103 protein-coding genes and 2 pseudogenes (1 of these 105 running past the window's edge) are annotated in these 114,488 nt (G+C 65.2%); 68 read left to right on the top strand and 37 right to left on the bottom strand.

Annotation, left to right across the window (positions count from 1 at the left end; all coding sequences use genetic code 11):
* From rplF to glmM, 21 genes are all read left to right on the top strand, one after another.
* Positions 1–45, top strand: the end of a protein-coding gene (gene rplF / locus HMPREF1478_RS01505) for a 50S ribosomal protein L6 (protein WP_016460324.1). The gene continues 498 nt to the left of window position 1, outside the view; the window shows 45 of its 543 coding nt (coding positions 499–543); its start codon lies beyond the left edge, outside the window; its stop codon occupies positions 43–45.
* Positions 45–416 carry a 50S ribosomal protein L18 gene (gene rplR, locus HMPREF1478_RS01500; protein WP_016460323.1) on the top strand — a complete coding sequence of 124 codons (372 nt, stop codon included), beginning with the start codon at positions 45–47 and terminating at the stop codon, positions 414–416. The genes rplF and rplR overlap by 1 nt, the downstream gene beginning before the upstream one ends.
* 28 nt (positions 417–444) lie before the next feature.
* On the top strand, positions 445–1,134 hold the full coding sequence (rpsE, locus tag HMPREF1478_RS01495; protein ID WP_009054680.1) for a 30S ribosomal protein S5: 690 nt from the start codon (positions 445–447) through the stop codon (positions 1,132–1,134).
* On the top strand, positions 1,134–1,319 hold the full coding sequence (gene rpmD / locus HMPREF1478_RS01490) for a 50S ribosomal protein L30 (protein ID WP_016460322.1): 186 nt from the start codon (positions 1,134–1,136) through the stop codon (positions 1,317–1,319). Before rpsE ends, rpmD begins: the two co-directional genes overlap by 1 nt.
* Positions 1,320–1,321: 2 nt before the next feature.
* On the top strand, positions 1,322–1,786 hold the full coding sequence (gene rplO / locus HMPREF1478_RS01485) for a 50S ribosomal protein L15 (RefSeq protein WP_016460321.1): 465 nt from the start codon (positions 1,322–1,324) through the stop codon (positions 1,784–1,786).
* A 259-nt stretch (positions 1,787–2,045) separates the two neighbouring features.
* Positions 2,046–3,338, top strand: a complete 1,293-nt coding sequence (gene secY, locus HMPREF1478_RS01480) for a preprotein translocase subunit SecY (protein ID WP_016460320.1) — start codon at positions 2,046–2,048, stop codon at positions 3,336–3,338.
* A complete protein-coding gene (locus HMPREF1478_RS01475; protein ID WP_016460319.1) occupies positions 3,335–3,913 on the top strand; it encodes an adenylate kinase in 579 nt (192 codons plus the stop codon). The genes secY and HMPREF1478_RS01475 overlap by 4 nt, the downstream gene beginning before the upstream one ends.
* Before the next feature lie 3 nt (positions 3,914–3,916).
* The gene (locus tag HMPREF1478_RS01470) at positions 3,917–4,825 is read left to right on the top strand and encodes a type I methionyl aminopeptidase (RefSeq protein ID WP_034474793.1); all 909 of its coding nucleotides are present in this window, start codon (positions 3,917–3,919) and stop codon (positions 4,823–4,825) included.
* Between the two features lie 558 nt (positions 4,826–5,383).
* On the top strand, positions 5,384–5,665 hold the full coding sequence (locus HMPREF1478_RS01465; RefSeq protein WP_016460308.1) for a transposase: 282 nt from the start codon (positions 5,384–5,386) through the stop codon (positions 5,663–5,665).
* Positions 5,666–5,688: 23 nt separating this feature from the next.
* Complete coding sequence (locus tag HMPREF1478_RS01460) at positions 5,689–6,510, top strand: IS3 family transposase (RefSeq protein ID WP_016460307.1); 822 nt, start codon at positions 5,689–5,691, stop codon at positions 6,508–6,510.
* 605 nt (positions 6,511–7,115) lie between these two features.
* Positions 7,116–7,337, top strand: coding sequence for a translation initiation factor IF-1 (infA, locus tag HMPREF1478_RS01455; protein ID WP_003790580.1), 222 nt, complete (start codon positions 7,116–7,118; stop codon positions 7,335–7,337).
* A gap of 40 nt (positions 7,338–7,377) precedes the next feature.
* Positions 7,378–7,491, top strand: a complete 114-nt coding sequence (gene rpmJ, locus HMPREF1478_RS01450) for a 50S ribosomal protein L36 (protein ID WP_003790577.1) — start codon at positions 7,378–7,380, stop codon at positions 7,489–7,491.
* A gap of 148 nt (positions 7,492–7,639) precedes the next feature.
* Positions 7,640–8,014: a 30S ribosomal protein S13 gene (gene rpsM, locus HMPREF1478_RS01445; protein WP_016460317.1), complete on the top strand. Its 375-nt coding sequence runs from the start codon at positions 7,640–7,642 to the stop codon at positions 8,012–8,014.
* Positions 8,015–8,075: 61 nt separating this feature from the next.
* Positions 8,076–8,486, top strand: coding sequence for a 30S ribosomal protein S11 (gene rpsK / locus HMPREF1478_RS01440; RefSeq protein ID WP_003790556.1), 411 nt, complete (start codon positions 8,076–8,078; stop codon positions 8,484–8,486).
* A 124-nt stretch (positions 8,487–8,610) separates the two neighbouring features.
* Positions 8,611–9,606: a DNA-directed RNA polymerase subunit alpha gene (locus HMPREF1478_RS01435; RefSeq protein ID WP_016460316.1), complete on the top strand. Its 996-nt coding sequence runs from the start codon at positions 8,611–8,613 to the stop codon at positions 9,604–9,606.
* Between the two features lie 43 nt (positions 9,607–9,649).
* Entirely contained in the window at positions 9,650–10,234 is a 585-nt protein-coding gene (gene rplQ, locus HMPREF1478_RS01430; RefSeq protein ID WP_016460315.1) for a 50S ribosomal protein L17, read from the top strand.
* Between the two features lie 83 nt (positions 10,235–10,317).
* Positions 10,318–11,067, top strand: coding sequence for an ROK family protein (locus HMPREF1478_RS01425; protein ID WP_016460314.1), 750 nt, complete (start codon positions 10,318–10,320; stop codon positions 11,065–11,067).
* Entirely contained in the window at positions 11,064–11,972 is a 909-nt protein-coding gene (locus HMPREF1478_RS01420; protein ID WP_016460313.1) for a tRNA pseudouridine synthase A, read from the top strand. Before HMPREF1478_RS01425 ends, HMPREF1478_RS01420 begins: the two co-directional genes overlap by 4 nt.
* A 203-nt stretch (positions 11,973–12,175) precedes the next feature.
* Entirely contained in the window at positions 12,176–12,619 is a 444-nt protein-coding gene (rplM, locus tag HMPREF1478_RS01415) for a 50S ribosomal protein L13 (RefSeq protein ID WP_016460312.1), read from the top strand.
* Between the two features lie 38 nt (positions 12,620–12,657).
* A complete protein-coding gene (gene rpsI, locus HMPREF1478_RS01410; RefSeq protein WP_016460311.1) occupies positions 12,658–13,149 on the top strand; it encodes a 30S ribosomal protein S9 in 492 nt (163 codons plus the stop codon).
* 181 nt (positions 13,150–13,330) lie between these two features.
* Positions 13,331–14,683, top strand: coding sequence for a phosphoglucosamine mutase (glmM, locus tag HMPREF1478_RS01405; RefSeq protein WP_016460310.1), 1,353 nt, complete (start codon positions 13,331–13,333; stop codon positions 14,681–14,683).
* A gap of 139 nt (positions 14,684–14,822) precedes the next feature.
* Here glmM and HMPREF1478_RS01400 read toward each other — a convergent pair whose 3' ends face one another.
* Positions 14,823–17,060, bottom strand: a complete 2,238-nt coding sequence (locus HMPREF1478_RS01400) for a sialidase family protein (protein WP_016460309.1) — start codon at positions 17,058–17,060, stop codon at positions 14,823–14,825.
* A gap of 380 nt (positions 17,061–17,440) precedes the next feature.
* Here HMPREF1478_RS01400 and HMPREF1478_RS01395 point away from each other — a divergent pair, with 380 nt between their 5' ends.
* From HMPREF1478_RS01395 to HMPREF1478_RS01380, 4 genes and pseudogenes are all read left to right on the top strand, one after another.
* Complete coding sequence (locus HMPREF1478_RS01395) at positions 17,441–17,722, top strand: transposase (protein ID WP_016460308.1); 282 nt, start codon at positions 17,441–17,443, stop codon at positions 17,720–17,722.
* 23 nt (positions 17,723–17,745) lie between these two features.
* Complete coding sequence (locus tag HMPREF1478_RS01390; RefSeq protein WP_016460307.1) at positions 17,746–18,567, top strand: IS3 family transposase; 822 nt, start codon at positions 17,746–17,748, stop codon at positions 18,565–18,567.
* Positions 18,546–20,067 (top strand): annotated as a pseudogene (locus HMPREF1478_RS01385) (MFS transporter). Before HMPREF1478_RS01390 ends, HMPREF1478_RS01385 begins: the two are co-directional and overlap by 22 nt.
* A gap of 5 nt (positions 20,068–20,072) precedes the next feature.
* Positions 20,073–20,975, top strand: coding sequence for a DUF4862 family protein (locus HMPREF1478_RS01380; protein WP_016460305.1), 903 nt, complete (start codon positions 20,073–20,075; stop codon positions 20,973–20,975).
* 119 nt (positions 20,976–21,094) lie between these two features.
* Here the strand turns inward: HMPREF1478_RS01380 and HMPREF1478_RS10065 are convergent, their stop codons facing one another.
* Together HMPREF1478_RS10065 and HMPREF1478_RS01370 are read right to left on the bottom strand one after the other, a co-directional pair.
* Positions 21,095–22,201 (bottom strand): hypothetical protein, encoded by a 1,107-nt coding sequence (locus tag HMPREF1478_RS10065; protein ID WP_232207400.1) that lies wholly within the window; start codon positions 22,199–22,201, stop codon positions 21,095–21,097.
* Complete coding sequence (locus HMPREF1478_RS01370; RefSeq protein WP_016460303.1) at positions 22,171–23,253, bottom strand: LacI family DNA-binding transcriptional regulator; 1,083 nt, start codon at positions 23,251–23,253, stop codon at positions 22,171–22,173. The genes HMPREF1478_RS10065 and HMPREF1478_RS01370 overlap by 31 nt, the downstream gene beginning before the upstream one ends.
* Before the next feature lie 111 nt (positions 23,254–23,364).
* On the opposite strand from HMPREF1478_RS01370, the gene HMPREF1478_RS01365 reads away from it, so the two are divergent.
* The 5 genes from HMPREF1478_RS01365 (at position 23,365) to HMPREF1478_RS01345 (ending at position 33,569) form a co-directional block, all read left to right on the top strand.
* A complete protein-coding gene (locus HMPREF1478_RS01365) occupies positions 23,365–26,187 on the top strand; it encodes a glycoside hydrolase family 2 TIM barrel-domain containing protein (protein WP_034474790.1) in 2,823 nt (940 codons plus the stop codon).
* A 164-nt stretch (positions 26,188–26,351) separates the two neighbouring features.
* The gene (locus HMPREF1478_RS01360) at positions 26,352–27,764 is read left to right on the top strand and encodes an extracellular solute-binding protein (protein WP_016460301.1); all 1,413 of its coding nucleotides are present in this window, start codon (positions 26,352–26,354) and stop codon (positions 27,762–27,764) included.
* A gap of 106 nt (positions 27,765–27,870) precedes the next feature.
* Positions 27,871–28,782, top strand: coding sequence for a carbohydrate ABC transporter permease (locus HMPREF1478_RS01355; protein WP_016460300.1), 912 nt, complete (start codon positions 27,871–27,873; stop codon positions 28,780–28,782).
* Positions 28,779–29,711, top strand: coding sequence for a carbohydrate ABC transporter permease (locus HMPREF1478_RS01350; RefSeq protein ID WP_016460299.1), 933 nt, complete (start codon positions 28,779–28,781; stop codon positions 29,709–29,711). The genes HMPREF1478_RS01355 and HMPREF1478_RS01350 overlap by 4 nt, the downstream gene beginning before the upstream one ends.
* A 159-nt stretch (positions 29,712–29,870) precedes the next feature.
* Positions 29,871–33,569 carry a cadherin-like beta sandwich domain-containing protein gene (locus tag HMPREF1478_RS01345; RefSeq protein ID WP_016460298.1) on the top strand — a complete coding sequence of 1,233 codons (3,699 nt, stop codon included), beginning with the start codon at positions 29,871–29,873 and terminating at the stop codon, positions 33,567–33,569.
* 82 nt (positions 33,570–33,651) lie between these two features.
* Here the strand turns inward: HMPREF1478_RS01345 and coaA are convergent, their stop codons facing one another.
* Positions 33,652–34,593 carry a type I pantothenate kinase gene (coaA, locus tag HMPREF1478_RS01340; protein WP_016460297.1) on the bottom strand — a complete coding sequence of 314 codons (942 nt, stop codon included), beginning with the start codon at positions 34,591–34,593 and terminating at the stop codon, positions 33,652–33,654.
* A 188-nt stretch (positions 34,594–34,781) separates the two neighbouring features.
* Here coaA and glmS point away from each other — a divergent pair, with 188 nt between their 5' ends.
* The 12 genes from glmS to tsaD all read left to right on the top strand — a co-directional run bounded on the left by glmS (position 34,782) and on the right by tsaD (position 48,109).
* Complete coding sequence (gene glmS, locus HMPREF1478_RS01335; RefSeq protein WP_016460296.1) at positions 34,782–36,695, top strand: glutamine--fructose-6-phosphate transaminase (isomerizing); 1,914 nt, start codon at positions 34,782–34,784, stop codon at positions 36,693–36,695.
* A gap of 316 nt (positions 36,696–37,011) precedes the next feature.
* Positions 37,012–37,911, top strand: coding sequence for a GRP family sugar transporter (locus HMPREF1478_RS01330; RefSeq protein WP_016460295.1), 900 nt, complete (start codon positions 37,012–37,014; stop codon positions 37,909–37,911).
* A 123-nt stretch (positions 37,912–38,034) separates the two neighbouring features.
* Positions 38,035–39,807: a bifunctional ADP-dependent NAD(P)H-hydrate dehydratase/NAD(P)H-hydrate epimerase gene (locus HMPREF1478_RS01325; protein ID WP_034474788.1), complete on the top strand. Its 1,773-nt coding sequence runs from the start codon at positions 38,035–38,037 to the stop codon at positions 39,805–39,807.
* 63 nt (positions 39,808–39,870) lie between these two features.
* Positions 39,871–41,145, top strand: a complete 1,275-nt coding sequence (gene alr, locus HMPREF1478_RS01320) for an alanine racemase (protein WP_016460293.1) — start codon at positions 39,871–39,873, stop codon at positions 41,143–41,145.
* Entirely contained in the window at positions 41,138–41,713 is a 576-nt protein-coding gene (gene tsaE, locus HMPREF1478_RS01315; RefSeq protein WP_016460292.1) for a tRNA (adenosine(37)-N6)-threonylcarbamoyltransferase complex ATPase subunit type 1 TsaE, read from the top strand. The genes alr and tsaE overlap by 8 nt, the downstream gene beginning before the upstream one ends.
* A gap of 9 nt (positions 41,714–41,722) precedes the next feature.
* On the top strand, positions 41,723–42,418 hold the full coding sequence (gene tsaB / locus HMPREF1478_RS01310; RefSeq protein ID WP_016460291.1) for a tRNA (adenosine(37)-N6)-threonylcarbamoyltransferase complex dimerization subunit type 1 TsaB: 696 nt from the start codon (positions 41,723–41,725) through the stop codon (positions 42,416–42,418).
* The gene (gene rimI / locus HMPREF1478_RS01305; protein ID WP_016460290.1) at positions 42,415–42,864 is read left to right on the top strand and encodes a ribosomal protein S18-alanine N-acetyltransferase; all 450 of its coding nucleotides are present in this window, start codon (positions 42,415–42,417) and stop codon (positions 42,862–42,864) included. The genes tsaB and rimI overlap by 4 nt, the downstream gene beginning before the upstream one ends.
* Before the next feature lie 231 nt (positions 42,865–43,095).
* Entirely contained in the window at positions 43,096–43,809 is a 714-nt protein-coding gene (locus tag HMPREF1478_RS01300; RefSeq protein ID WP_034474786.1) for a succinate dehydrogenase cytochrome b subunit, read from the top strand.
* 16 nt (positions 43,810–43,825) lie between these two features.
* Positions 43,826–45,805, top strand: a complete 1,980-nt coding sequence (locus HMPREF1478_RS01295; RefSeq protein ID WP_016460288.1) for a fumarate reductase/succinate dehydrogenase flavoprotein subunit — start codon at positions 43,826–43,828, stop codon at positions 45,803–45,805.
* Positions 45,802–46,545: a succinate dehydrogenase/fumarate reductase iron-sulfur subunit gene (locus HMPREF1478_RS01290; protein WP_016460287.1), complete on the top strand. Its 744-nt coding sequence runs from the start codon at positions 45,802–45,804 to the stop codon at positions 46,543–46,545. Before HMPREF1478_RS01295 ends, HMPREF1478_RS01290 begins: the two co-directional genes overlap by 4 nt.
* Before the next feature lie 189 nt (positions 46,546–46,734).
* The gene (locus tag HMPREF1478_RS01285; protein WP_016460286.1) at positions 46,735–46,989 is read left to right on the top strand and encodes a hypothetical protein; all 255 of its coding nucleotides are present in this window, start codon (positions 46,735–46,737) and stop codon (positions 46,987–46,989) included.
* Positions 46,990–47,053: 64 nt separating this feature from the next.
* Positions 47,054–48,109 (top strand): tRNA (adenosine(37)-N6)-threonylcarbamoyltransferase complex transferase subunit TsaD, encoded by a 1,056-nt coding sequence (tsaD, locus tag HMPREF1478_RS01280; RefSeq protein WP_051113402.1) that lies wholly within the window; start codon positions 47,054–47,056, stop codon positions 48,107–48,109.
* A 13-nt stretch (positions 48,110–48,122) separates the two neighbouring features.
* Here the strand turns inward: tsaD and HMPREF1478_RS01275 are convergent, their stop codons facing one another.
* The 4 genes from HMPREF1478_RS01275 to HMPREF1478_RS01260 all read right to left on the bottom strand — a co-directional run bounded on the left by HMPREF1478_RS01275 (position 48,123) and on the right by HMPREF1478_RS01260 (position 54,948).
* The gene (locus HMPREF1478_RS01275) at positions 48,123–49,694 is read right to left on the bottom strand and encodes an alpha/beta hydrolase (protein ID WP_016460284.1); all 1,572 of its coding nucleotides are present in this window, start codon (positions 49,692–49,694) and stop codon (positions 48,123–48,125) included.
* Complete coding sequence (locus HMPREF1478_RS01270; RefSeq protein WP_016460283.1) at positions 49,691–52,321, bottom strand: bifunctional lysylphosphatidylglycerol flippase/synthetase MprF; 2,631 nt, start codon at positions 52,319–52,321, stop codon at positions 49,691–49,693. Before HMPREF1478_RS01270 ends, HMPREF1478_RS01275 begins: the two co-directional genes overlap by 4 nt.
* Positions 52,322–52,471: 150 nt before the next feature.
* Positions 52,472–53,641, bottom strand: a complete 1,170-nt coding sequence (locus HMPREF1478_RS01265; RefSeq protein WP_016460282.1) for a glutamate--cysteine ligase — start codon at positions 53,639–53,641, stop codon at positions 52,472–52,474.
* A 65-nt stretch (positions 53,642–53,706) separates the two neighbouring features.
* Positions 53,707–54,948: a class I SAM-dependent methyltransferase gene (locus HMPREF1478_RS01260; protein WP_016460281.1), complete on the bottom strand. Its 1,242-nt coding sequence runs from the start codon at positions 54,946–54,948 to the stop codon at positions 53,707–53,709.
* 241 nt (positions 54,949–55,189) lie between these two features.
* On the opposite strand from HMPREF1478_RS01260, the gene groES reads away from it, so the two are divergent.
* Positions 55,190–55,486: a co-chaperone GroES gene (gene groES, locus HMPREF1478_RS01255; RefSeq protein ID WP_003790486.1), complete on the top strand. Its 297-nt coding sequence runs from the start codon at positions 55,190–55,192 to the stop codon at positions 55,484–55,486.
* 108 nt (positions 55,487–55,594) lie between these two features.
* On the opposite strand, the gene HMPREF1478_RS01250 is transcribed toward groES, so the two are convergent.
* Both HMPREF1478_RS01250 and HMPREF1478_RS01245 read right to left on the bottom strand, forming a co-directional pair.
* Positions 55,595–56,407: a DsbA family protein gene (locus HMPREF1478_RS01250; RefSeq protein WP_016460280.1), complete on the bottom strand. Its 813-nt coding sequence runs from the start codon at positions 56,405–56,407 to the stop codon at positions 55,595–55,597.
* Between the two features lie 89 nt (positions 56,408–56,496).
* On the bottom strand, positions 56,497–56,793 hold the full coding sequence (locus HMPREF1478_RS01245; RefSeq protein WP_003790481.1) for a WhiB family transcriptional regulator: 297 nt from the start codon (positions 56,791–56,793) through the stop codon (positions 56,497–56,499).
* A gap of 299 nt (positions 56,794–57,092) precedes the next feature.
* Here HMPREF1478_RS01245 and HMPREF1478_RS01240 point away from each other — a divergent pair, with 299 nt between their 5' ends.
* The 4 genes from HMPREF1478_RS01240 (at position 57,093) to HMPREF1478_RS01225 (ending at position 61,825) form a co-directional block, all read left to right on the top strand.
* Positions 57,093–58,013: a MerR family transcriptional regulator gene (locus tag HMPREF1478_RS01240; protein WP_016460279.1), complete on the top strand. Its 921-nt coding sequence runs from the start codon at positions 57,093–57,095 to the stop codon at positions 58,011–58,013.
* 117 nt (positions 58,014–58,130) lie between these two features.
* On the top strand, positions 58,131–59,405 hold the full coding sequence (locus tag HMPREF1478_RS01235; protein ID WP_016460278.1) for an AGE family epimerase/isomerase: 1,275 nt from the start codon (positions 58,131–58,133) through the stop codon (positions 59,403–59,405).
* 101 nt (positions 59,406–59,506) lie between these two features.
* Positions 59,507–61,030: an IMP dehydrogenase gene (guaB, locus tag HMPREF1478_RS01230; RefSeq protein ID WP_034474784.1), complete on the top strand. Its 1,524-nt coding sequence runs from the start codon at positions 59,507–59,509 to the stop codon at positions 61,028–61,030.
* A gap of 105 nt (positions 61,031–61,135) precedes the next feature.
* Entirely contained in the window at positions 61,136–61,825 is a 690-nt protein-coding gene (locus HMPREF1478_RS01225; protein ID WP_003790462.1) for a transaldolase family protein, read from the top strand.
* A gap of 1,084 nt (positions 61,826–62,909) precedes the next feature.
* Here HMPREF1478_RS01225 and HMPREF1478_RS01220 read toward each other — a convergent pair.
* Entirely contained in the window at positions 62,910–63,662 is a 753-nt protein-coding gene (locus HMPREF1478_RS01220; protein WP_016460276.1) for an exonuclease domain-containing protein, read from the bottom strand.
* 100 nt (positions 63,663–63,762) lie between these two features.
* Here HMPREF1478_RS01220 and HMPREF1478_RS01215 point away from each other — a divergent pair, with 100 nt between their 5' ends.
* The 15 genes from HMPREF1478_RS01215 to HMPREF1478_RS01145 all read left to right on the top strand — a co-directional run bounded on the left by HMPREF1478_RS01215 (position 63,763) and on the right by HMPREF1478_RS01145 (position 82,406).
* Positions 63,763–64,887 carry a GuaB3 family IMP dehydrogenase-related protein gene (locus HMPREF1478_RS01215; RefSeq protein ID WP_016460275.1) on the top strand — a complete coding sequence of 375 codons (1,125 nt, stop codon included), beginning with the start codon at positions 63,763–63,765 and terminating at the stop codon, positions 64,885–64,887.
* A gap of 275 nt (positions 64,888–65,162) precedes the next feature.
* Complete coding sequence (locus HMPREF1478_RS01210; protein ID WP_016460274.1) at positions 65,163–67,532, top strand: ExeM/NucH family extracellular endonuclease; 2,370 nt, start codon at positions 65,163–65,165, stop codon at positions 67,530–67,532.
* A gap of 65 nt (positions 67,533–67,597) precedes the next feature.
* Positions 67,598–69,901, top strand: coding sequence for a bifunctional metallophosphatase/5'-nucleotidase (locus tag HMPREF1478_RS01205; RefSeq protein ID WP_016460273.1), 2,304 nt, complete (start codon positions 67,598–67,600; stop codon positions 69,899–69,901).
* 152 nt (positions 69,902–70,053) lie between these two features.
* Positions 70,054–71,148, top strand: coding sequence for a BMP family lipoprotein (locus HMPREF1478_RS01200; RefSeq protein WP_016460272.1), 1,095 nt, complete (start codon positions 70,054–70,056; stop codon positions 71,146–71,148).
* Between the two features lie 91 nt (positions 71,149–71,239).
* The gene (locus tag HMPREF1478_RS01195) at positions 71,240–72,805 is read left to right on the top strand and encodes an ABC transporter ATP-binding protein (protein ID WP_016460271.1); all 1,566 of its coding nucleotides are present in this window, start codon (positions 71,240–71,242) and stop codon (positions 72,803–72,805) included.
* Entirely contained in the window at positions 72,802–73,941 is a 1,140-nt protein-coding gene (locus HMPREF1478_RS01190; RefSeq protein WP_016460270.1) for an ABC transporter permease, read from the top strand. Before HMPREF1478_RS01195 ends, HMPREF1478_RS01190 begins: the two co-directional genes overlap by 4 nt.
* A complete protein-coding gene (locus HMPREF1478_RS01185) occupies positions 73,928–75,208 on the top strand; it encodes an ABC transporter permease (protein ID WP_016460269.1) in 1,281 nt (426 codons plus the stop codon). The genes HMPREF1478_RS01190 and HMPREF1478_RS01185 overlap by 14 nt, the downstream gene beginning before the upstream one ends.
* 8 nt (positions 75,209–75,216) lie before the next feature.
* On the top strand, positions 75,217–75,672 hold the full coding sequence (locus HMPREF1478_RS01180) for a cytidine deaminase (RefSeq protein ID WP_016460268.1): 456 nt from the start codon (positions 75,217–75,219) through the stop codon (positions 75,670–75,672).
* Positions 75,659–76,945 (top strand): thymidine phosphorylase, encoded by a 1,287-nt coding sequence (locus HMPREF1478_RS01175; protein WP_016460267.1) that lies wholly within the window; start codon positions 75,659–75,661, stop codon positions 76,943–76,945. The genes HMPREF1478_RS01180 and HMPREF1478_RS01175 overlap by 14 nt, the downstream gene beginning before the upstream one ends.
* A 36-nt stretch (positions 76,946–76,981) precedes the next feature.
* Positions 76,982–77,965: a sugar-binding transcriptional regulator gene (locus HMPREF1478_RS01170; protein WP_016460266.1), complete on the top strand. Its 984-nt coding sequence runs from the start codon at positions 76,982–76,984 to the stop codon at positions 77,963–77,965.
* A gap of 111 nt (positions 77,966–78,076) precedes the next feature.
* Positions 78,077–78,784, top strand: a complete 708-nt coding sequence (gene deoD / locus HMPREF1478_RS01165; protein WP_016460265.1) for a purine-nucleoside phosphorylase — start codon at positions 78,077–78,079, stop codon at positions 78,782–78,784.
* A gap of 20 nt (positions 78,785–78,804) precedes the next feature.
* Positions 78,805–79,458, top strand: a complete 654-nt coding sequence (deoC, locus tag HMPREF1478_RS01160) for a deoxyribose-phosphate aldolase (RefSeq protein ID WP_016460264.1) — start codon at positions 78,805–78,807, stop codon at positions 79,456–79,458.
* 4 nt (positions 79,459–79,462) lie between these two features.
* Positions 79,463–81,136 carry a phospho-sugar mutase gene (locus HMPREF1478_RS01155; protein WP_016460263.1) on the top strand — a complete coding sequence of 558 codons (1,674 nt, stop codon included), beginning with the start codon at positions 79,463–79,465 and terminating at the stop codon, positions 81,134–81,136.
* Positions 81,137–81,216: 80 nt separating this feature from the next.
* Entirely contained in the window at positions 81,217–82,038 is an 822-nt protein-coding gene (locus tag HMPREF1478_RS01150; RefSeq protein WP_034474782.1) for a class I SAM-dependent methyltransferase, read from the top strand.
* A complete protein-coding gene (locus HMPREF1478_RS01145; protein ID WP_016460261.1) occupies positions 82,035–82,406 on the top strand; it encodes a cupin domain-containing protein in 372 nt (123 codons plus the stop codon). The genes HMPREF1478_RS01150 and HMPREF1478_RS01145 overlap by 4 nt, the downstream gene beginning before the upstream one ends.
* Before the next feature lie 109 nt (positions 82,407–82,515).
* On the opposite strand, the gene HMPREF1478_RS01140 is transcribed toward HMPREF1478_RS01145, so the two are convergent.
* The 8 genes from HMPREF1478_RS01140 to HMPREF1478_RS01105 form a co-directional block, all read right to left on the bottom strand.
* Positions 82,516–82,872 carry a hypothetical protein gene (locus tag HMPREF1478_RS01140; protein WP_016460260.1) on the bottom strand — a complete coding sequence of 119 codons (357 nt, stop codon included), beginning with the start codon at positions 82,870–82,872 and terminating at the stop codon, positions 82,516–82,518.
* A gap of 162 nt (positions 82,873–83,034) precedes the next feature.
* Positions 83,035–83,790, bottom strand: a complete 756-nt coding sequence (locus HMPREF1478_RS01135; RefSeq protein WP_016460259.1) for an iron ABC transporter ATP-binding protein — start codon at positions 83,788–83,790, stop codon at positions 83,035–83,037.
* Positions 83,787–84,872, bottom strand: a complete 1,086-nt coding sequence (locus HMPREF1478_RS01130) for an iron chelate uptake ABC transporter family permease subunit (RefSeq protein ID WP_016460258.1) — start codon at positions 84,870–84,872, stop codon at positions 83,787–83,789. The genes HMPREF1478_RS01135 and HMPREF1478_RS01130 overlap by 4 nt, the downstream gene beginning before the upstream one ends.
* Positions 84,869–85,921: an ABC transporter permease gene (locus HMPREF1478_RS01125; RefSeq protein ID WP_016460257.1), complete on the bottom strand. Its 1,053-nt coding sequence runs from the start codon at positions 85,919–85,921 to the stop codon at positions 84,869–84,871. Before HMPREF1478_RS01125 ends, HMPREF1478_RS01130 begins: the two co-directional genes overlap by 4 nt.
* Positions 85,922–85,979: 58 nt before the next feature.
* Positions 85,980–86,993 (bottom strand): siderophore ABC transporter substrate-binding protein, encoded by a 1,014-nt coding sequence (locus HMPREF1478_RS01120; protein ID WP_016460256.1) that lies wholly within the window; start codon positions 86,991–86,993, stop codon positions 85,980–85,982.
* 296 nt (positions 86,994–87,289) lie between these two features.
* The gene (locus HMPREF1478_RS01115) at positions 87,290–88,165 is read right to left on the bottom strand and encodes a hypothetical protein (RefSeq protein WP_016460255.1); all 876 of its coding nucleotides are present in this window, start codon (positions 88,163–88,165) and stop codon (positions 87,290–87,292) included.
* A 178-nt stretch (positions 88,166–88,343) separates the two neighbouring features.
* The gene (locus tag HMPREF1478_RS01110) at positions 88,344–90,425 is read right to left on the bottom strand and encodes an NAD(+) synthase (RefSeq protein WP_016460253.1); all 2,082 of its coding nucleotides are present in this window, start codon (positions 90,423–90,425) and stop codon (positions 88,344–88,346) included.
* 21 nt (positions 90,426–90,446) lie between these two features.
* Complete coding sequence (locus tag HMPREF1478_RS01105; RefSeq protein ID WP_016460252.1) at positions 90,447–91,196, bottom strand: NUDIX hydrolase; 750 nt, start codon at positions 91,194–91,196, stop codon at positions 90,447–90,449.
* Between the two features lie 100 nt (positions 91,197–91,296).
* On the opposite strand from HMPREF1478_RS01105, the gene HMPREF1478_RS01100 reads away from it, so the two are divergent.
* Together HMPREF1478_RS01100 and HMPREF1478_RS01095 are read left to right on the top strand one after the other, a co-directional pair.
* A complete protein-coding gene (locus tag HMPREF1478_RS01100) occupies positions 91,297–92,307 on the top strand; it encodes an SPFH domain-containing protein (RefSeq protein WP_016460251.1) in 1,011 nt (336 codons plus the stop codon).
* 2 nt (positions 92,308–92,309) lie between these two features.
* A complete protein-coding gene (locus HMPREF1478_RS01095; protein ID WP_016460250.1) occupies positions 92,310–93,215 on the top strand; it encodes an NAD(+)/NADH kinase in 906 nt (301 codons plus the stop codon).
* Positions 93,216–93,431: 216 nt separating this feature from the next.
* Here the strand turns inward: HMPREF1478_RS01095 and HMPREF1478_RS01090 are convergent, their stop codons facing one another.
* The 4 genes and pseudogenes from HMPREF1478_RS01090 to pta all read right to left on the bottom strand — a co-directional run bounded on the left by HMPREF1478_RS01090 (position 93,432) and on the right by pta (position 98,271).
* Positions 93,432–94,187: an NAD-dependent protein deacylase gene (locus HMPREF1478_RS01090; protein WP_016460249.1), complete on the bottom strand. Its 756-nt coding sequence runs from the start codon at positions 94,185–94,187 to the stop codon at positions 93,432–93,434.
* A gap of 145 nt (positions 94,188–94,332) precedes the next feature.
* Positions 94,333–95,295, bottom strand: a pseudogene (locus HMPREF1478_RS10965) (DUF3800 domain-containing protein).
* Positions 95,296–95,496: 201 nt separating this feature from the next.
* Positions 95,497–96,696: an acetate/propionate family kinase gene (locus HMPREF1478_RS01080; RefSeq protein ID WP_016460246.1), complete on the bottom strand. Its 1,200-nt coding sequence runs from the start codon at positions 96,694–96,696 to the stop codon at positions 95,497–95,499.
* Between the two features lie 96 nt (positions 96,697–96,792).
* Entirely contained in the window at positions 96,793–98,271 is a 1,479-nt protein-coding gene (gene pta, locus HMPREF1478_RS01075; protein ID WP_016460245.1) for a phosphate acetyltransferase, read from the bottom strand.
* A 236-nt stretch (positions 98,272–98,507) separates the two neighbouring features.
* Here pta and HMPREF1478_RS01070 point away from each other — a divergent pair, with 236 nt between their 5' ends.
* The 4 genes from HMPREF1478_RS01070 to pgi all read left to right on the top strand — a co-directional run bounded on the left by HMPREF1478_RS01070 (position 98,508) and on the right by pgi (position 104,536).
* The gene (locus HMPREF1478_RS01070) at positions 98,508–98,777 is read left to right on the top strand and encodes a hypothetical protein (RefSeq protein WP_016460244.1); all 270 of its coding nucleotides are present in this window, start codon (positions 98,508–98,510) and stop codon (positions 98,775–98,777) included.
* A gap of 167 nt (positions 98,778–98,944) precedes the next feature.
* Positions 98,945–100,276 (top strand): dicarboxylate/amino acid:cation symporter, encoded by a 1,332-nt coding sequence (locus HMPREF1478_RS01065; RefSeq protein ID WP_016460243.1) that lies wholly within the window; start codon positions 98,945–98,947, stop codon positions 100,274–100,276.
* 172 nt (positions 100,277–100,448) lie between these two features.
* Positions 100,449–102,704, top strand: a complete 2,256-nt coding sequence (locus HMPREF1478_RS01060; protein WP_016460242.1) for a 6-phosphofructokinase — start codon at positions 100,449–100,451, stop codon at positions 102,702–102,704.
* 152 nt (positions 102,705–102,856) lie between these two features.
* Complete coding sequence (gene pgi, locus HMPREF1478_RS01055) at positions 102,857–104,536, top strand: glucose-6-phosphate isomerase (protein ID WP_016460241.1); 1,680 nt, start codon at positions 102,857–102,859, stop codon at positions 104,534–104,536.
* A 192-nt stretch (positions 104,537–104,728) separates the two neighbouring features.
* On the opposite strand, the gene HMPREF1478_RS01050 is transcribed toward pgi, so the two are convergent.
* The 14 genes from HMPREF1478_RS01050 to HMPREF1478_RS10175 form a co-directional block, all read right to left on the bottom strand.
* Entirely contained in the window at positions 104,729–105,193 is a 465-nt protein-coding gene (locus tag HMPREF1478_RS01050) for a hypothetical protein (protein ID WP_016460240.1), read from the bottom strand.
* A gap of 211 nt (positions 105,194–105,404) precedes the next feature.
* The gene (locus HMPREF1478_RS10500) at positions 105,405–105,926 is read right to left on the bottom strand and encodes a hypothetical protein (protein ID WP_034474779.1); all 522 of its coding nucleotides are present in this window, start codon (positions 105,924–105,926) and stop codon (positions 105,405–105,407) included.
* 63 nt (positions 105,927–105,989) lie between these two features.
* Entirely contained in the window at positions 105,990–106,499 is a 510-nt protein-coding gene (locus tag HMPREF1478_RS01040; RefSeq protein ID WP_016460238.1) for a hypothetical protein, read from the bottom strand.
* 21 nt (positions 106,500–106,520) lie between these two features.
* Entirely contained in the window at positions 106,521–107,039 is a 519-nt protein-coding gene (locus tag HMPREF1478_RS01035; RefSeq protein ID WP_016460237.1) for a hypothetical protein, read from the bottom strand.
* A 195-nt stretch (positions 107,040–107,234) separates the two neighbouring features.
* On the bottom strand, positions 107,235–107,738 hold the full coding sequence (locus HMPREF1478_RS01030; protein ID WP_016460236.1) for a hypothetical protein: 504 nt from the start codon (positions 107,736–107,738) through the stop codon (positions 107,235–107,237).
* Positions 107,735–108,619: a hypothetical protein gene (locus HMPREF1478_RS10180; protein WP_016460235.1), complete on the bottom strand. Its 885-nt coding sequence runs from the start codon at positions 108,617–108,619 to the stop codon at positions 107,735–107,737. The genes HMPREF1478_RS01030 and HMPREF1478_RS10180 overlap by 4 nt, the downstream gene beginning before the upstream one ends.
* A 155-nt stretch (positions 108,620–108,774) precedes the next feature.
* Positions 108,775–109,074, bottom strand: a complete 300-nt coding sequence (locus HMPREF1478_RS10770; protein WP_232207399.1) for a hypothetical protein — start codon at positions 109,072–109,074, stop codon at positions 108,775–108,777.
* A gap of 327 nt (positions 109,075–109,401) precedes the next feature.
* Positions 109,402–109,866, bottom strand: coding sequence for a hypothetical protein (locus tag HMPREF1478_RS01020; protein WP_016460233.1), 465 nt, complete (start codon positions 109,864–109,866; stop codon positions 109,402–109,404).
* 65 nt (positions 109,867–109,931) lie between these two features.
* Positions 109,932–110,417: a hypothetical protein gene (locus HMPREF1478_RS10495; RefSeq protein WP_016460232.1), complete on the bottom strand. Its 486-nt coding sequence runs from the start codon at positions 110,415–110,417 to the stop codon at positions 109,932–109,934.
* Between the two features lie 78 nt (positions 110,418–110,495).
* Positions 110,496–111,017 carry an Imm61 family immunity protein gene (locus HMPREF1478_RS11020; RefSeq protein WP_502685336.1) on the bottom strand — a complete coding sequence of 174 codons (522 nt, stop codon included), beginning with the start codon at positions 111,015–111,017 and terminating at the stop codon, positions 110,496–110,498.
* A 55-nt stretch (positions 111,018–111,072) separates the two neighbouring features.
* Positions 111,073–111,573: an Imm61 family immunity protein gene (locus HMPREF1478_RS01015; RefSeq protein WP_016460230.1), complete on the bottom strand. Its 501-nt coding sequence runs from the start codon at positions 111,571–111,573 to the stop codon at positions 111,073–111,075.
* Positions 111,574–111,884: 311 nt separating this feature from the next.
* Positions 111,885–112,463, bottom strand: coding sequence for a hypothetical protein (locus tag HMPREF1478_RS01010; RefSeq protein WP_016460229.1), 579 nt, complete (start codon positions 112,461–112,463; stop codon positions 111,885–111,887).
* Positions 112,393–113,019 (bottom strand): hypothetical protein, encoded by a 627-nt coding sequence (locus HMPREF1478_RS01005; RefSeq protein ID WP_034474775.1) that lies wholly within the window; start codon positions 113,017–113,019, stop codon positions 112,393–112,395. The genes HMPREF1478_RS01010 and HMPREF1478_RS01005 overlap by 71 nt, the downstream gene beginning before the upstream one ends.
* A 509-nt stretch (positions 113,020–113,528) precedes the next feature.
* Positions 113,529–114,488, bottom strand: a 960-nt coding sequence (locus HMPREF1478_RS10175; RefSeq protein WP_016460228.1) for a glycohydrolase toxin TNT-related protein, incomplete at its 5' end; no start/stop codon positions are given.

Raw genomic sequence — 114,488 nt, 5'->3', positions numbered from 1 at the left:
GTGGGCGAGACCATCCGTCGCAAGGTCGGAAAGGCTGGTAAGTGATGGCTTACTCGATCAAGGGCAAGGGCAAGTTCGTCGCTCGCAAGCGCCGTCACCTCCGCCTCCGCAAGAAGATCAACGGCACGCCCGAGCGTCCCCGTCTGGTCGTCACCCGTTCGAACCGCCACATGGTGGCTCAGGTCATCGACGATACGGTCGGCCACACCCTGGTGTCGGCCTCCGACATCGAGACCGAGCTCGCCGGTTCCGAGGGCACGAAGACCGACAAGGCTCGCAAGGTCGGCGCACTGATCGCCGAGCGTGCGAAGGCTGCCGGTATCTCCGCTGTCGTCTTCGACCGTGGTGGTAACAAGTACGCAGGTCGCGTTGCGGCCGTTGCCGAGGCCGCCCGTGAGGGCGGACTCGAGCTGTGAACGAGCCGAAAGAAAGAGAGATCATCTGATGGCTGCACAGCAGCGAGACAGGAACGGTTCGGGCGCGGGCGAGAACAACGATCGCCGTGAGCGCCGCTCCGGCCGCGGCAACGATCGCGATAACCGCCGGAACAACGAGAACAAGAACGAGTACATCGAGCGCGTCGTGACGATCAACCGCGTCTCCAAGGTCGTGAAGGGTGGACGTCGTTTCTCCTTCACCGCCCTGGTTGTCGTGGGTGACGGCGAAGGCACGGTGGGCGTCGGCTACGGAAAGGCCAAGGAAGTTCCTCAGGCCATTTCCAAGGGCGTCGAGGAGGCGAAGAAGAACTTCTTCCGCGTCCCGATGATCCGCCGCACGATCACGCACGTGGTGCAGGGCCGCGATACCGCTGGTATCGTCCTGCTCCGTCCGGCTGCCCCCGGTACCGGCGTTATCGCCGGCGGCCCGGTGCGCGCCGTCCTGGAGGCCGCAGGCGTCCACGACGTGCTCACCAAGTCGCTGGGCTCGTCCAACGCGATCAACATCGTCCACGCGACGGTTGACGCACTCAAGCAGCTCGAGCAGCCCGAGGCTGTCGCCGCTCGTCGCGGCCTGCCCCTCGAGCGCGTTGCTCCCGCGTCCATGCTGCGCGCTCGCGCAGAGGGCGAGGCCGAGAAGCGCGCGGCTGCCGAGGCCGCCGAGGCCGACAAGGCCGCTGCAGGGGAGGCTAAGTGATGGCGAAGAACATCAAGATCACCCAGGTCAAGTCCTCCGCTCACGCGAAGCAGAACATGAAGGACACGCTGCGCACCCTCGGGCTGCGCAAGATCGGCCAGAGCGTCGTGCGTGAGCAGACGGATGCCGTTCTCGGCGCCGTTCGCACCGTGCGTCACCTGGTGACCGCTGAGGAGGTCGACTGACAATGGCGGACTCCACGAACAAGACGCAGATCGTTAAGCTGCATCACCTGCGTCCTGCCCCCGGAGCCAAGACCGCGAAGACCCGCGTGGGTCGCGGTGAGGGTTCGAAGGGCAAGACCGCTGGCCGTGGCACCAAGGGCACCAAGGCCCGTTACCAGGTTGCTGCCGGCTTCGAGGGTGGCCAGATGCCGATCCACATGCGTCTGCCGAAGCTTCGCGGCTTCAAGAACCCCTTCCGCGTTGAGTACCAGGTCGTGAACGTTGGCAAGCTCGGGGAGCTCTTCCCCGAGGGCGGCAAGGTCACGGTCGAGGATCTCATCGCTAAGCACGCCGTTCGCGACTCCGCGCCCGTCAAGGTGCTCGGCAGTGGCGAACTGAACGTGAAGCTCGAGGTTGAGGTCGACTCCTGGTCGTCCTCCGCCGAGGCAAAGATCACGGCTGCTGGCGGGTCCATCTCGGCTCGCTGACGGTGAACGGGGGGGGTCCCGCGAGGGACCACCCCCGTTACGTGTCTGTCATCATCAAGGATGAGGAGCTGTCAAATGGCTTTTCACCCGCGAAAACGGCTTGCCCCGCCGCATGGGGCGCCAGCGCTCCGCGTCTCGTTAAATACGCGGCAATGCGCTTTTTTAATGATTGGATATCGCCAACCGCTACCCGTGTCGGGTAAGCTGGATCAGTCTAGGGGCTTTTGCCCCGCTTGCCCATCATTCGTAGGAGGAAGCCTTGCTCGGTGCATTCGCCCAGGCGTTCCGTACCCCCGACTTGCGTCGGAAGCTGCTCTTTACCCTGTTCATCATGGCCGCGTTCCGGCTGGGCTCGTTCATTCCGACGCCCGGCGTGGACTCGAAGGCCGTTCAGGCCTGCATGGCGCAGGAGTCGCAGGCGTCGCTGCTCGACCTCGTCAACCTGTTCTCGGGTGGAGCGCTCCTGCAGCTGTCGATCTTCGCGCTGGGCATCATGCCCTACATCACCGCGTCGATCATCATCCAGCTGCTGCGGGTCGTGATTCCTCGATTCGATGACCTCCACAAGGAGGGGCAGACCGGCCAGGCGAAGCTGACGCAGTACACGCGTTATCTGACTATCTTCCTGGGCATTCTGCAGGCGACGACGACGATCTCTCTGGCGCGCAGCGGCCAGCTGTTCCAGTCCTGCAACCAGGACATCATTAAGGACCGTTCGGTACTGACGTTCATCATGATGATCATCGTCATGATGGCCGGTACGGGCGTCATCATGTGGCTGGGCGAACTCATCACGGAGCGCGGCATCGGCAACGGTATGTCCCTGCTGATCTTCACCTCGATTGCCGCTCGTCTGCCCGAGCAGCTCCTGTCGATTGGCCAGGCTGGCAAGTGGGGCTCTGTTGCGGCTATCGTTGCCCTTCTCCTCCTCGTCGCGATCGCGGTCGTCTACGTCGAGCAGGCTCAGCGCCGAATCCCCGTGCAGTACGCCAAGCGCATGATTGGGCGCCGCCAGTATGGCGGTACGACCACCTACATCCCGCTGAAGATCAACATGTCGGGTGTTATCCCCGTCATCTTCGCATCGTCGATTCTTGCCCTGCCTCCGATGGCGGCGCAGTTCGGCAAGCCCGACGACGCGTGGGTTCAGTGGATCTCTGCGCACTTCACGCAGGGCAGCTCGTTCTACCTGACGATCTACGCCCTGATGACCCTGTTCTTCACCTTCTTCTACACGGCCATTACGTTCAATCCGGACGAGGTTGCCGACAACATGAAGAAGTACGGAGGCTTCATCCCCGGTTACCGTGCGGGTCGCCCCACGGCTGAGTACCTGCGTTACGTGATCAACCGAATCACGTCGGCGGGTGCCCTGTACCTGGTGATCATCGCCCTCCTGCCGTCTCTCGCGATCATTCCGCTGAAGCTGTCGAGCTCGCAGATGCCCTTCGGTGGCACAACGCTGCTCATCATCATCGGCGTCGGTCTGCAGACGGTGAAGGAAATCAACACGCAGCTGCAGCAGCATCACTACGAAGGATTCCTGAAATGACAGTCGTCATCCTCCTCGGCCCTCCCGGAGCTGGCAAGGGCACCCAGGCCTCGCGCATCGCTGAGCGTCTCGGTATCCCGGCTATTTCGACGGGTGACATCTTCCGCGCGAACATGGCGGAGGGCACGGAGATCGGCAAGCAGGCGCAGGCCTACATGGACCGCGGCGAGTTCGTGCCGGATTCGGTCACGAACGCCATGGTGAAGGCGCGCCTGGCCGCCCCGGACGCTGCTGACGGATTCCTCCTCGACGGCTACCCGCGTTCCGTGGAGCAGGCGCACGTGCTGCGCGACATGCTCCTCGACCTGGGTAAGTCCATCGACGTCGTTCTCGAGATTCAGGTTGATGAGGACGAGGTCGTGGAGCGCATGCTCAAGCGCGCCCAGGAGCAGCATCGCACGGACGATACCGAGCCCGTCATGCGTTACCGCCTGGAGGTCTACCACCAGCAGACGGAACCCGTTGCCACCTACTACGTCGACCAGGACCTCCTTGAGGTTGTCGATGGTAGCGGCACGATCGACGAGGTCACGGCTCGCATCTTCGCGATCCTCGACTCTGTGGCGAAGAACTGAGCAATGCCACGCATTGAACTGAAGTCCGCGCAGGAGCTTCGATGGATGCGCGAGGCCGGTCTGGTCGTCGCGTCGATCCACGAGGCCCTGCGCGGCGCCGTTCGTCCTGGCATCACGACGCGCGAGTTGGACGAGGTGAGCGCCCAGGCGATTGCCGACGGGGGAGCGACCTCGAACTTCAAGGGCTACTACGGCTACCCGGCCACGGTGTGCATCTCCGTGAACGACGTCATCGTCCACGGGATCCCCGATGACTACGTGCTAGCCCCGGGCGACCTCGTCTCCTTTGACTGTGGCGCGTACGTCGAACGAGGCGGGCGCCAGTGGCATGGAGACGCGGCCTTCAGCGTGATTGTCAGCGATACGTTCGTGTCCGACGCGGACTTCGCGGCGGGGGAGCGTGCAACCGGCGCAATCGCGGGAGTGGACGAGGACCTGCTGCGCGAGCGCCGTCAGCTGGACGCTGTGACGCGCGAGTCGCTATGGGCAGCCCTCGCAGGACTGGCCAACGGGAAGCGCATCAGCGCGGTTGGTCACGCGGTTGAGGATGTCGTCGCGGAGAACGCCCTTATCAATGGCTGGGAAGCCGGCATCATCGAGGAGTTTGTGGGTCACGGCATCGGAACCAAGATGCATATGCCTCCGGATGTCCTGAACTACAACGTGCGCGGCATCCAGGCGCGGCTGAAGCCAGGTATGGTCCTGGCCGTCGAGCCAATGCTCACCCGCGGTGACATTGCGTCCAGCACGGATGATGACGAGTGGACCGTGCGCACTGTCGACGGCCGCGACGCTGCCCACTGGGAGCACTCGATCGCGATCACTGAGGACGGTGTTTCCGTCCTGACGGCACGCGATGGGGGAGTGGCAGGCCTTGAGCCCTACGGTGTCACTCCGGTGTCACTCGACTGACATCACGAACGGTTTCGGGCCCGGTACCTCACGAAGGTGCCGGGCCCGAGTCTTCTATCGACGAGGCTGTGGCCGGACCACCGGTGTTCCTGCTGGCTGCGCCACCGGTATTCCGGGCGCCGTCGGGCCCGCCCGCTCGCCGTCCGCGCGGCGAGCTTCGCTCGGCGCGTCGGCTAGAAGCCCGGCCAGGCCGCGGCCCCGCCGGCGCTCTCCTCACTGGTGGTGCGTGGTGCCTGGCCAGTGCCTACGTTCCCAGCCATACCCTCTGCCTGGGCTTATCTGGATAGGTTGTGGCCACGTGGATAGGTTATGCACATCCGGATAGGTTATTAAGCTATCCGGATGCTCGTTACCTATCCGGATGTTGCTTACCTATCCGGATGTGTGTCGGTGGTCGGGGCAGCCGCTTCTTATACGGGCGGAATCGCGGCTGCTTGCACGTTGCAGCAGAGTTGCCCGCGACACGTTCTGGAGGGGTCTGGGTTTTTCGGACCGTTTGTTTTGAGAGGGTTGTTCTGAGTAGTCCCGGCTGCTTGTGGCCGGGCAGAATGGATGACCATGAGGAAGTTCTCGAAGCACACGCCTGAGCAGATTGTCGTGAAGCTGGAGAAGGCCGAAGCGTTGCGAGGTGAGGGCATGAGTACGGCCCAGGCCTGCCGCGTGCTGGGTATCAGTGAGGCGACGTTGTGCCGGTGGCGTCAGCGTTATGGGTCAATGAATCGTAGTGAGGCCAAGGAACTGCGTGAGTTGCGTGAGCAAAACGCGCGCCTCAAACAGTTGCTGGGCCAAGCAGAGCTGGAGAAGGCAGCGTTGCGAGAGCTGGCGGAGGGAAACTTCTAAGCCCGGCGCGCAGGCACGAGGCTGTGAGCTACCTGGTTGGCCAGGGGTTTTCTCAGCGCCTTGCATGCCGCGTTGCCGGGCTGTCCCGGTCAGCGTATTGCCGGGCCCGCGCGGCGGGCGGGGCGAAAACGCTGCGTGATCATGGGCCTGTGCGCCAGTGGATGAACGATTTTGCCGCCACGCATCGACGCTGGGGCTATAAACGCGCCTGGGCGCGGGCCAAGAGCGAGGGCATTGTCGTGGGGCGTGATACGTTCCGGCGCTTGTGGCGCACCGAAGGACTGCGCGTGCGCCCGCGCAAAGCCCCCAAGCCCCGCACTGCGCCGCGCCTCCAGCGCCTGGTCAAGGCTAGCGCGCCGGGGCAGGTGTGGGCCATTGATTTCCAGTTCGATTCGGACTGGAGGGGACGCGTGTTCAAGGTCTGTAACCTCATCGATGAGTTCACGCGCCAGCACCTGGCTTTCCGCGTCGAGCGGCGTATGGGAGCCGCCGACGTGATCGAAATGCTTGACCTGGCTGCCCTAACCCATGGGGCACCCCAGGTGCTGCGCGCCGATAACGGGCCCGAATTCATCGCCGCCGCCATGGGGCGCTGGGCCAACGAGCACAACACGCTCCAAGCGTTCATCCCGCCGGGCCAACCCTGGCATAACGGGTTCGTGGAATCCTTGCACAACCGGATGCGTGATGAACTCCTGGAGGACAACATGTTCGAAGGGCTTGACCACGCGCGCGCACTAATCGGCGCCTGGTCCCACCGCTACAATGAAGAGCACCCCCACAGCGCGCTGGACTGGCTCTCACCCAACCAATACGCGCGCCAATGGGCACAACACCACCAATAACAACCAACAACCCTCAAAACACCCGGTCCACAAAACCAGACCAGGCCAGTTCTCTTACCCGGGTGTGTGCCGCGTCGAGTTTTGTTGCTCAGTGGAGTGACATCACTGAGGTGGTTATTGCGCCAGTGTGGAGGTGGTGTCATCCTCCCTCACTGGTTTAATGCTCCCTGACTGGAGTAGCACGTCTGGTCTGGTCTTGCGTGGGGTATGGGAACGGTCGTGCGCATGGTTCCCAGATAATCTCGCATGCAATTCCCCTGTGACTACTTCAAAACTTGAAGTCGCAGCGTTGGAATTGCAACGTTTTCAGACTTAGTTGAATCGTCACCCAATCGAATTGCATGCGACTTTTATCTGGGTATGCCCTGCGGCCCCTCCAGTGCTGGCGCGGCCTCGGCGCGAACGAAGTGGACGTCCCTCGGCTTGTATGCAAAATGTGACGCATTAAACGTGAGCGAACCGACAGGGACCCTGACTACCGCCGATGGGTATCGATGCCGTAGAGTAGTTCCTTGGGCGTATCTGCATCCGACATCCGTCGGTGCACTATGCCTGGCGGCATCCGCCGCAACCTATCCGAGACATGTAGAGGATAAACGGAGGATATGGCGAAGAAAGACGGCGTCATTGAGATGGAAGGCACGGTCGTTGAGGCCCTGCCTAACGCGATGTTCCGCGTGGAACTGAAGAATGGCCACGTGGTTCTCGGCCACATTGCGGGAAAGATGCGTCAGCACTACATCCGCATCCTGCCCGAGGATCGAGTTGTCGTCGAGCTGAGCCCCTACGACCTCTCCCGAGGCCGTATCGTCTACCGCTACAAGTGACCCGACACAAACTGCCCGACGGGCAGTGGAGGTAACAACCATGAAGGTCAAGCCGAGTGTCAAGAAGATCTGTGACAAGTGCAAGGTGATTCGTCGCCACGGCAACGTCATGGTCATCTGCGACAACCCCAGGCACAAGCAGCGCCAGGGCTGAGTCCCGCTGCGACCCGCGGGGCAACAAGCCCCACAGCATCACTCTAAGCACCCCCACGTGGGTGACCCTCGGTTCGGAGGCCGAGGCCGGGCTGCTCGCCCGGACTGAGCGATGACGACCTCCGATGAACAACTGGAGCAACATCACCATGGCACGTATTGCCGGCGTCGACCTCCCCCGCGAGAAGCGGCTCGAGATCGCGCTCACATACATCTACGGAGTCGGCCGCACCCGCGCGGCAGAGACCCTCGCCGCCACCGGCGTCAGCCCGGACGTCCGCGTGAAGGACGCGACGGAAGAGGATCTCGTCAAGCTTCGTGACTACATTGAGGCAAACTTCAAGGTTGAGGGTGACCTCCGCCGTGAGGTTCAGGCCGACATTCGTCGCAAGATCGAAATCGGTTCGTACCAGGGCCTTCGCCACCGTCGTGGCCTGCCGGTCCACGGTCAGCGCACCAAGACCAACGCGCGTACCCGCAAGGGCCCCAAGCGCACCGTTGCAGGCAAGAAGAAGGCCAAGTAAGGCCTAGGGAAGCCCACCCCCTCGGGGTAGCTTTCCGCGACAAGAAGGAACTGAACCAGAAATGGCAGCAGCAAAGACCTCGCGCTCGGGCGGTGCCCGCAAGCCGCGTCGCAAGATTTCGAAGAACGTTACCAACGGCCACGCCTACATCAAGTCGACGTTCAACAACACCATCGTTTCCCTCACGGACCCCACGGGCGCGGTTGTCGCCTGGGCGTCCTCCGGCCAGGTTGGCTTCAAGGGTTCGCGTAAGTCCACCCCCTTCGCCGCGCAGCTCGCGGCCGAGGCTGCGGCTCGTCGCGCCCAGGAGCACGGCATGAAGAAGGTTGACGTTTTCGTGAAGGGTCCCGGCTCCGGCCGCGAGACCGCGATCCGTTCCCTCCAGGCCGCCGGCCTCGAGATCGGTTCGATCCAGGACGTCACGCCTCAGGCCTTCAACGGCACCCGCCCGCCGAAGCGCCGCCGCGGCTGACTTGTGGACGGGAGGGCCCTGCCCTCCCCACGTCTGAACCTTCGGGTTCTTACTCCCTTAGCCTGCTTCAGCAGGTTCCCATATCCGGTGTCATATAGCGGGCACCGGCCAGAAAGGAATAGACGTGCTCATTGCAGAGCGACCCATCCTGACCGAAGAAAAGGTCAGCGACCTGCGCTCCCGTTTCACCCTGGAGCCCCTCGAGCCCGGGTTCGGCTACACGCTGGGTAACTCCCTGCGTCGTACCCTCCTGTCCTCGATCCCGGGTGCAGCGGTGACGTCCATCCGCATCGATGGCGTCCCCCACGAGTTCCGCACGATCGAAGGTGTGAAGGAAGATGTCGCTGAGATCATCCTGAACATCAAGCAGATCGTCCTGTCCAGCGAGAACGACGAGCCTGTCGTCATGTACCTGCGGAAGGCTGGCCCCGGCGAGGTTGTCGCCGGAGACATTACGCCTCCCGCCGGCGTGGAGATCCACAACCCCGATCTGCACCTTGCCACCCTCAACGAGAAGGGCAAGCTGGAGATCGAGCTGACCGTCGAGCGTGGCCGCGGCTACGTGTCGGCTGCTCAGAACAAGGATCCGCAGGCCGAGATCTCTCGCATTCCGATTGATTCGATCTACTCGCCCGTCGTCAAGGTGACCTACAAGGTCGAGGCGACGCGTGTTGAGCAGCGCACCGACTTTGATCGCCTCGTCATCGACGTGGAGACCAAGCCGGCGATCACCCCGCGCGATGCCCTGGCCTCGGCCGGCAAGACGCTGGTGGAGCTGTTCGGCCTCATGCGTGAACTGAACGAGGAAGCGGAAGGCATCGAGGTGGGTCCGTCCACCACCGACGCCACCCTCGCAGCCGATCTGGCGCTCCCGATCGAGAACCTGAACCTGCAGTCGCGTTCCTACAACGCGCTGCGTCGCCGCGGCATTCTGACCGTCGGCGAGCTGGTTGCTCACTCGGAGGCCGATCTGCTCGACATCCGTAACTTCGGCACCAAGTCGATCGAAGAGATCAAGGAGTCCCTGGCGGCTCTTGGTATGACGCTGAAGGACTCGGTCATGCCGAGCTTCGGCGACTCGGAGTCCGCCGCGATCTTTTCGGACGACCAGTCCATCTGACCCCGTGCGTCCGATGGACGCATTGAATCCGTAGGAGAAACAAATGCCCACCCCCAAGAAGGGTGCTCGTCTGGGCGGTAGCCCGGCACACCAGAAGCTGATCCTGTCGAACCTGGCAGCTCAGCTCATCGAACACCGCGGCCTCACGACCACGGAGGCGAAGGCCAAGGCCCTGCGCCCCTACATCGAGAAGCTGATCACCAAGGCCAAGCGTGGCGACCAGCACGCCCGCCGCACGGTCCTGAAGAAGATCCCCAACAAGGGCATCGTCGCGATCCTCTTCGAGGAGCTCGTTCCCGCGATGGATTCCGAGCGCGCTGGCGGCTACACCCGCCTCATCCGCGTCGGCAACCGCAAGGGCGACAACGCTCCCCTGATGCGCATCGAGCTCGTCATGGAGAAGGTCGAGAAGAAGGCCGTCGTGAAGGCTGCCGAGAAGACGGCTGAGAAGGCCGCCGAGGCCGAGGCCGTTGCCGCGGAGGCCGAGGAAGCCGCTGAGGCTGCCGCCGAGCGCGCCGAAGAGGCTCGCGAGGAAGGCGATCTCGCCAAGGCCAACGAGGCCGAGGAAATCGCCGAGGAGGCCGGCAAGGCTGAAGACGCCGCCGAGCAGGCCGCCGAGGAGAAGTGACGGGACGTTACTGACCCGCTCGAGCATTGGGCCGGGCACCCTCCGGGGTGTCCGGCCCTCGCCGTATCCGGTAGCCTGATGTCATGACTCGTGAGATGACGTTGGCGATTGACTGCGGCGGCGGTGGCATCAAGGGATCCGTCGTTGATGAGCGTGGGACGATGATGGCCCCGCCTCGCCGGGTGCCTACGCCGTATCCGCTGCCGCCGGAGCTCCTTGTGGAGACCGTCGTCGGCCTCGCCCGTGAGCTTCCCGCGGCGACGCGCGTGACGATGGGCATGCCGGGCATGATCCGGCACGGTGTCGTCATAGCTACGCCCCACTACATCACCCGCGATGGGCCCCGTTCGCGCGTGCTGCCTGAGCTGGTGGAGCGCTGGGACCACTTCGATATGGGGCACGCGATTGAGCAGGCTCTCGGCCTGCCCACCAAGGTTCTCAACGACGCCGAAGTCGCTGGTGCTGGTGCGATCACCGGCCGCGGCCTCGAAATGATCATCACGCTGGGCACGGGCCTGGGCAACGCCGTCTTCGATGGTGGTCAGCTGGCACCCCACGTCGAGGTGTCGCAGGGCCCGGTCCGCTGGGGCCTCACCTATGACGACTACATTGGCGAGCATGAGCGCCTGCGCCTCGGTGACGTGCATTGGTCGCGTCGCATTCGCCGCGTGGTGGACGGCCTGCGCCCGATGTATATGTGGGACCGCCTCTACCTGGGGGGCGGTAACTCGAAGCGCATCACGGCCTCGAACCTGCGTCTCATGGGCGACGACGTGATCGTCGTGCCTAACGACGCGGGGATTATCGGCGGCGTGCGGGCGTGGGAGCTGTGAGCGCTCGCCGCCTGCGCCTGGACCTGGGCTACGACGGCACGGACTTTCGAGGCTGGGCCGCCCAGCCCGGCCTGCGCACCGTCCAGGGTGAGATAGAAGCGGCGCTCGCCATGGCCTCGCGCGAGGAAATGACGACGACCGTCGCGGGCCGCACCGATGCAGGGGTGCATGCGCGTCACCAGGTGTGCCACGTCGACCTGAGCGACGAGGCCTGGGCGCGCCTGATGCCCAGGGGAGGGGAGTCCTCCCAGGTGGCCACAACCTCGTCGATTGTGCGCAGGCTGAACAAAATCCTCTCCGGGCGCTACGGTGAGCGCGCGCGTGGACGCGATCTGCCCGCCGCGCGCGGGACCTGCGATGTGCGCATCTACTCGGCCGCCGTCGTTGACCCCAGCTTTGACGCGCGCTTTTCCGCCCTCGGCCGCTCCTACGCCTACCGGGTGTCGGATCGTCCCGAGCCGCTGGGTCGATGGGACCGCCTGTGGGTGGAGGACCCGCTCGATGAGGCGGCCATGAACGAGGCCGGGGCTGCCCTCCTCGGGGAACACGACTTTCTCGGGTTCTGTCGCCCGCGCGAGGGAGCCACGACCATTCGGACGCTGCGCACCCTGCACGCCGAGCGCGACGCCGAGGGAACTCTCGTCTTCTCCGTCGAGGCGGACGCGTTCTGTCATTCGATGGTCCGCTCCCTGGTCGGGGCGCTGCTCCTGGTGGGGTCCGGCGCGCGCGACAGGGACTACCCCGCACAGATCCTGCGTGCCCGCTCGCGAGCTGACGCCGCGCCGATCGCGCCCGCTCACGGTCTGACCCTTGAGGGCGTCAACTATCCCGACCCGTCCCAGTGGGGCGCGAGGGCGCAGCAGGCCCGGGCCAGGCGCGATACGTGCTGCGGTGGCGACGGCTGAGGAATGTGACACAGTATTCGTCGCGCTTTGACCGCCGGGCCGAGCCCCGATAATATGGCTAGTGCTGTGCGTCAGCAGAGTACCTAGTGTCTCCCACTCGCTAGGAGCGCTCGCCGACGCCTCGCGCGAACCGTTTCATCGCGGATGCCCCCGGAAAAACCGGCGCGGCGTCCCATGACCAACAAGAATTGAAGGTTACGCCCGTGCGCACCTATTCACCCAAGCCTGGGGACGCGGACAAGAAGTGGTACGTCATTGACGCCACCGACGTCGTCCTCGGTCGCCTGGCAGCCCAGACCGCTGCCCTCCTCCGTGGGAAGCACAAGCCGACGTTCGCCCCTCACATGGACATGGGCGACAACGTCATCATCATCAACGCGGACAAGGTCGCTCTGACCGGCAAGAAGCTCGACCAGAAGATGGCCTACCGTCACTCCGGTCGTCCCGGCGGCCTGACCGCGACCGCTTACCGTGACCTCCTCGCTGCGACGCCTGAGCGCGCCGTCGAGAAGGCCGTTAAGGGCATGCTTCCCCACAACTCCCTCGGCCGCGCGCAGTTCAAGAAGCTGCACGTTTACGCTGGCCCGGAGCACCCCCACGCCGGCCAGTCGCCGGTTCCCTACGAACTGACCCAGGTGGCTCAGTGACCTCCGGTCGCTGAACGCCTTTGACCCTGAGGAGAACCGTGGCTGAGACCATCGTTTCCGCTGAGCTGGACGAGGAAGTCGTCCCCAGCTCCTACACGTCCGAGACCGAGTCGGCTCCCGCCGGCGCCGGTCAGTCCATCACCGCGCCCGGCGCGGGCCTGGGCCGCCGCAAGGAGGCCGTCGCCCGCGTTCGCCTGGTCCCCGGCTCCGGCAAGTGGACCATCAACGGTCGCACCCTTGAGGACTACTTCCCCAACAAGCTGCACCAGCAGCTGGTGAAGTCCCCCTTCGTGCTGCTCGACATTGACGGCCGCTTCGACGTCATCGCCCGCATCAACGGCGGCGGCATTTCCGGCCAGGCCGGCGCCCTGCGCCTCGGCGTGTCGCGCGCCCTCAACGAGATCGACCGCGACGCGAACCGTCCGGCCCTCAAGAAGGCTGGCTTCCTGACCCGCGACGCCCGCGCCACCGAGCGTAAGAAGGCAGGCCTCAAGAAGGCCCGCAAGGCTTCGCAGTTCTCGAAGCGCTGATTTTATTCAGCACATTTTGCGTTGGCCGCGCCCCGCACCTGCGGGGCGCGGCCTTCGTTTACCGACGCGTGTGTGCCAGGATGTGAGCGTCTCCGCTGTCCGCGCCCCGGCCTCGTGCCAATGAGCGGGCGCGAGCGCGGTAGGCTTAGTGCAGTCATACGATCCACTGAACGGAGAGACTATGCCCAGGATGTTCGGCACGGATGGCGTGCGAGGACTGGCGAACGTTGACATCACTGCGGACCTTGCGCTGCAGCTCGGCGAGGCCGCCGCCCGCCAGTTCGGCGGCTCCCGACGTGCGGACGGTTCGAAGCCCCGCGCGATCATCGGACGCGATACGCGTATTTCGGGCGAGTTCCTCGATCACGCCCTCGCGGCGGGCCTGGCCAGCGCCGGCATGGACGTGACCCGCATCGGCGTCGTCACCACGCCCACGGTCGCGCACCTGACGGCCACCGAGGACACCGTTGACCTCGGAGTCATGATTTCCGCGTCGCACAACCCGATGCCCGATAACGGCATTAAGTTCTTCGCGCACGGCGGCTACAAGCTCGCGGACTCTGTCGAGGATGAGATCGAGGCCCTCGTGAACACCGAGTGGGATCGCCCCACCGGTGACGGCGTCGGCGAGATCAACGCCGATCACGCGTGGGCTAAGGACTCCTACATTGCCCACCTTGTTGGCGCGATCGGCACGGACCTGCGCGGCATGAAGATCGCGATCGATTGCGCGAATGGCGCGGCCTCCGAGCTGGGCCCGGCGGTCTTCCGCGAGCTCGGGGCCGACATCACGGTCATCAACGCGTCCCCGGATGGGCGCAACATCAACCTGAACGCGGGTTCGACTCACCCCGAGGCCCTGCAGGCCGCCGTCGTCGAGTCCGGCTGCGATTTCGGCGTCGCTTACGACGGCGATGCGGACCGCTGCCTGGCCGTCGACCACGAGGGCAACCTCATCGACGGTGACAAGATCATGGGTGCGCTGGCCGTCAACGCCAAGGCGCGTGGGGCCCTCGCCAAGGACACGCTCGTCGTCACTGTCATGAGCAACCTGGGTCTGCTGATCGCCATGCGCGAGGCTGGCATCAACACCGTGCAGACCGGCGTGGGTGACCGCTACGTGCTCGAGGAGATGCTGGCATCCGGCTACTGCCTCGGCGGCGAGCAGTCCGGCCACATCATCGCCCGCGATCACGCGACCACCGGTGACGGCATTCTGTCCTCGCTCCTGGTCTCGCGCATGGTCAAGGAGTCCGGCCGTTCGCTGGCCGATCTGACCTCCTTCATCCAGCGCCTGCCGCAGACCCTCATCAACGTGGGCGGCGTGGACCGCGCTGCCGCGTCGACGAATGAGGCCGTCGCCGAGGCCGTGGCAGCCGCTGAGGCTCGCCTGGGCGAGACCGGCCGCGTGCTCCTGCGTCCTTCGGGCACCGAGCCGCTCGTTCGCGTCATGGTCGAGGCCGCGACCCAGGACGAGGCCGATGCCGTGGCTGCGTCGCTGGCAGACGTCGTCAAGGAGAACCTGGCGCTCTGAGCGCACTCCAGACAGAGGCGAGGGCGGGTACCGGTGGGTGCCCGCCCTCGCGTGTGTGTTGCTGATAGACGAGGCCGCCTGGCGCCCTCCTGTGTGGAGAGTGCGGCAGGCGGCCTCGTGTCACGCGTGAGCCGAACCGTCAGATCTTCGCGGCCTCGATCCACTCAAGCGGGATGCGGGTGAAGTACAGGCCCTGCATCTCGCGCTCCCACAGCAGGCCGAGGGTTCCATCAGGCAGGATCGTCATGCACTGGTAGACGTAGTGCGCCGGGTTGAAGGTGCGCGACGCGATCCACGTGCGTCCTCCGTCTTCGGAGAGGCGAAGGACACCGCGGCCGCGGTAGGGGCGCATCTGCGAGGCGTTCGCGAAGACGACGCGCTCGAGGCAATCCTCCGTCGGCCACGGTACAGCGTTGGGCTGGCAGAAGATCTCGGTGATCTCTTGCGCGAAGGAGACGTCGCTCCACGTCTCGCCTCCGTCGGTGCTGACGGTTGTGGCGACCTTGCCGCTCGGGTGCTGGTTGCGCATGAGCATGAGGAGGGAACCGTCGGCGCGCTCGATGAGCGTGGCCTCGTGCGTCGCGGCGGCCTCCGTGTCGAGCGTGCGCGAGTCGATCTCGCGGCCCTCGAAGATACGCCCGTCGTTGGGGGACTTGCCGCGCTTCCACGTGGCGCCGCCATCATCGGAGTAGACGACGGAAGCGGAGAAGTGACGCTTGTGGTCCCCGTTGTAGTAGATCGGGATGACGAGGCGTCCGCTGCGCAGCTGCACGCCCGTGCCCGGGGAGGTGCCGCAGAAGGACATCCACTCTTCCTTCACGTCCTGGTTGAGGTTGAAGGGGCCGGACCAGGTCTCGCCGTCGTCGTCGGAGTAGATCATCTGCAGGAAGCAGGTACGGGCCGTGAGCAGCGTCTGGTGGGGATCTTCCCCATCAGCGAGGAACACGTTACCGCCGGGCTTTTCCTGTCCATCCTCGGTGACGGTAACATCGCCGTGCTCGGACACCCTGTAGGGGGTTGGTGCGCCATCGGAATCCGTGACACTGCCGTCCTCGTTCCAGGTGTAGGTGGCCCCCTGGCTGTCGTGCAGGAGGTAGCGTCCCTTCTCGTTGACGCCGAGGCCGGCCTCGGCGTTGGGCTGACCGATCCCGCCGGGGAAGTGGTCGATGAGGACGACGAGGCGTCCGTTACGGCGGTCCTGGACGACGCACGAATCGATGACCGACGCGCCCTTCGCCCCGTGACCGGGGTAGGAGAGCACCGTCTGGAGGTCACCCCAGGTGTGTCCGCCGTCGAAGGAGCGGCGCACCGTGAAGTTGATCGAGTTGGGGGAGTCATTCGCGATGGTCTCACGCTGGTCGGCACCGGCGACGACGACCCCGGACTTCAAGGTAATCAGCGAGGGGATTCGGTAGCTGATGGAGTCGTGAAACCCGGCATCGAAGAGGCACTGCGTGTCGAGTGGAGCGACGGAGGACAGCTTTTTGATCTGCGAGTCGTTGAGGACCGAGGAGAAGAGGGCGGCGTTGCGGACCTCGCCGAAGAGGCGGGATCCGGAGGTGTCCTGACCGATGACGACCTCGTCGAGGGAATCGACGGCGGCGAAGAAAGCCTGTCCGGGCAGGTGGGCCTCAAGGTAACCGTCCACGTAGATCTGGACCGCGCCGTGTCCGACGCGCACGACAACGTCGTGCCAGTGTCCCTGATCCCAATGGCCGTAAGCCGTGAACGTGCGCCACTGGCCCGCGCGGCCCAGGACCTTGTATTCGATGCCGTCGGCTGTCACGGACAGGTTCAGCTGCTCGGTGCCTGCTCCGCCGGCTGCAAGGATCGTTCCGTGCTGCCCGGGGCCGCGCACGCGATAGCGGGCGAAGATGGTGCCAGCGGTGAGTTCGGACAGCTCGGCGACGTCGTAATCCGACAGGTGGGCGGCGGCGAACTCGATGAGGGGTGTGGGGGCGGGGGAGAGGGCAAGGATCTCTTCCGCGGAGAGGACGGACTCGTGCTCTGCGAAGGAGCGGATCTCAATGCCGGCTCCCGGGGTGAGGGAGAGCTGCGCGTCGGGGCCGCTGGCGGCGGGAGAGAGGTCTGCGGTGGTCGAGAAGCACTGGTAGCCGTCGAGGAAGATCTTTGAACCCGCAGCGGTCGCAGTGAGCGCGAGCGAATGCCAGGTGCCATCCGTGACGGAGGCGGTGTCCTCCATGTCCAGGGCGAAGGTCATCGCTTGTGTTGAGCCTTTGAGGAAGAGGGCGCTCGAGCGGATGAACAGCTTCCACCCTGTGTCATCGGTGCTGTGGAGGGCGATCAGTGCTCCGTCGATGCGTGCGCGGAACTGTAAGGTCCAGGAAATTCCCGGGTGACCTGCGTCAATACTCATGTTTGACACCTTTCTGTTAGTTGCTCATTCCGCCTCGCGTCGTTACGAGGCGAAGGGTGCGTTCAGTCACAATAGTGAAGTTGTCAGACAGATTATCACTGCGACATTTCGTTGGCAATATGCAGATTGAGCCAAAATTTCCCCTTGACTCTAGGGTGAGAGGGAGCTAACATACTCGCAAGTTGTCTGACAACTTGCTAGTTAGACATCTGGACTCAAAGCCCCTCGTTATTCGACGATGAAATTTCAGGAAGGCACTCATCATGAGTACGTCCCCCGCACAGGCGCTTCTGGAGGGGTCTGGGTTTTTCGGACCGTTTGTTTTGAGAGGGTTGTTCTGAGTAGTCCCGGCTGCTTGTGGCCGGGCAGAATGGATGACCATGAGGAAGTTCTCGAAGCACACGCCTGAGCAGATTGTCGTGAAGCTGGAGAAGGCCGAAGCGTTGCGAGGTGAGGGCATGAGTACGGCCCAGGCCTGCCGCGTGCTGGGTATCAGTGAGGCGACGTTGTGCCGGTGGCGTCAGCGTTATGGGTCAATGAATCGTAGTGAGGCCAAGGAACTGCGTGAGTTGCGTGAGCAAAACGCGCGCCTCAAACAGTTGCTGGGCCAAGCAGAGCTGGAGAAGGCAGCGTTGCGAGAGCTGGCGGAGGGAAACTTCTAAGCCCGGCGCGCAGGCACGAGGCTGTGAGCTACCTGGTTGGCCAGGGGTTTTCTCAGCGCCTTGCATGCCGCGTTGCCGGGCTGTCCCGGTCAGCGTATTGCCGGGCCCGCGCGGCGGGCGGGGCGAAAACGCTGCGTGATCATGGGCCTGTGCGCCAGTGGATGAACGATTTTGCCGCCACGCATCGACGCTGGGGCTATAAACGCGCCTGGGCGCGGGCCAAGAGCGAGGGCATTGTCGTGGGGCGTGATACGTTCCGGCGCTTGTGGCGCACCGAAGGACTGCGCGTGCGCCCGCGCAAAGCCCCCAAGCCCCGCACTGCGCCGCGCCTCCAGCGCCTGGTCAAGGCTAGCGCGCCGGGGCAGGTGTGGGCCATTGATTTCCAGTTCGATTCGGACTGGAGGGGACGCGTGTTCAAGGTCTGTAACCTCATCGATGAGTTCACGCGCCAGCACCTGGCTTTCCGCGTCGAGCGGCGTATGGGAGCCGCCGACGTGATCGAAATGCTTGACCTGGCTGCCCTAACCCATGGGGCACCCCAGGTGCTGCGCGCCGATAACGGGCCCGAATTCATCGCCGCCGCCATGGGGCGCTGGGCCAACGAGCACAACACGCTCCAAGCGTTCATCCCGCCGGGCCAACCCTGGCATAACGGGTTCGTGGAATCCTTGCACAACCGGATGCGTGATGAACTCCTGGAGGACAACATGTTCGAAGGGCTTGACCACGCGCGCGCACTAATCGGCGCCTGGTCCCACCGCTACAATGAAGAGCACCCCCACAGCGCGCTGGACTGGCTCTCACCCAACCAATACGCGCGCCAATGGGCACAACACCACCAATAACAACCAACAACCCTCAAAACACCCGGTCCACAAAACCAGACCAGGCCACTTCCCAAAAAGCCCTGGTATCAATACCTCACCAAAGAAGACCGCAAGGCCTTCTTCGCCGCATGGATCGGCGTTCTGCTTGATGGCTACGACTTCGTCCTCATCTCCTTTGCGCTCCCGGCGATCAAGGAAGCGTTCAGCCTGACGCTCGTCCAGAGCGCATCCCTGATTTCGGCGGCCTTCATCAGCCGCTGGATCGGCGGCCTCGTGCTCGGCGCAATCGGTGACCGCTACGGGCGCAAGCCAGCGATGATCCTGTCGATCTTCATGTTCGCTTTCGGTTCGATTGCCTGTGCGCTCGCTCCGAACTTCTGGATCCTCTTCGTCCTGCGCCTCATCATTGGCTTCGCAATGGCAGGCGAGTACTCAGCATCCGCCGCGTACGTCATCGAGTCGTGGCCCAAGCACATGCGCAACAAGGCGTCGGGCTTCCTTCTCTCCGGCTACGCCTTCGGCGTCATCGCCGCTGCTCAGGTCGACAAGTACTTCGTGACCTGGGTCGATTCGATGCACCCCGGCTGGGGCTGGCGAGCCCTGTTCCTCACCGGCATCGTCCCGATCGTCGTCGCCATCTACATGCGGCGCACCCTTCCCGAGGCCGCGGACTGGAGTGAGGCCAAGGAGAAGGGCGGCGACGAGAAGAACGACATGCTCGCCGTCCTCTTCGGCGGGCAGCGCAAGGTCCTCAACTACATCGTCGTCGTGATCGCATTTATCGGCCTGCTTCTCATCTTCACTCAGCAGGTGGGCGGCGTTGTTGCGGTGAGCCTGGTCGGCCTCGTCTGCGCGGTTGTCTTCATCTACCTGATCATCCAGTTCGATTCGAATCGCTGGATCATTGGCATCGCGATCATGCTGACGATCTTCGCGTCCTTCATGTACACGTGGCCGATCCAGGGCCTCCTGCCGACCTACCTGCACGGTGTTGGTATGGACCAGAAGGTCGTTGCGAACGTCGTGTCCTTCGCAGGCCTCGGCAACGCTGCAGGCTACATCATCGCCGGCTTTGCGGGTGACAAGTTTGGTATGCGTCGCTGGTACGCGATCTCGCTGCTGCTCTCGCAGGTCATTGTCTTCCCGCTGTTCATGCAGGACGGCAAGTACGTCGCCCTCGTGGCGGGTCTGCTCTTCTTCCAGCAGATGTTCGGCCAGGGCGTCTCGGGCCTGCTGCCCAAGTGGGTGTCCTCCTACTTCCCGGTCGACAAGCGCGCTGCTGGCCTCGGCTTCTGCTACAACGTCGGTGCTCTCGGTGGTGCGGTCGGCCCCGTCCTCGGCGCTGCGATTGCCGATCAGCTGGGCCTTGGCATGGCACTGGCGATCCTGTCCTTCGGGTTCGCCGCGATCGTCATGGTGTCCATCGGTGCGAATATCCCGCGTCTGCTGCAGAAGGCCGTGGGGCCGGAGTATGTTCGTCCTGAAGATGGAAACGACGACATCATCAAAGAGGGATGATCACCATGACACTTCCTTTCGTTATCGGCGCGTACGCGTCGCATCCGGCGCCGGAGCTGGAGGCTGACTACTACCGTCTCCTCGCGGACCAGGCGTGGGTCAGCGGCGTCGAGATGCCCTACCCGGGCCAGCTCGCCACCCAGGGCGAGGTCCTGGCCAGCCACCTGGCCTCCCACTGGGACTTCAACACGATCACGGCGATCCCGGGCACCATGCAGAACGTGTGGAAGAACGAGAACTTCGGCCTGGCCTCGCCCGACGAGGCCGGACGCGCCGCCGCTCTCGACTTCACCCGCGCGCTGCGCGATGACCTCGCCGCCCTGTGTGATCGTGCGGGACGGCAGCTGGTCGCCCGCGTGCAGCTGCACTCGGCGCCGACGCGCCTGGCCCAGGAGGACGCCTTCAAGCGCTCACTTGCCGAGCTGGCCACGTGGGACTGGTGCGGGGCACGCCTCGTCATCGAGCACTGTGACAAGTACGTGCCCGAGCAGAACCCCGAAAAGGGCTTCCTGTCCCTCGAATCCGAGATCGACATCGTTTCCGAGGCTGGCATCGGTATTCACCTCAACTGGGGTCGTTCCGCCGTGGAAGGCCGCAGCGCTGACACCGCTTACGAGCATGTGCTCGAGGCCGGTAAGCGCGGCGTCCTGGACGGCATCATTTTCTCGGGCGCAGGCCCGGAGGAAACCCAGTACGGCTACTCCTGGATCGACGGTCACCTGCCCGCGCAGGCGGACGAGCCGACCTCGCTCATGAACGAGGTCGAGATCGCTCGCTGTGCCAAGGCTGCCGTCGAGGGTGGTGCCAACTACCTCGGTGCCAAGGTGTGCGTGCCCAAGGATGCGTCTCTCGAGAAGCGCCTGGAGATGCTGACCAACATCTACCGGGCCTGCGGACTCGGCGAGTAACGGCGTCGTCGCCGGGTGTCACTCCCGCATTTTGTGAGCGTGCGGGAGGCGCTTGGCGCGAGGTCTGAGCATGGGGAGGGGCGGATGCCGACTGGCATCCGCCCCTCCCCCCCCTCGCGCTATTGGGCGTTCTGTTCTACAGGTGAGGTGTGGCCAGCACGAGAAAACCGCTGCTCGAAAGCAGGGGGCAAAGACAGGTATTTCTGCGCGCTGAAGTGGTAGTTGGCTGGGCTGATCTGAGGGTTGCTCAGCAGCTCCTGAACGGCGGGGTCGTTCGAGCACGTCACGGTCTCACATGCGCCCTCTGGTGAGAAGTAGAAGATATCGCGGCTCACGGCATAGCGTGGGTTGTTCCGCTGTGCGTCGATGATTGCGAATCGGCCAAAATCCACCAGTGTTTGCAGCTGACCTGAGAGGTCGTCGGGGGTTACGGGTGCAACAAAGAGGAGATGCTGCTGTGGGATGAGCGCGAAGAGACCGTGTGGCGCTTCGATCGCGTGCTGCTTGACCACCGCAGGCATGTTTGCTGCTTTGGCGGCAATGAAAGGCGACGGGTCGGACAGGCATGTTGTCGGGCCGGATTTCTGCGTGATGGTGATCGTGATGGCGTCAGTGTTCAGCTGTCCGTAGTGGAAAAGCTCATCGACGCTGAGAGGGCGAGAACGGAGTTCCTCGGTGGTGCACCTGGTTGTGCCGGCTGCATGGACGATACTCAGGATCATTGAGAGCCCACCGGGGAAAGGCCGTGCATAGGAGAAGTCGGGGTGTTGGACTGTGTAAGTGGGGACGAGCTCGGTGCGTACGCGCCGACGCAGCACGTCGGGGATGGAGAGTTCTGCGGCCTCCATGCGAATCTGATCGAAGATCCGATCAGCCCAATTGTTGAGGATGCCCCTGTGATTAATTGGCGGCGTGTTGAGTAGGTCGTAGAAAATCGCTACCAGGTTGCAAGTCAATACGTTGTTGACGACTAGATACATCAGCGCATTGTTGTGGTCGATCGTCACCTCGACGTTGAGTCCCTTTTTCTTCAGCTGGCGTACGAGGAGGGGAATGAGAGCGGAGTCGACGTACCCTGGAAACATCGTGCCCATTGGGTACAGGAGGTTTGGTTGGTACATAGCGCTACTGTCATTGTTGTGGGTGATTGGCTCAGCTTTGCGCGCAGCGCGCATGCCATGCCACGATACGCTCTTTAGCCGCGCCTGGCGACGGACGAGCGCCACACCGGGCGCGTCGGGATCGTCGCGATGGGGGTTCCGTCGGGGGCCTTGTCTTCAAGTGACGCACGGGGGTGGACGTCGGCCATGGGGGAGCGGCCCTCGATGACGTTGATGATCGAGGCGACGGCGGCCTCGGTCATGTCCTTGAGTGGCCACTCGACCGTCGTCAGGCCGAGCGCCTCGGCGCTGTGGCGATCCTGGTTGCCGAAACCGAGGATCGATAGGTCGCCGGGGACCGACAGGTCGAGGTCTGCGGCCGCTTGGAAGACGCCGGGGGCCTGAGAGTCGTCGGCCAGGGCGATCAGTGAGATCGATGGATCCTCGTCGAGCAGGCGCAGCGCGGCCTGATACGCCGTCGACGCCTCCCAGTCGGGCAGCGAGTAGAGCGTGAAGTTCGTAGAGAAAGCGCTCGCGACCGGGTTCTGTCGGGCGTGGTTCGTGTTTGGCCCCGCCAGGAAGACGGCGTGCCCCGTCCCCATCCCGGTCGATGGGTCGATGAGCGCGCAGTCGGACAACACCTGCTGCACGCCGGCGCCCTCGTCGATGCGGATGAGGGAAGATTCCGATCCGGTCGGGTCGGCCTCGATCATGGACATGGCGACGACGGGGATACCGAGGTTCGCGAGCAGCCGCGAGGTGAAGGCCTCGGCCGACGTGGTCTCGCGGATGATGCCGGCCAGCTGGATGTCGCCCAGGACCCCGCGGATGACCTCGGCGTCGGAGGCTCCATCGCCAGACTGGAAGAGAGGGAGGAGGAGGTAGCCGCGGCGCTGAATATCGATCATCGCGGTCGTGAGCACTGTGTGGACGACGGGCACGAAGGGGTCGTCCGGCAGTTCGGCCATGAGGAGGGCGATGAGGTGGGACTTGCCGCGGCGCAGCGAGCGGGCGGCCGCGTTGGGGATGTAGTTGAGCTCGCGTGCGGCCGCCTTGACGCGCTCGATCGTGGCGGGCGCGATCTTCACGTCTCGGCCTCGTCCGTTGAGGACGAGCGAGACGGTCGACGGTGCGACGCCTGCCGCGCGGGCGACGTCGGCCCGGGTTGCGCGCTCCATGCAAGGCTCCCAATGCTCGGTTGCGTTTCGTTGAAACGCAACAACTATAACGTGTTAGTCTTATCTCTGACGATCGGAGTTTCGACGATGACATCCGAAAGGCACACAGACGTGATATCGATACTACCTTCCTATGCTCCCGATGCGGGAGCACTCCTGCCGCCGCGCGCGCATCTGGTCGATGATCCCGGCGTTGTCAGCCTCGACGGTACCTGGTCCTTCGTCTATCACCGTACCGATCCGGCCCCCTGGGTCAGCGTTGAAGAACCCTGGGATGAACCAACTGTCGGCGACGACGCGGACACGATCGACGTACCCAGTCACTGGGTCCTGCGCGGCGAAGGCGCCTGGGGGCACCCCGCGTACACGAACGTCGACTTCCCATTCCCCGTCGACCCGCCCTTCCCGCCCGAGGACAACCCGGTGGGCGACTATCGTCGCACCTTCGAGCTCCCGGCCGACTGGGAGGGCGGTGTCATCGCCCTGCGCTTCGACGGCGTCGAGAGTCAGGCCAGCGTGTGGGTCAACGGCACGTGGATTGGCATGATCCGCGGCTCCCGTCTGGCCCACGAATTCGACGTGACCGAGGCCGTGTGCGCCGGTACCAATCGGATCACCGTGCGCGTCCACCAGTTCAGCCCCGGCTCCTACCTCGAGGATCAGGACCAGTGGTGGCTGCCCGGCATCTTCCGCTCGGTGAGCCTGCGCCACCTCGCCTCCGGGGCGATCGAGGATCTGTGGATCGATACCGACTACGAGGCCGGGGTTGGTTACGCGACCATCGAGGCTCGGGTGCGTGGCGCGCAGGATCCGCATCTCTCCGGCCACTTGGAGATCGACAGCCTCTGGTCCTTCGCATACTCCCTCAAGCCAGTGGGCGAGGGGCGCTACCGCAGCGGCCGCATTGAGGTCGGAAGCGTGCGCCCGTGGAGCGCCGCCGACCCCGCCCTCTACGACGCTCGCGTGCGCGTCGAAGGTGAGGACGGCCTCGTCAATGGTGTGCGCAGCCTGCGCATCGGATTCCGCCGAGTGAGCATCGAGAACGGCGTTCTGACGGCGAACGGACAGCCCCTCACCCTCAACGGCGTCAATCGCCACGAGGTGCGCGCCGACGAAGGCCGCGTGTTCGACGAGGAATGGGTACGCAAGGACCTCGCCCTCATGAAATCCATGGGAATCAACGCGATTCGTACCTCCCACTACCCGCCGCATCCCCGCGTCCTCGACCTGGCCGACGAGATCGGACTGTGGGTCATGCTCGAAGGAGATATTGAGACGCACGGGTTCGAGGGAACGGGGGAGTGGATCGACAACCCCTCCGACGATCCGCGTTGGGCCGACGCCTACCTCGATCGCACCGCGCGCGCGTTCGAGCGCGACAAGAACCACCCCTCGATTATGAGCTGGAGCCTCGGTAACGAGTCGGGCACCGGCGCAAACCTGGCCGCCTGTGCGCGTTGGATCCACGACCGCACGGGAAACAGGGCCATCGTCCATTACGAGGGAGACCACGCCCTCGAGTACACGGACATTTACTCGCGTATGTACCCCACCCTCGAGGAGGTCGCGGCCGTCCTCGACGATAGCGATCTCCACGCCGAGGTCGCGGTTCCCACCCACGTCGCCGCCCGTGTTGACGACGCGGCCCGCGAACGTATCCGCCGCGCCCCCTACCTCATGTGCGAATACCTGCACGCGATGGGAACCGGCCCCGGAAACGCCGCCGGATACGCCGCGCAGATGAGCCACCCGCGCCACGCCGGCGGCTTCGTGTGGGAATGGCGCGATCATGCGCTGTGGCGCACCCTCCCGGACGGGCGCCGCGCCCTGTCCTACGGCGGCGACTTCGGCGAGGAAGTGCACGACGGCAACTTCGTGTGCGACGGCCTCGTCGATGCGCTCTCTCGCCCCTACGCGGGCACCTGGGCGTGGGTTGCGGCCATGGCGCCCGACGCGCCGGCCCTCGCTTCGGTCCTCACAGATGCCGGTAGCGGTCGCGACGACGAGCGCCTGCGCGCCCTCGCCTCGGCGCCGGTTGAGCCCGCGCATCCTCTCAGCGCGGCCGACCGTCCCTACGAGCTCGACTCGCGTGGGCGCCTCGTGAGGGTTGGTGGCCTCCCGGTGTCCGTCGAGCTGAGCGTCTTCCGTGCCCCCACGGACAACGATCGGGGTCGAGGCCCCGTCGACTACTGGGGAATCAGCGCGGACGACCTCGGTCCCCTGGGCGTCGGATGCGGCGAGCACGGCACCTCGCACGCGATGCGTTGGGAGGCCGCGCGCCTGCACCTGCTGCGCCGCCGCCTCGTGTCGGTCGAGGGGGACGAGAGCTGCCAGCGTGTTAGCGAGCGCTGGTCGCCTCCCGCCGCGCACTTTGGCGCGACCCTCACCTGGGAATACCGGCCGGTGCGAGTCGGTGACATCCCCGCCCTGTCGCTGTCTGTGAGCGTCGTTCCCGACGGCGTGTGGCCCGACCGGGTGCCGCGACTGGGCGTGCGCATCGAGCTGGGCGGGTCCTCGTGGGAGGCATCGTGGCTGGGGGATACGCTCATTGGCTACTCCGACATGCGGGTCCCCGGCGCTCGTGGGTACGGGCGAGCCGAGGCCTCGGACCTGTGGGACGTCTGCGTGCGTCCGCAGGAAGGCGGTCAGCGACTCGACCTCGAGGCGCTGTCCCTGCGGGGCGAGGCCGGGGAGTTCCTCATCCTCCCCGCCTCGCCCGTCGGCTGGAGTGTGTCCCCGTGGAACGAGCGCGAGCTGGCGCAGGCTGCGCACTGGGAGGATCTGCCTGACAGTGACCGTCTGTTCGTGTGGCTCGATGCCTTCCAGGACGGTATTGGTACCCGTTCGTGTGGGCCTGACTCTCGCCCCGAGTTTGCTGGCCGCATGCGCGACACGGACATGACATTCGTGATTGCCCAGGTCGGGGGTGATTGAGCTCCGCACTGTTATGTTGCGGCTTGATAACGATGCGCAAAGTTATTGGCAAATGATGCGCAAAGCGTGACAGGTCGCTATGATTTAGGCATCAACTAACACGAGATAGTTAGTGACTCGATCCCATCGATCGACCAACAAAAACGGACCAACGGAGGTTTCGCATGTTGAAGAAGAAGATGGCTGCTGGCGTTGTCGCCCTCGCCATGTTCAGTACCCTCGGCCTGGCCGCCTGCAACGACGGCGGTTCTGGCTCCACCAGCTCCAGCGGCGGTTCGACCGCTGCCGGTTCCATCCCCGAGCCCGACGTCGCGTGCGACATCCCCGCGGGCAACCTTGACAACTCGAAGATCGACACCTCGAAGGTCGAAGGCCAGATCACCTTCCAGACCCAGGGCCTGCAGAACGACTTCGGCGACTTCTTCAAGGCCAAGATCAAGGAATTCGAGGACGCCAACCCCGGCGTGACGATCAACTGGACCGACCAGGGCGGCGGCGCCGAGTTCGACCAGACCGTCACCGCTCAGGCCTCGAACTGCAAGATGGCGGACGTTATCAACGTTCCCTCCTCCACCATCCTTGCCCTGTCCAAGTCCAACCTCCTCATGGACTACGACGTCAAGGCCCCCGGCATCGGCGACAAGTTCGTGAAGTCCATTTGGGACTCCACCGCCCTCGGCGCGAACGACCACCACACGGCTCTGCCCTGGTACTTCGGCCCCTACATCACCACCTACAACAAGGAGGTCTTCAAGCGCGCTGGTCTCGACGAGAACATGCCGCCCAAGACCATGGATGAGCTGTTCGACGACGCCGCTAAGGTCGGCGCGGATGGGCAGGGCGACTACGGCATCTATGGCTCGCCCGAGTGGTACATGATTGCTCAGCTGCACGGCATGGGCGTCAACCTGCTCAACGCCGACAAGACCGCCTTCGACTTCGCGGACAACGAGGCCGCGATCAACTACGTCACCAAGCTCTCCGAGCTCTACGCCTCCGGCGCCATCCCGAAGGACTCCCTGACCGGCGAGCCTGACCCGGGCAAGGCCTACACCGACGGCAACCTCGCCTTCGGTACGCCCAACGCCTCGTTCCTCAAGTCCGTCAAGAAGAACAACGAGACGGTCTACCAGAACACCGGCGTCGGCCCGTTCCCGACCAACCCCGGCATCAAGCCCGTCTTCGAAGGCCAGTACATCGGCGTCTCCGTCACCACGCAGAACGCCCCGCTGGCCATGAAGTTCGCCGAGTGGATCACCAACGCTGAGAACGAGTACGCCTGGACGCACGACGGCGGCGCCATCATCTTCCCGGCCGCCACCGACGCCCTCGACAAGCTCGTCGCCAACCCGCCGGAGATCGCCGACGACCCGGTCTTCAAGGCCGCCTACGAGGAGGCCGCTAAGGCCGCCAAGGACGCCGAGGCCTACACCGACGTCTTCTATGCGACCGGCGCCGTGAAGGACGCCCTCATTGAGAACGTCAACAAGGCCATCCGCGGTGAGGTCGATCCCAAGACCGCCCTCAAGACCGCTCAGGATCAGATGAACGAGAAGCTCAAGGCTCTCGGAGACTGATTGACCGCTCGGGGGCCGAGGCCTGGCCTCGGCCCCCGACGCATTCCTCGCCCAGCGTCGGGCCGCCGGCTCACGACCCCGCGCACCCCTCATTAAGGATTTTGGTATGCCGACACGTAAGAGCGCGCAGGTGCGCTCCCTCAATGGCGCCGCCCGATTCCGCCCGGGCTGGGTTCCCTGGCTGTGGGTGACCCTCCCGGTCCTCGCGGTCATCTCCTTCTACATCTACCCCTTCATCACGACCGTCTACGTGTCGTTCACGAAGACCAAGCCGATGGGGCGCATCGGTCGCTTCGTTGGTATCGACAACTTCGCCGCGGTACTGTCGGATCCAGAGTTCTGGCAGTCGCTGACGAACTCCCTTATCTATGCGGTGTGCGTCGTCCCGCTCATGGTGCTCCTGCCGCTGCTGCTGGCCCTCCTCGTCAAGTCGCACGTGCCCGGTATCGGCTTCTTCCGCGCCCTCTACTACCTGCCGGCCATCTCCTCGCTGGTCGTTATCTCCCTGGCCTGGCGCTACCTTCTCGACCAGCGCGGTCCCATCAATAACCTGCTGGCGTCGTGGGGCCTCGACCCGATTCCATTCCTGTCGAATCAGTGGTTGATCCTCTTCTGCGCCATGATCATCACCCTGTGGCAGGGCCTGCCCTACTACATGATCCTGTACTTGTCGGCCCTCGCGAACGTGGATAAGTCCCTGTACGAGGCTGCCGAACTCGACGGCGCCGGACCCATCCGTCGCTTCTTCACCGTCACGGTCCCCGGCGTCAAGGTCATGATGTTCCTCGTCGCCACCCTGACGACGATCGGATGCCTGAAGATCTTCACCGAGGTCTACCTGCTGGGCGGCTCCGCATCGCCCACGAAGACCCTCACGATGTACATCCGAGACCGAATCGTGGACCCGACCTTCGGATCGCTGGGACAGGGCGACGCCGCCTCGGTGTGCCTCTTCCTCATCACCTTCGGCTTCATCATCGCTTCGCAGAGCCTGCAGAGGAAGGCTGAAGAATCATGAGCACCGCAACCTCGACCACTCCCGCCTCCTTTGGCGAGCGTTTCGCGCAGTGGCGCAAGGAGCGCCGCCTCGAACGCCAGGGACGCAACACGGCATCGCGTCAGATGCGTGGCGGGGCCCTGTTTGCCCGCTACGTCCTCCTCGTCGTCGTCGCCCTCATCCTGGTGGGTCCCCTCGTCCTGCCCCTCATGGCGGCCTTCAAAGCGCCCGGCGAATCCGTCTTCGGCCAGGGTGCGACCATGCTGCCCCAGCACTGGTCACTGGACTCCTTCTACGTCCTCTTCGAACGCACGAACATCCTCCTATCCATCAAGAACTCCGCGATTCTTGCGACCCTGACGGTCACCTCGAACGTCGTCCTGTCCTGCATCGGCGGCTACATGCTGTCGAGGCGCGGGTGGACCGGGCGCAACATCATGTACTTCGTGGTCCTGTCCGCCATGATCTTCCCCTTCGAGTCGATCATGCTCTCGCTGTTCAAGATGATGGTGCAGCTGGACCTGTACAACACGCTTCCCGGCGTGTGGATGGTCGCCATGATCGGCCCGTTCCAGATCCTCATGATGCGCGCCGCGTTCATGGGTATCCCCGACGAGATCGAGGATGCGGCCCTCATCGACGGCGCGGGCGAACTGCGCCGCTTCTGGTCGATCTTCCTGCCCCAGGTGCGCGGCACCCTGACCGTCGTCGGCCTGACCTCCTTCATCGGGGCCTGGTCCGACTTCATCTTCCCGCTGCTCATGCTGCCGGACCCGAACAAGCAGACGCTGATGCTGACGCTGACGGCCATCCAGAACTCGCCGCAGGGCGTCACCTACCAGCTGGTGCTGGCCGGTGCTGTCGTTGCGATGATCCCCGTCGTCCTGGTCTTTGCCTTCAGCCAGAAGTTCTTCTTCCGCGGCATCGAAGACGGCGGTCTGAAGTTCTGATTTCTCTCCCCGCGGGTGCGCCTCGCACCCGCGGGGATCTTCTCTACCTAAAAGGAGGTTTTTTCACAAAAAACTAACACGTGTTAGGGATTATTCGTTTTCAAACGTCTAGCGACCTATCCCTGCCATCACCCCCATACTGACGAAGGAGTTAAACTCATGGGGACTAGACCCATCATCGGTGCGCTCTCAGCCCCGATTCTTGCGGCCACCATGCTTGGCCTCGCACCGACCGCGGCGCTCGCCGCCACCGAAACCCCGTATCACCCGACCGTCCTGTGGGCGACCTCCGAAGAGAAGGTCGGCGAAAGTGCCCCCAACGGCACCATCGCCGCTCTCGTCGACGACGACACGACCCGCACCGACGCAACCAAGACCTTCTGGACCACCAAGTGGAAGGGTGGCCTCGACGAATATCCTCACGCCCTCGCCGTCCAGAATCCCACCCCCGGCACGCAGGTCTGCGGCCTCGGCCTGACCCCGCGCCCCACCTACGATTCGACGCTCGGCAACGACCAGTTCCCGGGTGAATACCGCGTCTTCGCCTTCGATGAGGACCCCGGAAACCCTGCCGCAGAAGCCTCCTTCGCCGACTGGAAGACCAAGGTTGCCGCGGGCACCTGGGACGGCGGGACCGAAGTCGCGCACGGCAGTGACCTGCAATTCGGCAACAAGGAACAGTACGTCACCTTCCCGGCAACCACGAAGCGCGTCTTCACCCTGACGGGCCTGCGCTCCCTCGCTCCCGGCAAGAAGGACATGGCGCTGTCCGACATCAAGCTCCTGCCCTGCGACGCCGAGGGCAACGCCATTACCTCCTACGGCAGTGACGACAACAGCGGCAACAACACCGCGACCCGTCCCGTTGTGCCCCACCCCGAGGCCCCCGAGCAGGGATCCGGCGCGTCCGACCTCGTCGTTGACTTCGTCATCGACCAGCTGCCCTACGGCGACCCCGGCAAGCCCGTCGACTTCGCCCCCAGCACTCACACCTACACGGCCACCGGCTACTACCACGCCACCACCGTCTCGGCCCGCATCCGTACGGTCGACGGAGCCACCGTCACCATCAACGGCGCGACCCCCGACGCGGACGGACGCGTGTCCAACCTTGACCTGACCACCGGCCTGAACGTCATCACCGCGACCGTGTCCAAAGACGGCAAGGAAGCCACCTACGTCGTCAACATCACCAAGGTGGACACCGACTTCCGCGGCAACGTCATGGTCCCCGTGACCGCCACCGCGAACGGCGGAACCGAGGCTGACAACGCGGCCCTCACCGACCTCGACCCGACAACAACGTGGACCTCTGACCCGCTCGTGCGCGCGAACGAGTGGTCGGACAGCGTCACCGGCATTGAGCTGCACCTGGGCGAGGCCCGCTACGTGCACCGCGTCAACGGATGGGGCACCCCGACCCTGCCCGCCGGCGTCCAGGGATGGCACGGCGGTAACTCCGTCGCCATCGCGGTCCAGGAGGCCGACGGCGGGCCGTGGAAGACCATCGTCACCCACGGCTCGCTCACACGCGACGCGCGCGGCCTGTGGTACTGGGACTTCAACGCCTACCACCTCGCCAAGAACATCCGCATCTGGATGAACGACGAGACCGAGCCCCAGACCCCGCAGAATATTGCCACCGCCGTCACCTTCAACGACGTCGAGGTGTGGGGCCTGCCCGCCGGCAAGACCCCGGTGGCCCCGGCGGTCGACAACTCCATGTACGAGCGCTACTCCGGCTTTGACCCCGGAGAGGGCAAGTGGGGCGTGAACCGCGCCCAGGCCCTCGCGCTGCAGTACGGCGTCATGATGCCCGCGTGGGTTCCCTCCGAGGGCTACGGCCGTGGTGGCTTCGATGCGAACGAGCGCGACCTGACCGGTGGCGCCTTCCCCATGTTCTACGACCTGCCCATGTTCAACACCCCCATGATGGAGTCCCTGGGTAAGGGCGCGCCGTGGGCCCTCGCAAAGGCCCCCACCGGCAAGAACAGCATGTGCAACGCGGGTGATCCCCACGACTTCATGAACGAATACATGAAGCCCTACGCCTCCACGCTCGTCGACATCCAGTACGGCGATGAGGGCGGCTTCAACCGCGTCGAATCGGAGTGCTTCAAGAACTGGTTCTCCTGGTCCAAGCAGAACATCCCCGGCGCCGTCGTTCACGCCAACTCCTGGGATGACCCCTCCTGGTACCGCGACGCGAACCTGAGCTACTACGTCGAGAACGCCAAGCCCGACCTGCTCAGCTGGGACAAGTACTACTGGGGCGCCAACGGTGGCCCGGCTCCGAGCAGGGTCGTCATGGACCTGCTGAACACCAACACCTGGAAGAAGCAGCGCGAATACGGCCTGAAGGGCACCACCGGTGACGGCTCCGCCCCGATCCTGTACGGCCAGTACCTGGATTACAACTGGGACGCGAACGTGTCGGCCTCCGAAAAGTCGATCGTCCCCTCCCTGGGCCTGGCGACCGGCCAGAAGTGGTTCGGCCTGTTCCGCATGGAGTACAACGGTTACGACCGCTCCTCGATCATCGACCACGATGGCGCGCCGACGCGCTCGTTCTACGAGTTCTCCAACATCTTTGGAAACGTCAGCTACATCGGTAACTACACGAAGGCCATGAACTCCACGTTCGTCGCCTACAAGCCCGGCCAGTACGCGGCTCGCGGCACCACCCCCTCGCTGAGCGGCTACAAGTACGGTGACTTCGCCTCCGGCGACGAGGCCAAGGCCGCCAACGAGGCCGTCGGCCTGGTTGACATGTCGGTGACCAACGTCGGCTCCGTCAACGACGGAATGCCCGGCGACGTCGTCGTCGGCTACTTCGAACAGCTGAAGGGCCTGGATAGCGCTAAGTCCGCCGAGATCTTCGGTGACTCCACGATGGCCCCCAAGGGCTTCATGGTCGTCAACGCCCTGACCGGCCAGACGCACTACCCGTCCTACCTCCTCGACCCGCGCACCGATAACGGCTCGCTGGCCGAGACCGCTCAGGACATCACCCTGACCGTCAAGAAGCCGAGCGCGAACGCGCACCTGATGCTCGTCAACCCGGCCGACAAGACGACGCAGGAAGTCGAGCTCGGCGACGGTGAGACCTCGCAGGTCGTGCTCCACGCCGTCGGCGGCGGTGACTCGCGTTTCCTGTACTGGGTGACGATCGAGAACCCGGCTCCCACGCCGGACCCGCAGCCCACGCCGGACCCGCAGCCTTCCGTGGATCCGACCCCGGCGCCGCAGCCTTCCGTGGATCCGACCCCGGCGCCGACCCCGGATCCCACGCCCCAGCCTCGTACTGGTCAGTGGAAGTCCGGCTACTTCGGCTGGTGGTACAGCTACTCTGACGGCACCTACGCCGCCAACGAAACCCTGGTCATCGACGGCTTCACCTACCGCTTCGACGCGAGCGGCTACCTGAAGATGGGCTGGGTCTACGACGGCGGACACTGGTACTACCACGGCGCCAGCGGCGCCCAGCAGTCCGGCTGGATTCAGGACCGCGGCTCCTGGTACTACCTCGACCCCGCGACCGGGCAGATGGCCACCGGCTGGACCCAGATCGGCGGAACCTGGTTCTACCTGTCCTCCTCCGGCGTCATGCGCACCGGCTGGGTCAAGGACGGCGGCGCCTGGTACTACCTGTCGCCCTCCGGATCCATGGTCACCGGCTGGCAGCTCCTCGGCGGGACCTGGTACCACATGGGCGCCAACGGCGCGATGACCACCGGCTGGTATCAGGAGGGCCCGACCTGGTTCTACCTGCGCGGTAATGGCTCCATGGCCACCGGTTGGGAACTGATCGGGTGGTCCTGGTACCACTTCGCCCCCTCGGGCGCGTGGATCGGCTAACCGTTAGCTTGACATGAGACGAGGCCGTGGCCGGGTTATCCGGCTGCGGCCTCGTTTGCGCATGATCGGGGGAGGAGGAGTGTCAGTCCTTGCGGATCGACAGCGATTCGACGCGGTGGTCGGCACCCTTCGTGAAGATGAGGGTCGCGCGCTCGCGGGTGGGGCGAATGTTTTCGCGCAAGTTCGGCAGGTTGATCGCGTTCCACACGACGTGCGCGGTGGAGACGGCCTCGTCGTCCGTCAGGGATGCGTAGGTTTTGAAGTAGGAGTCTTCGCGGGAGAACGCGGTCGCGCGCAGCTTGAGGAAACGGTCCACGTACCACTGTTCGATGAACTTCTCGTCGGCGTCGACGTAGATGGAGAAGTCGAAGTAGTCCGAGACGGCCACCGACACGGATCCGGGCGCCGAGCGCGGCGGCTGGAGCACGTTGAGGCCCTCGACGATGAGGATGTCGGGGCGATCCACGTCGATGAAGGCGTCGGGCACGATGTCGTAGGTGACGTGGGAGTACACGGGTGCCTGGGCGTGCGGGTTGCCCGCCTTGACCGAGGCCAGGAACGAGATGAGGGCCGTGCGGTCGTAGGACTCGGGGAAGCCCTTGCGGGCGATGAGGGAACGTTCCTGCAGGATCCGGTTCGGGTAGAGGAACCCGTCGGTCGTCACGAGGTCCACGCGCGGGGTGGAATCCCAGCGCGAGAGCAGCAGCTGGAGCAGGCGCGCGACCGTCGACTTTCCGACGGCAACCGAGCCAGCGATGCCGATGACGAAGGGGGTCGAGTGGGCCTCGGACTCGCCGAGGAACGCGTGCCGCTCGGCCGCAGTGCGGCGGCGACCGTCGATGTAGAGCTGCAGCAACGCGCTCAGGGGACGGTAAATCGTGTCGACCTCGGTCATATCGATGGGATCGCCCAGCGACGCGATGCGGTCGATGTCCTCCTGGGTCAGCGGCAGGGGAGTGCGATCGGCGAGGCTGTCCCACTCGCTGCGATCAAAACGCGCGTAGGGGTTGGGCGCGCCATGCATAGTGGCCTGCGTCGGCCCGTCAGGCGAGGCGTTCGGCGAGGCCGGAGAGGGGACGTTCGAGGGGCTCTCGGTGATGCTCACGACCCCATTGTGCCCCACAAGCTGATGCTGGCGCGCACCCAGTTCGCCGCGTGAAGCGACACACGTTACCTGCCAGGGAAGGGGGTGGGTGTGTTGGAATGGGTAGCATGTGCGGAATTGTTGGACATATTGCATGCAAGGCGTCCCAGCGTAGCCGCGAGGTTGTCCTCGGTGGCCTGGCGCGCCTCGAATATCGCGGATACGACTCGGCGGGCATCGCCCTGACCTCGAACAACGGCCTCTACGTGCGCCGCGCGGTCGGCAAGCTCGTCAACCTCGTCGAAGAAGTTGACGCGGACGCCCCCGCCGACGCCATGGCCGGCATCGGGCATACCCGCTGGGCCACCCACGGGCGCCCGACGGTCGCGAACGCCCACCCCCATACCAGCCCGGACGGGCGCTTCGCCCTCGTCCACAACGGCATCATCGAGAACGCGGACGTCCTGCGCGCCGCCCTCGTCGCCGACGGCGAGACCTTCGCTTCCGAGACCGACACCGAGGTGGTCGTCCACCTGCTGGCGCGCGCCTACGACGAGGTCGAGGCGGCCTCGTACACCGGCGGAGTCGCCGGACTGACGGGTGCGGACGAGGAGGTGGCGCGCCGCCTCGTCGTCGCGATGCGCGCGGTGACCGCGCAGCTGCACGGCACCTTCACGCTGCTGGTGGTGAGTACGCAGTCTCCGAACGTCATCGTCGCTGCCCGCCGTTCCTCCCCGCTGGTCATCGGCCTGGGGGAGGGGGAGAACTTCCTCGGCTCCGACGTCCTGGCCTTCGTCGAACACACGAACCGCGCGCTCGAGGTCGGCCAGGACGAGGTCGTGGTCGTCTCGGCGACCGGCGTGACCGTCATCGACCCCAGCGGCAACCCCATTGAGCGCGAGGCGTACGAGGTCGACTTCTCCTCCGATCGCGCCACCAAGAATGGCTGGCCGACTTTCATGGAGAAGGAAATCCACGAGCAGCCTGACGCCGTGGGCGCGACCCTGGCGGATCGTATCGACTCTCACGGACACCTGGCTCTGGACGAGGTGCGCATCCCCGAGCACGTCTTGCGCTCCGTCGACAAGGTCATCATGATCGGCTGCGGCACCGCCTCCTACGCCGGACAGGTCGCCCGCTACGCGATCGAGCACTGGTGCCGCATCCCCGTCGAGGTCGAGCTCTCCAGCGAGTTCCGCTACCGCGACCCGGTGGTGGGCGAAAAGACGCTGGTCGTCGCCATCTCCCAGAGCGGCGAAACCATGGACACCATCCAGGCGATCCGCCACGCCCGCGAGCAGGGCGCGAAGGTCGTCGCCATCGTGAACACGCCCGGATCGACCATCTCGCGCGAATCCGACGCCGTGATCCTCACCCACGCCGGACCCGAGATCGCGGTCGCCTCCACGAAGGCGTTCACCGCGCAGGTCACCGCCTGCTACATCCTGGGCCTGTACCTGGCGCAGGTGCGCGGCAACAAGTACGCTGACGAGATCGCCGACTACATGGACAAGCTCGCGCGCGTCCCCGAGGCCATCGCGAAGGTCCTGGAAAGCGGAGAGACGGTCCGCCAGTTTGCCCGCACGATGCAGGACGCGACCTCGGTCATCTACCTGGGCCGTCACGTCGGCTTCCCCGTCGCGCTCGAGGGCGCGCTCAAGCTCAAGGAAATCTGCTACATCCACGCCGAGGGCTTCGCCGCCGGCGAGCTCAAGCACGGCCCGATCGCGCTCGTGGACGAGGGCCAGCCGGTCATCGTCATCGTGCCGACCCCGCGCCGCCCCGAGCTGCACGGTAAGGTCCTGGCCAACATCGCCGAGGTCCGTGCCCGCGGCGCTCGCACGATCGTTGTCGCCGAGGAGGGGGACTCCTCCGTCGACGAGTTCGCCGAGGTCGTCTTCCGCGTGCCCGCCGTGCCGACCCTGTACGCCCCGCTCCTGACCGTCGTGCCGCTGCAGATCTTCGCCTGCGAGCTCGCCTCCGTCAAGGGGTTGGACGTCGACCAGCCGCGCAACCTGGCCAAGTCCGTGACGGTGGAGTGATCCGCCGGCGCGGGGCTAGCGCCTCGTGAACGCGGCGGGCCTCGTTCCTCATGTGGGACGAGGCCCGCGGCGCGTTTGCGGCCTATCTCCGCAGACACCCCCACCCGGGTGTGCTGCGTCATCGAATGTGTCGCAGAGCGTGAAGGCATTCACGATGGCCCTGTGAAACAGTAGCCAAAACGGCTCATGTGATTGCGAGGGCGGGGGAGGGGACGACTAGCGTGGAAGACGCGGCGGGAAGCCCGTCGCACCCAACAACGCAAGTAAGCCCCGGCCTCGTGACACGACGGCCGCAACCACCCCGGGAGGTGCGCACATGACCCTGTCCATGATCCTTATCGGGATCCTGCCCTCTGTCTTCTTCGGTGTCGCTACGACGCTGATGGGAAAGACCGGCGGCTCAGACCGCCAGCGAGTCATGGGCGCAGTCCTCGGCGGCCTGCTCATGGCCGCCGTCGCCACCCCCTTCCTGCACCCCGCCTGGACGCCCCTGAACCTGGGCGTCTCCTTCCTGACCGGCCTGCTCCTCGGCGTCGGCGTGTGCGATCAGCTGCGCTCCTACTCGGTCCTGGGCATGAGCCGCACGATGCCGCTGTCCACCGGCGGCCAGCTCGTCCTCATGTCCCTGGCCGGCATCGCGATCTTCGGCGAGTGGCTCCACGGCGGCGCGCTGCCCTACGGCATCGCCGCCATCGTGGTCCTCATCGTCGGCATCTGGTTCCTGTCGCGCTCCGAGTCCGGCTCCGACGCTGCTTCCCTCGACTGGAAGCGTGGCGCCTTCCTGCTGACGACCTCGACGCTGGGCCTCGTGGCGTTTCCCCTCATCATTAAGTGGTTTGATATCCAGCCCGCGGAGTTCCTCCTGCCCCAGGCGATCGGCTACACCGTGTACTGCGCGATCTTCTTCGCGATCCAGGGCCGCGGCGGCGTGGCCCCCGAGGACTCGCTGCGTCACCGCCGCATGGTCCCCTCGATTTTCAATGGCGTCCTGTGGGGCACCGCCATCCTGCTGCTCCAGCTCAACTCCAACAAGCTGGGCGCGGGCACGGGCTTTACCCTCTCCCAGCTGGGAATCCTCATCTCCACGCCGCTGGGCATCCTGTGGCTCCACGAGACTCGCACGCGCAAGGAGCTGCGCTGGACCATCATCGGCGTCGCTCTCGTCATCGTGGGCGCGGTCCTCGCGGGGGTCGCCAAGACCCTCGACGTCGCCTGATCGGGGCGGCGACTATCTGAACATCTGACGGCGGCGGGGCGTGTGCCTCGCCGCCGTGTTTGTTAGCCTCTTCCCCCTCACCCGCTGCCCTGCGAGGGACGGCACGTGTGGGAGAATGACCCCATGTTGATTCTGGACGGTCGCGCCCTGTCTTTCGCCGAAGCCCGAGACATTGAACGTGAGCACGTGACAGCCGCCGCGGCGGAAGGCGACCCAGACCGCTACATGCGCCAGGTCGCCGAGAAGGTCGCCGATCGCGTCCGCTACTTGTCCGATCCGCTTGCGTGGCTCTGGGACATACCGGAGGCGGCCGCCATCTCCAGGCTGCGAGACGATATCGGCCTTGACGAGGCGGCGGCCCGCATCGAAGACTTGGATACCTGCGTAGCCGCATTCGTCGGCGGAGGCGACAACGGAGGTGATGCCCTGTACGCGTGCGCGCTGCTGGCGGAGCAGGGGATGGTTGTCACAGCATTTCTGCTCAAGCCCACCTGTCATGCGCGCGGCCTGGCTGCGGCTCGAGAAGCGGGCGTCGGCATCGTGGAACTGGGCGGGCGCTCCCTGCGCTCCATCGTAGGGACACCCGAGTGGGGCACCATCTGCGGTGCGCGCCTGTGGATCGACGGAATCGTGGGCATCGGTTCACGCGGTCCCCTCACCGGTGAGCTTGCGGATACGGTGACGTGCCTGAACGACGCGATGCGCGCGCACCCGAAGAAAGTGATTGCCATCGATGTACCGTCGGGCCTGACCGATGACGACGGTGCGGTCCGCGGTCCGATTCTGCGAGCCACGCACACCCTCGCGGTTGGCACCTACAAGCGCGCACAGATCCTGCCACCCGCCGTCGAATACTCCGGCGAGGTGAGGCTCATGCGAATGTATTGGAGCGAGGTGGCCACGAGCACGCGTCCCGACGCTGACGGAACGATCGGCGCGGGCGACATCTACTACTACGACGATGAATATCGCGCCCACTCCGCCGTGCCCGTTCCCGCATTCTCGGACGACAAGTACGCGCGCGGCGTTGTCGGCCTCGTCGCCGGCTCCGACACCTATCCGGGCGCGGGTATTCTCGCCACGCGCGGAGCGCTAGCCGCGGGCGTGGGTATGGCGCGCCTCAACTCGACCCGGCGCGTCCAGGATCTCGTGCTGGCCGACCAGCCGGGCGTCGTGATGGTCGGGGGACGCATTCAGGCGGCACTTATCGGGCCCGGCCTGGACGAGGAGCGCCGCGAGGACGCGCTCGAACTCGCGCAGTTCTGCGGGACGTCGGGCCTTCCCCTCGTCATTGACGCGTGGGCGCTTGACCTCGTCCCCGAGCTTCTCGGCTCGCTCACCGCTGATGCCACCGTGCTCACCCCGCACTACGGCGAGGCGGCGCGCCTGCTGAGCGCGCTCGGAACGCCGATCACGAAGCGCGAGGTCGCGGCCTCCCCCCTGCGCTACGCTCGCGCCCTCCACGAGGCCACGGGCTGCCACATTGTCCTCAAGGGCCCCGTGACGATCGTCTACTCCTTCGAATACGTCGCCGTCGACGCGGAGGAAAACTCCGCTACCAGCGTTGACGGGACCGGCAGCGGCGCGGACGCGCGCCCCGAGCTCACGCGCGTCTACGAACCCACGGTCAGTGCGACAAGCACGTCCTGGGCCGGCATCGCAGGCAACGGTGACGTCCTGGCAGGTTTCATCGCGGGAATCCTGGCGCGCGCCAGTGCGCGAGCAAGCGCTGGCTCTCGCTCGCAGTGCGTGACCTCGGCGCGCCTCTCGGCAGCCGTGTGTCTGCACGCCCGCGCGGCCGACGCTGCCGCGAATCAACACAACGGCGGCGCCCCCATTCAAGCCAGCGACATTGCGGCCGCGATTCCCTCCGTCCTGGCCGACCGCAGGCCGTAACACGTCAGACGCCGCTGGCTTCGGTGGCGCTGCGCGGTCTCTCTCGCGTGAGATACTAGGGGAGTGACTGTCACAGACATTCAAAGCGAGGGACGGGGATACCCGTCGCAGGCAGCCGTCGACCTGGCCGCCATCAAGCACAATCTGAGTGTCCTGCGGGCCGCAGCCCCGGACACGCTCCAGCTCGCCACCGTCAAGGCGAACGCCTACGGGCACGGGCTCGTCCCCGTCGCGCTCGCGGCCCTTGAGGGAGGCACCGATTGGCTGGGCGTCGCTCAGCTGGCCGAGGCATTCGCGCTGCGCCGAGGCCTCGATGAGGCTGGCATTGCCCGCGCGGACGCGCCCGTTCTCGCGTGGATTTCCACCTCCTCCTCCGACTTCGCGGCCGCGATCGAGGCCGACATCGACCTGTCCGTGTCGTGGACGTGGGTCCTCGCCGACATCTGCGCCGCCGCCCGAGCGGTTGGCCGCCCCGCCCGCGTCCACGTCAAGATCGACACCGGCATGTCCCGCGCCGGCTCCACCCTCGCCGACCTGCCCGCCCTGGCCTCGGCCCTGCGCATGGCCGCAGACGACGGCCTCGTCGACATTGTGGGCGCGTGGAGCCACATGTCGCGCGCCGACGATCCCAGCGCGGCGGGCAACGCCTCGACCGCGAACCACGTGCGCATCTTCGAGGAGGGCCTGGCGATCCTCGCCGACGCCGGCATCACCCCGCGCATCCGTCACCTCTCCGCGACGTCGGGCATCCTGTGGCATCCCGAGGCCCACTACGACATGGTCCGCGTCGGCATCGGCATGTACGGCCTGAGCCCCGACCCCGCGGTCGCGACGGCCGACGAACTCGGTCTTATCCCCGCCCTCGAGCTGCGCGCCCCGCTGACCTCCGTCAAGGTCATCGAAGAGGGCACCCCCGCCTCGTACGGGGGAACCTGGGTCGCGCCCACGCGCCGGTGGATCGGCCTCGTGCCCCTCGGCTACGGCGACGGCATCTTCCGCGCGGCCTCCAATAATGCTCGCGTCGTCGTTCGCACCGAGGCCGGCCTCCTCAATGCACCGCTCGTCGGACGCGTGTGCATGGACCAATTCATGGTCGATCTCGGTCCCGCCGAGGGAGAGCCCGGAACCCCGACCGCGCGCAGCGGGGATGCCCCTGCGGCCGTGGGGGACACCGCCGTCTTGTTTGGCACGGGCGCGCTCGGCGAACCCCTGGCCGATGAATGGGCGGACGCTGCCTCTACCATCAACTACGAGATCGTCACCAACCTCGGGGCCCACATTCCGCGCGCCTACCGGGACGACACAGCGCACACGCAGGAGAAGAACACGCATGAGTGACACAATCACCGCCACGTTCCAGGTGTCAACGAGCGACGCAGACCAGACACGCGCGCTCGGCGAAGACCTCGGGCGGATTCTCGCCGCCGGAGACCTCGTCATGCTCTCGGGCGGCCTCGGCGCGGGCAAGACCACCCTCACCCAGGGCATCGGCATCGGCATGGGAGTGCGCGGTCGCGTGGCCTCGCCGACCTTCATCGTCGCGCGCGTGCACCCCTCCTTAAGCGGTGGCCCCGACCTCATCCATGCGGACGCATACCGCATCAAGGACCTCAGCGACCTCGAGACCCTCGACCTCGACTCATCCCTCGACGAGGCCGTGACCGTCGTCGAGTGGGGCGAAGGCAAAACCGAGGCCATGAGCGACGAACGCCTCTCCATCGAGGTGCGCCGCGCATCCGGCGGGCAGGCCGACACCGACGGCGACATCATCGACCTGGAGCACATGGACGACGGTACGCGCCTCATCGTCCTGCGCGCCCACGGCCACCGCTGGGACGGCGTGCTTGACGCCGTTGTCGCTGCCCACGGCGGTCGTCGCATCGACGAGCCCGACACCGACGAGTAGGATCACACCGTGCGAGAGATAGCCCTGGACACCCAAGCCGCCACCACCGTCGCCATCGTCGACAACGGTAGCGTCATCGCCCGCGCCCACAACGATTCTGGGCGCCACCACGCCGAATCGATCACCCCGCTCGTGCGCGAGGCCCTCGAGGCCGCCGGACTGCCCGCCCAGCTCGGGGACGCGGGCATCGACCGCATCCTCGTGGGCACCGGCCCCGCGCCCTTCACCGGCCTGCGCGCTGGCCTCGTCTCCGCCCGCGTCCTCGCCGCCGTGGCAGGCGTGCCCGCGTACGGCGTGTCCGCCCTCGACGTCATTGCCCGCCAGGGCCTCGACCTGCTCGCCCCCGACACCCGCGTCTACGCGATAGCCGACGCGCGCCGCCGCGAACTCTACTGGGGTTCCTATGTGGCCGCCGGACCCGACGACGTCACCCTCGAAGGACGCCTTGAGGTGGGGGACGTGTCCGCGCTGCTGAGCGCCATGCGCTCTGCCCCCGGCCTCGTCGTGGCCGGAGCGCCGATCCCCGCGCACAGCGCCGACGCGCTCGCTCGCGCCGACCTCGGCCCCCAGGTGAGCCTCGATCCCGCGGTCATGAGCCGCATCGTCGCCACGCGCCTATCGCGCGGCGAGGAGGACCGCCTGCGCACCGATCCGCTCTACCTGCGTCGCCCGGACATCCAGGGCCAGCCCACCGCCCGCCTGTGAACGCCGCGCTGCGCGTCGCGGGGCCAGACGACCTCGAACTGTTCGCAGCTCTCGAGGCCGAGGTCTTCGCCGAAGACCCCTGGACTCCCTACATGATCGCCGAGGAGCTCTCCTCCCCGGCCTCGCGCTACTGGATCGCCACTGATGACGCGGGGGAGGTCGTCGGATACGGCGGCGCCAAGGTCGGGGGAGACCAGGCTGACGTCATGACGATCGGCGTGCGCTCCTACGCACGCGGACAAGGCTTTGGGGCGGCCATCCTCGATACCCTCCTGGATTGGTCTCGCGAGGCCGGGGCGCGCGAAATCTTCCTCGACGTTCGACCCTCGAACGAGGGGGCCATCGGCCTGTACGAGTCGCGCGGATTCGTCGAAATTGGGCGCCGTCCCCGCTACTTCCACAACCCCGTCGAAGAGGCCGTCGAGATGAGGGCATCCCTGACCTGAGCGGATGCGACGACCACCACTAAATAGGTGCAGTCGATGTATCAAAATTCGTGTCTTTCGGCCCCTGTTTATGGGGCCGATGGTCCTAGGTGTTGTCCTTGCAATCGCTGGGCAAGGGGCGCGCGATAACCGCGGAAAATAGCGGAAAATGACAGCGTGTCGACAAGGGGCGCGCGGGTCCTCGTGCCATGGTCCTACGAGGTGGACGAAAAGCGTCGATATGCTCATTCCATGGCCACTCAAAATGTCGCAACGAAGAAGCGCCGCGCGTGGACCACCAGCGTCTTTATTAAGCAGCTGATGGCCGTCTCGGGCTTCGTTTTCGTTTTCTTCTTGCTGTTCCACTCCTACGGCAACCTCAAGATGTTCCTGGGTGCGCAGGTCTACAACGACTACGCGCACTGGCTGCATGAAGAGGCTTTCGTGCCGATCTTCCCGCACGGCGGATTCATCTGGGTCTTCCGCGCCGCCATGGTGCTGATGCTCGTCATCCACCTGTGGGCTGCCGCCTACACCTGGAAGCGTTCGCGCCGCGCCCGCTCCACCCGCTACGTCGTGAAGAAGTCCGTCACGGACTCCTACGCGGCCCGCACCATGCGCATGAGCGGTGTCCTCATCCTGCTGATCCTGATCTTCCACATCGCTCACTTCACGACCGTGAGCCTGCCCGCGAAGGTCGCGAACTTCGGCGCTGACGTCACCACTCCTTACGACCGCATGATCGCGTCCTTCCAGTCGCCGGTCCTCGTGATCCTCTACGCCGTGTTCGTCGGTTGCGCGTGCATCCACGTGTCCCACGGCTTCTGGTCCATGTTCCAGTCGCTCGGCTGGGTGCGTCCCGCGACCCGCAAGCCTCTGGTTGTCCTGTCGGGCCTGGTTGGTCTGGTCATCTTCGTGATGTTCATGGCCCCGCCCGTCGCCATCGTCACCGGCTTGATCCACTGAGGAAGGGCACGCAATCATGACCGATACACTCATCCACGGCCTGTACCGTGAAGGCGAGAAGATCGCCGATACGAAGGCCTCCCACGACGTTCCGATCGCGCAGCGCTGGGAGCAGCGTAAGTTCACCGCCGCGCTGGTCAACCCCGCTAACCGCCGCAAGCTGCGCGTCATCATCGTCGGCTCCGGCCTGGCAGGCGGCGCCGCAGCCGCCTCGCTCGGCGAAATGGGCTACAACGTCGACGTGTTCTTCTACCAGGACTCCGCCCGCCGCGCGCACTCCATCGCCGCGCAGGGTGGTATCAACGCCGCGAAGAACTACCGCAACGACAACGACTCCGTCTACCGTCTTTTCTACGACACGGTCAAGGGCGGCGACTACCGCGCCCGTGAGGACAACGTCTACCGCCTCGCCGAGGTCAGCGCCAACATCATCGACCAGTGCGTCGCGCAGGGCGTTCCCTTCGCCCGCGAGTACGGCGGCCTCCTCGACAACCGCTCCTTCGGTGGCGTGCAGGTGTCCCGTACGTTCTACGCGCGTGGCCAGACCGGCCAGCAGCTCCTGATCGGCGCCTACCAGGCGCTCGAGCGTCAGGTAGCCGCGGGCACCGTCACCGAGCACTCGCGTCACGAAATGGTCGAGCTCATCGTCGACGAGGGCAAGGCGCGCGGCATCATCGCCCGCGACATGTCCACCGGCAAGCTCGAGACCTTCATCGCTGACGCGGTCGTCCTGGCGACCGGTGGCTACGGCAACGTGTTCTTCCTGTCCACCAACGCGATGGGCTGCAACGCGACCGCCATCTGGCGTGCGTACCGCAAGGGCGCCTACTTCGGCAACCCCTGCTTCACGCAGATCCACCCCACGTGCATCCCCCAGCACGGCGACCAGCAGTCGAAGCTGACCCTCATGTCGGAGTCGCTGCGTAACGACGGCCGCATCTGGGTGCCCAAGCGCGCCGAGGACTGCGAGAAGGACCCGCGCGACATCCCCGAAGAGGACCGCGACTACTACCTGGAGCGCATCTACCCCTCCTTCGGTAACCTCGTGCCCCGCGATATCGCGTCGCGCCAGGCCAAGAACATGTGCGACGAGGGCCGTGGCGTCGGCCCGAAGATCGACGGTGTCGCCCGCGGCGTCTACCTTGACTTCTCCGAGGCCATCTCCCGCATGGGCAAGGCGGCCGTCTCCGCGAAGTACGGCAACCTCTTCGACATGTACGAGCGCATCACGGGCGACAACCCCTACGAGGTGCCCATGCGCATCTACCCGGCCGTCCACTACACCATGGGTGGCCTGTGGGTTGACTACGACCTCGAGTCGAACCTGCCCGGCCTGTACGTGGCCGGCGAGGCGAACTTCTCCGACCACGGCGCTAACCGCCTGGGTGCCTCGGCGCTCATGCAGGGCCTGTCGGACGGCTACTTCGTCCTTCCCAACACGATCAACGACTACCTGGCGCACTGCTTCCACCTGCCCAAGCTGGACGAGAACTCGCCTTCCGTCAAGGAAGCTCTCGAGTCCGCTCAGGGACGCATCGACACCCTCATGTCGATCAATGGCACTCGCTCCGTGGATTCGTTCCACAAGGAGCTGGGCAAGATCATGTGGGAGTACTGCGGTATGGAGCGCACCGAGGCGGGCCTGAAGAAGGCCATCGGTATGATCCGTGAGCTGCGTGCCGACTACTGGAAGAACGTTCGCGTTCCCGGCAAGTCGATCGGCGAACTCAACCAGTCCCTCGAGAAGGCCGGCCGCGTGGCTGACTTCATGGAGCTGGGCGAGCTCATGTGCATCGACGCCCTGCACCGCGAAGAGTCGTGTGGTGGCCACTTCCGCGCGGAGTCCCAGACTCCCGAGGGCGAGGCCCTGCGTCACGACGACAAGTTCCTGTACGTGGCGGCCTGGGAGTTTGCCGGTGACGGCGAGCCCCCGATCCTCCACAAGGAAGACCTGATTTACAACGACATCGAGCTGAAGCAGCGGAGCTACAAGTGAACCTGACACTGAGGATCTGGCGCCAAAACGGTCCCGAAGACAAGGGCGCAATTCATGAATACCAGGTGAAGGGAATCTCGGAAGAGTCCTCGTTCCTGGAGATGCTCGACGTCCTGAACGAAGAGCTCTTCGCACGCGGCGAGGAACCCATCGCCTTCGACTCCGACTGTCGCGAGGGTATCTGCGGTCAGTGTGGCATCGTCATCAACGGTATCGCGCACGGCCCGGAGGTCACCACGACCTGCCAGCTGCACATGCGTTCCTTCAACGACGGTGACGTCATCACGATCGAGCCGTGGCGTGCAGAGGGCTTCCCGATCATCAAGGACCTCGTGGTCAACCGCTCCGCGCTGGATCGCATCATCCAGGCCGGCGGCTACATTTCCGTGAACACGGGTGCAGCCCCCGACGCGCACGCGACCCCGGTCCCGAAGCAGGACGCGGATCGCGCGTTCGAGGCTGCCGCCTGCATCGGCTGTGGTGCATGCGTGGCTGCCTGCCCGAACGCGTCCGCGATGCTGTTCACCTCCGCGAAGGTCACGCACCTCGGCCTGCTCCCGCAGGGCAAGCCCGAGAACTACAAGCGCGTGGTCAACATGCTCAACCAGATGGACGAGGAGGGCTTCGGCTCCTGCTCGAACATCGGTGAGTGCGCGGCGGTGTGCCCCAAGCAGATCCCGCTCGACGTGATCGCAAACCTCAACCGCCAGCTCGGCAAGGCCGCCTTCAAGGGCGTCTGATCGATCTGGAGTGGCCTCATGGAGGGCCCGGCGCGTATGCGCCGGGCCCTCTCGCGTCGTGACCCCCATAACCCGCCGTAGTCTCCTTCTCGTGGGGGCCTCGGCGCAGCCTTATCCAAAGTGCCAATCATGCGGCGGTGCGGGGCGTATGATGAAGAAAGGATCATCGGCTCAGAGAGGAGTCCTGCCATGCACTTCGATGAAACCGGCCCGAACACGCACACGCGGCGCTACTGGGTCAGCGCGACCATCGGCATCACGGCGATGATTGTCTTTGCGATCCTGTCGATCCTCCTGCTCCTGGGTGTTCTCTTCGGGTCGCCTCAGATCAAGCCGATCGCGGATTCGCTGTTCCCGTGGAGCCTGCTGGTCTTTGCCGTTGCGGGTGTCGCGATGTTCGTTGCGAACGCGCGTTCCGGGGATCAGGTCGACGTCGACTCCTGACTCATCGGGCTGCGCGCCCGCGCGTGTGCGGCGGCGCCCGCACGTGCGTCCTAAACTAGGGGACGTGAGTGAACCCCTGGTCCTTGGTATTGAGTCAACCTGCGATGAGACCGGCGTCGGCCTCGTGCGTGGCACGCAGCTGCTTGTCGACCGCACGGCGACGTCGATGGATGAGTACGCGCGTTACGGCGGCATCATCCCCGAGATTGCGTCGCGCGCGCACCTTGAGTCCTTCCTGCCGACGCTGCACGCCGCGCTCGACGAGGCAGGCGTCACCCTTGCGGACGTCGACGCGATCGCGGTGGCCGCTGGACCGGGCCTCGTCGGCTCTCTGACTGTTGGTATTTGCGCGGCGAAGGCCCTGGCCTCGTCCCTGGGCAAGCCCCTGTACGGCGTCAACCATGTGATCGGTCACCTCGCGGTCGATAAGCTCGCCGAGGGACCGCTGCCCGATCACTTTATCGGCCTCGTGGTCTCGGGCGGGCATTCGAACATCCTCGAGATCCGGAACATCGCGACGGACGTCGTCGAGCTCGGCGGAACCCTGGACGATGCTGCCGGTGAGGCCTTCGACAAGGTCGGGCGTCTCCTTGACCTGCCCTACCCGGGCGGCCCGCACGTGGACCGCCTCTCCCAGCAGGGGGACCGCGAGGCGATCCGTTTCCCGCGCGGCCTGGCCGCAGGCAAGGACAAGGAACGCCATAAGTACGACTTCTCGTTCTCGGGACTGAAGACGGCTGTCGCCCGCTACATCGAGGGTGCGACCGCCCGAGGTGAGAGTGTCAGCAAGGAAAACGTCTGCGCGGCGTTCTCTGAGGCTGTCAACGACTCTCTCACCGCGAAGGCTGTGCGCGCGGCGCTGGACACCGGGTGCAACACGATCGTCGTGGGCGGTGGTTTCTCCGCGAATTCGCGCCTGCGCGCCCTCCTGACGGAGCGAGCCGAGGCCGCGGGTGTCGCCGTGCGTATGCCTCCGCTGCGCTTCTGCACGGACAACGGCGCTCAGATCGCTGCGATTGGCTCGGAGCTGGTCGCCGCAGGCCTGCCGCCCTCGGACTGGGATTTCTCCCCGGACTCGGGCATGGAGCTGACGACGACCTACATGGCGCCCCGCGCCTGAAGCTGGCGCGCTGTTAGCGCAGACCAGCCACGAAGCTTTCGGCGATCGAGCTCCACGAGGTGTAGAAGCCACCCACCATGTTGGAGGCAATGCCGATGAGTGCTGCGGCGCTCCCGACCGCGGCGCCCAGGGCGGTGAGCCGTCCCAGGTATGCGAGCGCGCTGAGCGCTGGGCGGGGGAGTGCGTTGAACCGACCCGAGCGCTGTGCGCGGTGACGTGCGTGGTGCTCGCCGTGCTCCTCGTCGGTCCCCTCTGTGTGGCGCTGTAGCTGCCAGCGCGGCGCGAAGTGCCAGGCGAGGACGAGGGAGATCAGAACCCCGACGATGAGGATGCCGAGCGTCACGTAGCCGTTCGGAGCGGTTGGCCGAACTTCGTGGGTCACGGTGGTCACCGGCTCGACGGATTCGTAGGCCTCGGATGACTGAGCGGTAGCCGCCGTCGGCGTGGAACCTACGGCGCGGGCGACGCGATCAGAAGAACCCCACCAGGCCAGCATGTTGGGGATGTGTTCGCTCCAGAGGGGGCCCGTATGTCCGCCGGTCGGCGGGACATCCGTGGTGACCGAGTCAGGATCTTTGACGGCCGAGGCCATCTTGAGGGCGGTGTAGGCGCCGCCGACCGCGTCGTCCCCGGCGGCCATCGCGTAGATGCGCAGCCCGTCCGGCGTGCGATTCGCCAGCATGGTCGACAGCGTGTTGTCGGCGAGGTACTGGTCCCCCTGATTGGTCATCTGTCCCTCGATCTGCGTGTCGTAGCCGGACAGCGACGCGGCGGCCCCGTAGGTCTGCGGGGTGCGCAGAGCGGTCCAAATCGCGCAGTAGGCGCCCGCGGAGAAGCCGCCGATCATCCAGCCATCGCGGTTGGACGTCGTGTTGGGGAAGTTGTGCCGAATCATCTCGGGGACGTCGTGGGAGACCCACGTGTACACGGCTGGGCGCCCTTCGATGTCAGCGCAGTCGTGCGCTTCCTCATCGACGTTGAGACCGGGGGCGACGACGATCGCCGGCGGGATGATGCCTGCGGCAATGGCCTTGTCCAGTTCCTGTTGGATGCCGAGGCCTTGCAGGATTCCGTCGGGGCCGCCCGGGTAACCGTGTAGGAGCTCGATGACGCCGTAGGTCTTGCCGTCAGTCGTCGAATATCCGGTCGGCGTAATGACGTCGACCGGTTGGGTGATCCCGCTCGATGGGCCGGTCCAGGTGGTTTCCAGCATTCCGTCGTCGGCGGTCGTGAAGGTTGCGTCGAGTTCGGATGCGGAAGCTGACTGCGCCTCGACGTCGGCCTCGCCCCCGGTCTGGGTGGCCGAGCCGACGACGGTCGACATGATGAGATTTCCCAGGTCGCCGCTGGTTTTCACGAGGACGAGCGAACGATTGAAGACCAGCCCACCCGCCGACGCGAGGAGGATTGTGGGGACGAGGAGGATGGCGGTGCGACCCAGCCATCGCCTCGCGCGTCCCGGGCAACGCGAGGGCTCAGAGCGCGCCAGCAGGGCCGCCCCTCCCAGCAGGGCGACGAGGGCGAGCGCTCCGACAACGACGAGGGTTGTCAGCGAGGTCAGCGGGATGTTTCCAATAAGGCTCATTGCTTGTCCTTCCCGGCCTGGGCCTGCGCGACCTCGCGTGAGGCCGCGCGCGTGGACCGCAGATCGCCGACGCCTTTCGCAGCGAGTTTGGCCAGTCCGCCGCTGACCGAAGCGACGAGCGTGAGGGTCTGCGCGGGGGATACGTGGGGCACGTATGCGTGCGAGATGGCCAGGCCGACGGTTGCGAGCGAGGCCGGATCCGGAACCGCCAGATAGAGGGACTGTGTGCGGGGCTTGAACTTGCGCTTGAACGCGTGCAGCGATGTGAAGCCGTAGAGCGGCTCCATGATGGCCGCAAGTGCGTCGGTGAGAGGCCCGAACGCCGAGGTGTCGTCGGCCGAGCGCGACAGGGGAGCGCCCGACAGGGAGAGGATCTCCAGGCCTTCCTCCTGTGCGGCCAGGGCGGCCTTGCCGATGAGGAACTCGATCGCGGGGCGCCACCCGCTTGCGCGCCGACGCATGACGTCCAGGGTGAGGCCGATGACCGTTCCGTCGCGGTAGATGGGCAGCCATGAGGTGACGGCGTGGATCGTCGATTCCTCGTCGATGGCGACCAGGATGCGTGTTTCGGGAACCGCGAGTTCGCGCACGCCACCGAGCGTAAAGCTCATCTCGGGCAGGGCCTTGTCGGCGCTCCACGTGTCGGAAATGACCGTGATCTGGTCGCGCCATCCCGCCGGGCACTCGTCCCAGGTGGTCCACACAGCCGACACACCCTCGCGGGTCGCGTGGTTCATGGCGGTGCGCACGTCCTGGTAGGCCTTGCCCCTAAAGGCGAGATCGGGCAGGTCGAGCAGGGATTCTTCGGCGACCTGCATGATCGTCCAGCCCTCCTCGCGCGCGGCCTGCGCGAGTTCCTCGTGGACCGAGTAGAGCGCGGGGGTCAGGCCCGCGGAGGACGCGAAGGACGCGAACTGTGCGATGGCTTCGGTGGCCTTGCCCGGTTCGTACGCGAGGTCGGTGACCGTCAGCGCGACGCCGCCCGACCCGCGGTAGGCGGCCCCCGCCTCGCCCGACTCAGACACCCACACCTGGTTGCCCGCCCACGTTTGCATCCATCCGAGCGTGCCGCCGCCGTGGGCGCGCAGGAGCGGCGTGAGGCGCTCGAGCGGTGAGGACTGCGGGATACGAGGCCTGGCCAGCAGCGCGCTCAGGATGATCACGAGCGTGCCCACCCAGGCGACGAGGGGCACCCACTGGACCGGTGCCTCGGCGAAGAGGGTCATCGGAACGAGGGACGGCTCGAAGATCGAGGCGGTTGCCGTGGGGAGCAGAGCGAGCAGGTAGTCGTGGAAGATCTGCAGTGGTGAGGCGTAGTCGGTGACAGTGAGCTCATCGCCGGAGTTGAGAGCGTCGAGGGGGACGAACGAGTCGCTCGTGAGGAAACCAAGGACGAGGACAGCGCCCGCGCAGGCCGCCATGAGGATCAGCCAGCGGCGCAGCAGGGTCGAGGTCGTGGAAGGCACCGCGTGGATGGTGAAGGCGCGGCGCACCGACCACGTGATGGCGCACAGGGCGATGTTGAGGATGACGGGGACGAGGAGGAGCGACGCCGTGGTCACGAGCTCGGGCCTGGCCATGCCGTTCTCGTCGGTGCCCTGGGCGAGGGCAGTAGCCGTCGACGCGACGGTCGAGAGGCCGAGAACGAGCTGCAGGATGAGGGTGCCGTAGTAGGCGGCGCGACGGCCCTTACGCAAGCCGTAGGCGAAGATGAGCTGAAGCGTGATGGGTGCCAGACACAGGAGGGTTGCGATGATGCCCGTGCGTCCTTCGAGCCACCACGCCGGTCCCAGCGACCAGCGCATCTGCCCGAGAGGGCCCTCGGGGGACGAGGCCACGACCGTCAGGGTAGCCGCGCACGCCCAACACAGGGCGGAGACGGAGGCGAGCTGGCGGCCGATCGTGATGTCGTCGAGGGAGTCGGTGCGCGGGCCGCGCACGCCAGCAAGCCGCGCGGCCACCATGCCCGCGAGGAGAGCCCACACGCGCGCGTAGGAGATCGCGGACCCGAGGATTGCGGCAGATAGGACGAGGATGCCGATGAGAAGGAAGTGTGCGCGCCAGCGCCAGTGGGAGGCCAGCGATTGCGCGGCCGCACCCACGAGCGCGACGAGGACGAGGCTGGTGCCCCACAGGCTTCCCGCGTCGATGGTCTGTCCCCAGGTGGCGAACACGCGCGTGAGCGTCGGAAGCGTCAGCCAGGTGGCGGCGACGCCGACGATCTGTCCGGCTGCGGCGGCGGCGATCCATGCGCGGGTACCCAGGTGCCGCTCGGCCGCGCCGCCCGCGACGATCATGACGATGATGCCGAGCACAGCCGTCGCGATGAAGTTGCCGGGAACCGCGCCGACGGAGGAGAGAATGGCCCACCAGTGGGGGCTGGACGGGTCGGCTTCGAGGGCCTGAAACTGGCCGCGCCACACCCAGTAGGACGCCGAGGCGATCATGAGCGCAACGGTCAGGACCGCAGTGGCGGGGCAGCGCGAGAGCCAGCGGACGGTGAGTCGCGTGAGTGAGGAGAGTAGGAGCCAGAGTGTCTGCAGGGTGGCGCCGATCGGGGCGAGGATCTTGGCGAGCGCAGATGGTTCGTGCTCAGATTCGGGTGACTGCGTTGCTTCCTGCACCACGGGCGAGTGTCCTCTCAGCGTCTGTTTTTCTGCTGCTCCAAGGATACGGCGGTGTTCTGGGAGTGCGCTGACAGTGCGCTGGGAACGTGTGGCGATGACGACAGTTGCCCCACGCCCGGGTGGAGGCGTGGGGCAACTTGTTGCACGCGTTTAGGCGTTCAGGGTTGCGAATTCGGCGAGGGCGAGGGGGCGTCCAGCGCTCATTTCGGCGCGCATGAGATCCACCACTGCGTCGAGGCCCTGACCGGGGCGGGCGGCCGCCGCGACGGCGCGCTGACGCTCGTAGGACGCGCCGATCGCCAGGATCGTCTCGAGGCCGGCGAACTCGCGCGCGCATCCCAGGTCCTCGGCCACGGGGGCCAGCTCCTCCTTCAGTCGTGCGATGCCGTCGCGGGCGCTCTCGGTTGCGCCGTCGCGAGAGACGATGAGGGTCGCGTCCATGCCGTAGCGGGCGGAGCGCCACTTGTCTTCGGCGACGAACCAGTCCGGTAGGACGGGCAGCGGCTCGCCCGCGTCGTACAGGCGCGAGAAGTGCTCGACGAGGACGTGGGTGAAGGCCGCGAAAATGCCGACCTCGGTCGCGTTCGTCGCCGCGTCGTACACGCGGTTCTCGATCGTGCCGAAGGCGGGGGAAGGGCGAATGTCCCAGCGGACCTCGTCGAATCCCTCGATGACGCCCGTGCGGATCATGTCGTCCGTGTAGGCCTCGAGGTCCTCCCATGTGGCGAACTGGCGCGGGATGCCGGCGGTGGGAAGCTGCTGGAAGACCATCGCGCGATTGGATGCGTAGCCGGTGTCCTCGCCCGCCCAGAAGGGGGAGGACGCGGAGATGGCCTGCAGGTGGCCCAGGTGCGCGGTGAGGGCGGCCTGGATCGGCAGGATTTTCGCGCGGTCCTCGACGCCGACGTGGACGTGGACGCCGTACAGGAGCATCTGGTGCCCCCAGTAGGCGGTGCGCTCGACCAGCTGCGCGTAGCGCTGCGAATCGGTGACGCGCTGGCGGCCTGGGCGCGCGAAGGGGTGGGTGCCGGCGGTCGCCAGGTCGATGCGCAGGTCCGAGGCCAGCGGAGTCAAGTAGTCAACGCAGTCCATGAGGTCGGCCATGCACTCGGCGACGGTCGCACGTGGCTTGGAGACGACCTCGATCGTGTTGAGGAGCATCTCGCGGTGCACGCCCGGGTAGAGCTTGCCGTCGGTTGTGGCGCGGTCGATGATGGCGTCCGCGCTTTGACGCAGGTCGTGGGAATCACGGTCAACGAGCTGGAGCTCCCACTCGACACCAATCGTGGAGCGCTGGGAGGAACCGAAGGGCAAAGACATGTCGATCCTTTCGCTGGCTGCCTCCATTCTGGCAGGCAGGGGCCCAGTGGCGGCCGAGAGCTTCCTTACAGGTTTTTAGCCAACCGTCGGCAGATGATCGCGCGGTGACGCCCGTCGACGCGCGTCGCGATGATGGTCAGCTGCTCGCCTCCGCCGCCCAATTTCATGGATTTACGCAGGTCGTCCGGGTTGATGTCTGCTCCGCGCTTCTTGATTTCGACGCTGCCCGCCCCGCGCGAGCGCAGCTCGACAGAAATTGCCTTTGCCCGCAGGTTGGTCACTGCGAGGACCTCGAAACGGTCGTAGAAGGGAGAGTTGGGCAGGTCATCCCCTGTCAGGTAGGCGATCTTGTCGGACACGATGCCGGCACCGACGTCCTGTGCGAGACGCCCCAGGAGGCCCGCGCGGATGACCGCGCTGTCGGGTTCGGCAACCATCGCGCCCAGGGGAGCAACCTCCACGCGGGGCGCTGGCGCGTTCGGCGCGAAGCCCTCGGGCGTGGAGAGCGAATGGGCGGCCCCGGCCTCGTCGAGGAGGAGGCACGAACGCCCCCGCCCCTCGGGGGACAGCGCGGGAGACCAGAGCGAGGCCTCGACGAGGTCGCCGCCCACGCTCACCCACTGCGCGTGCCAGGAGGAGGGGATGTGCTCGTACGCGATGCCCGGCGCGACCTTGATGCCGACGCGGTCGATCGTGGAGGCCCAGCCCAGGGCGAGAGAGAGGGGAGGGGACCACTGCTCCGGGTCCGTGATGCGCGCCGATCCGCGCGAGGCTCCCGTGCGTCGGGCGGGATCCGCGAAGATTGCGTCGACGCCTTCTTCGGCCAGTTCGCCCATGTCGAGGTCGGTGACGTCCCCCAGACGCACCTCGGAGCCCTCGAAGGCGCGCAGGTTCGCGGCCACGGCCCCCGCGGCGTCGGGGTCGATGTCGACGGCCAGCACGTCCATGCCCAGGCCGGCGATCGCCATGGCATCCGACCCGATGCCGCAGCCCAGGTCCGCGACGCGGCTCGCACCGCAGTCCCGGAATCGCTGGGCATGCCGGGCGGCCACGACGAGGCGCGTGGCCTGCTCGAGGCCGTCGCGCGTGAACACCATGTGCGAGGCGAAGGGGCCGAACTTGGCGCGCGCAGCCTGGCGCAGGGCGAGCTGGGTGAGGACGGCGACCACCAGCTCCGCGTCGAGGCCGGAGGCTCGCAGGGCAGAGCCGAGCTCCGGCAGGGGAATCGGGTTGGCGGCCTGCTTGGCCTGCAGGGATTCCAGCAGCTCCCAGCCGGGGGAGGACAGAATAGGGGTCAGGGCGCTCACCTGCTTATTGTCCCATCTCTTCGGCGGCGAGGTCGTCTGTGGGTGTGCGGTCGGGTGCGGATAGTGCGGGCCGAGTCTCGCCCAGGGTGAACGCGCCTGGCACTCGGCTTGCCCGAGTGCCAGGACCGCGCCTACACTCGTGGAGGAAGCGCGGGAAAACCCGCGACCGGTCCCGCACCTGACCCCCGCGACGGCAGGGAACGGACGAGCACCTTCGTGACAAAAAAGAAAGGGAGCGACAATGTCGATCTCCATCAAGCCCCTCGAGGACCGCATCGTCATCCGCCAGGTTGAGGCCGAGCAGACCACCGCCTCCGGCCTGGTCATTCCGGACACCGCCAAGGAGAAGCCGCAGGAAGGCGAAGTTATCGCCGTGGGCCCCGGCCGCGTGGACGACAACGGCAACCGCATTCCCGTCGACGTCAAGGTCGGCGACGTGGTCATCTACTCGCGCTACGGCGGCACCGAGGTCAAGTACGACGGCCAGGAGTTCCAGATCCTGTCCTCGCGTGACGTGCTGGCGGTCGTGGAGCGCTGAGCGCTTCGCATACTGAACGCTACAGGGGCGGCCCGGAAGGAATCCTTCCGGGCCGCCCTTTTGTTCGTGTCTTCCGCGTCGTGCATCCGTGCGGCGCGAGGCCTCGTATCAGGAAGCGGACTGTGCCGCCTGTTCGAGGATCGTGTTGCGGATGTAGGAGGCGTCCCGGTAACCGCTGACGAACGCCTTGTTGATAAACATCGTGGGCGTGCCGCTGATACCCGCCTGGTGAGCCTGTTCCTTGGCGGCCTTCACCTTGGAGACGGTGTGGTCGGCGAGCATCGTTGCGCGGAACTTGTCCAGGTCGGGCACACCCGCCTGGGCCGCGAAATCAACGAGAGCCTGCTCGGAGTACTGCGGGTGCCCGGTCGGGTCAGCCGCCGCGTAGACCACGTCGTGGAACTCCCAGAACTTGCCCTGCTCGCCGGCGGCGATGCCCGCCTGCGCGGCCAGGGGAGAGGTCTCGGTGATCTGAGCCAGGTCGTACCACTCCACGCGCAGCGTGCCATCCGCGACGAGGTCAGCCAGCGCCGGGTCGATCTCCTGGGCGTACTTCGTGCAATAGGGGCACGCAAAATCGGAGAAGAGAACCATCGTCACGGGAGCGTTGATATCGCCCTTCGCCTGCGGATCGTCCGCCTGGTGACGCACGAACGACTTCATGATCTCCAGATTGCTCGCGTTCGTCTGGCTGGGAGCCGCAGTCTCCGTATTCTGCGGCATCTGCGCGGCTGCGGTCGGCGTCGCCGCAGGGGTGGCCTGACCCGCCGGAGAGGTGGAGGAGAGCTGGACGCCCATCCACACGCATGCGCCCGCGAGGATCGCCGTGATCGGCGCGGTCACGAAGAAGAGCGTCTTGTACAGGTTGGTCGGGGCGTCCTCGGCCTTGTTCTGCGAGGCCTTGTTGTCGTTGTCGGTCATGCGAGCTCCCGGAGAGGATGGGCGTTTGGGCGGGCAGTAAAAAGGTGCGGCATCGCGGTGGCGATGCCGCACCGAACAATGGATGCGCGTTAGGAGACGCGGCGACCGCGCCCGGAGGAGCGGATTTCTTCGCGTCGTTCTTCTTCGGTCATTCCACCCCAGATGCCGTAGGGCTCCTGGGCGGCTAGAGCGTAGGACCGGCACTGCTCGATCACCGGGCAGGTTGCGCAGATCGCCTTGGCGTTCGCCGCGCGGCGTCGGCGTGTGGAGCCGCGCTCACCCTCGGGGTGGAAGAACAGCTCGGTGTCCAGGTCACGGCACGCCGCTTCGTACTGCCATTCCCACGCATCGATCATGGGTCCGGGCAGACGGGAGACGTCAGTCATTGGGTGCCTCCTTCATGTCTGTCGTGCCGACATTTTCGGCACACGATGTCGGCAAGAATAGACACTTGCGCGGTAGTTATTCAAGGATCTTTCTCGAATTATGATCCAGTTCTCAGCATGTGGGGGTCTGGACTGTTAAAACCCCGAAAAAACTCAGGCACGCGAGTTGAACGAGCAGTGAATAACTTTATGAACAACTTTTTGTGTGTGCCTGGGGTCGTTCCTGTGGCGTGTCAGCTTCTCACACGCAAGAATCGGGGTACCGGACAAACACCGACACAATGCGGAGAGGAGCAGGCATGCCACGGGCGATCATCGAGCAGTCGGCTCTCGCCGACCGCTCCCGTACCGTCTCCTCCGTCTCCGACGAACTCGGCGTGTCAGCGTCGACGCTGCGTACCTGGGAACGACGCTACGGCCTCGGCCCCGCGCAACGAGAAGCCGGAGCGCGCCGTCGCTACCTGCCCGAGGACGTTGAACGCCTGCGCGCCATGATCCACCACGTGCGCGCCGGGTTGCCCGCCGCCGAGGCAGCCAAACGTGCCCTGGCCGAACGGGCACGCCTGCCCCAATCCGGCCCCGACAACGCCGCACAGCTGCGCACCGTGGTCCTCGCCGACGACTACGAGCGCCTCGAGGAAGTGCTCGAATCGGCGGTCGCCAGCCACGGCCTCGTCCATACGTGGTCACGCTTCGTCGAACCCGCCCTCAAATCTCTGCGATCCGCACCCGGCGGCGACCCGGTCGGATCCTCGCCCGCCATCATGCTCGTCAACGCCTTCCAGCGCGTATGCCGCTGCGCTTACCAGTCGCGGCCCACGCGCGCCCTCATCGGCGGGGACCGTATCGCAATCGTCAGCGATGCCCTCCACGAGACACCGGCCCAGGTCGTCGGCGTCGCCCTGGCCTGGTACGGGTGTGATGTTCGCCTGCTCTCCAGCGAGAACTACGGAGGTGTCGGCGTCGCCGATCGCTTCCGCGAATACGTGCGTGGCGGCGTTCCCGCACTGACCGTCGTCCTGGGCTGCGGTCCCGCCTGCGCGCACACCGTCGAAAGCCTGGTCGCCCGCTACGGCGTTCCCACGATCATGGTGGGCACGGACGCCCCCGACGTCCTCTCTCCACACGTCCAGCGCGTGCGAACGATCAGCGCCTGCGTCGAAGAAGCCCTCGCGCTCCTCGCACCCCAAGCGGATCTGCAGCTGGTCGGCCGCTCCTGACGCGCTTGACGGCTCACGCGCAATTGCCTGCTCAACTGCGCGCTCAGCGTCCCCGCCTCCGCCCGCAGCGCTTGGTCAGGTGATACCGTGAAGGCACGTACCGGCAGGAGAACAGTCATGAACGCCCCCTGGAACAACGAAGACCTGCGCCGCGCTTTCGACGCTGATTTTGACGCGCTCGTCGCCTTCGCTTCCCGGTCGAAGGCGCGGGTCGGTTTCGCCTTCCTGCGCGCCGACGGTCAGGTGGACCTCGGACGCCCCCTCGACGCGCGTATCAGTGCGCGCATGACGCACGTCTTCGCCCTCGCGCAGATGCGGGGCATCGAGGGGACCGCGCACCTGGTCAGCCATGGCCTCGCCGCCCTGACCGGACCCCTGCGCGCCCCGAACGGATCCTGGTACGCCGAGGTCGTGCCCACCTCGGAAAATAGTGCGACCCCTGTTCCTCGGGCGATCTTCTCTCAGCGTGCCCAGTCGGCGATGATCGGCGCTGCGGCCGCCGCCGTGATGGTCGGGCACGATGAGGCGCGCGACCTGCTCGCCGACCTTGAAGCGGACCAGGATCAGCGCTGGTGGGACCCGTGCGCCGGTGCCGTGCGCGAGGAGATCGAGGCCGCGACTGGCAAGCGCTCGCCCCTGCGTCGCCTCTCCACCAACCTCGACACCGCGCAGGCCTACCTGGCGGCCTGGGAAGCGACGGGGGAGCGCGTCTGGTTCGACCGCGCGCGCTCAATCCTGCGCCTCGTCGGCGAGATCGCCGCGCGCTGCGGCTTCGCCCTGCCCGACCTCTACGACGAGGAATGGCGCCCCCTGCCCGCCTCGGCCGACCAAGCCCCCGTCGAGCTCATCCGCCCCGGAGATACCCTCCCCGGCCTCGGATTCAAAGCCGCTCGCCTCATCGGGCAGGCCTACGCCATCCTCACCCACATGGGCGAACAACCCGGCCCGTGGATGATCGACACGGCGACCGCCCTCTACGACCGCGCCCTCGCCGACGGGTGGACGGACGAAGGCGTGGGCGGCATCGTCTACACCCTCGACCCCACAGGCGTTGTCGCCGCCCCCCAGCGCATGCACTGGGTCGTCTGCGAGGCTGCGAGTGCTGCCCGCGTCCTCGCCGAGGTCGTGGACCCCTCGCGCGCCGAGGACCTCGCCGTCGACTACGCCCGCGCCGTCGCCTGGGCCGACTCCCACGCCCGCGCCGGGATGGGACGCTGGATCCACGAAGTCGCGCCCGACGGCTCCGTCTCCATGCTCGTGTGGGAGGGGCGCCCCGACGCCCTCACCGCCGCCCGCATGCTGGCACGAGGCGCCGCCCCGATCCATCTCACAGTCACCGGCGCAACCGCCGCCCGCTCCGCCTCCCAGTCCACCCCCAGCGCGACCTCCTGAGGGCAGCGCGGGCGCCCCGGCCTCGTCCCGTTCATGCCCGGCTGTGGCATATGTGCGGAGGCGAGGACGCGAAAGCGCCACCGACCGCCTACAATTGGCCCATGGGAGAACTCGCTACACATGATCCTTTCGGCCTCACCGGCCTCACCTACGACGACGTCCTGCTCCTTCCCGAGCTCACGGACGTCGTTCCTTCATCCGTTGACACGAGCAGTCGCCTGACGACAAACATCTCGCTGCGCGTCCCGCTCCTGTCCGCCGCCATGGACACCGTCACCGAGGCGCGCATGGCCATCGCCATGGCCCGCCAGGGCGGCATCGGCATCCTCCACCGCAACCTCTCCATCGAGGAACAGGCCGCGCAAGTCCGCCAGGTCAAGCGCAGCGAATCCGGCATGGTCGAAGACCCGGTGACCGTCGGCCCCGACGCCACCATCGACGAACTCGACCGCCTCTGCGGCCACTACCGCGTCTCCGGCCTGCCCGTCGTGAACGAGGACGGCGCACTCCTGGGCATCATCACGAACCGCGACCTGCGCTTCGTCCCCCAGAGCGAATGGGCCACCCTGCGCGTGCGCGACTGCATGACCCCGCGCGACCGCCTCGTCGTCGGACAGGTCGGCATCTCCCGTGAACACGCCAAGCACCTGCTGGCCGAACACCGCGTCGAAAAGCTGCCCATCGTCGACGAGAACGACCACCTGACCGGCCTCATCACCGTCAAGGACTTCGTCAAGACCGAGCAGTACCCCAACGCCACGAAGGACTCGCGCGGCCGCCTCGTCGTCGGCGCGGCCGTCGGCTACTGGGGCGACACCTGGGAGCGCGCCACCGCCCTGGCCGAGGCCGGCGTGGACGTCCTGGTCGTCGACACCGCGAACGGCGGCGCCCAGCTGGCCCTCGACATGATCCGCCGCATCAAGGCCGACCCGACGTTTGAGGGCATCGACATCATCGGCGGCAACGTCGCCACGACCGAAGGCGCGCAGGCGCTCATCGACGCGGGCGTCGACGCCGTCAAGGTCGGTGTGGGCCCCGGATCGATCTGCACGACCCGCGTCGTCGCCGGCGTCGGCGTCCCCCAGATCACCGCGATCCACCTGGCCGCCCAGGCCTGCGGTCCCGCCGGAGTCCCGCTCATCGCGGACGGCGGCCTGCAGTACTCGGGCGACATCGGCAAGGCCCTCGTGGCCGGCGCCGACACCGTCATGCTCGGCTCCCTGCTGGCCGGCTGCGAGGAATCCCCCGGCGAGGTCGTGTTCACCAACGGCAAGCAGTTCAAGCGCTACCGCGGCATGGGCTCGCTCGGCGCGATGAGCTCGCGCGGGCGCAAGTCCTACTCCAAGGACCGCTACTTCCAGGCCGACGTCACCTCCGACGACAAGATCGTCCCCGAGGGCATCGAGGGCCAGGTGCCCTACACCGGTTCCCTCGCGTCGGTGATCTACCAGCTCGTCGGCGGCCTGCACCAGACCATGTTCTACCTGGGTGCCTCCACGATTTCCCAGGTCAAGGCCAACGGTCGCTTCGTGCGCATCACCAGCGCGGGCCTGCGCGAGTCGCACCCGCACGACGTCCAGATGACGACGGAAGCGCCGAACTACCACTCCTCATCAGCGAAGTAATCGCAGATCGAGAGGTCATGACGGGCGGGAGCAGTCGCTGGGCTGCTCCCGCCCGCGCTATCCTAGGGGTGCGAAAACTCACAACACCGCAAAGGAGCTGCTCAGATGCTCATCCTCATCGATCACGCGAACGTCGATTCCATCGCCAAGACCCTGGAATACCTGCCCATCGACGGCGTGACCACTAACCCGACGATCCTGTACCGCGAGGGCAAGGAACCTCTCGAGGTGCTCCACGCCATTAAGCAGCTCCTGCCCGACGGCGCTCAGCTGCACGTCCAGATCGTCTCCCAGCGCGCCGATGACATGGTCGCCGAGGCCCGTGCCCTGCGCGGCGAGATCGGCGGCAACCTCTTCATCAAGCTCCCCGTCACGCGCGAAGGTTTCGCCGCCATCCCGCGCATCGTGCGCGAAGGCATGCAGGTCACCGCGACCGGCATCCACTCCTCGATGCAGGGCTTCATGGCCGCCAAGGCGGGCGCCCGCTACGTCGCCCCCTATGTCAACCGCATGGACAACTACGGCATCGACGGCGTGCGCGTCGCCTCCGAAATCCACCGCACCCTGCGTTCCTACGACTTGAAGGCCGACGTGCTGGCCGCGTCCTTCAAGAACTCTGAGCAGGTCCTTGAGCTGGTCCGCCAGGGCGTGGGTGCCATCACCGCCGCCCCCGACGTGCTGGCCGCACTCATCAAGAACCCCGCGACCGACGCCGCCATCGCGGACCAGAACCGCGACTTCGGCTTCCTCGTGGGTGAACGCCGCACGTGGTTGGACCTCATCAAGGAAAAGTGAGCTGTGCGTAGAGGCCCGGAGGTGGTGACTCGCCTCCGGGCCTCTCGCATACCCGCATTGCTGCTGCGCCACCGGCGTTCCTGGTGGCTGCGCCGCCGGTGTTCCGGGCGCCGTCGGGCCCGCCCGCCGTCCGCGCCGCGAGCTTCGCTCGGCCCGCCCGCCCGCTCGCCGTCTGCGCCGCGAGCTTCGCTCGGTGTGTCGGCTCGAAGCCCGGCCAGGCCCACGTCACCTGCAGCCCTCGCGCCTCTTCACCGCTGATCCCCCAACCAATTTCGCATGCAATTCCCCTGTGACTATTTCAAACCATGAATTTTGAGCGTTGGAATTGCAACGTTTTCGAGCTTTGTTGAATCTTCATCCAATCGAATTGCATGCGACTTTTGTGGGCGAACGGGTATCGCTACCCGCCGGCGCCCTCCTTGCTGGTGGCACGTGGTGTGTGCCCGGTCAGGCCTTGCGGCCCCGCCGGCGCCCTCTGCATGGGCTTATCCGGATAGGTTGTGCACACGCGGATAGGTTATGCACATCCGGATAGGTTATTAAGCTATCCGGATGTTCGTTACCTATCCGGATGTTGCTTACCTATCCGTATGTGAGCTGGCGGCCGATGACCTTGACCTCTCCACTCGAGCGAGCCCGCATTTAGGCTTGTTGCTAAGTGGTGTGACACCACTTAGCCGGGTATTACACCAGTTCGGAGGTGGTGTAATGCTCCCTAACTGGTGTCATGCCCCTTCGTCTGGTCCTGTGTAGGACATAGGGAAAGTTCCCTGACAATGTCGCATGCAATTTCCCTGTCAACCTTTCATGCATTGAAAGATGAGCGTTGGAATTGCAACGTTTTCAGACTCTGTTGAATCTTCACCTAATCGAATTGCATGCGACTTTTGGGGGAGAGAGACAGGCCGTGCTACCTGCGGTGCCCTCCACACTGGTGGTGTGTAGCGCGTGCTGAGCAGCCGGTCATGCGGCCGCCCACCGGGCGCGGCTGAACCCGGCCACTGCCTCGCACATGCACCGCACGGAGGACTCTTCAGACACAACGAAAACGGGGGCCGGCACCCGACCCCCGCCTGAAGCGTTCTTACTCCTGGTCGCCGCCGCGGCCTCGCGGCGTGATCTGGGGCCACTCGCGGTCGATGTTCGCGTCCTTGCCCTGCTTGCGCAGGTACTTCTCGAAGTCCTCGGCCCAATCCTGGTGAGCCTGGAGCTGATAATCCATGAGCTCCAGGGCGCTCATGGAGCCCAGCTGCGGGTACTTATCCACCATGCCGGCGAGCACGTCGAGCGTCATGGCCACGTCGACCTCGGCCGTGTGAGCGTCCGGGGAAGCGACCGCCCCGTAGACGGGCGCCATCTCCGTCAGCGTCTTCTTGCCCTTGCGGAAGCGGTCGAGCTTACGATCCAAGACGAGCGGGTCGACGACCAGCATCGGCGCACCCTCGAGGCGCTCCTCGAAAGACCCCAGGTGGTGGCGGCGCAGCTCCTGGTTCACCAGCGTGATGTCGTACGTCGCGTTGAAGGCGACGACTGGGTATCCGCGCAGCCAGTGCTCGACGATGGAACCGGCCAGCTCGTGCAGGACCTCCTCGATGGGGCGGCCGTCGCGGCGCGCCTGCTCGGTCGTGATGCCGTGGACGGCCGTGGCCTGCTCGGGGATCTCGACGCCCGGGTCGGTCAGCCACGTGGCCACCTGGTCGGGGGCGCTGACGCCGCTGCGGTAGGAGGCGCCGTCGATGCGCAGCACCAGCGCGGCGGTGACGAGGCGGTCCTTGAGTGCGCGCACGCCCGTCGTCTCGGTGTCAAAACCCATCCATGGGTCGTCGATCCAGCTCATGATTGCTCCTCGCCTTGCCGGTGACTCCAGTGTGGCAGAGGGCGGGCACATCTGCGTCCCGGAGGCAGTGGAAGCGTGCTGGAGGCAGTAGAATCGGGTCATGAGCGACGAAGTGGAAATCGGTCGTGGCAAGCGCGGGCGCCGCGCCTACACGCTGGACGATATCGCCCTCGTGCCCGCGCGGCGCACCCGGGATCCCGAAGACGTCAACGTGGGCTGGCAGATCGACGCTTACCACGTCGACATTCCCGTGATGGCGGCCCCGATGGACTCGGTGATGAGCCCGGAGACGGCGATCGCCTTCGGCCGCCTCGGTGGTATCGGCGTGCTCGACCTGGATGGCCTGTGGACCCGCTACGAGGATCCGACCCCGATCCTTGAGCGCATCTCCCACCTGGGCGAGGAGGAGTCGATCGCGTCCCTCCAGCGCATCTATTCGGAGCCGATTAAGCCGTCGCTGATCACCGCGCGCCTCAAGCAGCTGCGCGAAGCCGGCGTGGTGGTCGCCGGCAAGCTCTCACCCCAGCGCGTGCAGAAGTACTGGCGCGCGGTCGTGGACGCGGGCGTTGACCTGTTCATCATTCGCGGCTCGACCGTGTCCGCCGAGCATGTCTCCTCGCGCAGCGAGCCCCTCAATCTCAAGCGTTTCATCTACGAGCTGGACGTCCCCGTCATCGTCGGTGGCGTGTGTACGGATGCGGCGGCTCTGCACCTGATGCGTACGGGCGCGGCGGGTGTCCTCGTCGGTTTTGGCGGGGGAGCGGCGCACTCGACGCGCCAGTCCCTGGGCGTGCACGCGCCCATGGCGACGGCGATCGCGGACGTGGCGGCAGCCCGTCGCGACTACATGGACGAGTCTGGCGGCCGCTACGTGCACGTCATCGCGGACGGCGGCATTGGCCGCTCCGGTGACCTGTCGCGCGCGATTGCGTGCGGCGCGGACGCTGTCATGCTGGGTGCTGCCATCGCCCGCGCGGAGGAGGCTCCCGGGCGCGGCTGGCACTGGGGGTCGGAGGCGACGCACCCGGATATGCCGCGCGGCCAGCGCGTCCACGTGGGTACGACGGGCACGCTTGAGCAGATCCTCTATGGCCCCTCGACGCGCGCGGATGGTTCGCTGAACTTCATTGGCGCGCTCAAACGGACCATGGCCTCGACGGGATACTCGGAGGTCAAGGATCTGCAGCGCGCCCAGGTGGTCGTCTCCCCGTACTCGGCGTCCTAACCTTCGTTCGCTCCGCGACGAGGCCGGGGCTGGGTATGCCGAGGCCTGGGGAACGCCGCGACCTCGGCTCAGTTTGACGAGGCCGGGGCCGCTTCTCGCTGTCGGGTGCACGCTCGCCCGGAAACGCCTTGTATTTGCGGGAATATTCTCAATGTCTTCCGCACACGTGTGCATGTGATTACACTTGTCATAACTCGTGTTGCCGTTGGTAAAGACGCCTGCGGCACGGGGCTGGTCGGCCCCTCACGGTGAGGTGAGGTTGAGAGGACATCCCGATGAAGTGCGGGACACGATCACTAGCTGCATTCGGCGCGCTCGCGCTGTCCGCGATCGGGCTTGTGCCCGCCGCATGGGCGGCTGATGCGGGCCAATCGGGTGCTGTGGAAGCAAGCCAGTCGGGAGCTGCGCAGACTGAGGGCACGCAGGCCCAGTCAGGTGCGGCGCAGCCTGAGGAGCCGACGCAGCCCGCTCAGTCTTCCGCTCCCGAGACTTCCGCGCAGTCGGGGGAGGCCAGCCCAGGCCTCGTCGATACGCCGATCCCGGACATCCAGGCCGTGGGCGCGGGGGATGATTCCGCAATGGTGGGGGCCGCCGTGACGACGCTTGGCGTTGTGACCGCCGCGTACCCGGCCGCCGAGTCCGGCTTGGGCGCGACGCTGGACGGCTACACGATCCAGACCCCCGGGTCGGGCGGCGCGTGGGATGAGGGACGCGCGAGTTCGGATGCTCTGTTTGTCTACGCGGGGAAGGACGGCCAGGTTCCAGCGGTCGGAACGTGCGTGCGCGTCACCGGAACGGTTGGTGAGTTCCCTGCGACGACCGCGAAGGGAAACCCGCAGAGCCTCACCCAGTTGGCGGTGACCTCCGTGAGTAACGTCGAGGGCTGCCAGGCCGTGACACCCACGCCGGTGACCGGTGTCCCTACCCCCGATCAGGCGGAGCCCTACGAGTCGATGCTCCTGGCTCCCCAGGGCACGTGGACCATCACCGACAACTACCAGACGAACCAATACGGCACCCTCGCCCTCACTCCGGGTGAGAGCCCGTTGCGCTCGGCCACCGACGTGGTCGCACCCGGGCAGGCGGCCCGCGACTACGAGGCCGCCAATGCCGCGCGCGTCATTGCCCTCGATGACGGCACGAACACGAACCTGCTGAAGGGGGCCGCCACCGAGGTGGCCTACGCCTACCTGGCGAACGGCTCACCCGCGCGCGTCGGCTACCACGTGTCCTTCTTGGGGCCGGTTGTCCTCGAACCCAGGCACGGGTCCTTCGTTTTCCAGCCGACCTCCATGGTCGCCGGGTACCCTGACCGCTCGCCCGTCACCATCACGGGGCAGCGTCCGAGCGCCCCCACGGTCGGAGGTGACACGCGCGTGGCGACCTTCAATGTCCTCAACTACTTCTCGGACCTGGGCGTCGACGAGGCCGGATGCACGGGCTACCCCGACCGCACGGGCGCCTTCGTGACGGCGAAGAAGTGCAAGGTGCGCGGCGCGTTCTCGCGCGAGGCCTTCGCGAACCAGGAGGCCAAGATCGTCTCAGCGATCAACGCCTTGGGGGCCGACGTGGTCGCCCTGGAGGAGATCGAAAACCCGGTGGCCGTGGGCGTGGGAACGGACCGCGACGCATCCCTGGCGCGCCTTGTCGAGGCCCTCAACAAGGCAGCGGGAGCGGGGACCTGGGCGTACGTGCCCTCGCCCAAGACCGTTCCCGAGGCCGAGGACGTCATCCGCGTCGCCTTCATCTACAAGCCCGCGACCGTCGCCCCCATCGGTGAGTCGCTCATTGACGACGACCCGGCGTTCACGGGCCTGGCGCGCCAGCCTCTTGCTCAGGAGTTCGTGCGTGTCACCGCCGAGCGAACCGCACCCGCATCCTTCGTGGTCATCGCCAACCACTTCAAGTCGAAGGGTTCCGTCCCCGAGGGCGCGGGCGAGGGTAACGTCGACAACGGTGATGGGCAGGGCAACGCGAACGCGATCCGCGTCGCACAGGCCGAGGCGCTGGCATCCTTCGCCGCCCGCTTTTCGGACAAGCCGACCCTGCTCGTCGGCGACTTCAACTCCTACTCCCAGGAGGACCCGATCAAGGTCCTCGAAACTGCGGGCTGGGCGCACGTGTCCGGCGCGGGCGAGGCCTCCTACGTTTACTCGGGGCGCTCGGGATCCCTCGACCACGTCTTCGCCAACGCGGCCGCCAAGCCGCTCCTCGCGGGGGTGACCAGCTGGGCTGTCAACGCCCAAGAGTCCATCGCATTCGAATACTCGCGGGCCGGTATGAACGCTCACCTGGCCGTCGAGGCGGACAACCCCTACCGCTCCTCGGATCACAACCCCGAGCTCATCGGGCTCACCCTGGGCGGCGGAGAGAACCCAGCCCCGGCGCCGAGCGCCGACCCATCCGCCGCCCCCACGGATGCCCCCAGCCCGGCCTCGTCCCAGTCCCCGTCCCCGGCGCCCCAGCGCGGCCTCTCCCAGGGGACCACGGCCTCGCCCCGCACGACGCCCACGCGCCAGACCCGCACCCCAGGCAACCTGCCGCGCACCGGTACCGATGCCGACCGAGCGGTGGGCTTGGATGTCCTCCTCGCCGCAGTGGGCGGTGGCCTCCTCCTCGTCGCGCGTCGCCGTCGCCGCGGCTGACCCCACGAACTCCCCACGCACCACGCAGGACGCGCCGCCGGCGCCCCAATGAAAGGAACACACCCATGTACAGACCATGGACTCGCTTCGCGCTCGCCTCGGCGGCCGCCCTCTCCCTGGCATCCCTGCCAGCCGCAGCGCTCGCGGCCGGGCAGGACGAGGCCTCAGCGGACGAGGCCGCGCCGATCACCCTGGACCTCTACACCCTGACGGACGTGCACGGACACATCCAACAGGTCACCAAGAAGGGCGTCGTGCGCGAGGCCGGGCTGCCCGCGATGAACTGCTATCTGAAGAAGGCACGCGCGACGAACCCCAACTCCTCGTTCACGCTGCTGGGCGACAACATCGGCGCATCCCCCTACATTTCGGGCGCGCTCAAGGACAACCCGACCATCGCGGCGCTCAACACGATGGATCCCCTGGCCTCGACGATTGGCAACCACGAGCTGGACATGGGACAGGCCGTCTTCAAGCAGCGCGTTGACGGGTCGAACCCGAGCGAGTTCGTGCAGGCGACCTTCCCCTACCTGGGGGCCAATATCGAGGGCATGGGCACCTACGGTGACGGCATCCCGTATCTGGGGGACTACAAGGTGTGGACGTCGCCCTCGGGCATGAAGGTGGCGTTCATCGGCGCGATCGCGCAGGACGTACCCTACAAGCTGAGCCCCGGCACGACGGCAGGCCTGACCTTCAGTGATCCGATTGCGCGCATCAACTCCCTGGCGGCCAAGCTGAAGACCAGCGGAGAGGCAGACGTTGTCATCGCCATGCTGGACGACGACGTGAAGAACAACTACACGAAGGTCGGCAAGGACGTCGACGGCCTCATGGGTGGGGACACGCACGTGCCCTACGAGTTTGACCACGTCAACTCGGTCGAGGCCTTCAACTCCGCGAACCCGCGCCTGGCGGGCATCGCGTCGGGCTCCTACACGGACAACCTGGGTCTCATCCGCCTGACGATCGACCCCGCGACGCGCCAGGTCACCAGTGCGGACTCGATCCTCATCCCGGCCGCCGAGGTCGCCCAGTGCGGTGCGGACCCCGATACTCAGGCCATCGTCGATAAGGCTGAGGCCGACTCGAAGGAAGCCGGCAAGCGCGTCGTCGCTACCGGATACACGACACCTTTCATGCGCGGCGTTTTCACGACCCCCGACGGGCTGACCGAGCCGGGTTCGAACCGCGGTATCGAGTCCTCCCTGGGCGACCTGGTCGCTGACTCCCTGCGCGAAACGATCCTCACCCCGGACGGAAAGAGCGTCGACATCGGCATGATCAACGCGGGCGGCCTGCGCGCCGACCTGGTGCCGAACGAGGACGGGACGATCACGTACGCGCAGACCTACGAGGTCGAGCCCTTCTCCAACGAGCTGGGATACGTCACGCTCAAGGGATCGGACGTCAAGGACGCGCTCGAGCAGCAGTGGAAGACGGACCTGAACTCGCAGAACTCCCGGCCCATGCTCAAGCTCGGCCTATCCTCGAACGTGCACTACACCTATGACCCGGCGAAGCCCTACGGTGAGCGCATCACGTCGGTGACGATCAACGGCGAGCCCCTCAAGGCCGACGCGACGTACACGGTCGGGTCCGTGACCTTCCTGCTCGCTGGCGGCGACTCCTTCGACGCGCTGACCCGAGGGGGAGCGGCCACCACGAATGGAAACCTGGACCGCGATTCCTTCAACGCATACTTGGGCGCGCATTCGGGGACGGCGGCTCGCTCCCTCCAGGCCACCGGAGGCCTGACGCCGCGCGAGGCGAAGTCCTCGATCGGCCTGACCCTGCCCACCGAGGCGGTCGCCGACGGCTCGACGGTGACGATCCCGCTGCGCGGCCTGTCCTTCTCCGAGGGGCCGTCCATCACCACGAAGGTGCGCGTGAGCGCCGGGGGAGCGCAGGCCGTGGCCGAGGTCGATAACTCCCTCGTGGACGCGCATGCCTCTGATGCTGCCTCGGTCATCACGACGGACGGCGCTGGCCAGGCGAGCGTGGACGTGACGGTCGTCGGCGCCTGCGAGGGCAAGGCCGCTGGCGAGGTTGTGAACGTGCCCGTCACGGTCGCCACCGACTTCGCGACGGTCGTCGAGGCCTCGGACGGCCTGACGATCCCCGTGACCTGTGCCGGTACGTCGGCACCCGCCCCGAGCCCCTCGGCCGATGCTGCGGATGGTTCCCAGTCTGGCACCCAGGCGCCAGCTCCGACGCAGCACAAGAACGCGAAGGCTCCCAAGAGCTCCCTGGCCCGCACGGGCGCGGACACGGAGGGCCTGGTCGGAGCGCTGTTTGTCGGTGCGATCGGTGTTGCCGGGCTGCTCGCCCGTCGCCGCGCCAATCGTTACCAAAGCGAGAACAAGTAGCCCTTGACAGGCCCGGAGGCGGCGCGAGACACTCGGATCAGACGTAAAAGTCGATCATGACAAATGTTCGCGCAATGGCTGCGCGGACACGATCCGCGGCTCGCGCCGCCACCGGTTCAAGGAAGAATCCACATCAACGGAGGAAAACACTCATGAAGCACCTCACGAAGCTCCTCGCCGCGGCGGGAGTCGCAACCCTCGCCTTGGCCGGCTGCGGTGGCGGCGGAGGGGCCACCACCAGCCAGTCCACGGGGACGAAGGACGCCAGCTCGTTCAAGGCCTGCGCGGTCTCGGACGCCGGCGGCTGGGACGATAAGTCATTCAACGAGTCCGCCTATGACGGCCTCAAGGCCTCCCAGTCCAGCCTCGGTATCCAGATCAACACGGCCGAGTCCAACTCGGACGCCGACTTCAACCCGAACGTGGAGTCCATGGTCTCTGACGGCTGCAACCTGATCATCGGCGTCGGCTTCAACCTGGAGAAGGCCATCCACGCCTCTGCGGACGAGAACAAGGACCTGCACTACGCCCTCGTCGACTCCAGCTTCAACGACGGCAACAACAACACGGTGACGGTGGAGAACGCGCGCCCGCTGCTCTTCAACACGGCCGAGGCCGCCTTCCTGGCGGGCTACGTGGCCGCCGGCATGACGAAGACCGGCAAGGTCGCGACCTTCGGTGGCATCCAGATCCCCTCGGTGACGGTGTTCATGGACGGCTTCGCCGACGGTGTTGCGGCCTACAACAAGGCCAAGGGGACGAGCGTCCAGCTGCTCGGCTGGGACAAGGCCACGCAGAACGGCTCCTTTACGCAGTCCTTCGACGATCAGACGCTGGGCAAGGAGCAGGCGCAGCAGTTCATCTCCCAGGGTGCGGACATCATCATGCCCGTCGCGGGCCCGGTCGGCCTGGGTGCTGCTGCGGCCGCCAAGGCGGATGGAAACACCTGGATCATCGGCGTTGACTCCGACTGGTACGAGGCGAACCCCGACTACTCCTCGATCGTGCTGACCTCGGTCATGAAGGAGATCGGCGCCTCCGTCGAGCAGGCGATTCAGGACTCCGTGAACGGTAAGTTCAGCGCGACCCCGTACGTGGGCACCCTGGCCAACGGCGGCGTCTCGATCGCCCCGTTCCACGATTTCGATGACAAGGTGTCCGCCGAGCTGAAGGCGGATCTGAGCAAGCTCACGGACGACATCAAGTCCGGCAAGCTCGTGATCGAATCGCAGAACGCCCCGAAGTGATGCGAAACGTGTGGGGCTGGCGGCGGTGACGCTGCCGGCCCCACACGGGCATCGGGCGGGGTGCGCCCACCGGCTGGGGAAGGTCGAAGGAATGAAATTAGAGCTGCGGGGGATCACGAAGAGGTTTGGTCCCCTCATCGCCAATGACTCGATTGATTTAACGATCGAGGAGGGGCATATTCACGCCCTGCTCGGAGAGAATGGCGCGGGCAAGTCCACGCTCATGAACGTCTTGTACGGCATGCACGCACCCGATGAGGGTGAAATTCTCATCGACGGAGAGCCCGTGACGTTCAAGGGGCCGGGAGATGCGGTCGCGGCGGGTATCGGCATGGTGCACCAGCACTTCATGCTGATCCCTGTTTTCACGGTCGCGGAGTCGATTGCCCTGGGTTTTGAGCCGACCGGCCCGGCGGGGATTATCAGCCGAGAGCGCGCACGGCGCACGGTGCGCGAGGTGTCGGCGCGTTTCGGCTTCGACCTGGACCCGGATGCCCTCATTGAGGATCTGCCGGTGGGTGCGCAGCAGCGGGTGGAGATCGTCAAAGCCCTGTCGCGCCAGGCGAAGGTCCTCATCCTCGATGAGCCGACGGCCGTGCTGACCCCTCAGGAGACGGATGAGCTGATGACGATCATGCGTCAGCTCGCCGATGCCGGGACCTCGATCGTGTTCATCACCCACAAGCTGCGCGAGGTGCGCGCCGTGGCCGACGAGATCACGGTCATTCGCCGCGGCCGGGTCGTGGGGCACGCGTCCCCGAGCGATTCCGAGGCCTCGTTGGCCACACAGATGGTGGGTCGCGAGGTGCTCATGCGCGTGGAGAAAGAGCCCGCGCGTCCCGCTGGCGGCGGCCTAGCCTTCGAGGACGTGTCCCTGCTCGGCGCGGGCGGTGTGCCGCTTCTCGACCACGTGTCCTTCGACGTTCCGCGCGGTGAGATCCTGGCGGTCGCGGGCGTGCAGGGCAACGGGCAGACGGAGCTGGCGGAGGTGATCCTGGGCCTGCGCACCCCCGACAGCGGCGTCATCCGCCTTGAGGGCGCGGACATTACGCGTGCGAAGCCGCGTCAGTCCCTGGACGCGGGAGTCGGTTTTATCCCCGAGGACCGCTCGACGGATGGCATCATCGCCTCGTTTTCGATCGCGGATAACCTGGTGCTGGACCAGTTCCGCTCCTCCTCCTTCTCGGCCGCGGGTTCCCTCAAGCGCGGCGCGATCGCGCGCAACGCCCGCGACAAGGAAAAGGAATACGACATCCGCCTGACCTCGATTGAGGATCCCGTGTCCTCCCTGTCGGGCGGCAATCAACAAAAAGTGGTCGTTGCCCGAGAGATGTCGCGCGACCTGACGCTCTTGGTCGCCAACCAGCCGACGCGCGGCGTGGATGTCGGTTCGATTGAGTTCATTCACCGCCGGATCGTGGACGTGCGGGACCAGGGCTGCGCGGTCCTGCTTATTTCGTCGGAGCTCGACGAGGTTGTCTCGCTGGCGGACCGTATCGCCGTCATGTATCGCGGCCGCATCGTGGGCATCGTCCCAGCTGACACGGGCCGCGACGTCCTCGGCCTGATGATGGCGGGCGTCCCCTTGGACGAGGCCGTGGCCGCCTCCTCGGATTCCGCTCACGATGATGGGGCACATAGGAAGGAGGAACAATGAGCGCGCGCACGAGTAACGGGCCGGGCATCCTCACCCGGATCTTTGGCTCGCAGTGGTTCGTCTCGGTGCTGGCCGTCCTCATTGCGTTTGTGATCGGTGCGGTCCTCATCGCGCTGTCGGGCGCATCCGTTCTGGACGCCTACTACGCGATGTTCCGCGGGTCGATCATCGACCCCAATGCGGCGACCTTCGTCCGCCAGATCAAGCCTCTGACGGACTCCCTGTTCTATTCGATCCCGCTGATTATTTCGGGCCTGGGCCTGGCGCTTGGCTTCCGGGCGGGGCTGTTCAACATCGGCGGTAAGGGCCAGATCATCGTCGGAGCGCTCGCGGCCGTGTGGGTGGGCTTCGCGGTGAACCTGCCGCCCGTTGTGCACACGCTGGTGGCCCTCCTCGTCGCGATTATTGCGGGTGGTCTGTACGGCGGCATCGCGGGCGTCTTGAAGGCGAAGACGGGCGCGAACGAGGTGATCGTGACGATCATGCTCAACTCGATCGCGACGCTGGGTCTGGGATACACGCTCACGCAGAAGGCGTGGCAGGTGCCCGGTTCGAACCAGCCGGTGACGCCGAAGGTTGCGGACAGCGCGGCTCTCGCGCGCCTGCTACCCGCCCCCTTCAAGCTGCATGTCGGTTTCATCGTCGCCCTGGTTGCCCTCGCCTTCTTCTGGTGGCTGATCGAGCGTTCGACGCTGGGATTCCAGATTCGCGCGGTTGGCGCGAACGCGGCAGCCGCCCGTACGGCAGGCATATCGGTCGAGCGCATCACGGCGATCACGATGGTCCTCTCGGGTGCGTTCCTCGGCTTGGCTGGCGCGAACGAGGCCTTGGGAACCATCGGGTACGTCTCGCGTGACGTGGCCGGTTCGATCGGCTTCGACGCGATCACGGTGGCCCTGCTGGGGCGCAACAAGACGTGGGGAACATTCGGTGCGGGCCTCCTCTTTGGTGCCTTCAAGGCGGGTGGCTACACGATGCAGGCCAAGGGCGTGCCGATCGACATGATCCTGATTCTGCAGTCGGTGATCGTCCTCCTGATTGCCGCGCCGGCGCTGGTGCGCTGGCTGTTCCGTCTGCCCGATGTGCGCGCGCTGGCCGCGCAGACGCGAAAGGGGAACGCTGATGAGCACAAGTGAGTCCACCGTGGTCGCGCAGGTCGAAGCCAAGCGCTCCTGGAAGCTCCCCGGTATCTACGTGGCGGCCTGCGTGCTGCTCGTCGTCTTCGCGGCGGCTGCCCGAGGTGACATGACGCTGCGCCTGTACGACAAGTCGCAGTCGTATGCGATCCCCGACATCGTTACCGCGGGTGCCCCCATCGTGTGGGTGCTCGCCGTCCTGACGATCGCGATCACCGCGTGGACGGTTGTGGCGACCCTGCGGCGCATCACCCAGCCCGCGTGGGCGCGCGTTGGCGGGATGGCCGTCGTCGGGTTGTCGACGATCCTGGGATTCCTGTTCTACGCGGGCTCCGGGTCGACGGGCGTCGTCACCCTGACCTCGACCCTCGTGTCCACCGTGGCGATTTCGACGCCGCTCATCTTCGGTTCCCTCTCGGGCGTCGTTTCGGAGCGCGTCGGCGTCGTCAACATCGCGATTGAGGGCGATCTGCTCGTCGGCGCGTTTGCGGGCGTGATGGCGGCCTCGTACTTCCAGACCCCATACGCGGGCCTCGTCGCCGCACCTCTCGCGGGCGCGGCCCTGGGGTCCCTGCTGGCGCTCTTCTCCGTCAAGTACGGGGTCGACCAGATCATCGTCGGCGTCGTCCTGAACGTCCTGGCGCTGGGCCTGACGACGTTCTTCTACGGGACGATCATGAAGAACTCCCCCGGGAGCCTGAACACCAACCAGTTCTCGCTGTCCGACATCAAGATTCCCGTCCTTTCGGAGATCCCGGTCGTCGGCCCAGTCCTGTTCAACCAGTCGATCCTCGTGTACCTGATGTACGCGGCCGTCATCGCCCTGGCGTTCTTCCTGTTCCGTTCGCGCTGGGGTCTGCGCTTGCGGGCCTGCGGTGAGCACCCGCGCGCCGCCGATACTGTCGGCATCAACGTGGGGCGCACGCGCACCCTCAACACGATCCTTGGCTCGTCGTTCGCGGGCTTGGGCGGCGCGTTCTTCACGATCGGTTCCGGCCTGGCCTTCACGGATAACATCTCCGCGGGCAACGGCTACATCGCCTTGGCCGCCATGATCCTGGGCAAGTGGAACCCGCTGGGTGCCATGGGCGCGGCCGTCATGTTCGGTTTCGCGCAGGCCCTGGCGCGCATGCTGCCCAACATTGAGCCCGCGATCCCCGCGGACCTCGTGTCGATGATCCCCTACGTGGTCACGATCGTGGCCGTCGCGGGCTTCGTCGGCAAGTCGCGCGCGCCCGCCGCCGAGAACATCCCCTACGTGAAGTGAGAACTCGTATGGATCCAACAGATATTGACTGGGAGGCGCTGCTGGCCGAGGCCATCGAGGCCATGCACCACGCCTATTGCCCCTACTCGAACTTCCCCGTGGGGGCTGCGGGCCTGACCGCCGACGGCTGGCTCGTCAGCGGCTGCAACGTCGAAAACGCAGGCTACGGCGTGACCCTGTGCGCCGAATGCGGCATGGTCTCAGACCTCATCCGCTCCGGCGGTGGCACGCTCGTCGCGGTCGTCGCCGTTAACGGCAACGAGGAGCCGGTGGCCCCGTGCGGGCGCTGTCGACAGCTCATCTACGAGCACGGCGGGCCCTCGTGCCTGGTCCTCATGCCCGGCGGCGTCGCCCCGATGACCGAGGTGCTGCCCGGTGCGTTCGGACCCCACGACCTGTCGAGCGTCGCCCAGGCCACCCCGGCCTCGTCGGAAGAGAAAGAAGGAGACGATGGCTCTCTTTGATGCCGTTGACATCATCCGCGTCAAGCGCGATGGGGGAGTGCTGACCCCCGACCAGATCGACTGGACGATCGACGCCTACACGAAGGGCGTCATCAAGGACGAGCAGATGGCCGCCCTGGCCATGGCGATTTTCCTGCGCGGCATGGACCGGGGCGAGATTGCCCGCTGGACGGACGCGATGATCCGCTCGGGCGCGCGCATGGATTTTTCCGGCATCGGTAAGCCGACGGCCGACAAGCACTCCACGGGCGGCGTGGGCGACAAGATTACGCTGCCGCTGGCGCCGCTGGTCGCGTGCTTCGGCGTGGCCGTCCCGCAGCTCTCGGGCCGAGGCCTGGGGCACACGGGCGGCACCCTCGACAAGCTCGAGGCGATCCCCGGGTGGCGCGCCCAGCTGAGCAACGATGAGATCATGACCCAGCTGGGGTCCGGCTGCGGTGCGGTCATCTGCGCGGCTGGTTCGGGCCTGGCGCCCGCGGACAAGAAGCTTTATGCCCTGCGCGACATCACGTCGACCGTCGAGTCGATCGCGCTCATCGCCAGCTCCATCATGAGCAAGAAGATCGCCGAGGGCACGGGAGCCCTCGTCCTGGACGTCAAGGTCGGATCGGGTGCCTTCATGAAGGACCTGGACGCCGCGCGCGAGCTTGCCCGCACGATGGTCGACCTCGGACGCGACGCGGGGGTCGCCACGCGCGCGCTGCTCACCGACATGTCCGTGCCGCTGGGACGAAAGATCGGCAACGCCCTCGAGGTGGAGGAATCCATCGAGGTTCTCGCTGGAGGCGGCCCCGCCGACGTCGTCGAGCTGACCTGCGAGCTCGCGCGCAACATGCTCGACCTCGCGGGGGTGAGCGACGCCGACGTGGAGGCCGCGCTGGCGGACGGGCGCGCGATGGACCGCTGGCGCGCGATGATCCACGAGCAGGGCGGCGACCCGGACGCGCCGCTGCCGCGCGCCGCGCACACCCACCAGGTCCTCGCCGAGGCCGGGGGAACCGTTGTCGGCATGGACGCCCTGTCCGTGGGCGTGGCCTCGTGGAGGCTGGGCGCAGGCCGCGCCGTCAAGGAGGACCCGGTGCAGGCGGGCGCCGGCATCGAGATCCACGCCAAGCCGGGGGAGCGCGTCGCGGCGGGTCAGCCTCTGCTGACGCTCCACACCGACGACGAGTGGCGCATCGAGCGTGCACTGGAGTCGCTCTCGGGCGCGATCGAGATCGCTGACGGGGTCACCCCCGAGCCTCGCAGCGTCGTGTTGGAGACCGTGTCCTGAAGCCGTGAAACCGCGAGCGCGCAGGGAGGAGGAATCGTGGAAAGGCGTGACGAACAGTCGATCGAGGCCGTCAAGCTCTACTACCAGCAGGGACTGAGCCAGGCCGAGGTCGCCACCCGCATGGGTTTGTCGCGCCCCACGGTCGCCAAACTCCTTGCCCGTGGCCGTGAGCGCGGCTTCGTGACCATCGAGATCCACGATCCCCGCGAGGATGCCTCGGAGATCGCCCTGCGCTTGGAGAAGCGCTTCGGCTTGGTGAGCGTGCGCGTCGCCCACGGCCGCGATATGACCGAGAGCGAGGCCATCGAGCAGGTTGGCCGCGTGGGTGCGGATGTGATGACTCAGCTCGTGCGCGACGGCATGAGCGTGGGGATTTCCTGGGGGCGCACGATGAGCGCGCTCGCGGCCCACCTGACCCGCGCCCCTCGTCAGGGGGTGCGCGTCGTGCAGCTCAAGGGCGGGACGTCGTTTTCTGAGCGGGCGACGCATGACTTTGAGATCATGCGGGCGTTTTGTGAGGCTTTCGACGCGCAGCCGCGCTACCTGCCGCTGCCGGTGATTTTCCAGGACACGGCGATGCTCTCCATCGTGCGCCGCGACCGGGCGATTGACCGCGTCTTGGAAGAGGGGCGCGGGGTAGACGTTGCAGTCTTTACGGTGGGGGCGCTGGGGCGCGAGGCCCTCTCGCTCAACCTTGGCCAGCTCGAGGACGACGAGGTGGAGGCGCTCCTGCGCGACGCGGTCGGGGACGCGTGTTCGCGATTTTTTACGCGCGAGGGCGCGGTTGCCCTGGCCTCGGTCGACGGCCGCACGGTCGGTATCACGCTCGAGGAGCTGCGCGCTCGCCCTGTGCGGGTGCTCGTTGCTGGCGGGCGTGTGAAAGCGGAGGCGCTGGAGACGGCGCTGCACATGGGGTTGGCCACGCACCTCGTGGTCGATCAGGACCTGGCCCTTGCTCTGCTGGAGAGGCAGGAGAGGGTAATCCCGCGTGGGGCGTTCGAGGATGCCCCGGGCGGATGAGAACATTTGTCAAACCACTCGTTGACACATTTCAATTGCACGGCATAGCCTTGCGACAAGGGTAAAGAAGCCTCGACGGAGCCCCGGCTCCTCGACACCACAGGAGGACACATGCGCTCGACACCGCACATCAACCCCACCGCCCCCATCGCGCCGACGATCCTCCTGCCCGGAGACCCGCTGCGCGCGAAATTCATCGCCGAGACCTACCTGGAGGATGCACGCCAGTTCAACGCGGTGCGTAACATGCTGGGCTACACCGGCACCTATCGCGGCACCCCGGTGTCCGTCATGGGCTCGGGCATGGGCATCCCGTCGATCTCGCTGTACGCCCACGAGCTGATCCACGAGTTCGGCTGCACGCGCCTCGTGCGCGTGGGCACGTGCGGTGCTCTGCAGCCAGATGTCAACCTGTACGACGTCGTGGTCGCCCAGGCCGCCTGCTCGAACTCGGCCTTCCTCGATCAGTACCAGATCCCCGGCTCCTACGCGCCGATCGGCTCCTTCCGCCTCATTGAGGACGTGGTGCGCCGCGCCCGCGAGGCCGACGTGCCGATCCACGTGGGCAACATCCTCTCCTCCGACACCTTCTACAACGCGAACCCGACCTTCAACGAGGCCTGGCAGCGCATGGGCGTGCTCGCGGTCGAGATGGAGTCCGCCGGCCTGTACGCGACGGCCGCTCACGCGGGTGTCGAGGCCGTGGGTATCTTCACGGTCTCGGACTCCCTGGTCACGGGCGAGGCTACGGACGCCCAGGCGCGTCAGACCTCCTTTACCACCATGATGGAGCTGGCCCTGCCCCTGGCCCAGCTGTGATGCGACAAGAAAGTAGTTCCATGAAGAAGCGTGACGTGGCCGCAATGATCGACCACACGATCCTCAAGCCCGAGGCCACCAAGGCGGACGTGGCGCGCATCGTTGAGGAGGGTGCCGCGGCCGGTACCTTCTCGGTGTGCGTGTCCCCCTCGATGCTGCCCCTGGACGTTCCCGAGGGCCTGAAGGTCGCCTGCGTGGTCGGTTTCCCCTCGGGCGCGGTCAAGCCCCAGGTCAAGGCTTTCGAAGCCGCCCAGGCGGTCGCCGACGGCGCGGACGAGATCGACATGGTCATCAACATCGAGCTGGTGAAGGACGCACGCCTCCACGAGCTCGAGGAGGAGATCGCGGCCGTGCGTCGCGTCGTCCCTGCCCCGCGCGTCCTCAAGGTCATTATCGAGTCCGCCGTGCTCACCGACGACGAGATTGTCGCCGCGTGCACGGCCTCGATGGCTGCGGGTGCTGACTTCGTGAAGACCTCGACGGGATTCCACCCCGCGGGCGGTGCCTCGACCCACGCGGTCGCCCTCATGCGCGCCACGGTCGGCGACGCCCTGGGGGTCAAGGCCTCGGGTGGTATCCGAGACGCCGAGACAGCCGTGGCCATGATCGAGGCCGGAGCCTCCCGCCTGGGCGTCTCTGCGACGACGGCCATCCTGGCAGGACTGGAGGACTGAGACGATGGAGCTGCTCGAGCGCGCCCGCCAGTGGGCGAGCCACGACCCGGACCCGGCCACGGCCTCGGCCCTGAGCGCCGACATTGAGGCCGCGGAGCGCGGCGACGAGGAGGCAGCGGCCCGCGTGGGCGCGGCCATGAACGGCCCCCTCCAGTTCGGCACCGCGGGCCTGCGCGGCGTGGTCGGTCCGGGCGAGTCCCGCATGAACCTCGCGGTCGTCATCCGCGCGACCGCCGGCCTGTGCGAGGTCGTCAAGTGCCACGCGACGGGCACCCCCACGCTGGTCGTCGGCTGCGACGCCCGCTACGGGTCCTCCGAGTTCGCCACGGCCGCCTGCCGCGTCGCCTCGGCTGCGGGGGTGCGTGTCCTCGCCCTGCCCCAGGCCAACCCGACGCCGCTGACCTCCTTCTCGATGCTGCACTTCGACGCGGATGCGGGTGTCATGGTGACCGCCTCGCACAACCCCGCCCCCGACAACGGCTACAAGGTCTACCTGGGCGGCAGCGTCGTCCAGGGCGACGGGCGCGGCGTCCAGATCGTCCCGCCTTTTGACGCCGAGATCGCGGCCGCCATCGAGGCCGCGCCGCCCGCGGATGAGGTCCCGATGAACGACGACCTCATCGAGGCCGTGGACCCGCGCGAGGAGTACGTGGCCTGTGCATCCGCCCTGGCCTCGGGCGACGCATCGGCGCGCGAGAACCTGCGCATCGTCCTGACCGCCATGCACGGCGTGGGTGCTGAGATCACCTCGCGAGTCCTAGTCGAGGCCGGATTCACCAACGTCTCCCTCGTGGCGGCCCAGGCCGATCCCGACCCCGACTTCCCGACCGTCCCCTTCCCCAATCCCGAAGAGGCCGGCGCCCTCGACATGGCGATCGAGCAGGCCCGCGAGAAGGGGGCAGACCTCATCATCGCGGTCGACCCCGACGCGGACCGCTGCGCGCTCGCGGTGCCCGACCCCACCTCGGAGACGGGATGGAGTCCGCTCAGCGGCGATCAGATCGGCTCACTGATCGGCGAGTTCCTGGCTTCGCGCGGCATGACGGGGTCGCTCGCGAACTCGATCGTGTCTTCGCGTCTGCTCTCGCGCATCGCCCGCGCTCACGGCCTCGAGCACCACACGACGCTCACCGGTTTCAAGTGGATCGCCCGGGCCCCGGGCCTCGGCTTTGGCTACGAGGAGGCCATCGGCTTTTGCCCGGACCCTGCCCACGTGCGCGACAAGGACGGCATCGCGACCTCGGTCGTCGCCGCCTCCCTCGTGGCCTCGCTGAAGGCGCAGGGGCGCAGCGTGTGGGACGAGCTGGAGCGCCTGGCGCGACTGCACGGCTTGCACGTGAGTTCGCCCCTGACCTTCCGCGTCGAAGACATCGAGCAGATCGCCAGCGGTATGGCGCGCCTGCGCGCCCAGCCGCCGACCGTTCTCGCCGGTTCGCCCGTCGTCGAGGTCTCGGACCTCTCTCAGGGATACCGCGGCCTGCCGCCCACGGACGGCGTCCTCGTTCTTACCGAGGCGGGGGACCGCGTCATTGCGCGCCCCTCGGGCACCGAGCCTAAGCTCAAGTGCTACCTCGAGGTGATCCTGCCGGTCGCAGACGGGGAGCCGCTGCCCTGGGACCAGGCGCGCGAACGCCTCGACGCAATTAAGGCTGCTTTCGCCGAGATTATCGGCCTGTAGTCCAGAGGAAGGGATCCGTCGGCGTATTTAATGTGGGTAAAACCCTGCGTAAGGAAATAGATAACGCTATACTTGCGTATATGGCAACTCACAGTGAATCGCCGACGGAGGCCCTGCCCTTCGCCGACCGGCCCGTCGAGAAGGCACCCGGACACTGGGTCCTCGCGCGCGCCGGAAAGACGGTCCTGCGCCCCGGAGGACTCGCGCTCAGCACGTGGGCGCTCAAGCGTGCCGTGTTGCCCGGCTCGGACGTCGTCGAATTCGCGCCCGGCCTGGGCGTCACGGCCTCGGCGATCATCGGGGTGGGACCCGCCTCCTACGTGGGCGTGGAGCGCGATCCGAACGCCTCCGCGCGCGTGGACGCCATCGCCTCGGGCGTGGGGCGCTGCGTGAATGCTGATGCTGCCGAGACCGGCCTGCCGGATGAGAGCGTGGACGTCGTCGTCGGCGAAGCCATGCTCTCCATGCAGGGGGAGAAAGCCAAGCGCGCCATCATGGGCGAGGCCGCGCGCATCCTGCGCCCGGGTGGCCGCTACGTCATCCACGAGCTGGCGATGCGCCCCGACACCATCGGGGAAGAACCCGCTACCGAGATTCGCCGTGCCCTTGCCCGCGCCATCAACGTCAACGCCCGCCCCCTCACGGTCGCGGACTGGAGGCGTGCGCTCGAGGACGTCGGCCTCGTCGTCGAAGAAACCCGTATGGCCCCCATGGCCCTCCTCAAGCCCGGCCGAATGGTCGCCGACGAGGGCGTGCGCGGTGCCCTGCGCATCATGCGCAACGTCGCGCGAGACAAAGACCTGCGTGAACGCGTCACGACGATGGCGCGCACGTTTCAGAAATATGATCGACACCTGTGCGGCGTCGCCATCGTCGCGCGCAAACCCAAGGAGAGCCAATGAGCCTGTCCCTCGATTCGAACACCGAGGTCCCCACGCCCATCATGACGGACCTGCAGGACATCGCCTCGATGATCCAGGTCAACGAGGAAGCCACGGTGTCGCGTACCGTCATGCACGCTGAGGGCGTGCGCCTGGTGCTCTTCAGCTTTGATAAGGACGAGATCCTCAGCGAGCACACCGCTGCGATGCCCGTCATCCTGCACACCCTCGAGGGCGCTCTCGAAATTGAGGCCGACGGTCGCACCGTTGTCCTCAAGCCCGGCGACGTCATCCACTTCGGCACGCGCCTGCCGCACGCCGTGCGCGCGCTCGAGCCCTCGAAGATGGCCCTGTACATGCTGGATCGCCGCGAGCGCCCCAAGGCCTGAGGCTCCGACACTGTGCGGCGGGTCCCGTCCTCGTGAGGTGATGCACGAGGCCGGGGCCCGTTTGTCGTATCCGCGGCGGGTGAGCGGGGCATCGGCGCCCCGCGAGGCGTTACTTCAGCGACGCCTTTCCGGCGCCCTTGGCGACGAGCCAGAGGCCGACCTCGACGATGAGTCCCGAGACGATGAAGACGATGGGCACGGAGATGCGCGCGTCCATGAGGGTCGTGGCGGCCAGGGCGATGCCGTGGGCGGTGCCCAGGACGCCGCCGCCGAAGAGGATCGGCCAGGCGGCACGATGCGCGCGCTCCCAGTCCTGCGAGCCCGGCTCGACGCCCTGAAGGCGCAGCCCCAGGGGCGGGCGGCACACGCCGGCGCGTGCGGTTAGCCCGGACATGAAGAGGTAGAGGCCGCCCGCGATGAGAGCGAGAGCGAGAAGCAGGAAGACGGCGATCAGTCCGACGTGCACGGGAACCCCTTGGAAGATGAGCGTTTCACGGCCGTTTCACGAGGGGCCGCGCGACCATTCTACCCGGCCCCAGCCTCGTCGCCGCTGAGGCGGGCGGAAACGTCGGGCGGGCAGCGGCGGGCGGAAACGTTGGCCTCCGAGAAAAGCGCGAACCAGCCCCGCTTAGAAGTAGCAGGCGATCGGGCCGTGCGGGCCGGGAACGACGGTGACGGGGGTGTCGAAGATGTCGGTGAGGATCTCCTCGCGCATGATCTCCTCGGGCGTGCCCATGAAGGCGACCCTCCCGTCCTTGAGCGCGCAGATCTGCGAGGCGTAGCGCGCCGCGAAGTTGATGTCGTGCAGGACGATGACGATCGTGCGCGAAAACTCGCGGGCCGCTCGCTCCAGCATGCGCATCATCTCGACGCTGCGCGCGATGTCCAGGTTGTTGAGGGGCTCGTCCAGCAGGACGTACTCGGTCTCCTGGGCGAGCACCATGGCGACGTAGGCACGCTGGCGCTGGCCGCCCGAGAGCTGATCCAGGTAGCGTCCCTCAAGTTCTTCCAGGTCGAGGAAGCCGATGTAGCGGTCGATGATGGCCTCGTCCTCGGCGCTGAGGCGTCCCTTCGAGTGGGGGAAGCGCCCGAAACCCACCAGCTGACGCACTGTCAGGCGCGAAATGAAGTGGTTCTCCTGGCGCAGGATCGACAGGGTGCGTGCCAGCTCAGCGGACTTGGTCGTGGCCACGTTGAGGCCGCCGACCTCGATCGTGCCCTCGTCGATGCCCAGGAGGCGCCCGATCATGGTGAGGATCGTGGACTTGCCGGCGCCGTTGGGGCCCACGAGCGCCGTGATGCCGCCCTTGGGAATGTCCAGGGAGACCGCGCCGATGCGCACCGACGGCGAGTATTGCTTGACGACGGAATCGATGGAGATCACAGGCGGCCCTTCCGCAAAATAGTGACGATGAACGCGAGTCCGCCGACGAACTCGATGATGATGGAAACGACGCCCTGCGTGTTGAACACGTGATTCATGACGAAGTACGCGCTGGCCAGGATCGCTGCGCCCAGGGCGACGGACATCGCGAAGATGTAGCGGTGATCGTGTGTATCGGAGAACTGGTAGGCCAGCGTGGCCACGAGGAACCCGAGGAACGTCATGGGACCCACGAGCGCGGTCGACGTTGCCATCAGGATCGACACCAGGACGAGGACGAGCACGGATGTGCGACGGTGATTCAGGCCCAGGTTCGTGGCCGTCTCGCGTCCGAGCGAGAGCACCGAAAGCTGGCGGGTGAGCGCCACGAGGGCGATCGCCGCGACCGCGACGAGCGGAACCGCGATCGGGAAATACTCCTTCTGTGCGTTCGCGATCGACCCGAAGAGGCGCGCGGTCAGCACGTCGAACTCCGAGGGCGTGAGGAGGCGCTGCATGAACGTGGAGATCGACCCGAGGCCCGCGCCCAGCATGACGCCAATGAGGAGCATCGCGTGCATCGAGGCTCGCTGCGAGGTGAGCAGCCACGAGTAGAGCGCGAGCGTCAGAGCAATCATGAGGGCGAGCTGCCCGACGAAGTTCCCGACGGTCGCCGACGCGTTGAGGCCGGCGACGCCCAGGAAGAAGATCGTGGAAGTGTGGATCGCCCGGTACAGGGACTCAAACCCGAGGATTGAGGGCGTGATAATGCGGTTGTTCGCCACCGTCTGGAAGGCGACCGTCGCCATGCCCTGGCACACCGCCACGATGGCGATCGCGAGGACCGCGAAGGCGCGCCGGCGGGCGAGCCTCCAGAACACGGGGGTGCCGAATTGCGCGGGGTTCTTCCACGCGATGAGGCCGATGCAGGCGAGGATCGCGACCGCGCACGCGACACCGAAGAGGATCCACCAGCGGCGCCGGGCAGCTGGGGACGTGAACGCGCCCGTGCGTCGGGCGGGGTGCTTCGTGCGCGCGGACGAGGCCGGGGCCGGGGAAGCGGGGACGGCGTCGGGGTGCGCGGCGGAGGGCAGGGCGCTCATAGGGTGGCCCCCTTCCTGGCCTGGCGCAGGACGAGCGCGATGAAGACGAAGGATCCGAGGACGCCCAGGATGACCGAGACGGGCATCTCGAAGGGGGAGATGATCGTGCGCGCGAGTAGGTCCGTGACCGTCACGAGCGCGATGCCCGCCAGACATACCCACGGCAGGTTCGTGCGCAGGTTGTCACCCATCGACATGGACACGAGGTTGGGAACGATGAGGCCCAGGAAGGGAAGCGATCCGACGACGACGGTGACGACGCCGGTGGCCACGGCCACGAGCCCCGTCGCGATGAGGACCATGCGGTGATAGTTGACGCCAAGCGACACCGCGATGTCCTCGCCGAGGGACACGGCCGTCAGGCGGTCCGCCATGACGAACACGATTGCGACGACGAGGGCGACGATCCACAGGACCTCGTACTGGCCCTCGTACACCGAGGTGAAGGACCCCTGGAACCACACCGACACACTCTGGAGAGTGTTCGTTTCGAGCGCCAGGAACGTCGAGATCGCCGAGACGACCGCGCCGAGCATCATGCCCATGATCGGCACGAGCAGCGAGGATCGCAGCGAGACGCGACGCAGCAGCGCGAAAAACACCATGGTTCCCACGAACGCGAAGACGATCGCGCAGGTCATGCGCACCAGGATTGGGGCGCCGGGCCACACGATCATGATGACGAGCAGGCCGAGGCCCGCCCACTCGGTCGTGCCCGTCGTGGAGGGTTCGGCGAAGCGGTTCTGGGTGACCAGCTGCATGACCAGGCCGCTCATCGACATCGCGGCGCCTGACAGGACGAGCGCGATCGTGCGAGGCACGCGAACGGCGAGGAAAATCTGCCAGCCGTCATCTTGGGAGAGGATCGAGTATTCGCCGGTGGACAGCGACAGGACGAGGAGTGCAGCCACGGCGAGCGTGGCCACAGCGAGCGCCAGGGGGCGACGCTTCGACGAGGCCGGGGTGGCCTCGCGCGTGGGGGCTTCGCTTGTTGAAGCCTCGCGCGTGGCGGTGTCCGCGGGAGGTGTGGTGGTGGGGGAGTGCGTCATAGGAAAACGGGGTGCGGGTGCCGCCCCGAGGGGCGGCACCCGCTTGTGTGTCAGGGGGTCACTTCTTCGCGGCTTCGAAGGCGTCCGCGATGGAGTTGAAGATCTCCGTGTAGGTGATGATGGACTCGTTGGTGTACGTGTCGTTGGGCGCGTACACGACGTGCTTGTTCTGCAGCGCGGCGACGTTTTGCAGGGCGGCGTTGTCGTTGATGACGGTCTCGGCCGGGGTGTTGGAGCCGTCCTTGGTGATGGCGGCGTCGCGGTCGAGGACGAAGATCCACGCCGGGTTGGCCTCGGCGATGGCCTCGACGGAGATGTCGTCACCGGTGTGCGAGTCGGTCGCACCCTCGACCTCGAGGGCGGGCTTCAGGCCGAGAAGGTCGAAGACCGGGCCCCACGTGCGGCCCTTGCCGGGGGCGACGTAGCCGATGTTGCCGCCGGAGACGTCTACCGCCATGACGGTCGAGGAGCCGTCGTAGGCCTTCTTGGCGCGCTCGATCGAGGCGTTGAAGTCGTCGACGAGCTTCTTGGCTTCGTCCTGCTTGCCGAAGATCTCACCCAGGTCGGTGACCTCGCGGATGAGCTCCTGATCGAAGGGCTGGCCCTCGCGCGGCTCCAGGTTGATGAGCGGGACGTCGGGCGCGAGTTCCTTGATCTGCTCGTCGAACTTGGAGAAGCGCTGACCGGAGATGATCAGGTCAGGTTCGGCGGCGACCAGGGCCTCCAGGTTGGGGTCGCGGTGCATGCCCACGTCGGCGATGTCATCGCCGTTGTACGCGGTGACGGTGGAGGGGATCAGCTTCTTGGGGACGGCGACGAGCGGAACATCCCACTGCTGCAGCACCTCGAAGGTGCGGTTGTCAAGGGAGGCGGCGCGGGTCACGGGCAGCTTGATCTCGACCGTGCCATCGTTTGCTTCGATGCTCACGGACGAGGCCTGGGTGGCCTGCGTGGTCTCGCTCGGCGAAGCGGAGGACTGGGAGGAAGAAGTGGTGGCGCCGGAAGAACATGCGGCCAGCCCGAGTGCGGCAATGGCGGCGATGGCGGCCAGGGAGGTGGTCGTACGAGACATCATTTCTCCGTCGAGAGTATCTGTGTTGGGGCTGAAATAGGAAAAGCAAGGCTTACCTAACTGTCAAACTAACCTTACAGAAATTTAAGGTCCCGTGCGTGTGAAAACCTGCATAGTTTCGAGGGGGGGTGCAGGGGGTGTATGGACTGATGAGGCCCGGAAATGACCGCTGTGCGTATGCCAAGGGGCGGTGCTCGCGTGAGCACCGCCCCTCAGGAAACAGCTCGGCTTGCCGAGCGTGTGTCAGGTCAGTCGACCAGGCCCGTTATATGCCATGACGGGTTATTGGCTCATTATCAATCCTGCTCCTCGAAGCGTGCCGCCAAACGAGGATTGGGTTCGTAGGGTTCCGTCCAGTCCTTGACGAGGTACCCGTACTGGGTGATGCATTGGAAGGCATTCTCCTCCTCGATCGAGTTCGCTCCGTAGGGGAGGCTCTCTGGTTTCTGGGGATCTGGTCGCAGGAAGTGCTTCCAGAGCTGGTTGTGCAATCCCTTCCACCACACGGGGACATCCTGAACCTCGATGCGATCCTCGACCGGTGCAGGCAGAGACTCGAGAGTGCCGTAGAGAGATGAGTCGTCGCGGTTCCGTTCTGGGTAGATGGTGCGCACCCACGTAGGGAGGGTCTGGGGGATGATGTCGATCGTGCTATCAGGCAAGACCCGTTTTGTGGTGGCCTGCCACGCGAGAACGTTCACTTGTACGGAGGCTGCTCGTGTGTGATTAGCGCGCGGATTGTCGTGCCAGGGACGGCCATCTGCGCGCAGAACGAACCAGGGGTTGCCAGCTCCGAAGTCGATGAGCAGCGCAAATGTGTCCGTTCCTCGAACGGGGTGATGGGATTGGATAAAGCCGCCGCAGCGCATCCCGCCAATCTGCAGGTAGGCTCGACTGCCCATGTCCAGGGGCATTACCCACCCCTGCGGACTCGGCGTTCCGAAGGGCTGGTAGGGAACCGGCGGCAGCTCCGGGGGCAGTCCCCACAGCGTGCGCAAGATCGACGAAAAACGACGGACAACGTCGCGTTGATGGGGGAAGAGGCGCTCCCAGTCGAGCTGCCCGTCCTCGGGCCGCTTGGGGAGCGGCCAGAGGAACGGGTTATCCCACCAGTGGTGGTCGGGTATCCAAATCTGAGTTCCGTTGACGTTTCCGTTGATAGCGATGGGCATCGTGTCGCCTCCTGACTAATGGGCGAATTCTACGGCTGGGAGGGATATGACGGAGGTGCGAGTCGAGGCCCTCGGGACGCAACGGATCGCTGTCTCCGTGGTTCCCAAGGGCCTCGACGGCGTGTGTGCTGATCGCATTCGCTCGCGCCTGTGCAATCGGCCCGAGCGACGCGATGCTTTAGTCGACCAGGCCCTTCACGGCCTCGTCGAGTTCGGCGACCCAATCCGCCCCCGACACGTCCGACGGCATGCGCCAATCCCCGCGCGGGGACAGTGAGCCGCCGGCCATGACCTTCGGGCCGTTGGGAAGCGCGCTGCGCTTGAACTGCTGGCTGAAGAAACGCCACAGGAACAGGCGCTCCCACTTGACGATCTCGTCCAGCGAGTACGCGACCTTGTCCTCCTCGGGGAAGCCGACCGGCCAGGAGCCGACCGAGGCGTCCGACCAGGCCTTCTCGGCCAGGAAAGCGATCTTCGAGGGGCGCGCGCCGCGGCGCAGCACGTAGTACAGCGTGAAATCCTGCAGGTTGTAGGGACCGATCTTGTCCTGCGTGGACTGCATCTTCTCGCCCGGCTTGGCGGGAACCAGCTCGGGGGAGATCTCCGTGTGCAGGATCGACAGGAGGACCTCGCCGACGCGCTCGTCGAACTGCTTGGAGGCGACGACCCAGCGGATCAGGTGCTGCATGAGGGTCTTGGGCACGCCCGTGTTGACCGCGTAGTGGCTCATCTGGTCGCCCACGCCGTACGTGCACCAGCCCAGTGCCAGCTCGGACAGGTCGCCCGTGCCCAGCACGATGCCACTCAGGTGGTTGGCCAGGCGGAACAGGTAGTCGGTGCGCAGGCCCGCCTGGACGTTCTCAAAGGTCACGTCGTAGGTGGCCTCGCCCTCGCCGTAGGGGTGACCGATGTCGGCGAGCATCTGCGCGGCCGCCGGACGGATGTCGATCTCCTGGAAGGAGGTGCCCAGGTACTCGCACAGGCGGGTCGCGTTCGTCTTCGTGCGTTCGGAGGTGGCGAAGCCGGGCAGTGTGTAGCACAGGATGTCCGTGCGCGGACGGCCCAGCAGGTCCATCGCGTGCGCGGCCACGACCAGCGCGTGCGTCGAATCCAAGCCGCCGGAGACGCCGATGACGATCTTCGGGTTCCCGATCGCTCGCAGGCGCTGCACGAGGCCGGCCACCTGAATGTTGTAGGCCTCGTAGCAGTCCTGTTCCAGGCGGGTCGGGTCGTTGGGGACGAAGGGGAAGCGGTTGACGGAGCGCTCCAGGCCCAGGTCGGTGCGCGGCGGGTCGAGCGTGAACTCAACCTCTTGGGGGGCCATGCGCTCGTCACCTGCGAAGTAGCGCTGCGCGTTGTCCGTGAACGAGTTCTGACGCTTGCGCTCGGTGCGCAGGCGCTCCAGGTCCACGTCGGCGATCGTGATGTGCGCGCCCTCCTGGAAGCGCTCGCCGATCGCGAGGCGCTCCCCGGCCTCGTAAATCATGGTTTCGCCGTCCCATGCGAGGTCCGTGCTGGATTCGCCCATGCCGGCCGCCGTGTACACGTAGGCCGCGCAGCAGCGCGAGGAAATCGAGCGCACCATGAGCTCGCGGTCCGCGCCGCGCCCGACGGTGATCGGGGAGGCGGACAGGTTCGCCAGGACGGTCGCACCCGCGAGCGCCAGCTCCGTGGATGGCGTAACGGGGACCCACATGTCCTCGCAGACTTCGATGCCGATCGTCAGGCCGGGCACGTCGTCGGCGGACAGGAGGACTGGGCCGAAGGGGACCCACACGGGTCCGCCGCTGAATTCTTCGACGCCGCCCCAGGGCACTTCGATGCGCTCGCAGGCGCGCGGGGGCATGGTGACGAAGTGGCGCTTTTCGTAGAACTCGCGGTAGTTGGGCAGGTGCGACTTGGGGACGATCGCGAGGACGCGTCCGCGGTGGATGGCGACCGCGCAGTTGTACAGGGCGTTGTCCTTGCGCAGGGGTGCGCCGACGACGAGGAGGGGGAGCAGGTCGGCGCTGGCCTCGACGATGGTGGCCAGGGCCTTCTCGACGTTGTCGAGGAGCACGTCCTGCAAGAGGAGGTCGTCGATGGCGTAGCCGGAGACGCACAGTTCGGGGAAGACGCCCATGGCGACGCCGCGCGCATCGAGCTGGCGGGCCGCGTCGATGATCTCGCGCGCGTTCTCGAAGGGGCGGGCGGGGTGCACGGGCAGGGTCACGGCGGCGACGCGCGCAAAGCCCTGATCGTAGAGGGAATGGAAGTTCATAGTTCTCCTTTGGTACTGGGCTTATTCTTGCGTACTCGGCGCGCTCGCGCTCTTCGGTGACGAGGCCGGGGCAGGCGGGCGTCGCAGGGGTGGATCGAGGACGAAAGCGGTGTCGTCAACGCCGGGGACGAGGCGGTAGAGGGCAGCCGGGCGGCCTGCCCCCTCGCGCACGGTGCCGCCCGTCGGCTCGATGAAGGAGGCAGTCTTTGTGGCCTTGCGGTGGAAGTTGCGCGGGTCGAGTGCCGAGCCCCAGATGGCCTCGTACGTCGTGCGCAGTTGCGTGATCGTGAATTCGGGGCCGCAGAAGGACGTGGCCAGGGGTGAGTATTCGATCTTGGAGCGGGCGCGCTCGACTCCGTCCGCGAGGATGCTCGCGTGGTCGAAGGCGAGGGGTGAATCGGGCGCAAGGAGGGCGTCGACGGGGTGCCAGAGTGCTCCCGAGGCATCGCCTCCCGCGCGGGCCGGCGCAAAAGATGGGGCGAGGAGGAGGTAGGCGACCGAGAGGACCGGCCCTCGGGGGTCTCGTCCCTGCGGCCCGTAGGTGCGCAGCTGTTCGAGGTGTCCGGGGGGTGTGATGCCGGTTTCTTCCGCTAGTTCGCGCGCTGCGGCCTCCTCGGTTTGTTCACCCTCGCGCAGGAAGCCGCCGGGCAGGGCCAGGTGGTCCTTGAAGGGCTCGATACCGCGGCGTACGACGAGTGCGTGAAGGGTGTGGTCGATGACCGTCAGGGCGACGATGTCGACCGCGATCGGAACGGTGAGGGGCTGTGTCATGGTGTCATCCTACCCCATTTGCGTCGAGTTGACATTAAATGCCTGATGGAGTTATCGTCATCCTGACATAAACAAATGGGTCACCAACCAAGGAGCCATCATGGGAACCCTCCACCACCACCCCTTCCTCATCCGCTACCAGGGCGGAGCCGGCGACCACGTCGTCCAGATCCGCGCAGGACGCACCATCCGATCCGGCGTCGGCCAGTCCTTCTGGCTGCGAGCCGGACGCTGCGCGCTCGCGGAAGTCCCCACCGCCAACCGCGCCCACAGCTTCCTCGTCCAGGCGACGACCTCCGACCAACAAAACATCAACGCGCAGGTCGCCATCACCTACCACATCGAGGATGCCGAGGCCGCCGCCGCTCACTACGACTTCGGGCTCTACCCGCGCGAGGCCGGGGCGGACGCACAAGGATTGTGGCAGATCGACGAAACCGTCACCCGCATCGCGTTCTCCGCCCTGGCCTCGGCGATCGGGGAGATGACGCTGACCGACGCCATCGCTGGATCCCTCGAGCGGGTCGGCCGCGTGCTTACCCAAGCCTTCGCGGACGACGAGCAGCTGCGCGCCACCGGCGTTGCCGTCGTCGACGCACGCCTCCTGAGCCTGCGCCCGGATGAGGGAGTTGAATCCTCCCTGCGAGCACCGCTCCTCGAACAGCTCCAGGCCGAGGCCGACCGCGCCCTCTACGAGCGCCGCGCACTCGCCGTCGAACGCGAATCCCAGATCTCTGAAAACGAGATGCAATCCAAGCTCGACCTGGCTCGCAAGCGCGCAGACCTGGTCGATCAGGAAGGCCACAACGCGCGTCGCGAGGCCGAGGAAAAGGCCGCAGCGGACGCAATCGCCGTCGAAGCGGAAGCCCGCCGCATCACGGAGAAGGCCAAGGCATACGAGATCGACTGGAACACCGCTGGCCGAGCCCGCATCGCCAACGACGCGGCCTACATCCAGGCCCTCGCCGAGGCCGGCCCCGAAGTGGCGCGTGCCCTCGCCCTGAAGGAAATGGCCAAGAACATGCCGTCCTTCGGAAACATCACCATTACCGCCGACGTGTTGAGTGACCTCGTCTCGGCGTTCACCGGTCACGCGAAGGAAGGCAAGTAACCATGCGTCGCCGCGCCGTCATCGTCCGTCGCCCCACCGAGTTCGACGAGCTCATGGACCGCTACTCCACGCGCGGCCAGGTCGAATTCGTCCTGCGCTCGCGTGGACGCACCCTCGAATCCGTCGAACGTGCTCACGAGGCGCACACGGCCGCGCTGGCCCACGTGCGGGCGGGCATCCCGGACGGGTGGGCGAGCGCCGACGTGGAGCGCGACTCCCTCTCGCGCTTCCTCTTCGCCCCCGAGGACGTCATCGTCGTCGTGGGGCCCGACGGCCTGGTCGCCAACGTCTCCAAGTATGCGGGCGACCAGACCATCGTCGGCATCAACTCGGTGCCCCAGTCCAACGCCGGTGTCCTCGTACGATGCACGCCCGACCAGGGGGTTGCGGCCCTCGGGCGCATCGACGCGGGTGCCGACCTGCGTGTGGATCAGCTGACGATGGTGCGTGCGAGCGCCGACGACTCGCGCACGCTCACAGCCCTCAACGAGGTCTTTATTGGGCATCACAGTCACCAGAGTGCCCGCTACGAGCTGTCCGTGGGCTCATCCGTCGAACGCCAATCCTCCTCCGGTGTCGTCGTCTCCACCGGAACCGGGGCGACCGGGTGGGGCGCCTCCCTCAAGTGCGGCCGCCACATGGGGGAGCTGCCCGCGCCGACCTCGCGCTCGCTCGCGTGGTTCGTGCGCGAGGCGTGGCCCTCTCCCTACACCGGAGTCGAGCACACCGAGGGTCTCCTGGACGACGGTGAGGATCTCAGCCTCGTCGTTGGCTCCGAATCCCTCGTGCTCTTCGGCGACGGCATGGAGTCAGACCGCCTGACCCTCACCTGGGGGCAACGCGTGCGGATCGCTCGCGCCCCGCGAGCCCTCGCTCTCGTCGATCCGGCTGGCCTGGGGGAGGGGTGATCCTGTGGGGCGGTGTGTGATGGCTTCTGGATAGGACACAGAGATACGGATAGGTTACGAAGATGCGGATAGGTAATGAAGATACGGATAGGAAAATAAGCTATCCGCATGCGCATAACCTATCCATATGCGCACAACCTATCCGCATGTGTGTAGGGCAGGGGCGCCTGTGCGTTGAGGCCGTGGCTTGTGAGTGAATCCCGTCCGCCGCAAGCGCTACGCGGGCACGATGCCCCGCGCGCTCAGCTCGTCCATGACGCGATCAAGGGTCGCGCCAACCGGCTCGCGGACGATCAGGTCGGCGTGCGCATCCGCCGAGGTCGGGGTGGCGTTCATGAGAACCAGGTGGTCCCCGGAGAAGTAGTTGATGAGGCCCGCCGCCGGGTACACCACGAGGGACGTTCCGGCCACGATCAGTGTGGATGCTCGCGCGATGGCTGACACGGCGGCCTCGATGACGCCCTCGTCGAGGGATTCGCCGTACATGACGATGTCCGGGCGCATCTGTCCTCCGCACGACGGGCATGCGGGCACCGGGTCCCCGTCGACCGTGACGGCATCATGCAATGCTGCGACGGATCCGCATGCCGTGCACACGAGGCGCTCCCAGTTGCCGTGCAGCTCCCACACGGAGCACGACCCGGCACGCTGGTGCAGGCCGTCGATATTCTGCGTGATCACAGCGTCCAGGCGCCCCGCGGCCTCCAAAGACGCCAGCGCCCTGTGCGCGCCGTTGGGTTCCACGGGGCGGTAGATCTCGTGGAACCACTCCCAGTACGCCTCGGGGTGCTGGGTGAAAAAGTCGATGCTCAGGACCGTTTCGAGGGGGATCTCGCGCTCCTGAAAGTAGAAGCCGTTCGCCCCGCGAAAATCGGGGATCCCCGACTCGGTTGAGACGCCTGCGCCGCCGAAAAACACGGTTGACGGGGAAGCAGCAATCCAGTCCGCCAGGGTGGAAACGTCGCTGTTCATGAGGCCCTCCTCGGGATGACTACTCTCCCAGGATACGCCCGAGGCCGGGGACCCACGTGGGAACCCCGGCCTCGGGCGGAAAAGCCGATCAGGCGAAGGTCAGTGCCTGGCGGGAGATCGCCAGCTCCCGGTGTGTGTCTTGACGTCAGCAGATTGAAGACGACGGTTTGCTCGGGGTCGGTGCACTTGCGCGAGCGTGCACGAGCTGGAGGCGAGAGAGATTCTCGGCAGACATGCCGGTCAGCGAATCGAGGTGGGGTCGTGCCCTATCGAGAATCCGGATGTGGTGGATATTGTCGATGCTGCGTTGATGAAACTGGAGAGTGGATTCATATGTGAAACCTCCCCGAAGATCAGCGATAAAACTGTCTGCTACCCATCGGTAGGAGCTGTGGAGAACCAGTTGATAGTCGCATGCGCGGCCAATGAGAGCCGCGACCCAGTCTGCGCACTGGATGTTCGTCGAAAGCTCCGAGTCGATATATGCGGGGGCTTCGAGGATTCTCAGCATCTCCTGGTGATCCTTGATGCGACTGTAGATGTGGGCATAACTGCGTGTCACCTGGTGAAAGCGTTGCTTCTAGTTGATCATGTCCTGGAAGAGGAGTATGTTCTGGTCTTCGTGTTCGGCGTGCCTGCAGAGCCGGTTGATCGCTTCGCCCAGGCACTCAAGCGTTCTTTCTTCTCGCATGGCCTCCCAACGATTGCCGGTGTCTTTTCCCCACACCTGTCCGGGGGAGCCGATGGGTTTCTCGCGCACGAAGTAGAAGAGCTTGCCGCCATACCTACTCGGGATTCGTGAAAGCAATGAACGCAGCTCAACTACTTCCTGTCGTCCTGCACGCCCCATCGCGTGTTTACTCAGGAGATCAGACCCTTTACGCTCCCACGTAGGAGCGTAACTTCCCGGCTCTTCCTCACCCTCGCCGCAGAGGAATGAGTAGAACTTCTTCTTGGTTGCTGCGACATCTCGCGATAAAGCATGGACATGCTGTTCAGGGACGACGAAGCCTGCATAGCCAAAGACAGGTGAGGTATTGAATCTCTTGTGGTCCTTCGAAATAAAGGCGCCGGCCTCGCCAACTTCGTCGATGTAAGCGATGAGCATGTTTCTCCTCACTGAGAGACGCAAAGACCCACGGCGCAACGTGTGCGCTCGTGGGCCCGCGGATTGGCACTCTGCGAGGACTTGCTCGCCGTTACCACTTGTCATGGTAGTCGGTGTGTTGGCGTGCAGTCAACAGTGGACGTGGATACGCCCGAGGCCGGGGCCCCATGTGGGAACCCCGGCCTCGTGCGGAAAAACCGATCAGGCGAAGGTCAGTGCCTGGCGGGCGATCGCCAGCTCCTCGTTGGTCGGGTAGACGACGAGGGTGACGGCCGAGTCGGGAGCGGACACGATGCGCGGCTCCTTGATGCGGCCCTTGTTGGCCTCGACGTCGATCTTGACGCCGAAGGGGGCGAGGGCCTCGGCCAGCTCGCGGCGCACGTCGTCGTCGTTCTCGCCGATGCCGGCGGTGAAGGTGATGACGTCCAGGCCGCCGAGCTCAGCGGCGTAGGAGCCCACGTACTTCAGCAGGCGGTTGATGTACACGTCCATGGCGGTACGGGCGCGCTTGGAAGCCTCGGGGTCGGAGGTGTTGTTGATGACCTCCCACACGGAGCGCATGTCGGACTCGCCGGTCATGCCCTTCATGCCGGACTTCTTGTTGAAGAGAGTGTCGACCTCGTCGACGGTCATGCCGGCGACGCGCTGCAGGTGGAACACGACGGCGGGGTCGATGTCGCCGGTGCGGGTGCCCATCATGAGGCCCTCGAGGGGAGTCAGGCCCATGGAGGTGTCGATCGGCTTGCCGTTCTTGACGGCGGAGGCGGACGCGCCGTTGCCCAGGTGCAGGACGATCTGCTTGAGGTCGTCGCGGCCCAGCATCTTCGAGATTTCCTGGGAGACGAACTGGTGGGAGGTGCCGTGGGCGCCGTAGCGGCGCACCGAGTACTTCTCGGCGGTCTCGGTCTCGAGGGCGTACAGGGCGGCCTTGTCGGGCAGCTGCTGGAAGAACGCGGTGTCGAAGACGGCGACGTGGGGGACGTCGGGCATGAGCTCGCGCGCCACGTCGATGCCCTTGAGGTGGGCGGGGTTGTGCAGCGGAGCCAGCGGGCACAGCTCTTCGATCAGGTTGCGGACCTCGTCGGTGATGAGGGCCGGGCCGTCGAAGTAGCGGCCGCCCTGAACGATGCGGTGGCCGACGGCGACGACGTTCGCATCAGCCAGCGACGGGCCCTCCGTGTCGAAGAGGCGCAGGACCTCACGCATGCCGACGGTGTGGTCGGGAACCGGGAGCTCTTCCTTGGTGACGGCGTCGCCGTGCTCATGCTTGATGAGGCCGGTGGTGTCGCCGATGCGCTCGACGATGCCCTTGGCGATGGCGTCGCCGGTTTCGGGGTCGACGAGCTGGTACTTGATGGAGGAGGAGCCGGAGTTAATGACGAGAACGGAGGACGAGGTCACGCGTTCGCCTTTCGTGTTGTGGGGTTGGGGGATGAAGGACGAGGCCGGGGCCCGTTTACGTTTAATGGTAACCGGACCCCGGGGGCTCGTTCCCGTTCAGCCCTGGGCCTGGACGGCGGTCAGGGCGACGGTGTTGACGATGTCTTCGACGAGGGCGCCGCGCGACAGGTCGTTGACGGGCTTGTTGAGGCCCTGCAGGACCGGGCCGACGGCGAGCGCGCCGGAGGAGCGCTGGACGGCCTTGTAGCCGATGTTTCCGGCTTCCAGCGAGGGGAAGACGAAGACGGTGGCCTTGCCGGCGACGTCGGAGCCGGGCAGCTTCTTGGAGGCGACGGCCGCGTCGACGGCTGCGTCGAACTGGATGGGGCCTTCGATGGCCAGTTCGGGGGCCTTCTCGCGGGCGAGGCGGGTGGCTTCGACGACGGCGTCAACGTCGGGGCCGGATCCGGAGGTGCCGGTGGAGTAGGAGAGCATGGCGACGCGCGGGGTGACGCCGAACTGGGCGGCGGTGCGCGCGGAGGTCACGGCGATGTCGGCAAGCTGCTCGGGCGTGGGGTTGGGGTTGACGGCGCAGTCGCCGAACGCCCACACGCGGTCCTTCATTGCCATGAGGAAGATGGAGGAGACGACGGAGACGCCGGGGGCGGTCTTGATGATCTGGAAGGAGGGGACGATCGTGTGCGCGGTCGTGTGGGCGGCACCCGAGACCATGCCGTCGGCGTCGCCCATGTGGACCATCATGGTGCCGAAGTAGGACACGTCGGTGACCTTTTCGCGGGCCTGCTCGAGGGTGACGCCCTTCTTGGCGCGCAGGCGCGCGAATTCTTCGGCGTAGCGCTCGAGGTATGCGGGATCGCCCACGGAGACGACTTGGGCGGCGCTCAGGTCGAGGCCGAGTTCGCCGGCGCGCTTGGCGACGTAGTCGGCGTCGCCCACGAAGGTGATGTCGGCGATGCCGGCGGCGAGGACCTGGGCGGCGGCCTGCAGGACGCGGTCGTCGTCGGGCTCGGGCAGGACGATGCGCTTACGGTCGGCGCGGGCGCGCTCGATGAGGTCGGCCTGGAAGGCCAGCGGCGTCACGGCGGTGGGGGTGGGGGCCTCGCGCAGGGTGGCGGCGGCGTCCTCGGCGAGGGGCAGGGTGAGAACGGGCACGTCGGCTTCGAGCGCGGGGGCGCCACCGGTCAGGACGACGGCGACGACGGAAGCGGCGGCGGCCTCGGCGCGTAGGCGGGCAGCGGCGATCTCTTCGGCGAGGAGCTCGGCGCTGGCACCCTCGGCATCGAAGGCGAGGACGACGCCGGCGCGCGTGGCGGCGGCGAGGTTCAGGTTCCAGGCGACGTGGTCGAAGGCGCGGTTCGAGGCCTCACGGGCGGGGGAGATGAGCGCGTCGTCGCCGGCGGCGCGCACGGCTTCAACCACGGCGGGCAGGGCGGAGGCGGGGCGCAGGGCGGCGTCGGTGGCCGTCGTGCCGGCCAGGGCGTCGACCGTGGTGACGCCGAGAACGCGGGCCAGCTCGTCAGTGGCGAGGGCGGCGGCCTCCGACGAACCGGGGGCAACGACAATAAAGCGGGACACTCGAATGCTCCTTTGATGCGAGAAATATGTTGCTGGTCTCAGGGACCTTTGGACTAATACTAAACCCGCGCGCCCTGAGAGTCCTATTCCTTTGCTCGTTCCTTTGCTCGGACGAGGCGGGGGCTGGTTGTGTGCGTGGACGAGGCGGGGGCTGGTGTGCGCAGTGATGTGAGCGGTCGTATGGTCGGGTGCGCTCGTGCGCTAGGGTAGGGGACGTGAATGACGAGGAGAAGACCATGCGCGCACGAGTGGGTGCGTGGCTTGGGGCTGCCCTCAGTGCGGTGGGGGCGCTCGGCGTGATAGCGCTGGCCGTGACGGATCACCGTCACCGTGCAGTCATGCTGATGGTCGCCGTGCTCGTCGGGATGGGGGCGCTGCGCCTGTGGACGCCGGGGCGCCCGTGGTTTGCGTCGCGCGCGCGTCTCATGGATGTCGCGGTGTACGTGATTCTCGCCGCGATTATTTGGTGGTTCGCGCCCTACGTGTCGACGCTCGCGGTGCGTTAAATCCGCGGAGTGTGGCCCGCGCGAGGGGTGGATGGCCTCGTCGTTGCGCCCTGTCGGCCACGTGATTTGCGCCGCATCTATCCCGTATCCTGGCTACCGCTTCAAGAATGCGTAAAGTTCGGGCATGCTAGGCGTGACCCATCATCCCTAATTTCAAGGTGAAAGACATGCGCGCGTTCCTGCGTAAATCCGGAATCCTCGTGTGGGTGATCGCTGCGATCATCCTCGCGACCGTCCTCGGATCCGTCCGTATCGGCGATAACCACCTGGTTCCCGTTGAGATTGGCCGTATCTTTGCGACCTTCTCGGCTATTTTCAGCCAGTTCCTGTCCTTCTCGATCCCGCTGATCATTATCGGCCTCGTGACCCCCGCGATCGCGGATCTGGGCCGCGGCGCGGGTAAGTGGCTGGGTATTACGACGGCGATCGCCTACGCGTCGACGCTGTTCTCGGGCTTCCTGACCTACCTGGTGTGCGCGTCCCTGTTCCCGCGCCTCCTGGCGTCCACCCAGCTGGCTGATGTTGCCGAGCCGGGCAGCGCCCTGGAGTCCTACTTCATGATCGAGATGCCTGCGCCGCTGCAGGTGATGACGGCGCTGCTCCTGTCCTTCGTGGTGGGTCTGGGCCTGTCGATGGTCCCGCGCGGCGTGCTGCGTAAGGGCTTCATCGAGTTCCGCGCCATCATTACCCGTCTCATCGAGACGATCATCATTCCGCTGCTGCCGCTGCACATCTTCGGCATCTTCCTGAACCTGACCTACACGGGCGAGGCCGCTTCGGTCATCCGCACGCTGCTGCGCGTGGTCATCGTGGTTCTGGTCCTCGAGGTCATCATCCTGCTGACCCAGTTCTGCTTCGCGGGCCTCGTTGCGCGTCGTAACCCCTTCAAGGCCATCGTTACGATGATGCCGGCCTACCTGACGGCTCTGGGCACCTCCTCGTCCGCGGCCACCATCCCGGTGACCCTGCGTCAGACGAAGAAGAACGGCGTGTCCGACGCGGTCGCGTCCTTCACGATTCCGCTGTGCGCGACGATCCACCTGGCTGGCTCGACCTCGAAGATCTTCTCCTTCGCGTTCGCCATCGTCCTGACCCAGGGCCTGACGGTGAGCTCCCTGCAGTGGGTGGGCTTCATCTTCATGCTGGGCATCACCATGGTCGCGGCCCCCGGCGTCCCCGGCGGCGCCATCATGGCGGCCACGGGCCTGCTGAGCTCGATGCTGGGCTTCAACGACGCGCAGGTTGCGCTGATGATCGCCACCTACATTGCTCTGGACTCCTTCGGTACCGCCACGAACGTGACGGGCGATGGTGCGATCGCGCTGATCGTGGACCGTATGGCCCACGGTTCGATCGGCAACGAGGGCGACCCGGAGAACGCTCGCGAGTTGGCGTTTGACGGCATGGCCTACCTGGACCGCGTGTCCGTCGAGGGCGTTGTGAGCCCCGAGGAGTTGGCGGAGTCGGCTGCACGCAATAGCAGCGAAACGGTCGCCTAGTTTCCGGCCTATGTGCTCGCGCGTGCCCGCCGCTTTCGGCGGGCGCGCGCTTGTCGTTTCCTCGGTAAATGGGAGTTAGGCCCTAGTAGCGGAGGCGCAGGTCACGTAGAATAGGGAACGATAGGCACACCGGGCTTCGCAGCCCGCTCCGTCAACGAAAGATGGCAGAAAAATGAGCACAGTTCGTATCGGTGTCCTCACCTCGGGCGGTGACGCCCAGGGAATGAACGCGGCTGTTCGCGCGGTTGTGCGTACGGCGCTGGCGCGCGGCGCGCAGCCCTACGCGATCTATGAAGGCTGGCAGGGGGCCTGCATGGGTGGCGATTCCATTAAGAAGATGGAGTGGTCGGACGTGTCCTCGATCCTTGCCGAGGGCGGCACGGTGATCGGCACGGCCCGCAGCGCGGACTTCCGCACGTACGAGGGTCGCCACCGCGCGGCCGCAAACCTGCTTGAGCACGGTATCGATCACCTCGTGGTGATCGGTGGTGACGGTTCCCTGTCGGGTACGAACGAGTTCCGCGGCGAGTGGGCGCAGCACGTCGCTGAGCTGGCAGCAGAGGGCGTCATCTCGGCCGAGACCGCGGCTGCCCACCCTGCCCTCATCATCGTCGGCCTCGTCGGCTCGATCGATAACGACATGGTGGGCACGGACATGACGATCGGTGCGGACACTGCGCTGCACCGCATCCTGGACGCCATCGACCAGCTGACCAGCACGGCGGCCTCGCACCAGCGCACGTTCGTCGTCGAGGTCATGGGACGCCACTGCGGCTACCTGCCCCTCATGGCGGCTGTCGCGGGCGGCGCCGACTACGTGTTCACGCCCGAAGATCCGGCGGGTCCGGGCTGGCAGGACGACCTGGCTGAACACCTGCGCCTCGGTCGCGAGGCCGGCCGCCGCGAGTCCATCGTCCTGGTGGCGGAGGGTGCGCACGACCGTGACGGTAACGAGCTGTCGACACAGCTGATCGCCGACACGATCCAGGAGCGCACCGGTGAGGATGCGCGCGTGACGATCCTCGGCCACGTGCAGCGTGGCGGTACTCCCTCGGCGTATGACCGTTGGATGTCGACGCTGCTGGGCTACGCCGCCGTCCAGGAGATCCTCGAGTCCACGGCCGAGGACGAGCCCGTCATCCTGGGCGTGCGCCGCAACCGCATCACGCGCGTCCCCCTCATGAAGGCCGTCCACGACACGCGAGCGGTCAAGGACCTGATCGCGGCCGGCGACTACGCGGCTGCCCAGGCCTCGCGCGGCTCGTCCTTCTCCTCGATGGTGGGCATCAACCAGATCCTGTCCACGCCCCCGCAGCTCACCCCCGAGCCGACGGGTGAGTCCAAGCGCGTCGCGATCCTGCACGCGGGCGGCCTGGCCCCCGGCATGAACACGGCGGCCCGCGTGGCCGTGCGCCTGGGTATCGCCCGCGGCTGGACGATGCTCGGCGTGGAGGGCTCGTGGAGCGGCCTGGCCGACGATCGCGTGCGTGAACTGAGCTGGTCCGACGTGGAAGGCTGGGCCTTCAAGGGCGGCGCCGAGCTCGGTACGAAGCGCGACATCCCGCCGGTCGAGCAGTTCTACGCGCTGGGACGCGCCATCGAGCGCAACCAGATCGACGCGCTCCTCGTCATCGGCGGTATGAACGCCTACCTGGGTGTTCACGCGATCACCTCGGAGAAGGATCGCTACCCGGCGTTCCAGATCCCGATCCTGCTGATCCCCGCCTCGATCGACAACAACCTGCCCGGCTGCGAGCTCGCGATCGGCACGGACACGGCGATCAACAATGCGACGTGGGCGATCGACCGCATCAAGGAGAGCGCGGCGGCCTCCAAGCGCTGCTTCATCGCCGAGACGATGGGACGCCGCTGCGGCTACCTGACCCTCATGAGCGCCCTGTCCAGCGGCGCGGAGTACATGTACATCAACGAGGAGTCCCCCTCCCTCGAGCAGATCGCCGCGGACGCTGATCGGATGGTCGCCTCCTTCAAGTCTGGCCGACGCCTGTTCCTCACGCTCCTCAACGAGTCTGCGTCCCAGTACTACGACCGCGAGTTCCTGGCCGACGTGTTCAACGCCGAGTCCGAAGGAATCTACGACGTGCGTCACCAGGCCCTCGGCCACATGCAGCAGGGTGGCTCGCCCTCGCCGTACGACCGCCTGCTCGCCACGCGCCTCGTGGCACGAGCCTTCGAGCAGCTGGTGGACCAGTTCGAGCGCGGCGACCGCGGCGCCTACTACATCGGCCAGGTCGGCGCTGCGATGGAGGCACGCCCGGTGAAGAACATGTTCGACGACCTCGACCTCGTGAATCGTCGCCCCTTCCACCAGTGGTGGCTCGACCTCGTCCCCGTCCAGCGCATCGTGTCGCTGCAGAACCCGGGCATCGAGGCCACGCCCATCCCCATCGACGATCCGGTCGCCTGACCCCGCCGAATTGTCACGGCGTACGAGGCCGTGGTTCCGTGAGCGCTCGCGGGCCACGGCCTCGTCGTGTCAGGAGAGCCAAGCGGGGGTGACCAGGGGCCAAGTCCCCGCTAAACTAATGTGCGAACCTATCTCTACTGTCAGGAGACCCCATGAGTGATATCCCCGTGATCGACCCGACGATGACCCCCGCGTGGGACACGCTCGACCAGCTGGCCGACAACTTTGAACCCGATCTGCGCAAGCTTTTCGCGGATGACCCCAACCGCACCCAGACCTTCACCTTCGACGCGGCCGACCTGCACGTCGACCTGTCGAAGAACCTCGTGTGCCCCACGCTGGTGGGCCACCTCCTCGCCCTCGCCGAGCAGACGGGCGTCCTGGAGCTGCGCGACCGCATGTTCGCGGGTGAGCACATCAACGTCACCGAGGACCGCGCCGTCCTGCACACCGCGCTGCGCCGCCCCGCGACCGACTCGCTGACGGTCGACGGCCAGGACGCGATCGCCGACGTGCACGAGGTGCTGGAGAAGGTCTACGCCTTCGCTCGCCGCGTCCGCTCCGGCGAGTGGGTGGGCATCACCGGCAAGCCCGTCAAGACCGTCGTCAACGTCGGCATCGGCGGCTCCGACCTGGGTCCCGTCATGGCGTACGAGGCCCTCAAGCCCTACGTGCAGGAGGGCCTGGAGTGCCGCTTTATCTCCAACATTGACCCCACCGACGCGGGCGAGACCACGAAGGACCTGGACCCCGAGACGACCCTCGTGATCGTGGCCTCCAAGACCTTCACGACGCTCGAGACCATCACGAACGCCAAGGTCGTGCGCGCCTGGCTGCTGGACGGTCTGCGTGAGCGCGGCATCGTCACCGACGAGGCCTCCGAGAAGGAAGCGATCGCCAAGCACTTCGTCGCCGTGTCCACCGCCCTGGACAAGGTTGCCGAGTTCGGCATCGACCCCGCCAACGCCTTCGGCTTCTGGAGCTGGGTCGGCGGCCGCTACTCCGTGGATTCCGCCGTCGGCACCTCCCTGGCCGTCGCGATCGGCCCCGAGGGCTTCGCTGACTTCCTCGCTGGCTTCCACGCGATGGACCGCCACTTCGCCGAGACCGGGCCCGAGAAGAACGTGCCCCTCCTCATGGGCCTGCTCAACGTGTGGTACTCGAACTTCCTGGGCGCCGACACGCACGCCGTCCTGCCCTACTCCCAGTACCTGCACCGCTTCCCCGCGTACCTGCAGCAGCTGACCATGGAGTCCAACGGCAAGTCCGTGCGCCGCGACGGCAGCCCCGTCACCTACGAGACCGGCGAGGTCTTCTGGGGTGAGCCCGGCACTAACGGCCAGCACGCCTTCTACCAGCTGATCCACCAGGGCACCCGCATGGTCCCCGCCGACTTCATCGCGTTTGCGAACCCGACGTGGGCGCTGGGTGATGGCGACGCCGACATGCACGAGCTGTTCCTGTCGAACTTCTTCGCGCAGACCAAGGCCCTGGCATTCGGCAAGACCAGCGAAGAGGTGCGCGCCGAGGGCACGCCCGAGGCCATCGTCTCCGCCCGCGTGTTCACCGGCAACCGTCCCACGACGTCGATCATGGCCCCCGCCCTGACCCCCTCGGTCCTGGGCCAGCTGATCGCCCTGTACGAGCACATCACCTTCGTCGAGGGTGCCGTGTGGGGCATCGACTCCTTCGACCAGTGGGGCGTTGAGCTGGGCAAGGTCCTGGCCAAGCAGATCCTCCCCGCAATCGAGGGCTCGTCCGAGGCCCTGGACGCGCAGGATCAGTCCACCCGTGCTCTTATCGAGTACTACCGCGCACATCGCACGAAGTAATCGCATCTGAGCTGTGCTCGGGGGCCGCGTCGGCTGGCGCGGCCCCCGACGTGTATCTGGGGAGGCGGTGGGAGTGCGTAGCTTCCTCCGCCTCGCTGTCTGTGTGCGGGGACGAGGCCGGGGCGAGGCCGGCTGGCCAGACGAGGCGTGCGTGCTGGAGGGAGAGAGCTCCGAAGTTCTCTGGATGTTGGTTTAGGCCATGTATTTCTTGAGGAGGTCTTTGAGATCGTCTTGCATCGCGTGAGTGATGGGCACGGCAATGGATGGAATGTTCGAATAAAAGCGGACGCTCGGATCGTCGATGCGGTGATAGAGCAAGGTGGGTGGCCATGGGGTCTTGTCGGCTGCCCATGACGGGTGGAGTTGTTCGAGCCTTTCGGGGAATCTCGGTACGTCGAAATGCAGTGCCATGGCACGCTTTGCTCCCAGCTGCGTCATTAAGACGTAGGCAGCGACGGAATCACAATCAGTCTGAAGATCAGCGCTAGTCGATGGTTCTCTTTCCGACCATGAGAAGAACGTGGTTCCATCCTTGTCCCAGACAGTGAAATAGAGGGTGCCATCATTCGTGAAAGACAACGCCTGGTTGAATTCACTTGTTCTGGTCAAAGAGTCGCTCAGGAGGCGTTCGATGAGCTCAGTGTGCTGTTCGAGCATCGTGGTGGTCCTTCCTGGGGCGTCATCTAGCACCGTCGCTAAGAAGTTTACGCTCGTGCGTGCTGCAGAATTACTCGATTGAATGGTGCCTCCGCAGAAGCTGACATGTATGGCATTTCGGGTTTACGCGAGGAAGTGATTGTGCAGAATGGCCATGGCGCGAGCCATGAATTCACCCCACAGCATGTGTTATTCCTGTCTGTCCGTGGGGCTAGGCGAAGGGGATGCGTGGCATGCCGAACAGGGCCTGGCAGACTTCCTTGGTGCTTTCGATGTGGGCGATCTTGAAGAGCCGTTCGGGCGAGTGCTTGAGGAACCAGGGAAGATTGGCGGCAACGTGTGAGGAGTCGTTCGCGATGATCCCCGTGGATGAGCCCTCATGGAGTAATTCGCCTGTTTTGTGATCTTGCGACCAGTTTGGGGCAGGAGCGAGTCGTCTGAAAGCAATCCCGATATCCTCCAGGTGCCAGCTCAGTCGAAGGAAGTCAAACAATTCCATAATGAGCCATTGTTTAACTGGGGTGAGGTCATCGGCGCGTATGTCGCCTCGAGGTCTGTAAGACCGTTCACTTGTTCCGCCGAAGTAGAAGTCATTCTCATGCCAGATGTGTATAAGGATTTGAGGATCTGGTCCAGGGAAGATGATGTGTTCTTCGGCCAGTTCATGTACTTCTCTTTTTGCGGAAGAAACGACTGTCTCAATGAACTCGTCGTCGCTGATCGTTGTATCCATATGAGACGCTCTCTACTCTCTTCTGTCGATCAGGGCTTTATATTGGATGATGCGTCGGGTGTCTTACAGGTCGTCGGTGTTCCTCAAAGCAGCCAATAGTGGTCCGTTTCTTCCTTCATTGATGAGGGCGTCGATCAGCGTTGTGGTATCGACGTGGAAGAGTCGAGACAAGACGGCATCGTGCGGGGGATACGTTGTGGAGTACGTGAGGTTCTCATTGTGATTGCACGTGATATCAAACCATGGCGAATCGAGGGTCGAGCGCCTCACTGTCCAATCGGACTGGAGGCGGCTGAGCGTTTTCACGGCAGTGGGCGGCAGACCCTTTAGCTCTGGGTTTGCCTCGCCGAGGACAAGGGCGAGGCGTGCCAGCAATATCTTGTGGTTGTCGCAGCGCAGCATGTAGGAAACCGTACCGCTGTCATATGTTTTGTTGATGACAAGGAGGTGTTGATCGGTATGGAGAATTGCTTGCACGTCGTCCGATATCGTCAATCGCACTTCGTGTTGTGAATCGTCTGCCGATACCCGAGTCGTTGGGGTAAACAGTGGAGTAAGCATCTCTATCGACATGTTGATACCAGACCTCTCCGGTTAGAAACGGGCGTAGCAATTGTGAACGCGATCGAGCGTGCCGAGAGGGGGCGCTTCGGGGTCGAAAAACATGTCTAGCACTGTCTTGACCGAATAGCCGGTGAGCGAGGGAATATGCAAGTATCGCTCGATTGTGTGAGTCTCATAGCTCCACTCGGGCTGGCTATCGGAAGTGACACGCATGTAGTCGTTTCCTGTCACCCGTTGGATTGTCCAGCCTGTGGGGAAGGAGCGCCACCCGTATTCCATGTTGATCTGTCGGTAGCTCGCGGCCATTCGGTAGAGAGACCCAACGAGATCGATCAAGGCCAGCGACGCGATAACAGGAGACGCCGTCCACATATTCGAGGAGTAGGTGGTCGCTCGCTCGTCGGCCCCAAAGTAATATTGCCCGTCTTCAACCCAAAAGTGCTGGCTCATCAACGCCTCGTATCCGAAGACACAGTCGTTGTCTCCGATGAGGTCGGCAGAGACGCCGACGCTTTTTGCCCGTTCGATCAGTTGCTCGAGTATATCCATGATGACGCCTCCTGTGGCTGACACGCGTTCGTTGTTGCGAGCTGAGTGTGCTCTGGCTGTTGCCTTGACGGCCAGCAGGGCAACCGTGTTGGCTGACGTTCCGTGTGGTCAATGGTCGGGTGGTGACGTCGATGATGGCATTGTTGCCCCACCAGCTTGCGGTTTGTCAGTGCCGGTATCCTTCGTATTGAAGCGTTAGCCCACGGGAATGAGGAAACGTTCTGATGCGCCTTCGGGCAGGTCGACGCGCTGGGTGCGAGCAGCGTGTAGTGCCGGCTCAAACTCAATGAGAATGGGCGTCCAGGAGTCGAGAACGCGGGTGGGGGTGAGGCTCTTTCCTCCTTCGGTCAGACGCATTTCCTCGTACAGCTGGATGGTCACTCCGAGGTACTCCTGAGGTGCATGCACGTAGAAGTAGGAGCCGGGCATGTAGGTGACCTCTTCGAGATTGAAAGAGGGGGCACCCATCATAAGTCTGCTGAGGTCTCGTCCGTTCTGGCCGATAAAAATAGCGACCTGCGGAACCGCCAGGTTGTTTGTCGCAATTGAAATGTTATGCGATGTTGCTGTGAGCACGGGAGAAGCGATTGTGCGCGGCTCCGTGATGGATGTGTCGACATATCCTCGGAAGGTTACCGACGGGGTCGGGGGTAGTGACTCGAGGAGAGACAAAAAGCTCTTGATGCTGTCTTCGTTCATGATTCCTCCTGTGGAGAGCCGAAATGTTGTATAAATCTGGGGGAGGGGACGTAGGGTGATGTCCAATTGCGGAGCAGGTGCGCGTATTGGACGATGCACGTATAAGCGTTGCGCTCGTCGAGAGAGTTAGGCCCATCCCAAAAATAGTCTGGGTTGCCTGGCTCTGGCTGAAGAAAATGCTTCCACCGAAGGTATTCTGGTTCTTTCCACCACACGGGGACATCTCGAACCTTGATGCGTTCTTCTGCCGGGGTTGGTAGCTGTGTGAGTGAGCCGTACAGGTCAGGATCGTCGGGGGAACGCTCGATGTAGATGCTACGTAGCTGTGCGGGTACCGTCTCGGGCGGTATTGCTATCTCGGCAAATGGCAGAATGTGATCAGATGTATGTTGCCAGGCAAGAACTCGCACCCAGATGGACCCCACTCGCGTGTTGTTTGCCCAAGGATTGGCGTGCCAGGGGTGTCCGTCTGCGCGGACGACAAACCAGGGATTTACGCTTCCGGGATTGATAAGGAGAGCAAAAGCATTGGTTCCACGAACGGGATGGTGGGAGCGAATTGAGCCTGTAAAGCTTCTTTCGCCAAAACGAAGCTGACTGGGTGTGTCATATCTGATAGGCATTACCCAGCCCTGTGGGCTCGGGGTCCCGAAAGGCTGGTAGGGCACCCGCGGCAGCGCCTCGGGCAGGCCCGATAGTGTGCGGAGCGTGGCTGAAAAACGACGGATGACGTCGCGTTGGTGGGGGAAGAGGCGTTCCCAGTCGAGCTGGCCGTCTTCAGGGCGCTTGGGGAGCTTCCAGATCTCGGGGTAATCCCACCAATGATGGTCGGCAATCCACAACTGTGCTCCGTTAACGTTTCCATTCATAGCGACGGGCATAGCTGCATCCTACTCTCTCTGCCTGGGTTTGATTCTGTAACTTCCGTTAGGAAGTTTATTTTGGTCTACAACGTCGAACTCAACTCCGGACTTGAAAAGGATTTCATCTTGTGTGGCAGACATGGACAACGGGAGGATGTTTGAACCCGACGCCCTTAGGCGAAGGGGATGCGGGGCATGCCGAACAGGGCCTGGTGGACTTCTTTGGTGCTTCCGATGTGGGCGATCTCGAGGAGCCGTTCGGGCGAGTGGTTGAGGAACCAGGTCAACGTGGTGGCTTCGGGCGAATTCTTCCCCACGAAGATGCCGGTGGGCTCGTCGTTGTGGCACAGCTCGACGGAGTAGTCGGTCGTGCCGGGAAGGTGAGACCAATGGGGTGCGACGAGCAGCTTTTGGAATCGGATTCCGAGCTGTTCGAGGCCTCGGTGCCAGCGCAACAGATCAAAGTTATCCATGATGAGCCACTGCTTAATCGGTGTCAGAGAGCTCGCCCAGATCTCGGTGCTAGGGCCACTGAGTCGTTCGCTGAACCCGCTTAAGTACTCCCCGCCCTCGCGCCACACGTGAAGCGTGATGAGAGGGTCGTCGCTCGGGAAGCGGACGTGGTCCTCATTTTCTGTATACAGCTCTCTTTTCAGCGAAGTCACGAGAGACTGGATGAATGTGTCTCGGGAAATTGTTGTTGTCATCGCTGGGAGTACCTCGCTGTTTCTCGGCTAGTCGGAAGTGCATTCGAAGTTGCGTATCGCGAGGCTGAGGGCCTCGTCAGTGTTGTCGTTGGCCTAGGCCATGTATGTCTTGAGGAGGTCTTCGAGGTCGTATTGCATCGCGTGAGTGATGGGCACACCGTAGAATTCCGAGGAGCAGTAGAAGTGCAGGCTTGCATCGTCGGTGCGGTGGTAGTGCAAGGTCGGCGGCTGCTGGGTCTTATCGGCTGCCCATAATGGTGGGAGTTGATCGATCTTTCTAGGGAGTCTCGGTACGTCGAAATGCAGTGCCATGGCACGCTTCGCTCCCAGCTGCGTTGTCAACAAGTAGGCCGTGACGGTGTCGCTATCTGTGTACACGGAAGCAGCGGTGTCCGGTTGTCTTTCCGACCATGAGAAGAACGTGTTCCCGTCCTCGTTCCAGACGGAGAAATAGAGGGTGCCATCATTCGTGAAAGACCACCCCTGGTTGAACTCCCGTTGCCTGGTCGACGAGCCATGCAGGAGGCGTTCGATGAGGGCAGTGTGCTGGTCGAGCATGGTGGTGGTCCTTCCAGCGCGGTGCGAGGTACTTCGTCGAGGAGTTTATGTCCTCGGCGGTGTCCTCACATCAGTGCGTAGACGTGCGAAGGTTCGGGCTGCGTGTAGGCGGTGAGAAGAGTGTTGAGATCTAGTGCGCTTGCTTTTGTGATGGCAGCGTCCATATCTGGATTTGTGGTCGAAAAATTGAGCGATGGATCGTTAACGTTCTGGAAGATGAAGCGGGGGCCCTCCGGTGTTTCTCGGCGCAATGTCCATTCAGTTTCAAAGTTGCTGATGGTGTGCATTCCGTGGATTGTCTTCAGTCCTTCTGCCTGGCGCCATAGGGGTGCTAAGCGAAAAACGATGGCGAAACAAAAGATGGTGGCATTCGGTGTGCTCACTGTGGTTTGTTTGTTGTGATCAGTGCTGGTGATGCTCTGTAAGTGCAGATCAATATGAATGGATGTAGCTGTGTCGGTCTCGCAGGTGATGCGGTAGGTCTCTGAAGCAATGTCAGCACGGAGTGCTGCAGAATTCGTTAGCGTTGTAATAATCGCTGCGGGATCCATGCTTTGTCCTTTCGTCGTTTGGTCGTTGGAGTCAGTTTGCTGATGGTTGAGCTGATGCTCATCTGTGATAAGTGGCTACTAGAACGAGAGAGCGTGGATATGCCTATGATCGGCTCCCACCTTACCGCCAGATGGATCGAGGAAAATATCGATCAGTGAATCGAGAGGAAACGACATGAAATACGTCAAAATAATGTGGGATCCTGGTTCAGAGGTGGAAAAGCGCATTGACGGATCATTATCTTCTGTAACGTCGAACCATCGAAATGCTTTGTCTGGCCGCTCAACAGCCCACCCCAGCTGAAGGGCAGCCCAGTCGGGCGGTGTGGCCAGTTGTTTGTAACTCTGGGCGCTTCGGTACAATCCTCCAATGATTCGTGTGAATTGATAGAGGGCAATAGTTTCATTGCGTGTCTGAAAACTGAAGCTATCGGGAGCGTGTCGCTCATATGAACCTACTTCGTAGAATCCATCAGCGAATCGGAATCGGTAGTACCGCGCGTAAGGTGCGTCAAGTACGTAATCACAATTTCCGATGTTTTGTACGCTCAAGTCTGCGTGCGAGATCCTCTGCGTCAGGGATTGCAACTGTTCTAGCATTGGGAGATCCATTCTTTGGGCATAAGCGTTTGGCAACGGTGAGACAGCATGTGGGTTACCGCTGAAAGAGAGCAACGTATCCATCCCCGGACGGTTCGAGGACGAGGGAGAGCAGGTCCTCGCTTGACGTGCCCATCAGGTACGACAGAGAGACCAAGGCATTGGGCGAGAAGATTGTGTATGTCGTGGGAATGGGGGAGGCTTTGCTTGTCAGCAGGTACGAGGTGGGTTCGTGGAATTCGATGGAAAAACCGGGGTGAGCGTCGGTCACTGGTGGGAGGTTGAGGGGTGGGAGCTGGTGCGCTGCACGAATGTCGGCGGCGAAGTGCATGATCGCGAACTTCTTGAAGATCTCGAAGGACGCGGAGCCGAAGTCTTCCCCGCTGAATGAGTATCTTTCGACGTGGCCGTAGGCGTAGTATTCCTCGACCATGGTGAATGCGTCGTAGATAAAGTCTTCACCCGGCTCGACCAGGATTAAGTCTTTCTTGATCCAGGTCGTGTGCCCGGATAGCTCACACAGGCGGGTGATGTAGGCGGCGAGTTCTTCATTCATGCGAGAGTTACTCCTCCTTGGGGCGCAGGATCGACTGCCTCGATTCTACGGCCGTAGTGAATCCGGGGAGGGGGTCGAGGCCTCGTCGCAGTGAGCGGAAACGCCGAGCGTTTGCTGGACGATGGATCCGGTCGCAGGGAGAGGAACCTGTGGAGGGGGTGTACTGGCTCCCCTCGATTGCGTCGACGAGATCTTCGGAGAGGAGAGTCTCCATTTCGATGAATACGGAGATGCGGTCAGTCCTGGTGCGGGCTCAAGCGCGTCTATAGCCTCACTGTCGCGCATCCCCGGCCTCGGCCCCAAGATATTCCCTATCGGCTACCCGTGGGAGGCATCATCCGCGAGATATCGACGCCCGCGTTACTGAGCTGCCTTAGGTACGGCTCGAATGTTGTCCTGAGTGAGGCGAGGGCGGGACCTGCGTCAGCGTTGAGGTAGGAATCGAGGTAGTCCTCGACTGAAAACTGAACGGCAAACTGCAGCTGTCGAAGCGCGGCGCAGTTCGTCGAATTGAGGGACAGTTCCGGATTCGCGATGTACTGATAGTTTGTGACGCGAGGCCACCGCGTGGGGGAGGAAACCCATCGGCTGCGCAGCTCATCGGTGAGGATGGCAGGCGAGATGGCGTCCTGGAAAAGTTCCGCGCGGCGAAGCGCTCCAACCGCAGCGATGACGATGTACGAGGCTATTGTTGCGCTCTGGGTGTCAATACAGAATGCGGTGCTTGGGTGGCGTTCGGACCAGCTGAAGCAAAACCTGTCCTCGATGGTCCAGACCGCAAAGAAGTCGGTGTTGTAACTCGAGAAGGCGTAGCCGTTCTCAAAGCTCTCGGGCGTTACGGAAGTACCCGAACAGAGCTTCCCAATCAGGGGCTTTAACGTCTCCAACATGGGCAGAAACTCCTTCAATGATGTGTTGAGTCACGAGCTCATCGATCGATAGCGGAGAGAGATTATCGAAGGTGACTCGCTCCAGGAAACGAACCTGCGGCGCATATCCGCGCGAACCGTGGTCCTCAGCGAGAAGACAAATCTCGATGAAAACCCCCTCCGGTAGCGGGTCAGCGGTGAATTGATATTGGTGGTATAGCTCGTTCAATTGTGCGGGCGGAGCTGACCTGCAATCCGCGGGAATGATGCCGTTGTCGATGATTGGGGTGAGGGAAAAGGCTCCGACGTGCCCGATGTGATCGAACCCCGTGATGTGAAAGTCCTCGATGAAGCTCTCTTTGTCGGAGTAGTAGCGATCCGATCCGATGATGGCCCCGTGATCAATGTCGTCACGCCATGTCGGAGAAATGCTACCCGGGACCGAATACTGCGAACGCATCCAATCAGCCGTCGAACGCATCTCCGGATGTGTGCCGTTCGCGAACTGGCCCTTGAGGTCGAGAGCGACATCTTTGCCGAGCCGGTAGCGACTCCCCAGCCCGCTGAAGGCATGCATGAGGGCATCGCCCGGTCCTGGTGCCCGTACGGGGAAGAAACGAGTTTCCGGGTCAATCGGGCGACCGGTATTGGGGGGAGGGGGATTGTTTACCAATTTAAGCCTCGTTTCAAAGGGTATGTGTGTAATCGTAGCATAATTGGTGACCTGTGAGTAGTGTTGTCTCTTTTGTCTTTGGGAGAGACGATAGTAATCAAGAGATTCCGCAGTCCAACTGAACTGGGATTAGGCCTTGGAAGTGACGTGCATGTAGTGGCTTCTCGCCACTTACTGGGTCGTCCAGTCTGCGGGGAATGAACGCCACCGATAGTCCATGTATCTGCCTGAAGCATGAAGTCATTAGATAGAAGGAGGCGACGAGGCCGACGAGCGCAGGGATGCGATGTCAGGAGCAGACGTTTGCATATGCGAGTGTTAGGTGATCGTTCTCTGGTCTGATCCAAAGTAATACTATCCATTGTCAGCCCCAAAAGTGCAGACACGTCAACAATGAGAATTTAAGCAGGCACTTACTTTCTTGAACCTCTCGAATTGTTGAATCGTCGCACGAGATCCTCGCGGTTGAGCTCCTGAACAGTGCCGGTATGCTCGGACCTTCCCTTTAGGTAGCCTTCTTTGATCATTTCTGCTACTGACATTTGCACTTCCTTACCGTTTACCTCTTTGAGTATTCTGATCTGGGGAGCTCCTCCTGGGGAATTTTGTTCAGGGGCGGCAAGCGATATCTCAAGGCGATGTCCTGCCTTAAGTTCTTTGTCCGTGAGTTCGTACTGATGATATCTGCAGTTCAGATTGTAGAGGGAAGTGGCTCGATTCTCCCCCGGGACAATGGCCCCATCGATGATGGGGGACAAAAACCCGCCACCAGGTGTGCTTGTCCGATCAAATCCTGTGATGGTGAAATCTTCTTTAAATTCCGCCAGGTTCGTGTAGTATCTGTCGGTTCCTGGAATAGCACCGTGTTCGATGTCATTTCTCCATACAGATTCCGTTGATCCTGGTTTAGTGAGATTGGATCGCATCATATCCGCTGTTGTCCTAATCTCAGGATTAGTTCCTTCACTGAGCTGCGCTCGTGGGTTCACGTAAATGTCTGCACCGGTCTCGAATCTGTCACCAAGTCCTGCCGTCCAGATCTTCTTGTCCTCTTCTGGAAGGTTAGCGTACGGGTCGCTAGTGGGTCCAGGTGAGCGTTCTGCAAGCTCTTGGACGGTAGTAGGTTCTTCGAACATTTCAGGTTTGTCTTTGAGGTATGGTTCGTCACTGATAGGACGCTGAATGTATTCGCGTGTATCGGGAGACGAATCAAAGATGCTCTCATCAAGGAGGTCATCCGAGTTGCTGCTTGAACCAGATGCATCAGTGCTGGGGGTAGTATCGCCGGAGCCGTCGGCATCGTCCTTGTCGGACTTGGCGTCGCTTTCCTTATCGGACTTGCCGTCACCATCCTTGTCGGACTTGCCGTCACC

The sequence above is a fragment of the Actinomyces sp. HPA0247 genome, from assembly GCA_000411415.1.
Classification (GTDB): Bacteria; Actinomycetota; Actinomycetes; order Actinomycetales; family Actinomycetaceae; genus Pauljensenia.
This window is presented reverse-complemented; position numbering and strand designations above follow the sequence as displayed.

What these genes read in the sequence shown, in the direction of transcription:
- HMPREF1478_RS01380 (WP_016460305.1), top strand. Translation starts at nt 20,073, where the DNA reads ATGACACTTCCTTTCGTTATCGGCGCGTACGCGTCGCATCCGGCGCCG.
- HMPREF1478_RS01060 (WP_016460242.1), top strand. Translation starts at nt 100,449, where the DNA reads ATGAGCACAGTTCGTATCGGTGTCCTCACCTCGGGCGGTGACGCCCAG.
- HMPREF1478_RS01465 (WP_016460308.1), top strand. Translation starts at nt 5,384, where the DNA reads ATGAGGAAGTTCTCGAAGCACACGCCTGAGCAGATTGTCGTGAAGCTG.
- HMPREF1478_RS01470 (WP_034474793.1), top strand. Translation starts at nt 3,917, where the DNA reads ATGCCACGCATTGAACTGAAGTCCGCGCAGGAGCTTCGATGGATGCGC.
- HMPREF1478_RS01330 (WP_016460295.1), top strand. Translation starts at nt 37,012, where the DNA reads ATGACCCTGTCCATGATCCTTATCGGGATCCTGCCCTCTGTCTTCTTC.
- HMPREF1478_RS01350 (WP_016460299.1), top strand. Translation starts at nt 28,779, where the DNA reads ATGAGCACCGCAACCTCGACCACTCCCGCCTCCTTTGGCGAGCGTTTC.
- HMPREF1478_RS01020 (WP_016460233.1), bottom strand. Translation starts at nt 109,866, where the DNA reads ATGCTCGACCAGCACACTGCCCTCATCGAACGCCTCCTGCATGGCTCG.
- HMPREF1478_RS01120 (WP_016460256.1), bottom strand. Translation starts at nt 86,993, where the DNA reads ATGTCTCGTACGACCACCTCCCTGGCCGCCATCGCCGCCATTGCCGCA.
- HMPREF1478_RS10500 (WP_034474779.1), bottom strand. Translation starts at nt 105,926, where the DNA reads ATGGATACAACGATCAGCGACGACGAGTTCATTGAGACAGTCGTTTCT.
- HMPREF1478_RS01065 (WP_016460243.1), top strand. Translation starts at nt 98,945, where the DNA reads ATGCGCGCGTTCCTGCGTAAATCCGGAATCCTCGTGTGGGTGATCGCT.
- HMPREF1478_RS01190 (WP_016460270.1), top strand. Translation starts at nt 72,802, where the DNA reads ATGAGCGCGCGCACGAGTAACGGGCCGGGCATCCTCACCCGGATCTTT.
- HMPREF1478_RS10495 (WP_016460232.1), bottom strand. Translation starts at nt 110,417, where the DNA reads ATGGATCCCGCAGCGATTATTACAACGCTAACGAATTCTGCAGCACTC.
- HMPREF1478_RS01205 (WP_016460273.1), top strand. Translation starts at nt 67,598, where the DNA reads ATGTACAGACCATGGACTCGCTTCGCGCTCGCCTCGGCGGCCGCCCTC.
- HMPREF1478_RS01005 (WP_034474775.1), bottom strand. Translation starts at nt 113,019, where the DNA reads ATGCATGCCTTCAGCGGGCTGGGGAGTCGCTACCGGCTCGGCAAAGAT.
- infA (WP_003790580.1), top strand. Translation starts at nt 7,116, where the DNA reads ATGGCGAAGAAAGACGGCGTCATTGAGATGGAAGGCACGGTCGTTGAG.
- HMPREF1478_RS01265 (WP_016460282.1), bottom strand. Translation starts at nt 53,641, where the DNA reads ATGTCTTTGCCCTTCGGTTCCTCCCAGCGCTCCACGATTGGTGTCGAG.
- rpsM (WP_016460317.1), top strand. Translation starts at nt 7,640, where the DNA reads ATGGCACGTATTGCCGGCGTCGACCTCCCCCGCGAGAAGCGGCTCGAG.
- HMPREF1478_RS01200 (WP_016460272.1), top strand. Translation starts at nt 70,054, where the DNA reads ATGAAGCACCTCACGAAGCTCCTCGCCGCGGCGGGAGTCGCAACCCTC.
- HMPREF1478_RS01040 (WP_016460238.1), bottom strand. Translation starts at nt 106,499, where the DNA reads ATGTCGATAGAGATGCTTACTCCACTGTTTACCCCAACGACTCGGGTA.
- HMPREF1478_RS01345 (WP_016460298.1), top strand. Translation starts at nt 29,871, where the DNA reads ATGGGGACTAGACCCATCATCGGTGCGCTCTCAGCCCCGATTCTTGCG.
- HMPREF1478_RS01210 (WP_016460274.1), top strand. Translation starts at nt 65,163, where the DNA reads ATGAAGTGCGGGACACGATCACTAGCTGCATTCGGCGCGCTCGCGCTG.
- HMPREF1478_RS01400 (WP_016460309.1), bottom strand. Translation starts at nt 17,060, where the DNA reads ATGAGTATTGACGCAGGTCACCCGGGAATTTCCTGGACCTTACAGTTC.
- glmS (WP_016460296.1), top strand. Translation starts at nt 34,782, where the DNA reads ATGTGCGGAATTGTTGGACATATTGCATGCAAGGCGTCCCAGCGTAGC.
- HMPREF1478_RS01010 (WP_016460229.1), bottom strand. Translation starts at nt 112,463, where the DNA reads ATGTTGGAGACGTTAAAGCCCCTGATTGGGAAGCTCTGTTCGGGTACT.
- HMPREF1478_RS01355 (WP_016460300.1), top strand. Translation starts at nt 27,871, where the DNA reads ATGCCGACACGTAAGAGCGCGCAGGTGCGCTCCCTCAATGGCGCCGCC.
- HMPREF1478_RS01095 (WP_016460250.1), top strand. Translation starts at nt 92,310, where the DNA reads ATGCGTCGCCGCGCCGTCATCGTCCGTCGCCCCACCGAGTTCGACGAG.
- HMPREF1478_RS01395 (WP_016460308.1), top strand. Translation starts at nt 17,441, where the DNA reads ATGAGGAAGTTCTCGAAGCACACGCCTGAGCAGATTGTCGTGAAGCTG.
- HMPREF1478_RS01300 (WP_034474786.1), top strand. Translation starts at nt 43,096, where the DNA reads ATGGCCACTCAAAATGTCGCAACGAAGAAGCGCCGCGCGTGGACCACC.
- HMPREF1478_RS01105 (WP_016460252.1), bottom strand. Translation starts at nt 91,196, where the DNA reads ATGACACAGCCCCTCACCGTTCCGATCGCGGTCGACATCGTCGCCCTG.
- HMPREF1478_RS01370 (WP_016460303.1), bottom strand. Translation starts at nt 23,253, where the DNA reads ATGGAGCGCGCAACCCGGGCCGACGTCGCCCGCGCGGCAGGCGTCGCA.
- HMPREF1478_RS01015 (WP_016460230.1), bottom strand. Translation starts at nt 111,573, where the DNA reads ATGAATGAAGAACTCGCCGCCTACATCACCCGCCTGTGTGAGCTATCC.
- rpmD (WP_016460322.1), top strand. Translation starts at nt 1,134, where the DNA reads ATGGCGAAGAACATCAAGATCACCCAGGTCAAGTCCTCCGCTCACGCG.
- HMPREF1478_RS01215 (WP_016460275.1), top strand. Translation starts at nt 63,763, where the DNA reads ATGAGCGACGAAGTGGAAATCGGTCGTGGCAAGCGCGGGCGCCGCGCC.
- deoC (WP_016460264.1), top strand. Translation starts at nt 78,805, where the DNA reads ATGAAGAAGCGTGACGTGGCCGCAATGATCGACCACACGATCCTCAAG.
- pgi (WP_016460241.1), top strand. Translation starts at nt 102,857, where the DNA reads ATGAGTGATATCCCCGTGATCGACCCGACGATGACCCCCGCGTGGGAC.
- HMPREF1478_RS01225 (WP_003790462.1), top strand. Translation starts at nt 61,136, where the DNA reads ATGCTCATCCTCATCGATCACGCGAACGTCGATTCCATCGCCAAGACC.
- HMPREF1478_RS01220 (WP_016460276.1), bottom strand. Translation starts at nt 63,662, where the DNA reads ATGAGCTGGATCGACGACCCATGGATGGGTTTTGACACCGAGACGACG.
- HMPREF1478_RS10180 (WP_016460235.1), bottom strand. Translation starts at nt 108,619, where the DNA reads ATGCCCGTCGCTATGAATGGAAACGTTAACGGAGCACAGTTGTGGATT.
- HMPREF1478_RS01425 (WP_016460314.1), top strand. Translation starts at nt 10,318, where the DNA reads ATGACTCGTGAGATGACGTTGGCGATTGACTGCGGCGGCGGTGGCATC.
- HMPREF1478_RS01275 (WP_016460284.1), bottom strand. Translation starts at nt 49,694, where the DNA reads ATGAGCCTTATTGGAAACATCCCGCTGACCTCGCTGACAACCCTCGTC.
- HMPREF1478_RS01110 (WP_016460253.1), bottom strand. Translation starts at nt 90,425, where the DNA reads ATGAACTTCCATTCCCTCTACGATCAGGGCTTTGCGCGCGTCGCCGCC.
- HMPREF1478_RS01475 (WP_016460319.1), top strand. Translation starts at nt 3,335, where the DNA reads ATGACAGTCGTCATCCTCCTCGGCCCTCCCGGAGCTGGCAAGGGCACC.
- HMPREF1478_RS01175 (WP_016460267.1), top strand. Translation starts at nt 75,659, where the DNA reads ATGGCTCTCTTTGATGCCGTTGACATCATCCGCGTCAAGCGCGATGGG.
- guaB (WP_034474784.1), top strand. Translation starts at nt 59,507, where the DNA reads ATGGGAGAACTCGCTACACATGATCCTTTCGGCCTCACCGGCCTCACC.
- HMPREF1478_RS01180 (WP_016460268.1), top strand. Translation starts at nt 75,217, where the DNA reads ATGGATCCAACAGATATTGACTGGGAGGCGCTGCTGGCCGAGGCCATC.
- deoD (WP_016460265.1), top strand. Translation starts at nt 78,077, where the DNA reads ATGCGCTCGACACCGCACATCAACCCCACCGCCCCCATCGCGCCGACG.
- HMPREF1478_RS01070 (WP_016460244.1), top strand. Translation starts at nt 98,508, where the DNA reads ATGCGCGCACGAGTGGGTGCGTGGCTTGGGGCTGCCCTCAGTGCGGTG.
- rplR (WP_016460323.1), top strand. Translation starts at nt 45, where the DNA reads ATGGCTTACTCGATCAAGGGCAAGGGCAAGTTCGTCGCTCGCAAGCGC.
- HMPREF1478_RS01100 (WP_016460251.1), top strand. Translation starts at nt 91,297, where the DNA reads ATGGGAACCCTCCACCACCACCCCTTCCTCATCCGCTACCAGGGCGGA.
- HMPREF1478_RS01295 (WP_016460288.1), top strand. Translation starts at nt 43,826, where the DNA reads ATGACCGATACACTCATCCACGGCCTGTACCGTGAAGGCGAGAAGATC.
- HMPREF1478_RS01155 (WP_016460263.1), top strand. Translation starts at nt 79,463, where the DNA reads ATGGAGCTGCTCGAGCGCGCCCGCCAGTGGGCGAGCCACGACCCGGAC.
- HMPREF1478_RS01195 (WP_016460271.1), top strand. Translation starts at nt 71,240, where the DNA reads ATGAAATTAGAGCTGCGGGGGATCACGAAGAGGTTTGGTCCCCTCATC.
- HMPREF1478_RS01115 (WP_016460255.1), bottom strand. Translation starts at nt 88,165, where the DNA reads ATGCCCATCGCTATCAACGGAAACGTCAACGGAACTCAGATTTGGATA.
- HMPREF1478_RS01360 (WP_016460301.1), top strand. Translation starts at nt 26,352, where the DNA reads ATGTTGAAGAAGAAGATGGCTGCTGGCGTTGTCGCCCTCGCCATGTTC.
- rpsK (WP_003790556.1), top strand. Translation starts at nt 8,076, where the DNA reads ATGGCAGCAGCAAAGACCTCGCGCTCGGGCGGTGCCCGCAAGCCGCGT.
- tsaE (WP_016460292.1), top strand. Translation starts at nt 41,138, where the DNA reads ATGAGTGACACAATCACCGCCACGTTCCAGGTGTCAACGAGCGACGCA.
- HMPREF1478_RS11020 (WP_502685336.1), bottom strand. Translation starts at nt 111,017, where the DNA reads ATGCTAGAACAGTTGCAATCCCTGACGCAGAGGATCTCGCACGCAGAC.
- groES (WP_003790486.1), top strand. Translation starts at nt 55,190, where the DNA reads ATGTCGATCTCCATCAAGCCCCTCGAGGACCGCATCGTCATCCGCCAG.
- rplO (WP_016460321.1), top strand. Translation starts at nt 1,322, where the DNA reads ATGGCGGACTCCACGAACAAGACGCAGATCGTTAAGCTGCATCACCTG.
- HMPREF1478_RS01090 (WP_016460249.1), bottom strand. Translation starts at nt 94,187, where the DNA reads ATGAACAGCGACGTTTCCACCCTGGCGGACTGGATTGCTGCTTCCCCG.
- HMPREF1478_RS01240 (WP_016460279.1), top strand. Translation starts at nt 57,093, where the DNA reads ATGCCACGGGCGATCATCGAGCAGTCGGCTCTCGCCGACCGCTCCCGT.
- HMPREF1478_RS01035 (WP_016460237.1), bottom strand. Translation starts at nt 107,039, where the DNA reads ATGGATATACTCGAGCAACTGATCGAACGGGCAAAAAGCGTCGGCGTC.
- HMPREF1478_RS01050 (WP_016460240.1), bottom strand. Translation starts at nt 105,193, where the DNA reads ATGCTCGAACAGCACACTGAGCTCATCGAACGCCTCCTGAGCGACTCT.
- HMPREF1478_RS01185 (WP_016460269.1), top strand. Translation starts at nt 73,928, where the DNA reads ATGAGCACAAGTGAGTCCACCGTGGTCGCGCAGGTCGAAGCCAAGCGC.
- rpmJ (WP_003790577.1), top strand. Translation starts at nt 7,378, where the DNA reads ATGAAGGTCAAGCCGAGTGTCAAGAAGATCTGTGACAAGTGCAAGGTG.
- HMPREF1478_RS01150 (WP_034474782.1), top strand. Translation starts at nt 81,217, where the DNA reads ATGGCAACTCACAGTGAATCGCCGACGGAGGCCCTGCCCTTCGCCGAC.
- HMPREF1478_RS01235 (WP_016460278.1), top strand. Translation starts at nt 58,131, where the DNA reads ATGAACGCCCCCTGGAACAACGAAGACCTGCGCCGCGCTTTCGACGCT.
- HMPREF1478_RS01285 (WP_016460286.1), top strand. Translation starts at nt 46,735, where the DNA reads ATGCACTTCGATGAAACCGGCCCGAACACGCACACGCGGCGCTACTGG.
- glmM (WP_016460310.1), top strand. Translation starts at nt 13,331, where the DNA reads ATGCCCAGGATGTTCGGCACGGATGGCGTGCGAGGACTGGCGAACGTT.
- HMPREF1478_RS01130 (WP_016460258.1), bottom strand. Translation starts at nt 84,872, where the DNA reads ATGAGCGCCCTGCCCTCCGCCGCGCACCCCGACGCCGTCCCCGCTTCC.
- rplQ (WP_016460315.1), top strand. Translation starts at nt 9,650, where the DNA reads ATGCCCACCCCCAAGAAGGGTGCTCGTCTGGGCGGTAGCCCGGCACAC.
- coaA (WP_016460297.1), bottom strand. Translation starts at nt 34,593, where the DNA reads ATGCATGGCGCGCCCAACCCCTACGCGCGTTTTGATCGCAGCGAGTGG.
- HMPREF1478_RS01030 (WP_016460236.1), bottom strand. Translation starts at nt 107,738, where the DNA reads ATGAACGAAGACAGCATCAAGAGCTTTTTGTCTCTCCTCGAGTCACTA.
- HMPREF1478_RS01245 (WP_003790481.1), bottom strand. Translation starts at nt 56,793, where the DNA reads ATGACTGACGTCTCCCGTCTGCCCGGACCCATGATCGATGCGTGGGAA.
- rpsE (WP_009054680.1), top strand. Translation starts at nt 445, where the DNA reads ATGGCTGCACAGCAGCGAGACAGGAACGGTTCGGGCGCGGGCGAGAAC.
- HMPREF1478_RS01145 (WP_016460261.1), top strand. Translation starts at nt 82,035, where the DNA reads ATGAGCCTGTCCCTCGATTCGAACACCGAGGTCCCCACGCCCATCATG.
- HMPREF1478_RS01325 (WP_034474788.1), top strand. Translation starts at nt 38,035, where the DNA reads ATGTTGATTCTGGACGGTCGCGCCCTGTCTTTCGCCGAAGCCCGAGAC.
- HMPREF1478_RS01125 (WP_016460257.1), bottom strand. Translation starts at nt 85,921, where the DNA reads ATGACGCACTCCCCCACCACCACACCTCCCGCGGACACCGCCACGCGC.
- HMPREF1478_RS10770 (WP_232207399.1), bottom strand. Translation starts at nt 109,074, where the DNA reads ATGGATAACTTTGATCTGTTGCGCTGGCACCGAGGCCTCGAACAGCTC.
- HMPREF1478_RS01250 (WP_016460280.1), bottom strand. Translation starts at nt 56,407, where the DNA reads ATGACCGACAACGACAACAAGGCCTCGCAGAACAAGGCCGAGGACGCC.